The organism is Flavobacteriales bacterium (assembly GCA_016715895.1).
Lineage (GTDB): Bacteria > Bacteroidota > Bacteroidia > Flavobacteriales_F > PHOS-HE28 > PHOS-HE28.
Genome location: JADJXH010000004.1, coordinates 805840 through 918575 on the forward strand (window position 1 = coordinate 805840; position 112736 = coordinate 918575).

Consider the following 112736-nt stretch of genomic DNA (forward strand, 5'->3'; position numbering starts at 1 on the left):
TGGACTATCTGCTGAAGCCCATCGACCCCGAGGAGCTGGACGATGCGGTGAACAAGGCCGTGCGCGAGCGGGGCGGTCATGCCGCATCGCCCGACCGCATCGCGCCGCTGCTGGGCACCCTGATGAGCGACCGCCAGCTGGCGCTGCCCGATGCGGGCGGCCTGGTGGTGGTGCACCTGGACGACATCCTGTACTGCACCAGCGACAACAACTACACCTCGGTGCATGTGCGCGGCGACAAGAGGCCGGTGGTGGTGAGCCGTCCGCTGAGTGAGTTCGACGCCTTCCTGGGCGGGCAGGGCTTCGTGCGCATCCACCAGAGCCACCTCATCAACCGCAAGCACATCCGCCGCTACGTGAAGGGCGAAGGGGGCGAGGTGATCATGGCTGATGGCGCCAACCTGCCCGTGAGCCGGAGGCAGAAGGCCGAGCTGATGGAGGTGTTGGAGCGCTTGTAAGGCGGGCCGAACAGGCCTCTTCCGCCGGATCCTCGGTGCGCGACGCCGGATCCTCGATCCCCATGGGCCGGGTCGTTCGGCCGCTGGACTTTTGGTCCGTCACCGCACGATCACCCGTCAACCCGACCCGTCATGAACACCATCGCCCGCCACTTCGGCACCTGCATCACCTGCGGCCTTGCGGCCCTGTTCATCCTCACCAGCGCCCCGGCGAACGCGCAGGCCGAAGGCCTGGATGCGCACATCCGCCAGCTGGACCGCCTGATCGCCCAGGCCGCCGCCGAGCAGAACTACGCCGCCGCCGCCGGCCTGCAGCGCGACCGCGCCAACTGGGTCGCCCTGCAGGAGGCCATCGCACACAACGATGCGGCACGCATCCTGTCGTTGCAACAAGCGCTGGCCAACCCGTACGTGTACACCGCAGGTGGCAGCGCACCGCGTCCCGTGGAGACCGCACCTCCGAGCGCTGGGCCCGAGTTCCTGCATCAGGTCTACACCCAGGAGGCCGATGGCAGCTATCGGCAGCTGGAGAAGGAGGAGGCCAGCACCGCATCCTCCGGCGGCGGATACGGCGGCTTCGGCGGTCGCGTGTCCTCCCAGAAGATCCCCGGCGACCGTTCCAACGTGCGCTTCGCTGCCGGCGCGCTCCCGCGGTTCGTGGTGAAGACCTACCCGGGCCAGGATCCCTCCGACCTCATCGAGCTGGTGCGCTTCGAGGTGCGCGGCGCCCGCAAGGACCGCTACGTGGACATGAGCAGGAGCAGCCACGCCCTCTACCACCACAGCAGCAGCGAGGTCACCGACAACCGAGTCCGCATCACGTTCACCCACCTTGGCGACCAGGTGTACGAGATCAGGACGGACGCACCGCTGCCGGCCGGCGAGTACGCCTTCCTGAACGGGAGCAAGGTGTTCGCCTTCGGGGTGAACGAGTGAGGGGAGGGACGCATGGACCCATCCGGATGACCGATGGCCGGGCTTCCACCAACACCGACCACGAACAATGAGCACACTTCGACATCTCGCCAGGAGCGCCGCCTTCCCGTTCACGGCATCGTCCTCCACCGCACAGCACCAGCGTGTGGCCCGGTCGGAGCTTGCCACCTCCGGATCATGGGACGCGCACGGGCGATACACCCATGACCTCGACGCTCAAGGCCGCGTCACGGAGCTCAGCATGGAGGACCCTTGGAGCGGCGATCGGATCCCCTCCGCGCGGTTGAACACCACGTACACCGCCAGCGGGTGCGAAGCCTCCTGGACCTGCCGGATCACCGATGATGCCGAACCGACCGGCATGCCGGGACCGACGGGGACGCTCGTGCTGCTCGCCAATCTCGACCCCGCGACCGATCCAGTGATGCTGCCCGACCTCGGCGCAGGCGTCACGGTGGACCCGATCGCTCCGGATGGACGGATGATCTCCGGCAAGCGCACGGAGGCGCGGGGTGTGCTGGATATCCGCGACCTTGCGCCCGGCCTCTACGTGGTCAGGGTCATTGCACCCACCGGCGCGCCCACCACCACCATCCTCCTCAAACACTGATCCCATGCGACCTATCCTGCACCTCCTCTTCCTGCTGCTGTGTCCGGCCATGCTCCACGCCCGCATCCTGCGGGTGAACAACAATGCCGTGCTCGCCACCACCTGCATCACCTGCTACGCGTCGCTTCAGAACGCCTTGTCGGCCGCGCAGGATGGTGACACGATCCATGTGGAAGGTTCCAGCGCCGCCTACGGCTCCGGCACCGTCACCGTACCGAACCTCGTCATCATCGGTCCGGGCTACAAACTGTCCGGCGCGGGTAGCAACCCGGACCTGCAGGCCAATACCTGGCCCGCCACGATCGCGGGCATTTTGACGTTCGGGGCCGGCTCGCAGGGAGGAACCGTCATGGGGATCCGGTTCGCGGGCACCAACGCCGGCCTGGATATCACGTCCACATCGAACATCACCGTGCGTAGGAATTTCTTCGAGCTCACCGAGATCACCCTGGCCGGCACCACCACCAACGTGCTGATCGCGGAGAACTATGCCTATCGCATCAACCAGAGCGTCAACACGCAGACCATCAACAACCTCACCGTGCGCAACAATGTGTTCACGAACACGCTTTCGCTGAACGATGGCGGCGACCAGATGGCGGGGCTGGTGGTGGTGCACAACACCTTCACGAATGCCGGCACACAGGCCGTGCGTGATGCCGAGGTGGCGTACAACGTATTCGTTCAAGGCACGATCGGCGGCAGCAACAACACCGTGCATGACAACCTGGTCACGCAGGTGATCCCCGGCTTCCCGGACAATCTGGTGGTGCCCATGGCCAACGTGGGGATCCCCGTGGTGGGTGCTTCGGACGATGCGCAATGGGACATCCCCGCCCATCCGGTCTATGCACCGGGCGGAGCGGATGCCTTCGGGATCTTCAGCGGCATCAGCCCTTACCGCCTGAGCGGCATCCCGGGCACGCCCACGATCTACGCGCTCAGCTCCACCGTGAACGCGTTGCCGGGCGGCCAGGTGCAGGTGACCCTGAGCACACGCGCCAACCCCTGATCGCATGCGGCGACTCCTGTTCGTTCTTGCGCTCGCGCACCCGCCATGTGATGCCTTCGCACAGCTCGTCGTCCACGGGGAGTATTGGATCCAGGAGGACCTGGGCTTCGGAGAGAACCAGTCGTTCCTCGTTCCCGCGACGGCCGATTCGACCCTGACGTTCAGTGTGGACCTCAGCGGCAGACCGCCCGGCCACTACATCCTGGGCTTTCGTACGCGCGATGATGGAGGGCGGTGGGGGCACACCCAGTTCACTGCGATGGTGATCACTGAAGCACCGCTCGTTCCGGACCTGGACCGTGCCGAGGCGTTCCTCAACAACGACCCCGGCTTCGGTGCTGGAGAGGTGCTGTGGACGGGCAGTGTTCAGGATGTGGCCGACACGATCGTGCTACCCGACCTGTCCACGGCCCTCCATGGCCATAACACTCTTTTCGTGCGCACACGATCCGCCGATGGCCATTGGGGGCATACGAACACCGTCCCTGTGCTGATCATACCGGCGCCCCCCACCGCAGCGGTGGATGCCGTGGAGGCCTTCGTGCTCGATGGTGGCCCCGACCCCGGCTTCGGCCAGGCCCAGCCGTTCACCGGCTTTATCGCGGCGGTCGACCTGGTCGACACGCTCACCTCCGACGCGCCGTTCGCGCTCACCACCGGGCAGCGCTTGGCGCTCCGCAGCCACGACGACCAAGGCCGATGGGGGCACACCAATTTCATCGATTCGATCATCGTGGAGTTCCACAACGACCTGGGGTCGCTATGGAACGCGGTGGGCCTATCCGTGCATCCGAACCCGTTCACGGAGACCCTCACCCTGCGGTCCGATGATCCGCGGCCAGTGCGGGTCGTGCTCTACGGACCGACGGGCGGGAAGGTGTTCGACCGGATGCTGACCCGAGGTGCCACCATCGACACGGACCGGATGGCCTGTGGGGTGTATACGGCGTTCTTCTGGCAGGAGACCTCCCTACTGCACCGGGTGACGCTGATCAAGCAGTGAACGGATCACGGGCACTGGGTCTGGCCTCACCCCGCGTTCCCGCCGGATCCTCACCACCCGCCGCCGGATCCTCGGCCGGGCAAGGAATGCGCGCGCTGTCAGGGGAGTTTTGACCCGTCACGAACGACGAACAACCCAAACACCCTGGTCATCATGAACACGCAAGCACCCTTCCGGCTCCTTCTCATCGGGTTCACCCTCGGCCTGGCCACCTCCAGCGTGCAGGCGCAGGACGCGGATCCCGCACCGGCCTTCGGCAAAGGCAACGTCGCCCTCAACGCCGGCATCGGCCTGGGCGGTGTGCGCCCCGGCTACTACGGCAGCTACAACGACAGCTACAGCAACAGCCCCACGTTCTGCCTCAGCGCGGAAGGGGGTGTGGCCAAGGCCGGCCCGGGCATCATCGGTGTGGGCGGCTTCCTGTCCCACCGCTGGACGCGTCACGTGGATGAGGACAGCTACGGCAGCGTCACCTACACCTTCGACGAGCGCTGGACCCGCACCACCATCGGTGCGCGGGTGGCCTGGCACCTCAGCGAGTACGTCCCGGCCCACAAGCTGGACCTGTACGCCGGCGTGATGCTCGGATACGCCATCGTGGGCTACCGCAACGAAAGCACCCGCACGGTGAACGGCGAGACCACCACCTATGCCGACACCAAGCCACCTCGCAAGGGCTACGGCGACTGGAGCACCTTCGTGGGCGCCCGCTACCTCTTCACCCGCAACGTGGGCGCCTATGCCGAACTGGGCTACGGCGTCAGCATCATCAACCTCGGCGCGGCCTTCCGTTTCTGAGGTTCACGCTGGGTCCGTTCCCAGCGGGAACGGACCAGGGCGGCGCCCCGGCGTTCTGCGGAACGGCCGGGGCGTTCGCGTGGGTGGAAGCTCCTCCACGTTCAGGTGCGGGGATGGTGGGATCCGGATCGCGCACCTGATGGACGTGCGGCGGCGTTCATGGTTTGGGCGAGCCGGCCTGGTGTGCGGAAGATCCCAATGACCGAAGGATCGGCCGGTGTGCAGCCCGCCGGTACGCCGGCCCACCCACCGGTCCGGAGACCGAACAACCCGGCACCCTGCCTGTTCCTTCCAGCGGACGCCACGCTACCTTCGTGCGTCCTAGCTGACAACATCCCCCGACCATGAAGACCGCGATCGCACTTTCCGCCCTGGCCCTGCTCGGCATGGCCCCCCACGGCGAACTGAAGGACCTGAACATCGGCGATGCCCTGCCGCTGCCCGACCACCGCATGATGGAAGTGAGCGGCCAGGAGAAGAGCCTCAAGGAGCTGGCCGGCAAGAACGGACTGCTGGTGATCTTCAGCTGCAACACCTGCCCCTTCGTGGTGGGCACCGACGACAGCGAGGGCTGGGAAGGCCGCTACCCGGAGCTGGGCGTCTTCGCCCGCAAGCACGGCGTGGGCATGGCCCTGGTGAACAGCAACGAGGCCAAGCGCACCATGGGCGACGGCTTGGACGACATGAAGAAGCGGTACACCGAGAAGGGCTACAACCACTACTACCTGCTGGACAAGGACCACCAGGTGGCCGATGCCTTCGCGGCGCGCACCACCCCGCACGTGTTCCTGTTCGACAAGGACCTGAAGCTGGTGTACAAGGGTGCGGTGGATGACCGTGTGGAGAAGGCCGCCGACGTGAAGCAGCCCTTCGTGCGCAACGCCATCACCAACCTGGCCGAGGGCAAGGCGATCGATCCGGCGGTGACGCGCAACATCGGCTGCAGCATCAAACGCGTGGAGCACACGCACTGAGCCGCCCTGTGAACAACCCGCGTGCGGCCGCTCCACCGGGGCGGCCGCGCTGTTGATAAGAGGCGCCGGTCGGCAGCGGCGAAGCTTCGTTCCTTTGTGCGAAAGGGGAAGCGGACATGAACGTGCTGCTGATCGGAAGCGGGGGCCGCGAGCATGCCCTGGCCTGGAAACTGGCCCAGAGCACCCTGCTCGACGCCCTGTACATCGCCCCGGGCAACCCCGGCATGGCACGCCACGGGCGCCTGGTGGACCTGGACCTGCATGACGGCAAGGCGCTGCGGCGCTTCCTGCTGGACAACAAGATCCGCATCGTGGTGGTGGGTCCCGAAGGCCCGCTGGTGGACGGCCTGCACGACCGCATCGCCGATGATCCGAAGCTGGCGGACATCACCGTGATCGGCCCGCGGGCTGCGGCCGCGCGCCTGGAGGGCAGCAAGGACTTCGCCAAGGAGTTCATGTTCCGCCACCACATCCCCACGGCCGCGCACCGCACGTTCCAACAGGGCGAACTGAAGGAGGCCGTGGCACACCTGGACCGGGTGAAGCCGCCGTACGTGCTGAAGGCCGATGGCCTGGCCGCCGGCAAGGGCGTGGTGATCACGAGCGATCGCCGGGAGGCCGAGAAGGTGCTGCGCGACATGCTGGAGAAGGGCCGCTTCGGCAGTGCCGGTGAGCGTGTGGTGATCGAGGACCACCTGGCGGGCATCGAGGTCAGCGCCTTCCTGATCACCGATGGCCGCTCCTTCAAGATGCTGCCCGCGGCCAAGGACTACAAGCGGATCGGCGATGGCGACACCGGGCCCAACACCGGGGGCATGGGCGCCGTCAGCCCCGTGCCCTTCGCCGACAAGGACTTCATGCAGAAGGTGCATGACCGCATCGCCGCGCCCACCATCCGGGGGCTGCAGCAGGAGGGCATCGCCTACCAGGGCTTCCTGTTCATGGGCCTGATGAACGTGGGCGGTGAGCCCTACGTGATCGAGTACAACGTGCGCCTGGGCGACCCGGAGGCCGAAGCCATCCTGCCGCGGCTGCGCAGCGACCTGATGGACCTCTTCGAAGGCATCGCCACCGGCACCCTCAGCGAGCGCCACGTGGATGTGGACGACCGCACCTGTGTGAGCGTGGTGCTGGCCAGTGAGGGCTATCCCGGTGAAGTGACCAAGGGGCGCGCCATCACCGGGTTGCAGGAGGTGCGCGACGCCCTGGTGTTCCACGCCGGCACCGCCGAAGGCCCGCAGGGCCTGGTGACCGCGGGCGGTCGTGTGCTGGTGGTCACCGCCATGGGCAAGGACCTGGAGCACGCCATCCTGAACACCTACACGCAGGCGGCGGGCGTCACCTTCCAGGGGCGGCAACTGCGCACGGACATCGGGCACGACCTGGTGCGGCAGCCGACGAAGAGCGGTGCGGTGCAGGCCTGATGGGGGGCGATCAGAGCATGCCGCCCTGTTCCTTCGCCTTCCGGTTGTACCGGCCTTGAAGACGCATCCAGTAGATGGCTCCGAAGCCCAGCACGCACGAGAAGAGCACCGGCGGCAGCCAGCCGAACGGCGTCAGGAACCAGTCGAAGGTCTTCTGGATGAAATGACCGATGCCGAACCAGATCTGTTGCATGGTGCGCGTGCTTAGGACCCGCCAAAGATAGGATCCCGCTCCATCCGCATGCTCGTCCGCGCCTACCGCAGCTACCAGCCGGCGCTCCTGTTGGGGCTGCTGGTGCTGGCCCCTGCGGTGTGGTCGGGCCTGTTCGTGCATGGTTCACCGGTGCCGGATGGACCCCACATGCCGGGCTACCGGCCCTTCGCCCTCGCCTTCGCGCGATGGCCCTGGACCGCATCGCTGACGGGGGTCCTGGCCACCCTGGCATTGGGCCTCCAACTGGACCGCCTGGCCAACGACCGTGAGCTCTTCGAGCGGCACCATCACCTGCCGGCGCTGCTGTTCCCGCTGCTGCTGGCGGCGGGGCCCTTGCGCATGGCGCCCGATCCCGCGATGCTGGGCATGCCGGCCGCGCTGCAGGCGCTGCGCATCGCCTGGGGCACGCAGGGTCGCACCCGTGCGCTGGGCTCCTTGTTCGATGCGGGCTGCCTGGTGGGGGTGGCGGCCCTGCTCTACTTCCCGTACGTGTTCCTGGTGGTGGTGCTCTGGGCCTCGGCGGCCGTGATGCGCCCGTATGCCTGGCGCGATTACGTGGTGCCCCTGCTGGGCGCCGTGGTGGTGCTGATGCTGGCCTGGGGCGTGGTGGCGCTCACGCAGGCCGGCGGATGGGCCCCCATGGGCACCCTGGCCGTGCGCACCGTCGACGCACCGCCCACCCACTGGTTGCGCGACCGGGCGGCACCGGCGGTGGTGGCCGCGCTCTTCCTGGTGGCCGTGCCGGTGCTCGCGGGGGTGTACCAGCGCAGTGTCATGCGGGAGAAGAACGCCCGCGCCTCCTTCCTCGCTTTCGCCTTCGCCTGTCTGTTGCTGCTGGGCTTCGCGGCCGTGCTGGGCCATGCGCTGCCCGCGGTGCTGGTGGCCTGCCCGCTGGCCGTGGTGCTCAGCTATCCCCTGCAGGTCACGCGTCGCCTGTGGCTCGCCGAGCTCGCCGTGTACGCCCTGCTGGTGGCGGCCGTGGCCGGCCCATGGTGGGGCTGAATACCTTTGAGGCCCCTGCGTACAGGCGCAGCCCCAATGGCCATGAAGTGCGGCGTCGTCATCTTCCCCGGGTCCAATTGCGACGAGGACATGATCCAGGTGCTGGAGGCCCAGGGCGGAGGCCCGGTGGAGCGGCTGTGGCACAAGGAGCACGACCTGCGCGGCTGCGACCTGGTGGTGCTGCCCGGCGGCTTCAGCTACGGCGACTACCTGCGCAGCGGGGCCATCGCCCGCTTCTCGCCCATCATGCAGGAAGTGGCGGCGCATGCCAGGAAGGGCGGGCTTGTGCTGGGGGTGTGCAACGGCTTCCAGGTGCTGTGCGAAGCGGGGCTGCTGCCGGGCGCCTTGTTGCACAACAGCGGGCAGCGCTTCATCTGCCGCAACGTGCACATCGCCCCCGCCACCAAGCGGACGCCGATCACGGCCGCGATCACGCGCAAGGCGCTCACCATCCCCATCGCCCATGGCGAGGGCCGCTACCACATCGATGCTGCGGGCCTCAAGCGACTGAAGGAGGAGGACCAGGTGCTGTTCCGCTACTGCGACGCCGAAGGACGCCTCACCGATGAGGCCAACCCCAACGGCAGCCTGGACCACATCGCAGGGGTGTGCAACGCGGACCGCAACGTGTTCGGCATGATGCCGCACCCGGAGCGGGCGGCCTCGGCCATCCTGGGCAACACCGACGGGGTGGCGCTCTTCACCGGGCTATTGCAGGCCGTTCCCGCCTGAGCCGTCGGGGACGAAAAGGGCCGCACCGGACGGCCATCCGCCGGGTCCACCCACAGTTCCGTGGCCGTGTCCGCACGGCCTTTCCAGCCCGCCAGCCGCAGGCCGCGTGCGGGGAGGGCCTCAACGCGCAGGGGGGCTCCGGCGAAGCCTGTGACGCCGTGCGCCCCGGGCGCCAGGGGGATCCCGTCCAGCAGCAGCCGGCCCTCGCGCGCCTCGGGGGCATGCAGCATCACCTGATGAAGGTCCGCCCCAGCGTGCCGGGCCAGGTCGCGCAGCACATGCCGCGAGCGCTGCAGGGCGTGGCCGCGCAGGTCGGCATGGCTCTCCTCCGCCGAGGGCATCACCATGCGTTCGTGCCACAGGGCATGGTCGGTGCGCATCAGGTCGGCGTGGGCCGCGTAGAGGCTGTCGGCGAGTGCGGCCGCGGAGCGGGGCTCCAGCACGGTGGCGGCCAGGGTGGCGAGGCGCGCGAGCAACAGCGGCCGCAGTTCTGGATGGTCCAGCAGAGCGGACAGATAGGGCGCCGCAGGCAGCGGGGCCTCTGCGATGCGGTCCACGCTCGGGTCGTCCGGCGGTGCCCACAGGTCCATGTCGTACAGCACCCAGCGCCAGCGCCCGCCGGGCTGTGCGGGTCGCCAGCAGCGCATGTTGAGGTCGTGGTCGGCGCGTCCGGTCCACAGGTCGAAACAGGCCAGTTCCACCAGGCTCTCCACGTCGATCGCCGCCTGCAGGCTGTCCAACGGCGCGCGCCGGGCGAGCAGGTCGAGGGCACGGTCATAGGGGGCGCGATCGCCTTTCACCACCCGTCCTTCAGGGCCTTCCACGATGTCCAGGTGCTCGGCCTCCGCGCGCGTCAGCAGGAAGTCCTCGTTCTTGGCCGGCAGCAGGCGGTAGGCGCCCTGGGGCTCGCCGTTCAGCGTGAGCGGGACGGGTACGCCGGGCTGCACCTCGAGCCGGTCGCCGGCACGGTGCACGGCCACCTCGGCGAACAGGTTGCGGAGCAGGGCATGCGGCGTGGCGTCGGCGCGGAGCACCACGTTGCGCCAGGTGGTCGCCCCGGGCAGGGGCAGATGCGGCTCACCGTCCGACGTGCTGAGGTTGAAGGAGCGTTTGGGCAGGCTGCGCGACCCGGAGCCCGAGAGGCGCAGGCGGACGGCCGTCGCGGCGGTATCCGCCATTCCGGGCAGGACGACGTGCGCGGGGCGCACCCAGGCCTCGCCGGTCCGGGTGTGGTTGGCCCGCTGTCCCGTGCTCAACAGTCCGCGCTCCGGGTCGTGCAGCTCGTCGGGGGCGATGCACAGCATCACCTCCGCGCCGGGTCCTTCGCGGGCCACCCAGCGCTCGGCGCTGGGCAGCAGGTCGTTCCTCCAGGCCGCGGCGCGCAGGGTGCGGCCCTCCGGCACGGTCACCGGTCCGGTGGCCACGGTGCCCTGCTCCAGGGTGGGCGGGCTGCCGTCCAGCGTGTAGCGCACGGTGCAGCCGGCACAGGCGACGAGTCGGACCCCATCCGTGCCGGCTTCGGCCACCGGGGCCGGAGCGCGGCCCCGGATCACCTGGTCGGCGTGGTTGGGGGCACCGGGGCCGGGCACGGGCAGGTAGCTCCACGTACCGGACCCGTCCGGCAGGCGGCCGATGGATACGCCGGGGGGGACCGCCGGCCAGCTGAAGGCGTCGAGCAGGCGGCTTCCGCCGGAACCGAAGAGCAGCAGATCGCCGCCGGAGGCGGGCAGGTGCAGCAGGGGGGGATCGTGTGCGGCGGTGGTCCCGCGGGAGCCCTGCACGCGCACCACGCGCCGTTCGCCCGGCGCCAGCAGGGGCTGTGGGGGCAGGGTGCTGCGATATCCGCCCCGCACCAGCTGAAGCCCGGCCAGGTCCACCGGCCGCTCTCCGGCATTGAAGAGCTCCACCCAGCCGGAGTCCCGCGGGTGCACCATGGGGTACAGTTCGTTGATGCGCACCTGCTGGCCCCTGGCGGGTGATGTGGCGTGGAGCGCCAACAGCACGAGCACAAGGGGAGCGCACCGGCGGGACATGGCGCCAAAGGTGGGAATGCCGCGGATGTGTCCGCCGTGGGGCGGCCGGGCCGGGGGACCGATGGTGGAGCGACGAACGGCTGATGCGGCGCCCGGGGGCGCTGCGGTCTGCTTACCTTGGCGCACCTCAATCCGAACCGCGACCATGCGCCATTCGACCCTTCTGCTTCTGACCGGCCTCTCGCTGAGCGCCATGGGCCAAGGCACCATCACCAACGTGCAGATCACGCCCAATCCGATCACCGAGTGCACGTTCATGAACGTGACCGTGATCGGCACCATCCCGGGCAACGCCCAGGTGACGGGGTTCACGCCCGGGCAGACCGGCAACACGATCGCGTCGTGATGAACGCATCGGGCACCGGTGGGGGCACGGGATCGTTCAACCAGCCCCCTGCCCCCATTGGGGCCGTACCCGGCGGGCACGTATACCATCCAGGTGTCGCTGGACCTCAACGGCACGGTGGTGGACACCGAGACGCTTCAACGCACCGTGCAGCCGGGCGTGAACCCGGATGCGGGCATCGATGCCTCTGTGTTCGGCGTGTGCGATACGGACCCGAACTTCCTGCTCATCAACGAGCTGGGCGGATCGCCCGATCCCGGGGTGTGTGGACCAACCCGCTGAACCAGCCGCACAGCGGCAACTTCAACCCGGGCACCGATCCCGGCGGGTTCTACCTGTACACCATCGAGGCCCTTGCGCCGTGCAGCACCGTGCAGAGCAGCGTGTACATCGAATACGCGCCGAACGGCGATCCCGGTGACGATGGCGCGGTGACCGTGTGCGTGAACGGAGCCCCGGTGGACCTGTTCGCCAACCTGCAAGGGCACGCCGCAGACCGGCGGAACGTGGAGCGGTCCCAGCCCGGTGGTGAACGGCCAGTACGACCCGGCCACCATGACCCCTGGCGCTTACGTGTACACCGTGCCGGGCATCGGCAACTGCGGCGACCCCTCGGCCACCGTCACGGTCACCGAGGCCAACCTGCCCAACGCGGGCACCGCGGTCCCCATCACCGCCTGTGAGACGGACACCAGCCTGACCCTGAGCGCCGGGCTCACCGGCAACCCGCTGCAGACCGGAGTGTGGCTCGATCCGCAAGGCTTCCCGCTCGGTCCCTACAACGTGGTCATCAACCCGTCGATCTACGGCGCGGGCAACCTCACGTTCCGCTATGTGGCCATCAACACCTTCTGCCCGAATGACACCACGATCGTCCCGGTGACGCTGCTGGCGGCCCCGTGCGACATCAGTGTGCAGGAGAACGCCGCAGGGGTGACGCGCTTCACGGTGATGCCGAACCCGGCCCATGACCGCGCGACCATTGAAGTGGCCTTCACCGCCGGCCTGGGCAGCGTGCAGCTGGAGCTGCTGGGCACGGATGGCCGCCTTGCACGCCGTGCCCGCCTGGCGGGCAACGGCCGCACGGACCTGCGCCATGAGCTGGATCTCTCGGGTCTGGATGCCGGGGCCTACCTGGTGCGCCTCATCACCGACCGCGGCAGCGTGTCGCGCACCCTGGTGGTGGAGTAGCGGCCGGCGCCATCGACCCTCGCGGGGCGGCGCATCGACCGATGCGCCGCCCCGCGCGCTTCATAGGGCGTTGCGCGTCACCCAGTAGCGCCAGGCCACGAGCAGCTTCTTCGCCTTGCTGAGGCGGGTGAGGTCCTTGTCCCAGAGCTTGGGCAGCACCGCCTTGTTCAGGCGGGCCAGCAGGCGGAAGGCGGCGCGTCGCATGACGGATCAGGAGCAGTTGGTGCCGCAGTCCTCGCCCTCCCACTCCAGTTCGATGGTGGCATGGTGGATGCCGAGCGCGCGCAACACCTCCCGGGCGCGGCACTTGATGTCGAGGGCCTCGCGGTGCTCCACATCGGCCACGACGAGGTGGACCGTGTGGACCACGAAACTGCCGTCGAGGCTCCAGGTGTGCTGGTCGTGCAGGTCGCGCACATGGGGGATCGCCAGCAGGCGTTCGCGCACGGCGGCCAGGTCGATGCCCTCGGGCACATGCTGCATCAGGATGGCGGTGCCGCGCCGCAGGGTGCCCACCGCGTTGAACAGGATGTAGCCGCTGATGCCCACGCTCAACAGCGGGTCCAGCACCACCCAGCCGGTGAAGTGGATCAGCACGGCGCCGACCAGCACGGCGGCCCAGCCCAGCACGTCCTCCAGCAGGTGCAGGTAGGCGCCGCGTTCATTGAGGGTGGAGCCCGCGTGCAGGCGCCAGGCGGCCAGCCCGTTCATGGCCAGGCCGAAGAGGGCGATGCCGATCATGCCCGTGGTGTGCGGGGCTTCCGGGTGCAGGACCTTGGGCACGCTCACCACCAGCATGCCCACCGCCCCGGCGATGAGGACCAAACTGGTGAGCCAGCCCCCCAGCATGCTGAAGCGCCCGTAGCCGTAGCTGTACTGCGCATCGCGGCCCTTCAGCGCCACGCGTTGCAGCCACCATGCGGTGCCCAGCACCAGGCAGTCGCCCGCATCGTGGAGCGCATCGGTGAGCACGGCGATGCTGCCCGTCCACCAGCCGCCGGCCACCTCCACCCCGGTGAAGGCCAGGTTGATGAGGAAGGCCGTGCGCAACGCCCGCGCACCGTCGGCATGGACGTGGCCGTGCGGATGCGCGTGGTGCGTGTGGCCGGCGTGCACGTGTCCCACGGGGGGAAAGGTAGGGGCGTGTGCGGGACCCGGGCCGGGTGGTGCTTGCCGCGGCGCCTGTTGCCCGGGGCGGAAGCACGGGCCGCTCACCTCCCCGCTGCTACCTTTCGGCCATGTCCACGCCTGCCGCCCCCGCGCCGCGCACCTTCGGTCAGAAGGTGGGGCGCCTCACGATCCGGTTGCTGCTCCTGGCCCTGGCCGTGCTGCTGGTCTGGCTGCTGTTCATCTACTTCGCGGTGTACAGCGAAGGCAGCCGCAGCGGCATGGTCATCAAGCTCAGCAAGCGGGGCGTGGTCTTCAAGACCTGGGAGGGGCAGTTGAACATGCAGAGCTTCGGGGCGATCGATGCCTCGGGCGCGTCGCTCAACGAGGTGTTCAACTTCAGCGTGCAGAAGGGCAACGACGTGCTCTACCGCGAACTGGAGGAGGCCAGCCTGAGCGGCGAGCGGGTGAACCTGCACTACGTGGAGCGCTATGCCCGGCTGCCGTGGCGGGGCGAGACGACCTACTTCGTGACGCGGGTGGAACGCAACGGCGCGCCGGCGGCCTCGGACCTGGACAAGTCGCCCGTGGGGCATTGATCAGCCCACCACCACGCGGCCGGTCTTGCGGGAAAGGGCCACCTTGGCCGTGTTGAGGCGCATCTTCTCGCGCAGGATGCCGGCCTGCTGTTCGGGCTCGGTGGTGTCGCGCAGGCGCTCGTCCAGCTCCTCCAGCATGCGGTCCAGCCGGCGTTCGCGCAGGATGTCGATCCCCTCCTCCAGCGCGTCCAACAGCTTGTCGCGCTCGTGGGTGGTGTGGATGCGGTGGCGCTCCTTCCAGTTGGGGCTCAACAGATGGCGCTCGGTGAGCAGGTCGATGGCCAGGTCGCGCCAGCCGGGCTGCTCGTGGCCGGCATAGCGGGCGGCGTCCACCGCGTGGCCCAGGTTGCTGGCGTGGCGATAGTCCAGGTAGATCTCCTTGAAGAGCGGCTCGTCGAACAGGATGTCGTCCAGGGCCAGCAGCTCGAACATGAGCTCGGCCACGCTGGTCTCCCCTTCGCTGGTGCTGCCATCCTCGTTCTGGAAGGGCACCAGGAGCCGCTCGTGCCCGTAGTTGAGGAGCATGCGGAGCAGGTCGCGCTCCTGGGCGTTGGTGCCCTTGATGGGTCCGGGCGGCGGCTGGGGCGCCTGCAGTTCCGGTGCCACGGCCTCCGGGGCATCCACCGCACCCTGCTGCCTGCGGTGGGCCCGGCGCAGCACCTTGTTCAGTTCACTGATCAGGGCCTGCTCGCTCACCTCCAACAGGCGGCCGCACTGCTGGATGTACAGCTGGCGCAGCACCTGGTCGGGGATGCGGGCGATGCTCTCCACGATGTCGTGGATGGCGGCGGCCTTGAGCACGGGATCGCCACCGGTGTCGCGCACCAGCAGTTCGGTCTTGAAGGCCAGGAAGTCCTTGGCGCTGTCGCGCAGGAAGGCCTCCACCTCGCCGCTGGGGCGGCTGCGCGCGAAGCTGTCGGGATCCTCCCCTTCGGGGAAGAGCACCACCTTCACCCCCAGGCCCTCGGCCAGGATGAGGTCGATGCCGCGCAGGCTGGCCTTGATGCCGGCGGGGTCGCCATCGTACAGGATGGTGACCTGCCGTGCGTACCGCTTGATCAGCCGTACCTGGTCCTCGGTGAGGCTGGTGCCGCTGCTGGCCACCACGTTGTGGATGCCGGCCTGGTGCAGGCTGATGACATCGGTGTAGCCCTCCACCAGCAGGCAGGTGCCGCTGTCGGCGATGGCCTTCTTGGCGAAGTGGATGCCGTAGAGCGAGCGGCTCTTGATGTAGAGGGCGCTCTCCGGGCTGTTGAAGTACTTGGGCAGCTTCTTGTCGCTGCGCAGGGTGCGGGCGCCGAAAGCGATCACCTGCCCGCCCAGGCCGTGCACCGGGAAGGTGACGCGGCCGGCGAAGAAGTCCCACGCGGTGCCGTCCTCGCGGCGTTTGATCCATCCGGCCTTCTCCAGCAGCTCCGGGTCGAAGCCCTGGGCCTGGGCGGCGGTGGCGAAGGCGGCGCCCTGCTCGGGCACGTAGCCCAGCTGGAAGGTGCGGATCGCCTCGTCGCGGAAGCCGCGTTCGCGGAAGTAGGCCAGGCCGATGCGGCGGCCCTCGTCGGTGTCCCACAGCCGGCCCACGCTCCAATCGGTGGCGAAGCGCTGGATGGCGGCCAGGCTCTCGCGTTCGCTGTGCTCCAGCTGCTGCTCCGGCGTGGCTTCGGCCTCGGGAAGGTCGACGTTGTAGCGCTTGGCCAGCCAGCGGATGGCCTCCACGTAGCTGAGGTGCTCGTGCTTCTGGAGGAAGGTGATGGCATCACCGGCCTCGCCGCAGCCGAAGCACTTGAAGATGCCCAGGGCCGGGCTGACGTTGAAGCTGGGCGTCTTCTCGTTGTGGAAGGGGCACAGGCCCAGGTACCAGGGCCCCTTGCGCTTCAGGGCCACGAAATCGCCCACGACCTCCTCGACGCAGAAGGCGTCCTTGGCGCGTTGGATGGCATCGTAGGCGATCTCGGGGCGGCCCGCGCGTTCAGCGGGGATCGAAGGTACGCAGCGGGTGAACGACGGTCACCGTTCGGCCGTCACCGTGCCGGTGCTGTCGTAGACCACGGTCTTGATGAGGGCCCCCGCCGGGTCGTGGAAGCGCCATTCGCCCACCGGGGTGCCCTTGTGATGCTGGCCCTGGTAACGCACCGTTCCGTTGGTGTGGAAGACCACCACGGGGCCCTGGGCCTTGCCGTCTTGGTATTCCGTCTGGCTCAACAGGCGGCCCTGGGGGGTGAAGCTGCGCCAGATACCCTTGCGTTGCCCGTCGCGCAGCACGCCGCGCAGGGTGGTGCCGTCAGGCAGCTGCTGCACCTGGGGGCCGTTGAGGGTGTCGCGGGGGACGCCGGCGGCGGTCGGCACCTGGTCGGGGGCGGGGGTGGGGGCGGGGCTGCCGCAGCCGGGCGCGAGCGTAAGGACCGACAGGGCGGCGGCGAAGGGGAGGGAGCGGAGGCGCATCGGGCGGGTCATTTCTCACGGTCGACGGTGAGCTGCACGAGCCCCTCGAGGGCGCGGCGTGCGGGCGTGTCGGCGAAGGTGTGCAGCACGGCCAGGGCCTGGTCGCGGTGCTCCAGCATGCGCTGGTGGGCATGGTCCACGCCGCCGGCCTCCACCACACGGCGCACCAGGCGGTCCACGGCGGCGGGGTCCTGCTGGCGGGCCTTCACGGTGCGCACCATCCAGCGCCGATCCGCGGTGGGCACCTGGCGGAGGGCGTGGATCAGGGGCAGGGTGAGCTTGCGCTCCTTGATGTCGAGCCCGGTGGGCTTGCCGGTGCGGGCGCTGCCGTGGCCGCCGATGGGGTAGTCGAAGAGGTCGTCCTTGATCTGGAACGCGATGCCGGCCAGTTCGCCGAAGCGGCGCATGCGCTCCACCTCCTCGGCGGTGGCGCCACCGGCCGCGGCCCCGCTGGCGCAGCAGGCGGCGATGAGGCTCGCGGTCTTCTGGCGGATGATGTCGAAGTAGACCTCCTCGCTGAAGTTGAGCGAGCGGGCCTTCTCCAGCTGCAGCAGCTCGCCCTCGCTGATCTCGCGCACGGCGCGGCTCACGATGCGCAGCAGCTCGAACTGGCCCTTGTCCACGGCGAGCAGCAGGCCGCGGCTCAGCAGGTAGTCGCCCACCAGCACGGCGATCTTGTTCTTCCACAGGGCGTTGATGCTGAAGAAGCCGCGGCGCAGCGGGCTGCCGTCGACCACATCGTCGTGCACCAGGGTGGCGGTGTGCAGCAGTTCGATGAGGCTGGCGGCCACGAAGCCGTCGTCGTTCACCGGTCCGAAGTGGCGGGCGCTGAGCAGGGTGAACATGGGCCGCATCTGCTTGCCCTTGCGCTTCACGATGTAGTGCATCACCCGGTCCAGCAGCGCCACGCGGCTGCGCATGGCCTCGCGGAAGCGCCCCTCGAACACGCGCATCTCCTCCGCGATCGGGCGCTGGATCTCCTCGAGGCTGGGCATGTTCCGGGGGCGGGCTGGCAAAGATGCGCACGGACCGGGCGGTGGCCGCGCGGATCGGTGCGGCGCCTTACATTCGTGGGGCATGCGCACCTCCCCGCTCCGCGTCGCCCCCCTGCTCGCCGTGGTCGCCGCCCTGCTGCTGGCCGCTCCGGCTTGGGCGCAGGGCAAACCGGCCAAGAAGAAGACCGGCGTGGTGCTGTACCGCGACATGGTGGCGGCCAAGTGGGACACGGTGAAGTGCGTGAAGAACGCCATCAAGCTCAACCCGCTGCTCTTCTTCCGCGGCGAGATCCCGCTGCTGTACGAGCGCGCCCTGTCCCACCGCCTCAGCATGGAGCTGGGCGTGGGCTTCACGTGGCGCAACTACCTCAACCTGAGCGTGGGCAACAACGATGCGGACGACTACGGGGCGGGCACCAACATCATCGCCAAGCCCACCTACCACCTGGGCATCCGCTGGTACCACACGGACGACATCGAGCCGCAGGGCTGGTACACGCAGCTCGGCTTTGCGCACATCGAGTATGTCAAGGACATCAAGGAGAAGAACCCGGACGGTTCGTTCAGCACGGTGAAGAACCGGGATGAACGGATCTACAACGACATCCGGCTGTTGAGCGGGTACCAGCTCCTCAGCGCCAGCAGCAACTGGCTGTTCGACGTGTATGGCGGTGTGGCCCTCCGCAACCGGAGCCTGCAGATCGTCAACGAATCGCTGGACCTGGTCACCGACAAGTGGACCTACACCGTGGAGGAGAAGAACGACATCGTGCCGGCCTTCTTCCTGGGCGTGAAGGTGGGCCTGGGCTTCTAGTGAGCGTGAGTGGCGGGTCCTAAGTAGCGAGTGGCGATTACCGAGTGGCGAGTGAATGCCCCAAGGGGACATCACTCGCCACTCGGTGCGTTGGCCCCGTGGGGGCACTCGCCACTCACTTCATCACCCGTTCCCCTTCCTTCAACGCCGGTTCGTTCTTGTTGGCCAGCTGTCCGCAGGCGGCGTCGATGTCGCGTCCGCGGCTGCGGCGGATGCGGGCGATGATGCCCTTGCGGTCGAGGTAGTGCTGAAAGGCCTCGGCCTCCTTCGCCTCGGTGCGGCCGAAGCCACCGGCATCGATGGGATTGTACTCGATGAGGTTCACCTTGGCATGCACATCGCTGGCATAGCGCACCAGTTCCTGGGCGTCGGCGAGCGAATCGTTGAACCCGCGAAGCAGGATGTACTCGAAGGTGACGGGCTGCCGGGTGGTGCGCGTGTAGTAGCGCAGCGCCTCCTTCAGGTCCGCCAGGCTGTTCTGCTCGTTGATGGGCATGATGCGGTCGCGCTTGGCATCGTTGGCCGCGTGCAGGCTCAGCGCCAGGTTGAACCTGGTGCCATCGTCGGCCAGCTTGCGGATCATCTTGGCGATGCCCGCGGTGCTCACCGTGATGCGCCTGGCGCTCATGCCCAGGCCGTCCTCGGCGGTGATGCGTTCGGCGCTGCGCAGGGTGTTCGCGTAGTTGAGCAGCGGCTCGCCCATGCCCATGTAAACGATGTTGGTGAGGCCCTCCTTGTAGTACTTCCGCGCCAGCTGATCGATGAGCACCACCTGGTCCACGATCTCGCCGGCATCGAGGTTGCGGATGCGCTTGAGCTTGCCCGTGGCGCAGAAGCTGCACGTGAGGCTGCAGCCGATCTGGCTGCTGATGCAGGCCGTGAGGCGGGTGGGGGTGGGGATGAGCACGCCCTCCACCACATGGCCGTCCCAGGTGCGGAACGCGCACTTCACCGTGCCGTCGCTGCTGCGCTGCTCCTCGGCCAGCACGAGCGGACGCAGCACGCATCGCTCAGCCAGCCGGGTCCGGAAGGCTTTGGGCAGGTCGCTCATGTCGTCCCAGCTCCGCGCCTTCTTCTTCCACAGCCATTCCCAGAGCTGCTTCGCCCGATAGGGCTTCTCACCTAGTTCGGCCACCAAGGCCTGCACCTCCTCCAGGGAGAGGGAGCGGATGTCGGTGGAGGAGGCCATCGCGTCGCGGCCGGTCTGAGGGGCCAAGCGGCGCAAAGGTCGGACGATCACCTACTTACTTTGCAGCCATGTCGATGCGGAACGAAGTCCTGCAGAAGCTCAGCGCCGCACTGCCTGAACTGCGCTCCCGATTCCCCATCCGCTCCATGGCCCTCTTTGGTTCGGTGAGCAGGGGCGAAGATGGTCCAGGGAGCGATGTGGACGTGTTGGTGGAGTTCGATGGGCCGGTCGGGATGCGGTTCCTTCATCTGTCCCACGAACTGGCCGCGTTGCTCGGCAGGAGAGTGGATCTTGTCTCACGTGGCGGGATCAAGCCGCGGTACTTTGAGGCCATTCAACCGGATCTGCTGCATGTCCAAGCGTGACGACCGCCTTCTGCTGCAGGACATGGCCGAAGCGGTTGACAAGATCCTGCGGTACACCGAAGGCAGGTCCTTCGACCAATGGCAAGGCGACGAGTTCCTGCAGGATGCGGTGATCCGGAATTTCGAGGTGATCGGTGAGGCCTGCAGGCATCTGTCGCATGCATTGACCCGCGAACACCCGGACATCGACTGGGGCGGCATCCGCGACTTTCGCAACCTGCTGGTGCATGAGTACTTCGGGGTGGATGCGACGATCGTGTGGGAGATCCTCTCCACCGACCTGCCGAAGCTTCGCACCCGGCTTCACGAACTGGTGGGCCGGTAGCGGGCCCAGGAGGGTCAGCCCATCATGGCCGCATCGCCTCCAGGGAGAGGGAGCGGATGTCGGTGGAGGATGCCATGATCTGAACCTACATGTTCAACCCAGCACGAGCTCCACCAGCCGCATGTCCATCGCCGTGGTCACCTTGATGTTGTTCTCTTCGCCCTCCACCAGCGCCACCTTCACGCCCATGCGTTCCACCAGCGCGGCCTCGTCGGTGAAGGCCGGGTCGTAGGGCTGCTCGAAGGCCTTGCGCAGCAGGTCGGTGTGGAAGCATTGCGGGGTCTGCACGGCGAGCAATCGGGAGCGGTCCAGCGCGCGGCTCCCATCGGGTGTGGTCTCGCGGATGCTGGGCACCACGGGCACCACGGGGATCGCGGCGGCGCTGGCCTCCGCCGCATCGAAGCAGCGCGCGATCAGCCCGGCGCTCACCAGCGGACGCACGCCGTCGTGCACGGCCACCAGACCATCGCCCCGCACCGTGTCCAGGCCGGCCTTCACGCTGTGCCAGCGCTGTTCGCCACCGGCCACCACCTCGTGCGGGATGAAGAACCGGTGGCCCATGCACAGCGCCTTCCAGATGTCGAAGTGCGCCCGGGGCAGCACCACGATCAGCGCCATGTCCGGATCGAAGTGATGGAACGCGTCGAGGGTCCACATCAGCAGCGGCCGTCCCTTCACGGTCTGGAACTGCTTGGGCACGGGCCCGCCCAGGCGTTTGCCGCTTCCGCCGGCGACGATGATGGTACTGCGCTGCATTGTTCGACCGCAACGACGCAAAGGACGCAACGAATGCGCGACGGCAGTCATAAAAGAAGGGGCCGCAACAGAACGTTGCGGCCCCTTTGCGTTCGTCGCGTCGCGGCGGTCCTGTGGGCTCAGATGATCAACATCGCATCCCCGTAGCTCAGGAAGCGGTACTTCTCCTTGAGGGCCACCTTGTAGGCGTTCCACACATGGTCGTAGCCCCCGAAGGCGGCCACCTGCATCAGCAGGGTGCTTTCGGGCATGTGGAAGTTGGTGATCGTGCGGTCGGCGATGCTGAAGTCGTACGGCGGGAAGATGAACTTGTTGGTCCAGCCGTTGAAGGGCTTCAGGTGGTTCTGGGTGCTGACGCTGCTCTCGATGGCGCGCATGGTGGTGGTGCCCACGCAGCACACCTTCTTGCGGGCGTCCTTGGCGCGGTTCACGATGTCGCAGGCCTCCCGGGTGATGATGGCCTGCTCGCTGTCCATCTTGTGCTTGGTGAGGTCCTCCACCTCCACGGGGCGGAAGGTGCCCAGGCCCACGTGCAGGGTGACGTGCGCGAAGTGGATGCCCTTGAGCTCCATGCGCTTCATCAGCTCGCGGCTGAAGTGCAGGCCGGCGGTGGGGGCGGCCACGGCGCCCTCGTGCCGGGCGAAGATGGTCTGGTAGCGCTCCGCGTCGCTGGGCTCGGTGTCGCGCTTGATGTAGCGCGGCAGGGGCGTTTCGCCCATCTCGGTGATGGCCTGCTTGAACTCCTCGTAGGTGCCGTCGAAGAGGAACCGCAGCGTACGGCCGCGGCTCGTGGTGTTGTCGATCACCTCCGCCACCAGCTCGTCGTCCTTGCCGAAGTACAGCTTGTTGCCGATGCGGATCTTCCGCGCCGGGTCCACGATCACGTCCCACAGCAGGCTGTCGCGGTTCAGCTCACGCAGCATGAACACCTCGATCTTGGCGCCCGTCTTCTCCTTGTTGCCCCACATGCGCGCGGGGAACACTTTCGTGTCGTTCAGGATGAAGGTGTCGCCCTCGTCGAAGTAGTTGATGATGTCCTTGAACTTCTTGTGCTCGATCTTTGCCGTCCTTGCGGTGCAGGACCATCAGCTTGCTGCCGTCGCGGTCCTTGGTGGGGTAGAGGGCGATCTGCTCCTTGGGCAGGTTGAACTTGAACGAAGTGAGCTTCATGGGTTTGGCGTGGCTTACGGGCCCGTCGTTGAGTGGAAGGGGCGGCGAAGATAATGTGATCGTTAAGGAATCGTCAAAGTATCTGAAAAACAGCGAATTAGGCTGTTGATAACCGCGTTGCACCCCTCAGCGGGGGGCGATGCGCTGGGCGAGCTCCACCGGGGGCAGGGCGTCGGCCACGTCCAGCTCGGCGATGCGGGTGCGGCGCAGGGCGCTGAGCCACGCTCCGCAGCCCAGGGCCTGGCCGATGTCGTGCGCCAGGGTGCGGATGTAGGTGCCCTTGCTCACGGTGGTGGCGAAGGTCACGCGGGGCCCTTCCATGTCCAGCAGGGTCAGCGCATGCACGGTCACCTGCACGGGCTCCATCTCCACGGACCGGCCGTCCCGGGCGAGGAAGTAGGCGCGCTCGCCTTTGTGGTGCTTGGCGCTGTACATCGGCGGCCGTTGCAGCAGGGCGCCGGTGAAGCGGGGCAGCACGGCCTCCACCGCAGCCCGGTCCAGGTGCGCCCAGGGCAGCGACGCGCTCACCGGGGTCTCCCCGTCCTGCGAAGGGGTCACCTCACCGAGGGTGAGCGTGCCCACATACGTTTTGTCGAGCCCGGTGAGGTTGGGCAGGTCCTTGGTGCGCCGGCCGTAGGCCAGCAGCAGCAGGCCGCTGGCCAGCGGGTCCAGGGTGCCGGCATGGCCCACCTTCACGCGGCGTCCGGCCAGCGAGTTGAGCGCACCGCGCAGCTTGCCCACCACATCGAAGCTGGTCCAGCCCACGGGCTTGTCCACCAGCAGCAGGCCGCCACCCTCCAGGTCGATGGGGTCGGTGTTGGCCATGGGCTTACACCAGATGCAGCGGCACGCCGAGGGCCATGAGGAGCAGCAGCACCCCGCCCACGGCGATGCGGTACCAGCCGAAGGCGGCCAGGCCGCGCTGCTGCAGGTAGGCGATGAAGCCCTTGATGGCCAGCACGGCCACCACGAAGGCCACGGCATTGCCGATGGCGAACAGACGCAGGTGCTCGCCGGTGAAGGCGCCGCCGTCGTTCAGATAGTCGTAGAGGCTCTTGGCGGTGGCGGCGAACATGGTGGGCACGGCCAGCAGGAAGCTGAACTCCGCGGCGTGCTTGCGGGTGAGGCCCTGGGCCATGCCGCCGATGAGGGTGGCCGCCGAGCGGGACACGCCGGGCACCATGGCCAGGCATTGGAAGCAGCCGATGATCACCGCCTGGCGGTAGCTCACCGTCTGCGGGCCGGTGCCGGTGCCGCCGGGCGCCCAGCGCTCGATGAACAGGAACACCACGCCGCCGGCCAGCAGCGCCAGGGCCACCACGGTCACGTTCTCCAGCAGCGCATCGATGTGGTCCTTGAACAGCAGGCCCATGATCACGGCCGGGATGAAGCCCGCCAGCAGCTTCAGGTAGAGGTCGAAGCTCTGGAAGAAGCGCTTCCAATAGAGCACCACCACGCTGAGGATGGCGCCGAACTGGATGGCCACCGTGAAGAGCTTTACGAAATCGTCCTGCGCGATGCCCATCAGCGTGGAGCCGATGATCATATGGCCGGTGCTGCTCACGGGCAGGAACTCCGTGAGGCCCTCGATGATGGCCAGGACGATGGCCTCCAGGATCCCCATGCCTGCCGACTACCGCGTGGGGCGCTTCAGGATGGCGTAGACGATGAACAGGTAGCCGGCCAGGGCCACCAGCGGGGCCACGGTGATGCGGCGCGGGCTGAAGATGGCCTCGGGGTCGAAGGTGTTGGGGTCGCCGGTACCGCCGCCGGCCATCAGGATGAAGCCCAGCACCACGATGCCCAGGCCGATCACCAGCAGGCGGTAGTTCTCGCGGGTGAAGGGCATCTCGTTGTCGTTGTGCGCGGCCATGCGGGTCGGGGGTTCAGCTCCAGTGGATGTCTTCGGCGGACATGCGAAGGTAGCGCCGCACGGCGAACCAGGTGCTGGCCAGGGAGATCAGCAGGCCCAGCAGCAGCACGGCGGCGAAGAGCAGCACCAGGGTGGTGGCGTTGGTGAAGGCCAGCAGGTCGGGCACCGTGCGCAGCACCAGGCGCAGCGTGAGCACCAGCAGGCCGATGGCCAGCACGGCGCTGAGCACGCCCTGCCACAGGCTCTGCCCCAGGAAGGGCCGCTGGATGAACCACCGCGTGGCGCCCACCAGATGCATGGTGCGGATCAGGAAGCGCTGGCTGTACACCGCCAGGCGGATCGTGTTGTTGATGAGCGCCACGGCGATGATGAGCAGCAGCACGCTGAAGCCCAGCACGGCCAGCCCCAGCTTGTTCATGTTCGCCTGGATGTTGCGCACCACCGCCGCGTTGTAGGCCACTTCGTGCGTGCGGGGGTCGCCCTGCAGGCGCTCCACGATCCATTGCACGCTGTCCGGATGGGCGTGCGTGGCGGCCAGCCGCAGCTCGATGCTCGCCAGCAGCGGGTTGCTGCCCAGCACGCCCAGGAAGTCCTCGCCCAGGTCCTGCTTCAGCTGCTCGGCCGCCTCGTCGGCGGTCACGTAGCGCGTCTCCAGCACCCAGGCTTCGGTGTCCAGCGCCTTGCGGTACTGCATCACGTCCGTCTCCTTCAGCCCCCGCTTCAGGAAGACGTCCACGCGGACATGCTCCTTGAAGTAGCGGTCCAGGGCGCGCGCATTCAGCACCAGGAAGCCCAGCACCCCCAGCATGAAGAGCACCAGCGCGATGCCCACCACGGTGCCCACCGTGGCCGTGCGCGTGCGTCGCCGGGTGGGTCGCTCCATCGACATGGCCGCGAAGGTAGCCGCCGGGGCCGGTCCGCTACTTTCGCGCAGCGAACGAGCGGACATGGCCTACGAGCACACGGACATCGAGAAGAAGTGGCAGGACGAATGGCGGAAGCGCGGCACCTACCGCGTGGCCAACGACCCCTCCAGGCCCAAGTACTACGTGCTCGACATGTTCCCTTATCCCAGCGGCGCCGGCCTGCACGTGGGGCACCCCTGGGCTACATCGCCAGCGACATCGTGGCGCGCTACAAGCGGCACTGCGGCTTCAACGTGCTGCACCCCATGGGCTACGACAGCTTCGGCCTGCCCGCGGAACAGTATGCCATCCAGACCGGCCAGCACCCCGCGACCACCACCGAGGTCAACGTGAAGCGCTACCGCGAACAGCTGGACCACATCGGCTTCAGCTTCGACTGGGACCGCGAGGTGCGCACCAGCGATCCGTCGTTCTACAAATGGACCCAGTGGATCTTCCTGCAGCTCTTCGACAGCTGGTACGACGCCAAGGCGGACAAGGCCCGTCCGATCAGCGAGCTCATCGCGCGCTTCGAGGCCCAGGGCTGCACCGGCCAGGATGCCGGCGTGCTCACCGGCGACATCGAGCAGTTCGTGGGCGGCTTCACCGCGGCGGAATGGCAGTCGTTCGATGAACGCACCAAGCAGCTCGTGCTGCAGCACTTCCGCCTGGCCTACCTCAGCGATGCCTGGGTGAACTGGTGCCCCGCGCTGGGCACGGTGCTCGCCAACGATGAGGTGAAGGACGGTGTGAGCGAGCGCGGCGGCCACCCCGTGGAGCGCAAGCGCATGAAGCAGTGGAGCCTGCGCATCACCGCATACGCCCAGCGCCTGCTCGATGGGTTGGACGGACTGGACTGGAGCGAGAGCATCAAGGAGGCGCAGCGCAACTGGATCGGCCGCAGCGAGGGCGCCACCGTGCGGTTTGCCCTCACCCCCGACCCCACTCCGGGGGAGAGGGGGGCACAAGCCCCCAGTTGGGCTGAGCGCCCGGGTTACTTGACGGCCGACGAGCGCTCGGCCTCAAAGCTCCAGCGTTATGCCCGTGAGAATCGAAAGGACCCCACCGAGGCCGAGGACAGACTATGGCAGCAGATACGTGGTCAAGCCACCGGCGGCAGGATCCGCAGGCAGCACGTGATCGATAGGTACATTGTGGATTTCGTCTCGTTGCCCAAGCGGTTGATCATCGAGGTGGATGGCGGCATTCATGAGCAGACCCGAGAAGAGGATGCTGCTCGAACAGAGCGATTGAAGGAACTGGGCTTTGATGTCATCCGCTTCACGAACGAGGAGGTGATGGCAGACATGCCTCGCGTAGTGGAAGCCATTAAAGCCGCTCTTGGTCCAAGGCCGGATGTCAGGTTTTCGGATGCGGAGCGCGTTTCCCCCTCTCCGTCGGAGAGGGGGCCAGGGGGTGAGGGGCATTTCATCGAGGTCTTCACCACCCGCCCGGATACCCTTTTTGGCGTAACGTTCTTAACGCTGGCTCCGGAACACGAACTGGTTCCCGTTCTCACAACGCCGGACCGCAAGGCCGAGGTGGAGGCCTACGTGAACACCGCCAAGAACCGCAGCGAGCGCGAGCGCCAGGCCGAGGTGGACAAGGTGAGCGGCGTGTTCACCGGCAGCTACGCGAGGCACCCCTTCACCGGTGCGGATGTGCCCGTGTGGGTGGGCGATTACGTGCTGGCCGGCTACGGCACCGGTGCCGTGATGGCCGTGCCCGGCGGCGACCAGCGCGACTGGCGCTTCGCGAAGCACTTCGGTCTGCCCATCATCGCGGTGACCGAGGCTGCCGATATCGAGAAGGAGGCCGACGAGCGCAAGGACGCTACCATCTGCAGCGAGGGCTTCCTCAAGGGCTTGAAGGTGCCGCAGGCCATCACCCGCGCCATCCAAGAGCTGGAGAAGCTCGGCGCCGGCGAGGGCCGCACCAACTTCCGCCTGCGCGATGCCGCCTTCGGCCGCCAGCGCTATTGGGGCGAGCCGATCCCCATCTACTACCAGGACGGAATCCCCTATCCGCTGCCGGAAAACGAGTTGCCTTTGAAGCTCCCCGAAGTGGACAAGTTCCTGCCCACGGAGGACGGTGAACCGCCCCTGGCCCGCGCCGCCAACTGGAGCTATAACGGCTTCCCGTTGGAGACCACCACCATGCCCGGTTGGGCCGGTAGCAGCTGGTACTTCCTGCGCTATATGGATCCCGGTAACGCGGAGCGCTTTGCCTCACCCGAGGCCATCAACTATTGGCAACAGGTGGACCTTTACGTGGGCGGCAGCGAGCACGCCACCGGCCACCTGCTCTACTTCCGCTTCTGGACCAAGTTCCTGCACGACCGCGGCTGGCTGCCCTTCGATGAGCCCGCGAAGAAGCTGGTGAACCAGGGGATGATCCAAGGGGTAAGTGCTTGGGTCTATCGTTGCAGTATTACCTGGAACTCTTCTGGTCTTGATGTCTCAGATGCGCTGTCTTTCATTGAGCCTTTCGCGCTGCTTGTGTCTTCAGATGTTGCCGATGACTGGAGGTCAAATGACCCGTCCCGACAATCATCAGCCGATGAGTTGATGCGAGCAGGTCTGAACTCGCTTGAAGAGGTTGCGAACAACCAGGGGACGCCGGCCAGTTTTCGTGGGAGACTGCCGATCGACCGACACCTCTCATCCGCGCGAATTGGGATTGAGTTCGTTGATGGAGATCACTTGATCAGTGAATCAGGACTTCGTTCGGACCGAAGAGAGTATAAGGAAGCGTTCTTCGTGAAGCGAGGTCAGGACTTCATGGTTACTCGCGAAGTCGAGAAGATGTCCAAGTCGAAGTTCAACGTGGTGAACCCCGACGACATCATCACCAAGTACGGCGCCGACACGCTGCGCTTGTACGAGATGTTCCTGGGCCCCTTGGAGCAGAGCAAGCCTTGGGACACCAACGGCATCGAGGGCACCTTCCGCTTCCTGCGGAAGTTCTGGAACCTCTTTCACGGTCCGGAGGATACGTTCCAGTTGACCGACGACGCCCCCACCAAACCCGAACTGAAGATCCTGCACGCCACCCTGAAGAAGGTGACCGAGGACATCGAGAAGATGAGCTTCAACACCAGCGTGGCGCAGTTCATGATCGCGGTGAACGAGCTGGGCAGCCTGAAGTGCACCAAGCGCGCGGTGCTGGAGCCGCTGGTGGTCGCCCTGGCACCCTTCGCCCCGCACATCGCCGAGGAGCTGTGGCAGAAGCTCGGGCATGCTGACAGCGTCACCACCGCCCCCTGGCCGCAATGGAGCGCCGAGCACCTGGTGGAGGACAGCTTCAGCTACCCCATCAGCTTCAACGGCAAGACCCGCCTGCAGCTGGAGTTCCCCATCGCGCTGGACCCCAAGAGCGTGGAGGAGCAGGTGCTGGCCAACCCCGAGGTGCAGGCCCGGCTCGAAGGCAAGGCGCCCAAGAAGGTGATCGTGGTGCCCAATCGCATCGTGAACATCGTGGTGTAAGGTCCCACAGGCATCTTGCCTGTGGCGCGATGAACAGGATGGCCAGGCGCTGGCTGCGGGCTCGGCACCGGAAGCACCTTTCCGCGAATTGCGTTGTCCGCCTACCATGGACGGTATCATGGTCCACAAGGTCACCAAGCGCACAGGCATGCGGAACGCTGGACGATCCTGAAGTAAGCGGCCAGGCGATCGCGCAAGAAAGCGCGCGCGTTCCGGCACATACCCGGTGCGTCTGGATCGGTGATGGTCATCCCCCTTCCACCGGCCGGTCCCCTGCTCGTGTTAAAGTCTGTTGCAGCCGCCCGGGGGCATGGTCGTGCGCCCCACCTTCGGGGAAACGCACCGGGCCATGATCATCACCGGCTTCCTCACCCCCTACCTGCTGTGCATGGGGCTCGCGTTCCCCTGCGGACCCACGGAACAGCTACCGCCCGTGGCGGGCACACCGCGCGTGAACGTGCAGCGGCTCATCCGCGCGGTGCCGGTGCCCAAGGACCTTGCGGCTGTGGACCTGGTGCAGCGCACCTGTGCGCTCTACGTGGCGATGCGTTCCCATGCCCTGCGCGACCCGATCGCCTTCGGGCGCGAGCTGGAGAGCGCCGCCGTGCGGTGGAACTACTGCCCGGGCGGCACCATGGTGGCCTGCGCGGTGGTGCCCACGGCGGACGGGGATAGTGTGGTCACCGGGATCCCGCTGCATTGAGCGGCCGGTGCGTGCCACACCACGGTCGGGTTGATCACGTGGTGCGGCCGCTGAGGCGGCGCCCGCTCACACGTGAGCGTCGCACAGGCGTCCCGCCTGTGTTCACCCCCTCGCTCGCGCCAGAGGGGGCGGCTTCAAGGCCGCGGGCACCGGTAGTTCTTCACGTACTTGAACATCCGGTCGGCCTCGTGGTCCATGCTGTCGTACCTCCCGGCGTAGCCCTCCTCCAGGCCTTTCTCCATGGCCGTGATCGCCTCCGCGCAATCCTTGCCGAAGTACTTCTTGATCTCCCGCAGCATCTCGCGGTCCTTGGCCTCGCGCCAGGAATGCATCTCCTTCTTCAGCACGTATTTCCCGGCGGCCTTGTCGATGATGTACATGAAGGAGAAGCCATCCCAGTAGCTCGTCAGGATGTACTGGTCGCTTTCCATGATCACCTCGTGGAGGCGGTCCATGCCCAGGCTCCCGATGGACATGTTGACCCACCTGCGGCCCCCGAAATGCAGCTCGGAGACCTTGCTTTGGCCGACCTGTCGTTCGCGTTTATCCTCCTTCACATGGTAGCGCAGGTACTGGCCCGTCATGCTGCACGTGCTGCTCTGTGAGCTCTGCGATTCGTACATCCACACAGTGTCCCCTTTCTCGATGAAGAAGCCCACGGGATCCTGGGCAGTAGTGGATAGTGTGCACACGACCGGCACAAGGATGAAGGCGCGAACGCTCATGATCGCCATGAATGATGGTGGTCAAAGCTAGCGGATCGTCACCACCCTGAACCCGAACTGCGCGCCTGGGAACACCCCGCCGGGATTTTGATGGAACCCGCTGGGTATGCTGGTGGACACCGTTACCTGGCCGATGGAGTCGCTGTGCGAATAGGTCACGACAGGCGGAATATCATCCACCATGAAGGGCAGCAAGGTGAACACCGTGTCGCCGCCCGTGGCATCATAGAAGTGCACCCGCACGAACCCGTTCAGCAGAATGTCCTGTGTTACGGCGGGCACCGGGAATGTGGTCCGGTAGCTGGTGGTTCCGGAGCCGCTCCAACCGGCCTGGGGTGGGTTGGGGAAGTAGGCGGCGTTCACGGTCAGACTTCCGTCCGCCCCGGCTGGGCCTTGCGGTCCAGTGGCGCCATCCTTGCCGCAGCCCGTGGATAGGAGCAGGGCTGCGACACCGATGAAACGCGGGATGCGCATGCGGTTCGTGCTGAGGCCCAACGGCAGGCTGGGGTGAACGCCGCCGCGCTGTTCCATGCTCTTTTCCATGTTGGGATGATCGCCTCACGAAAGTAGGCTACGCCCCCTCACCCCCCACCACACCTCCGGAACGGGTAGGTGCTTGGCCGGGCGACGCACAAAGCCTACCCGCATGCGCACCCCCAGCGGCCCAGACGGCTCCCCTTGCCGAATGCATATGGCCCGGCCGACCATTCCCTGCGGATCGATGGTCCATCGGCCCTTGGTGCCGAAGGCCTTGGCCTGGGCTGATGAGCTAAGGCCGCCGGAGGCGGAGCGGCCCGGAGGTGCTCGGCCGGCGGAGGGACGGCGTGGGTGCCCGCGCAAGGAGGCTATCAAGATCGTTGGGATCTGCTGGGGCTGTAAGCTGTTACCCACTGTCTGGTCCTGCGTGCATGAACGGCTGCACTATCCATACTCGAGCAGAGCTGCCAATGCGGGAATACCGTCGTTGCTAAGCGTTGAGATCATCTGACAGGGAGGCACGGACCGCAGATCCGCGCCAGCGGCATTCGGGCTATTGAGTTCTTTCCGTTATCTCCATCGTCCATTCACGTAGGTCGATCACTTCGACCTCATCGCTGGCGCGGATCCGCGATCCGTGCCATCCCCTAGCTTGGACCTCGTGAGCCGGAAGTACAAGATCCACGACCAGGCCGACGCCCATTTCATCACCTATACCGTCGTGGGTTGGGTGGACGCGTTGAGCAGGCCGCTCTACAAGGACATCGTGGTCGACAGCCTGGCCCACTGCCAGCGCGAGAAAGGCCTCGAGCTGTTCGCCTGGTGCATCATGAGCAACCATGTGCACCTGATCGCCCGGGCCGCCGAAGGCCAGCGGCTCCAGGATATCCTCCGCGACCACAAGAAGTTCACCGCCAAGAAGATCGTGGAAGCCATCATCAGCAACGCACAGGAGAGCCGCCGGGAGTGGTTGCTGCCCTTGCTGCGCCGACCGGATGGCAGCATCCGGTTCTGGCGGCACGACCTGCACCCCATCTGGCTGCGCACGCCTGCGGTGATCGACCAGAAGTTGGACTACATCCACATGAATCCGGTGAATGAGGGCTTCGTGGATGAACCGCAGCATTATCCCTACTCGAGCGCAGCTGCCTATGCGGGGATGCCGTCAATGCTGAGCGTGGAGATCATCTGACAGGAGAGGCACGGATCGCAGATCCGCGCCAGCGGCGACGGCCTGCGCGCCCGCGCAAGGAGGCTATATTGACGGGGATGGAACTCGACTCCCTGTTCTTCGACGACCACGACGCCGTGGACGTGCACGAACGGAACCTCCCCCATTGGCGGCAGGAAGGCAAGCTGTACTTCGTGACGTGGCGGCAGGCGGACAGCATCCCTGCCGCGAAGCGTGAGCAGTGGGCGCAGGAGCGTGCAGCGTTCATCGCCGCCCATGGGGATCCGGCCGCCACGCGGTTGGGACCGGAGCTTCGGCGGTGCTATCATCAGCTGTTCAGTGAGCGGGTGCACCGCTGGCTGGACGTCGGGCACGGCTCGTGCGCACTGCGCAGGCCGGATGTCGCGGGCATCGTCCGCGCGGCCTTGCATCAGTTCGACGGTCAGCGCTATCGCCTGGGGTCCTTCGCCATTGCGGGCAACCATGTGCATGTGCTCGTGGCACCGGTGGCCGGCATCGCGCTCTCCCGCGTGTTGCACAGCTGGAAGTCGTACACAGCGAAGGCCATCAACACCGCCTTGGGCCGCAGCGGCACCTTCTGGCAGGCGGAGAGCCACGACCACCTCGTGCGGTCGGCGGCTGCGCTGTACCGCATCGAGGCATACATCCACGCCCACGAAGAGCAAGGCGCGCTCGTGGAGCGCAGGGACCTCCTTTAGCGTCGCACGGGCATTCCGGTAAAGTCGCACAGGCGTCCCGTCTGTCTTCACCCCTCACAGGCGCTCCTTTGAAGTCGCACAGGCGTCCCGCCTGTGTCCACGCCTCACAGGCGGGACGCCTGTGCGACACCATGCGCCGGGCCTCACGCCTTCCGCCGCTTCGGCTTCTTCCCCGGCTTCGCTTGCTCCACCCGCTCCTTCACCGCCGCGATGATCGTGGCCAGGTCCGACCGGGGCAGGCTCACCCACCGGCCAAGCGCCTGAGGTTTATCACTTCCTTGTCCAGCGCCTGGTCGGCTTGGGGCGAGGCGGGCGGCATGGGGTCCGGGTCGCTCAGGCCACCGCGCGCTTGGACCGGCGTGACACCGTCCGGGTGGGCCGTGTCAGCATGCGGCTCATGGTGCTCAGCAGGAACCCGCGCAGGCTCAAATGCTCATCCAACTCCGGCCATTCCACACCAGCCCCGTCCGGAAGCAGTTCATAGCGGCTCAACTGGGCCGCAGTGGCCTTGGCCAAACGTTGAAAACTGTCCAATGGGAACTCCAGGCGGCCGCTGTTCAACATCACCAGCAGCAGATTCGCATCCTTGATGGCATGTACGGCCGTGATGCGTACACCATGCTCCCGGATCAAGGCATTGACGGGATCCTGGATGATCGGCTTTCTAGTGCTCATGGCTTGAAGTGTGCGTTCCACGCTTTGATGATGCGCGCCTTGTTGGCCTTCACCAGTGCCTCCGCTCGCCGGACCTCCTGCACTTTCATGCGTCCATTGTCATCGGCAAGCATCACCGGCTCAAGCCAATACTTCACCAGTCCATCCCCTTTGCGCACATGCACGTGCATGGGCTCGTTGTTCTCGTTGCTGTAGAAGTGGAACGCATAGCCCTCGATGTCCGGTTTGATCGCCTTGGGTGCCATGCGTGTGCTCCAAAGTTAACCCGCTCGCATGGCCTCCGGCTCTGCTTCGCCTACTTCCGCTCCTTCACCACCCGTTCCTTCACCGTCACGATGAACCTCCTCTACCGCCGCACAGGCGTCCCGATAGTCGCACAGGCGTCCCGCCTGTGTCCACGCCTCACAGGCGTCCCGTTGAAGTCGCACAGGCGTCCCGCGTGTGTCCGCCCCTCACAGGCGGGACGCCTGTGCGACGTTATACGCTGGGGCGGTTTGAGCGTCGCGTACGGATCCGAGCCCCTCACCCCCGCCACACCTGCGGCACGGGCACGCGATCAGCCCCAGCGCGATCGCTCGGCGCACCAGACCCACCCGCGTGCGCACGCCCAATTTCCGGTACAGCTTTTCCAGGTGCGTGCGCACCGTGCGCGCGCTGATGCCCAGCACGGCAGGCAGCTCCTTCACCCCCGGCTCATCGTCGCCACAGAGCAGCCGGCAGATCCGCCGTTCCTGCGCCGTCAACCGTTCCAGCACCGAAGCCGCATCCATCCGGGCTTCCATCCCTACCAAGGTGGCTCAACCGGTCTTCCACTCCGCACCCTGTGTTGATCGGTTCTCCACGATCGATCGTGCGATCGGAGCCTGATCCAGTGTTTTTATGAAAAGCACATCCCCATCCTTGATCGCATTGTTCGCGTGTGCACCCCGCCAACACAGACAAAGCGAACGCCCCGGCACGCACCCCTGTCGGGGTCGGCCGGGGCGTTCTGCCACGGGGTCCTGGTGCTCAGGCGGCGGCCATCGCACGGCAGGGCTCGCTCCTGCTGCTTTCGCCGGCGGCACCGATGGCGCTCACCGCGAACCAGTAGAAACGGCCCGGCTCCAACTGATCCACATCGAAGCGGCTCTTGGTGGTGACACCGATGAGCTGCCAGGTGAAGGGGTCGTTGCTGCTGCTCATGTACACGTGGTGCATGTCGCAGCCGTCCTCACGCTGCCAGCGCAGGCTCACCCGGCCCTCCATGTTCGTGACCCGCGTGCCCAGGTTGCGCGGCGGCGCCAGCTCGCCCACCGGCCCTCCGCGGTCCACCACTTCGAAGCCGCTGCTCTTGATCACCGTGGCATCGCCGGCGCTGGCCATCTGCACGTAGCCGGCCCACTGCTTCACGGCCTCCACCAGGGCCGCTTCCGCCGTGTCGCGCTCCCGGTACTCCCGCCGGCCCCGGTTGGCCTCCACCGCCGCGTTCTTCGCCACCAGTTCGTCCACCAGCGTCTGGAAGGCCGCCGGCGTCGGCACCGGGTTGGGGAACGCGGGGTTGCCGTTCACGTTGTCGTGCAACGCCTGCGCTTTGGCCACGAGCCCCGTGGCGGGGAGGCCGGTGAGGCCCAGTTTCACTCTTGCCATTGTGTTGGGGCACTTCTGCTGCGCAACCCCGGCGCGTTGGTTAGTGGGCCTTGTTCGCAGGGGCGGCCCCCGTCGTTGCGCATCCCCCATCGGTCATTTGGCCGAGGGGGGCACCGCAACCCACGCTCCCGCTTCCGCAGGCACCCGACCGGGGCGGCCTGCAGCGCGCCGCGCGCCCACCGGCCCATCCGCATCCGCACCCGAACGCCGCGCGGTCGGGTCCACATTTCCCGTAGTCGGATCCAAACGCCCCGCGTCCGGGTCCACATTCCGCGAGACTGGATCCAAACGCCGCATGACCGGGTCCACATTCCCCGAAGGTGGATGCGAACGCCGCACGTCCGGGTCTACATTCCTCCAGACTGGATCCAAACGCTCCGCGTTCAGGTCCACATTCCGCGAGACTGGATCCAAACGCCCCGCGTTCGGGTCCACATTTCCCGAGACCGGATTCAAACGCCTCACGTTCGGGTCCACATTCCGCGAGATCGGATCCAAACGCCTCGCGTTCGGGTCCACATTTCCCGAAGGTGGATGCGAACGCCCAGCACCTTGACCAAGGACCAAGGACCAAGAACCGAAGCCCACCGCACGCACACCACCCCTGCCCAGCACCGCTCCGCCTCCGGCGGCCGAATGCCTAAGGACCAGCCGACCATTCCCTGCGGATCGATGGTCCATCGGCCCTTGGTGCCGAAGGCCTTGGCCTGGGCTGATGAGCTGGGGCCGCCGGAGGGACGGCCTGCATGCGCGACTCCCGATCATCTTTGTCCCATGGGCCGCTCATCCCCCCACTTGGTGCAGGAACACCTGGAGCTGATCAGCGGCGAGGTCTTCGAGGAGTTCGGCGCGGTGATCACCGGCCTCGTGGGCGGCCGCAACGGCATCTATGCGCTCTACGATGGCGACCGCCTGTACTACGTGGGGTTGGCCACCGACCTCAAGACCCGCCTGAAGGCCCACCTGCGCGACCGGCACAAGGACCTGTGGGACCGCTTCAGCGTGTACGTCACCAACGGCGATGCGCACATGAAGGAGCTGGAATCGTTGATGCTGCGCGTGATCCAACCCCAGGGCAACCGGGTGAAGGGGCGCCTCCACGGCTCGCAGGACCAACGGGGCGAGCTGGAGCGCCGCATCAAACACGCCCAGCAGGCGCTGCTCCACGGCATCATTGGCAAGGCCACCGCATCATCGGCCGGCCGGCCTTCCCGGCCTGCTGCGAAGCGCGTCCGCCCGGCAGCGAAGAACAGCCGCACCGATGGCCTGCGCGGCCACGGGGCCACCGGGGTGGTCTTCCTGCGCGCCCAGCACAAGGGCCGCACCTACAAGGCCACCCTGCACACGAACGGACAGGTGAAGGTCGGCGGCACGCTGTACCCTTCCCTTAGCGCTGCCGGTCAAGCGGTGACCAAGCGCAGCACCAACGGCCGCACTTTCTGGCGCGTGCGCACAGCGGATGGGACCTGGGTGAGCATCGGGTCGCTGGAGGTGTGAGCGAAGCCAGGAGCCAGCGCGGCGACCATCCACGCCCACAAAGAGCACGGCGCGCTCGTGGAGCGCAGGGACCTCCTCTAGCCTCGCACAGGCGTTCCTTTGAAGTCGCACAGGCGTCCCGCCTGTCTTCAACCCTCACAGGCGTCCCGTTGAAGTCGCACAGGCGTCCCGCCTGTGTCCACGCCTCACAAGCGTTCCTTTGAAGTCGCACAGGCGTCCCGCCTGTGTACACGCCTCACAGGCGGGACGCCTGTGCGACACCATGCGCCGGGCTCACGCCTTCCGATGCTTCGCCTTCTTCCGCTGCGTCTCCAGCCGGGCCTTCAGCTTCACGTTGAACCTCCTCTACCTCGTACAGGCGTTCCGATGAAGTCGCACAGGCGTCCCGCCTGTGTACACCCCTCACAGGCGGGACGCCTGTGCGACGCCATGCGCCGGGCCTCACGCCTTCCGCTGCTTCGGCTTCTTCCCCGGCTTCGCTTGCTCCACCCGCTCCTTCACCGCCGCGATGATCGTCGCCAGGTTCGACCGGCGCAGGCTCACCCACCGGCCCTTCATCCGCACCTGGAGCACTTCACCATCGCGCAACAACCGCGCCGGCAGGCCCGTCAGGTCTTCTTCGCCCGTGGCCAGGATGCGCTTGATCGCCCGCAGCAGCTCGAGGAGCACGATGTCCTTCATGACGGATCACATTGGATTCCTTTGACCAGCGCCTGATGGGCCTTGAGCAGCGCGAGCGACATAGGTTCCGGGTCAGAAAACCGTGTCCAGGGAAGCGGCCTTGAGGATCCGGGCCTTCGAAGAATACCGCGGGCTCTGTGGGGCCTTCCCTTTCACCTTGCCCAAAGGGACCCGCTTTATCTTCTCCGCCTTGCCAGTGAAGGTCACGATGTACTTGTTCGTCTCGCGATACTGTTGGATGCTCTTGACCGTGGCAAGGTGAGTAATGGCGGACTCTGGTGATACCTGATAGGCTGCGATGTACTTGATCTTAGGGATCATCGAGGGATTCACACGGATCGCATACCAGGCATCCTCGCCAAGGAAAACCGCTTTGAACCCGTCCTCTCGTGCCGGTACCACGATGGTATCCAACTCCGAGACATCCACGTGGGCGGTGTCCTCGGTCACCTCGCTTAAGAACGGTTCAAACTCATACAGCACAGTGCCCGTCGCATTCTTGTATCGACGAAGCGTAATGACCTCAACGGGGAACTTGAATCTGCTGATGAGCACTGTTTCCAACTCATCGCTCAAGTCGTCGATCACGAGCAACGCATTGAATGCGTCGGACCTATGCGTAATACGCTCCAAGAGATAGTCGACGTTCTCGTAGTTGTTCTTTCGTGCGAACGTTTCGCATGTCTTCCAATCGTCAGGTCGTTTCTGCAACGCCTCCTTGATGATGTTCTTGACCTGCATCCGTGAAGTCTCGAAGGAGAGGGAGAACTCAAGGATCTGCACGGCTATGTGCTTCAGGTGCTGATGGCTCGCAAGATCCACCTCGACAATGAAGAGCTTGGGGTCCTCGTGGTCAGTCAGGTCGAGCAAATACCCGTCGGGTATGTTCTTCGTCGCACCGCTCTTGCCGATCTTCCGCTTGTCGTTCAGGTAGATCCTGTTCTTACCGAACAAGGGCTCCTTCACATCGGCAACTGAATCCTCCATCGCCGCTTCGCTTTCGAAGGGCATGGGCACGTATCGTTCCTTCTTGTTCCACAGCATGGATCACTTGGCTTTCGTTCGTTTCGACTTCTCCCCCGCCAACAACCCCTTCGTATACTCCTCATACAACTCAAACAGGTACTCCACCCGCTTCGCATCGCTGGGGAAGGGTTGTGGTCGGTAGCACTTGTCCACCGCCTTGTCCAGCGCCTGGTGGGCTTTGAGCAGCACGGGCGGCATGGTGAGCGGGTCGTACAGATCGGCCAGGGAACTGCCGGGGAACTGCGCCCGCGCATCCAACACTCCTTGCGCCGCCGCCTCCACCGCCGCCTTCTGCTCGTCGCTCGGTTGCTGGGGCCAGGGGAAGTTGTTGTAGACGATCGTGTTTGAGTAGCGGAAGTCGCTCTTCATTCGACCACAAGTGACAGCCACCCATGCCATGTGCATCATCGACGTGAGCATGCCAAAATGATAGAGCCTGGCATTCGGTACGAGTTGCACCGTGTTGCTCACGATCACCTCAGCTGGCAGAAATGCCATAGGGATGTAGGTGCGCCTTTCGGATGAGACTTCCGGAACGGCGATGAACGTGGTTTCGGGCTGGGCTACCTGTGCGAACAGGGTTGGAGTCGCGGCCTTCTTCCGGGTCGCTTCAGCCTTGCTCGCCAGGCGTTCTCTTCGCACTGCATCCACCCGCGCCTTGACATGCGGCAAGCTGTTCAACTCTGCGGGACTGATATCAGGGAGCCAAAGGCACCAGCGTTGTCGGCCATTGATAAAGTCGCCGCCGCTGAGGAACGGGCGTATCCACTTCGCGGCGTTCGGCTCTTGACGGAGGAACTCATCTTTCGTTGCGTCATCATCAAAGAGGAAGTGCCCACCGTCGGTCGGCTTGTTGCCCCACACCATCCTCGGGACCGGGCACAGTGGTTCACTACGATTGCTGATCACCAGATCTGGGCCGCCGACCAGATAGGGATTGATGTTCGATACCCTTGAAGCCGTCGGCTCCGATGTGATCGTCTCATACGTGAACAGGTGCTTCACAGCGACATCGTAGGCTGCGAACCCGATGATGACGCAATGGACCGCCGCATTCCCACGAGCCTCGTTGTTCCACCGAAAGGTCTGGTGCGCAAAGTGGATCTTCACATGGTACCGGTTGAACATCTCGTTCCAGAGCAGTCCGACTTGTTCACCCTGTGCAATGGAGTTCGTAGAGACGAAGCCAACCTTGGTCTGTGATCCCTGAATGAGCTCAGCCGCCTTGATGTACCAAGCAGATACGAAGTCCAGAACACCGTGCCCCTTGATCTTGGCCATCACGTGGTCCATATCCTCCTTTTGCTCGGCGTTCTGGTAGTGATGGCCTAAGAACGGCGGGTTCCCCAGGATGAAATCGTACCGTTTCCCTACCGGCAGCAGGCTCTGCCAGTCGGTGCGCAGGGCGTTGGCGTTGGCGATGGTGGCGCTGCTGCGCAGGGGGATGCGCACCATGTACTCCCCGAAGGCGGCGCTCACCTCCTGGTTCAGCTGGTGGTCCGTGAGCCACAGGGCCACCTGCGCGATCTGCGCGGGGAACTCGTCCAGCTCGATGCCATAAAAGCGGTCCACGTTCAGGCGCACCAGGTGGTCCACGTCCATCACCTGCTGGCCCTTCTGCAGGGCGCGGATCACCTCCATCTCCAGGCGCCGCAGTTCGCGGTAGGTGATCACCAAAAAGTTGCCGCAGCCGCAGGCCGGGTCCAGAAAGCGCAGCTCGCTCAGCTTCTGGTGGAACTTCTCCAGCTTGGGGGTGCTGCCCTTCACCTGCGCGAACTCGTCCCACAGCGCATCGAGGAAGAGCGGCTTGATGAGCTTGAGGATGTTCTGCTCGCTGGTGTAGTGCGCCCCCAGGTTGCGCCGCTGCTTGGGGTCCATGGCGCTCTGGAACAGCGCACCGAAGATGGCCGGGCTGATGCGGCCCCAGTCCAAGGAGGCCAGTTCCAGCAGCGTCACGCGCATGGCGCCGTCCCACTCGGCCAGCGGAAGCTGTTCCTCGAAGAGCTTGCCGTTGATGTACTTGAAGTCGGCGAGGCGCTCGTCCAGCGTCCTGGGCCGCTTGTCCTCGGCGGTGTTCAACAGCTGGAAGAGGCGGGCCATCTGGGCGCCGAGGTCGCTGCCGTCCTCGCGGCTTTGGTCGGTGATGAAGGTGTAGAAGGCGTCGCGCTCGAAGATGCCGGTATCGTCGGCGAAGAGGATGAAGAGCAGGCGCACCAGGTAGAGCTCCAGCGCGTGGCGCTCGGGGCTGCCCGGCTGCCCGTCGTAGCCGGTGGCCTTCAGCTCGTCGTGCAGCCGGCCCATCAGCTCGGCCGCGCGGATGTTCACGGGGTCCTGCTCGCGCACGGTGCGCACCTCGTAGCCCGCGATGAAGTCGAAGACCTCGATGCGCTGGGGCAGCTCCTCCAGGGTGAGCTCGGTGAGGGTGCCGGTCTCCAGGTCCTTGAGGCGGAAGCGCTGGAAGTCGCTCACCAGCAGGTAGCGCGGCTTCTCGTGCTCCTTCAGGCCTTGGAAGTAGTCGTTGGCCTGAATGAACGCTTTCTCCAGGTCCTTGCCCTTGCTCTTGTGCTCCACGAGCAGCATCCCGGGCCAGAAGTAGTCGATGTAGCCGTCGCCCTTGCTGAGCTTCTTCACGTGCACCTCATAGCTGCCCACGGTGCGGCTGCGCACGCCGAACACCTCGAAGAACTCGATCCAGAAGGGCTTGGCATCGGCGTCCTCGTTGTGGGCGTTGGCCCACTGCTTGGCAAAGCGGGTGGCGCGGGTGCGGATCTCGCGGCGGGAGAGGGGCATGGGGGATGCGGTGAAAATAGCACGGTCGCTAGCTTGCCTGCATACATCGCGCAGCATGTCACATGGATACGATCGCATCCCCGGCCGCGAAACGCGCATGGTGGTGGGGCTACCCTACGGTTGGGTGGAGCTGATGGGGTTTCTGCGGTGCATGGGCTTTGAGGAGATCGACGCCCTGCAGGCCGGCCTGCTGAAGCACAAGGGCTACATCCACGGCGGCGATCACTACCAGTGGCACCCCAGCGCCAAAGGCCGGCGATGGCTGCACCACGACCCCCGGTTCGACCTCATCTGGGTGCGGCCCGGCAAAGGCGCCTTCCTCTTCGCCGCCCTGCAGCGGCATGCGGCGGCCGCCAAGGCCAAGGCGGAGCGGGGGTGAGGGGGGTGAGCGGTCCATCCGTCCGAGAGGATCGGAGCTACGTCGCTCCCGCTCAACCCTCCAGCGAGTTTCGGTGTCCGTGCGGAGCATGCCCCAGACCCAACAGCGACCTTTGCCCTGCGACGTTAACCCTTCAACCGCCAGACCATGAACATGCAGATCGACGCTACTGCGCCTGAGCTCTTGTGGTACTCGAAGCATCGGCCTTTCTTGGTGGTGGAACAACTGTTCTTCCACCTCACGGGCAACCCAACAGCTTCGCAGTGGAGCAACCGCCTCGCCTCGTCCTCCTTGGTGGTCAACTGTACCCTCGTGGACCTGCACCAGCCGGACAGACCACAGGGATCCACCGGACCGCCCGTGTCACTGAATGCTCTGATCACTCCGGCCATGAAACAACCCTGGCTGCCGCTGGGCAACCACTGGCGCTTTGATCCGCCTGTGTTGCGTCCGGAGGATCGTATCGGCTCACCTCAGTGGGAGGTTCGGCTCTGGTTGAAGGACTTCTCCTGGCAACCTGAGGAGTCCGTGGTCATCTCGCTGGAGACCGATGCGGAGCTTGTTAAGCCCGTTCCGGCCTAGTGCACACGATTGCGAGGGGCCAGCTTCCTCATGTATGCCGTCGTGGTCGGGTACGTAGCCGACTCCTACGATCGGCACGAGCGTGGACGCTCGCGCCAGTGTGGGCTGGTGGGACACCCTGCGTTGGTCTAAGTGGTCCAAGCGGATACCCCGCTACGTCTCAGAATTTCATCTATCGATTGACGTCTTTCAGCCAATCCTTGGCAATGTTATTCAGATAAGTAGGTGGAAGTGACAGTATCCTGCCCGTATCAAGCCCCTCGTCTCGTTTAAGGAGCAACATTGTGCACAAAATTATTTCAGCAAACACGAGGTCAATAATCTCGTCTGGCACACTTTCGATTAAAAAGTTCACCGCTGTTCCCTGGCGTGCAACATAAACCCATTTGCCATTAGGCAGTTCGTATTGAACCAAATGATCGGTTACATGTGTAGTTCCGATAGCTAGGTCACGCAACCCACGAACATCAAACTCAGTGTCCTTGGAACCAGCACTTGCGAGAATTGCTCCGTTCTTACATTCCTCAATATCCTCCAGTGTGATGGCGCCCTCACCAGTAGCGGAAACGACCAAATCGCTTCGCATCAGCAACTCCCGTTTCTTATGGACATGGTAGCCTCGGCTAAAGGCATTGAGAATGCGGTGGTCGTGCTTGTCGTACACCGCGACCGTAAGCTTACGCGCTTTCAAAGCTGATGCAACATTCTTTCCTATCATGCCATAACCAACCACAAGGGCAGATCTTCCACTGATCGTCACACCGATATCTCTGAGTATCTGATCCAAGGCAGTTGCTACAGAGTCACCCACAAAGCGTGCTTCAATCTCCTTGAGCGGACTCCTCGCCACGGAGAAAACAGGGCACTGGATGCCCTCAACGCACTTGTTATACCGATTGTGGCCGAACGTAGTATCCTCAACCACGCCCGCTAAATGATGGGCATCGTCATTACTTAGTTGAGCAATGAATGGGGCAAAATACCCGCCCACCTCATGCACTACAATTTTCTTGTTATCGCGTTTACTGGCAGCAATTGCCTCTGATAGGGTACGGGGTATGACCTCGCTTTGCTCCAATTCCTCATAAGAGTGACCGCGAACATCAATTCCCGCATCCACAAGTCGTTGTAGAGCCTCTGAATCGATGGAGAACGGCTTACTGAAGACCCGGAAGATCTCAGCGCCTGCATCTCGGAGCATCAATAGCAGGTCGGCGGTGTCCTTAAGCACGTGCTGAAGAACGATAAGCCTCAGACCCGCAAGAGCGTGGCGATTGCGCTCTTGTCTGAGATACTTGCCACAAACTCTTAGCTGATCTCTATTCCTGATGTGGTACATGTCCTTGAAGGGTGAGGTCAATGTATGACTCAGCCACCGCAGGACCAATATCCTCCGCCACCAACGCTTTCAGTACATCCTCGGTCTGTTTGAAATAACCCATTGGTTCATCCTGAGTTTGAACCTCGGTTTCAATCTCTAGGAAGTCACCCAGCCCTTCAACTTGATCAACATGAATGCGGACATTCTCGACCGTATACAGCTCGCGGGTTTTCTTCACCACTCCTTTCAGTCCGTAATTCTTCGTAAAATTCTTTAGTGCGGCTTGAAAGGAATCTTTCGATGCATACGGAATGATCCTATACTCCGAAACCTTTATGGTTGGCACGTCCGCGCGCTGGTATTGAATGAGTTCACATCGTCCGTCCTCGTATTCACGGAGCTTCAACTTCGATCCCGAATAGTTGACGTAATAGTCTGTCTGTGTATGTCGCTCGCATGACAAGCCTCGTAGGCCTTCTTCGATTGCCTTGCGATTGCTAAGGCGAAACTTCCCTTCAACATTGACCGGCATCTGTATCGTTGCTTTTGTGGTCCTTGGTCGATGGCCTCAATGTAACGCCTAACCTACCCACTTACCCCCTCATCTCTGAGAGCTATTATGAGAATAGTTGATTTCGGCCGTTCGCAGACCGATAGTAATAGTATTGGGGAGCGTATTAGATTAGGAAGGTTCATTTTCTGGGGTTCAATGGATGCTCGAAAAACTCCAAATCTTCAGACTCAACCTTCAGAACTTTCCCACTCTTCAGTTCCACTACTGCATACAGTTGACTTTGCTGAAATCCCTCATCATTGTAGTAGTGTACGAACCACCTGTGGAAAGCACCTTCCTCAATCTTGTCGGGCACGGTGACAGTCCCCTCTTTCGAGAAGCGGTTGTGAGCACGCTCGATACGCACCTTACATGGACGACGTTCCTCGATAGACATGACTCCTCCTGTGTTTACAGGTCCTATCCACTACACATCTCACAGCTGTCCGGGTTATCCAGGCTGCAGGCGATCTCGGCCTGGGCCTGGCTGAGGGTGCTGGCGCGCTGGGTGGCCAGGTCGCCGGCCACGGGCCCGGTGACGGTGGGTGCGCTGAGCACGGGCTCCACCACGGCCTCGGCGGCGGGGGCCACTTCGCGCACGCGGGCGCCCTCCTGCGCCTTGCCGTTCGCCGCGGGCTCGGCGAGTTTGCTCTTGTCCAGCGTGAACTTGATGGCGTCGGTGGCGGCCTTGGTGCGCAGGTAGTACATGCCGGTCTTCAGCCCCGCCTTCCAGCTGTAGAAGTGCATGCTGGTGAGCTTGGCGAAGTTGACGTTCTCCATGAAGATGTTGAGGCTCTGGCTCTGGCAGATGTAGGCGCCCCGGTCCGCGGCCATGTCGATGATCACCTTCTGGCTGATCTCCCAGGCGGTCTTGTACAGGTCCTTGAGGTTCTGGGGGATCTCCGGGATGTGGGCCACGCTGCCGTTGCTGGCGATGATCTTGTTCTTGAGCTCCTCGCTCCACAGGCCGAGCTTCACCAGGTCGCGCAGCAGGTACTTGTTGACCACGATGAACTCGCCGCTGAGCACGCGGCGGGTGTAGAGGTTGCTGGTGTAGGGCTCGAAGCACTCGTTGTTGCCCAGGATCTGGGCGGTGCTGGCCGTGGGCATGGGGGCCAGCAGCAGGCTGTTGCGCACGCCGTACTGCTTGATCTCGGCGCGCAGCACGTCCCACTCCCAGCGGTCGCTGGGCTTCACGCCCCACAGGTCGGGCTGCAGGATGCCCTGGCTGATGGGGCTGCCGGCGTAGGTCTCGTAGGGCCCCTCCTCCTTCGCCAGGTCCTTGCTGGCGGTGAGGGCGGCGTAGTGGATGGTCTCGAAGATCTCCCGGTTGAGCACCTTGGCCTCCACGCTGTCGAAGGGGTAGCGCATGAGGATGAAGGCGTCGGCCAGGCCCTGCACGCCGATGCCGATGGGGCGGTGGCGCATGTTGCTGCGGCGCGCCTCGGGGATGGGGTAGTAGTTGTTGTCGATGATGCGGTTGAGGTTCCTGGTCAACTGCATCGTGACCTCGAAGAGCTTGTCGTGGTCGAAGCGGCCCTTGTGGACGAACTTGGGCAGGGCGATGGAGCCCAGGTTGCACACGGCGACCTCATCGGCACTGGTGTACTCGATGATCTCGGTGCACAGGTTGCTGCTCTTGATGGTGCCCAGGTTCTGCTGGTTGCTCTTGCGGTTGGCGGCGTCCTTGAACAGGATGTAGGGGGTGCCGGTCTCGATCTGGCTCTCCAGGATCTTGAACCAGAGGTCCTGCGCCTTGATGGTGCGGCGGCCGCGGCCCTCGGCCTCGTACTTCTCGTAGAGGGCCTCGAACTGCTCGCTGTGGGTGTCGCTGAGGCCGGGGCACTCGTTGGGGCACATGAGCGTCCAGTCGCCGTTCTGCTCCACCCGCTTCATGAAGAGGTCGGGGATCCACATGGCGTAGAAGAGGTCGCGGGCGCGCATCTCCTCCTTGCCGTGGTTCTTCTTCAGTTCGAGGAAGTCCTCGATGTCGGCGTGCCAGGGCTCCAGGTAGATGGCGAAGCTGCCCTTGCGCTTGCCGCCGCCCTGGTCCACGTAGCGGGCGGTGTCGTTGAACACGCGCAGCATGGGCACGATGCCGTTGCTGGTGCCGTTGGTGCCCTTGATGTAGCTGCCCTTGGCGCGCAGGTTGTGGATGCTGAGGCCGATGCCGCCGGCGCTCTGGCTGATCTGGGCGCACTGCTTCAGGGTGTCATAGATGCCGCTGATGCTGTCCTCCTTCAGTTGCAGCAGGAAGCAGCTGCTCATCTGCGGCTTGGGGGTGCCGGCGTTGAAGAGCGTGGGCGTGGCGTGGGTGTACCAGCCTTCGCTGAGGTCGTTGTAGGTGCGGATGGCGCTGTCCAGGTCGTGCTTGTGGATGCCCACGGCCACGCGCATCAGCAGGTGCTGGGGGCGCTCCACCACCTTGCCGTCGAGCTTCAGCAGGTAGCTGCGCTCCAGGGTCTTGAAGCCGAAGTAGTCGTACTGGAAGTCGCGGTCGTAGATGATGGCGCTGTCCAGCACCTCGGCGTTGTCGCGGATGATGGCCCACACATCCTCGGCGATAAGGCCGGCCTGCTCGCCGGTCTTGGGGTCGATGTACGCGTAGAGGTCCTTCATGGTCTCGCTGAAGGACTTCTTGGTGTTCTTGTGCAGGTTGCTGACGGCGATGCGGCTGGCGAGCTGGGCGTAGTCCGGGTGGCGCACCGTCATGGTGGCGGCCACTTCGGCGGTGAGGTTGTCCAGCTGGGTGGTGGAGACGCCATCGTAGATGCCGTCGATGACCTTGAGGGTCACCTGGGTGGCATCGACCATGGGGTCCAGCCCGTAGCACAGCTTCTTCACCCGGGCGGTGATCTTGTCGAACTTCACCGCCTCCCGGCGGCCATCGCGCTTCACAACGTACATGCTTCTCTTCGGTTTTGGTCCCTTGGGCGCGGCTCCCGCCTGGCCTCGGGGTGTTGGGTTATGGTGATCCGCTGCGCCGGGGCGACGGGGTTTCCGTCACGGTCCGGGATCGGAAAGGTGGTCGGGGTTCAGGGCCTTCCGGCAGGTGCGGGTCGGCGGTTCTTCAACGGTTGAATGTGAGATCGCTTTCGGGTCGTTCGTTCGGGTCCTGACGGTCGGCTTTTCGACTCTGGCCTCTGGCCTCCAGCCTCTGGCCTCCAGCCTCCAGCCTCCAGCCTCCAGCTTCCGGCCTCCAGCTTCCAGCTTCCGGCTTGTGGCCTGTGGCCTGTGGCTTGTGGCTTGCGGCTTATGGCTTGCGGCTTGTGGCTTGTGGCTTGCGGCTTGTGGCTTGCGTTCAGAAATCGGCGTCCAGGCTGAACTTGTTGGTCTCCTTGTTCTGGGTCATCACCCCGGCCTTCTGGTACTCGCCCACGCGCTTCTCGAAGAAGTTGGTCTTGCCCTGCAGGCTGATCATGTCCATGAAGTCGAAGGGGTTGGCGGCGTGGTAGATCTTCTCGTTGCCCAGCTCCATCAGCAGGCGGTCGGCCACGAACTCGATGTACTGCTGCATCAGCTTGGCGTTCATGCCGATGAGGTTGACGGGCAGCGCGTCGGTGACGAACTCCTTCTCGATCTCCACCGCATCGCGGATGATGGTCTCCACGGTCTTCTTGGGCAGCTTGTTGATGAGGTGCTTGGTGTAGAGCAGGCAGGCGAAATCGCAGTGCAGGCCCTCGTCGCGGCTGATGAGCTCGTTGCTGAAGGAGAGGCCGGGCATGAGGCCGCGCTTCTTGAGCCAGAAGATGCTGCAGAAGCTGCCGCTGAAGAAGATGCCCTCCACGGCGGCGAAGGCGATGAGGCGCTCGGCGAAGCCGCCCTTGCCGATCCAGCGCAGGGCCCACTCGGCCTTCTTCTTCACGCAGTCCACCGTGTCGATGGCGTGCAGCAGGCGGTCCTTCTCCAGGGGGTCCTTGATGTAGGTGTCGATCAGCAGGCTGTAGGTCTCGCTGTGGATGTTCTCCATCATCACCTGGAAGCCGTAGAAGCAACGGCCCTCGGGATATTGCACCTCGTTGAGGAAGTTGACCGCGAGGTTCTCGTTCACGATGCCGTCGCTGGCGGCGAAGAAGGCCAGCACGTGCTTGATGAAGTAGCGCTCGTCGTCGTTGAGCTTGGTGTTCCAGTCCACCAGATCGGGGCTCAGGTCGATCTCCTCGGCGGTCCAGAAGCTGGCCTCGTGCTTCTTGTAGAAGTTCCAGATGTCGTGGTGCTGGATGGGGAAGAGGACGAAGCGGTCCTTGTTCTCCTTCAGCAGGGGCTCGTTGGCCGCGTCGGTGCGGGCGGGCATCACATCGTCCAGGCTCATCTGGGTCTGCTTGGTGCTGTCCATCGGTGTCGGTTCGGGGGGTGGGTCAGGGGAAGAATGGTCCACTGGGTGCCAGCCCCATTTTTTTCGTTCGCGTACTGTTCAGGGTCCCGGAGGCGGGTCGGTGTCGGCTCGTCCCGGGCTTACAAAAGTGGACCCGCACGCCGCCATGGACAACGATCGAACGGGGGGATGTTTCCGAAGTTGTTAACACGCTCCGGTTCCCTGCGCCGATCGGGCGGGGGATCGCCTCGCGATCCGTGCAAGCCTTTTCTTTTCACGATCCCTTAACAACGGCGCGCGGCCTTGCGGGGCGCGGCTTCGAGACGGGCGGCGGGCGGCGCTTCGGCACCGCTGCGGGCCTGTGCGGCGGCGTGCTGCAGGGCGGGGCGCATGGGCGTGGTGCTGCGCCGCTCCGCGGCCGCAACCCGCGATCGGTGGGCTGCGCGCGGCGTGCATGCCACGCAACGCCCGATCGGCGGGGGGTGATGGCGGCCGCGCGGCCGCTCGCACACCGGGGGCGCTGCATGCGGGTGGCCGGTGACGTGCGGGCCTTGTCAGCCGCCGCGTTCAGGACGCGCACGCCGGGCGGGGATCATTCCGGCAGGGTCGGGAGCATGGCCTGCAGTTGCGCTTTCAACGCGGGAAGGTGCACAGCGACCACTTCCGCCAGGATCGCCGTATCGATCCGGAAGTAGTCATGGACCAACCGATGGCGCATGCCGATGACCAGGGCCCAGGGGACTTCCGGGTGGGCTGCGCGGAGCTCCTTGGTCAACATGTTGGCCGCCTCGCCGATCACCTCCACGAGCTTCACCGTACCATACCGCAGCATGCCATCCGCATCCAGCGCTTCCTCCCTGCGCGCATCGGGCCATGCCTCCAGCTGCCGGATGGCCTCCAGCATGTGAAGCAGCCTCGCCCGGTCGGCCTCAGGGGCGCGCATAGATCAACTGCTTGTCGCGGTCCACATAGGGCTTCACATGCGGGCTCAGGCCTTTGGTGGTCACCAGGTCCACGGAACGCGAGAGCAGCGCCTCCAGGTCCAGGCCCATTTGGATGAAGTGCAGGCCGATGGGACGCGAATGGTCCAGTTCCACCAGGATGTCCACATCGCTGCGCTCGTCCGCCTCCTCCCGTGCGTAGGAACCGAACAGGTAGGCCTGCTTCACCGGTTGACCGGCGAAATAGTGCCGCAACCGGGCCAACAGATCATCCGACAGCCGCATGAAGCGAAAGTAGCACGACGGCCCTTGTCAGCCGCCGCGTTCAGGACGCGCACGCCGGGCGGGGGCCTTGCGGGCCTTCTTCACCGGCCGCTGCATCCAGGCGGTGTACACCTCCTCCAGCCCGTCGTACCAGTCCTGCCCGTAGGCGCGCACCAGGGCGCTCTTCAGGAAGCGGAACACCGGCACCTCCAGCCGCTCGCCGCAGGCGCAGGCCGGCGCGCAGATGTCCCACCGCTCGTAGTTGAGGCCGTCGGTGTCCTTGAGCTTCACCACGCGGATGGGGTACAGGTGGCAGCTGATGGGCTTGTTGAAGGGCACCGTGCCGTCGCGGTAGGCCTGTTCGATGCCGCACATCCAGATGCCCTTGGCGTTGCGCTTGGCGAAGACGCACTCCTGGTACTCGCCCACCAGCGGGGTCACCAGTTCGCCGTCGCTGTCCACCAGGCTGGTGTGGCCCTGGTCCTTCACGGCCTTGCGGCCGCGGGCGGTCATGTAGGGCTGCAGGGCGGCGTAGTGCTTGTCGATCAGCCGCGCCTCCTCGGGGGTGAGCGGCGCGCCGCTGTCGCCCTGTTCGCAGCAGGCGCCCTTGCAGGCCGCCAGGTCGCACACGAAGCGCTTCTCGAAGAGGTCCTCGCTGAGCAGGATGCCGCGGTGCTCGATCATGGGGGGGTGCGCAGGAATTGGGCGGGGGAAAGGATGCGTGTGCGTTCGAAGCGCTCCAGGACCAACAGGTCGGCATCGCCGGTGATCAGCAGGAGGACCTCCCGCTGCTCCAGGCGGGCCACCAGGCCCGGGAACGAACGGGTCAGCAGCACGCTCACCCACACGTTCGCATCAACGACGATCCTGGTCCTTCTTCGCCTTCGCATGGCGGCGCTTTGAACGGCGATGGGCACCGACCTCCTCCATCACCTCCTGCTGGGTCATCGGCCGCTTCACCTGTGCGCGGATACTGGCCACGATGTCGGAGAGTTTCCGGCCACCGGAAGGCCTCATGGCAATGACCCCCAGCGACTCCAGTTCGTTCAGGATCGCGAGGGCCCGCTTGTCCAACACCTTCACCGCAAGCGTGTCCATGCGCTCAAAAGTACGCATCGCCCTACCCACCCCACACCCGGTGCACCCACGGCGATCTCCTGAAGCGGTGCTTGATCATGGAGGGCAAGCTGGGGGCTTCTACTTCAGGAATTCGTTCACATGCCCGGAAATGCTCCGCTTCACCTGCTCCCAGGTCCGTCCCTTCAAGCTCACCGGATCCTCGCTGTGCTCGGCATCCACGAACCAGGTGATGGCATACGGGATGCTGATCGCAATGCTGTTGTCCGGGAACTTCGCTCTGTGCCTGTCCAGGATCCAGCCCAGACCGTGCTCCGTGAGCAGGACGTCCAGGTCCCAGAAGTCTTTCTTTCTTCCGCGGTGAAGGATGGCCTCGATCTTCATCGGGGCGATGTCCTCATCCGTGTACATCCGAATGCCATCCTGGATCATGATGTCGTTGATGCGCGGATGCGGGTCCTTGACGATGTCGACCTTGACCCCCGCGATCGTGCAGAACGCCGCCCATTTTGCCGCATCCCTTCGGTAGTCGAAGTCGGTCCCGAACTCCTCGGTCAACTCCGCAACGACCCGGGCACGATCGAACTCGCCATGGAAGAACAGGTCCAGGTCGATGGATCGGCGATGCCCGTAGCGAAGAGCCATTGCGGTACCCCCGACCAACGAGAAGTCGTGCAGGGCCGGAAGCCCCATCAGACGCTTCAGTACGGCAAGCGTGTGCGGTTCGACCGACTCAGGGTGAAGCATCGGAACGCCTCCAGGGGCTTGTCGAATATGGCACTGACGAAATGGAGCGTGGCCACGGGAAGGTACCTCGCCTCGAGCAAGGCCTGGACGACCTGCTGATCCCCATAGTACCGCCTGCACTGCCGGATGTCCTCCACATCGCCCCGCTCGAACACCCGCTCGATCACGAAGCTGGCCTTCGCATCGTAGTCGATGGCGTCGAAGTCCACATCCCAGAAGATGCGGCGCGCGAACACGGGCTTGGGCCGGGCGGTCATGCGGTGAAGGTAGCGGCCGGGGCCGGGCGTGTGACCCCACCAGGAGTCGAACCTGGATCAAGAGTTTAGGAAACTCCTATTCTATCCATTGAACTATGGGGTCGCGCCCGGGGCAGGGCCGCGAAGGTAACCCGCCTGTGCACGACAGACCAGCGCGCCCCCTGGCACGTTATTCGGTGGTAACACGCGCCTGTGGATGAGCCGCGCCCGCGCCGCGTCGGCAGGCCCCTGCACCCCCGGACCTTTGTTGAAGGTGTTCTCCCGCTTCGTCCGCCGCGCCCTCCTGTGGGGCAGCGCGCTGCTGGTCCTCTGCGCCGGGGCCCTGGCGGTGGTGGCCACCCTGTACGAGGACGAGGTGAAGGCCCGCCTGCTGGGCCTGCTGAACGCGCAGCTGGCCACGCCCGTGCAGGTGCAGCACATCGACCTCACCCTGCTGCGCCGCTTCCCCAAGGCCAGCCTCCACCTGCACGGCGTGTTCGTGCGCGAGGTGCGCGCCGACAGCGCCGCGGCCGACAGCCTGCTCTACGCCGAGGACCTCTTCCTGGACTTCAACCTCTCGGAGCTGCTCACCGGCAGCTACGGCATCCGCCGAATCCACGGCGAGGGGGTGCGCGCCCACATCGCCCACGATGCCCAGGGCCGGCCCAACTACCGCATCTGGCGCAGCGACAGCACCGCCACCGGACGGCTGCCCCTGGAGCGGCTCACCCTGGAGGACCTGTGGGTGCGCTACCGCCACGGGGGCAGCGGCACGGAGGTGGTCGGTGCCAGCGACCGCATCGCCCTGCGCGGCACCCTGGGCGATGGGCCCAACAGCCTGCGCACCGAGGGCCATGTGCACCTGATCGACTGGCACCAGGGCCGCACCCGCATCCTGGCCGACCGCGAAGCGGAGGTGCTGCTCACCATGACCTTCGGCGACGCCGACAACGCCTTCCGCATCACCAACGGCGAGGTGACCAGCGGCGGTGTGCGCCTCACCAGCACCCTGGCCGTGGTGCCCGAGGCCGATGGCCTCTTCCTGGACCTGCGCGCCGCCGGCGACCAGTGCGACCTGGAGCGCCTGCTGGCGTTGCTTCCGCCGGAGCTCACGCGCCCCCTGCGCCCCTATGGCCTGAAAGGGGAGGCCGATGTGGTGGCCCGCTACGCCGGCACCATCGGCGGTCGCACCCCCCCGGCGCTGGCCGTGCAGCTGGCCGTGCGCGACGGCCGCTTCCGCGAGCAGACCAGCGGCGCCACCTTCGACAAGGTGCACGGCTGGGCCGACCTGGCCCTCACCGGCGACGGCACGCTGGCCGAACTGAAGGTGCGCGAACTGCGCGCCCGCTCCGGCGGCGGCTCCCTGGCCGGCCACCTGCACCTGCGCGGCGGCGCCAAGGCCCAGGTGGATGCCGGGCTGAAGGCCGACCTGGAGCTGGGTGAGCTGCTGCGCTTCGTGCGGCTGGACAGCCTGCAGCACGCCGAGGGTCGCCTCCGCGCCGACCTCACCGCGAAAGGCCCGCTGCCCCGTCTCGCCGGTCTGAGGGCCCGCGACCTGCAGGGCCTGGCCATCGGCGGCACCGCCAGCCTGCACGGCGCCTCCCTTGGCCTGCGCGGCGCAGGCCTGGCCATCACCGCCGTGGATGCCGACCTGGCCCTGGCCGGGCCCGATGCCCGCGTGCAGCGGCTTACGGCCACCGTGCAGGGCGACCGCCTCGACCTGAGCGGCACGCTGCACGGCCTGGTGCCCTACCTGCTGCTGGACGGCCAGCGCCTGGCCATCACCGCCCAAGGTTCGGCCACCCGCATCGACCTGGCCCGCTGGATCACCGGCGGCGGCAGCGGCCCCGCCAACCTCGCCCTGCCCGCGGCCCTGGCGCTGGACCTCGACGTGCGCGTGGACGAGCTGGTGTACGACGCCTTCACCGCCACCGGCATCACCGGCCGCGTGGTGCTGGCCGACCGCATGCTGCGCGCCGAGCCCGTGCGCTTCACCACCGCCGGCGGCACCGTGGGCGGCGCCATCACCCTGGACGGAGGCACCACCGCCGCCTACCCGCTGGCCGTGCGCGCCTCCCTCAGCGGCATCGACGTGCACCGCCTCTTCGCCGAGTTCAAGGACTTCGGCCAGGACTTCATCGGCCAGCGCCACCTGCAGGGCACCTGCCGCGCCGAGGTGCGCTTCGACGCCCCCCTGCGGCCTGACCTGCACTTCGACCTGGACCGGCTGACCTGCACGGCGGACGTGGTGGTGGAGCAGGGCGTGCTGAAGGGCCATGCCCCGCTGATGGAGGTGGCCACCTACGTGAAGCGCAACAAGCTCGCCGGCCTGATGCTCGACGCCGACCAGCTGGCGCGCCGCCTCGCCGAGGTGCGCTTCGCCCGCTTGGAGAACCGCGTGGAGATCCGCGACCGGCAGGTGCGCATCCCCCTGATGGAGGTGAAGAGCAGCGCGCTGGACATCGAGCTCAGCGGGGTGCACGGCTTCGACGACCGCATCGACCACCGCCTCAACTTCCGCCTGGGCGACCTGGTGCGCGGGGCACCGCCGCAGGACGAGTTCGGCCCCGTGGTGGACGACGGTACCGGCCCGCGGCTCTTCCTGCGCATGCAGGGACTGGCCGGCGACCCCACCTTCAGCACCGACCCGGAGATGGCCGCCGCCCGCCGTGGCCGCCAATGGCAGCAGGAGAAACAGGAGCTGAAAGCCCTGTTCCGCAAGGACCTCGACACCCGCGACGAGCGCACCGCCACGGCCGGCACCGTGCGCTTTCAGGTGGAGCATCCGGACGATGCCGACACCCCGGAGCAGGAGCCCGCGCCCCGTCCCGAACGCCGCCGCCGCGAGGAGGAACCGCCCCCCGTGGTGATCGAGGTGGAGCCCTGAGCCGCGCGGAAGCCCCATCTTCACGGACCGAACCCGTGGACCTCTACTCCCGCAAACAGCGCTGGAAGCTGGTGCTGGCCCTGGCCGCCCTGCTCATCGTCATCGCCTCGCTGTGGTACAGCAACCGCATCGTGGACAAGGTGCGCGAGGAGGAGCGCCGCAAGGTGGAGCTCTGGGCCGAGGCCGTGCAGAACCGCGCCCGTCTGGTGAACCTCACCGACCGCCTCTTCGCCCGCCTGCGCGAGGAGGAGCGCAAGAAGGTGGAGCTCTGGGCCGAGGCCATGCTGCGCCTGGTGGGCGCCGCCGAACCCGGCGACCTCTCCTTCTTCCTCAAGGTGGTGAGCGACAACACCACCGTGCCCGTGGTGATCACCGATGCCCGCGGGGAGGTGAAGTTCCACCGCAACCTGGACAGCCTGGTGAGCGCCGACCCCGAGCGCCTGCACCAGGCCGTGGCCGACATGGCCGCCCGCCGCAAACCCGTGGAGATCGCCGTCTATGGTACGCAGAAGCAATACCTGCACTACCAGGACAGCCGCCTGCTGCGCGAGCTCGAGGAGGTGATGGACGGCATCATCCGCTCGTTCATCAGCGAAACGGTGATGAACACCGCCGCCGTGCCCGTGATCCTCACCGACAGCACCGGCGGCCGTGTGGTGGAGAGCGGCAACGTGGACAGCCTGGTGCTGCGCGACCCCGCCCTGCTGGCCGCCAAGCTCGCCGAGATGGCCGCGCGCAACCGCCCCCTGGAGGTCACCCTCGCCGGCCAGGGCCGCCACTACATCTACTTCGAGGAGTCGCTCGTCATCACCCAGCTGCGCTACTTCCCCTACGTGCAGCTGGTCATCATCGGCCTCTTCCTGCTGGTGAGCTACGCCCTCTTCAGCATCTTCCGCAACGCCGAGCAGAACCAGGTGTGGGTGGGCATGGCCAAGGAGACCGCGCACCAGCTGGGCACCCCGCTCAGCTCCCTGATGGCGTGGATGGAACTGCTCAAGAGCCGCGGCGTGGACCCCGCCGCCCTCACCGAGATGCGCAAGGACGTGGACCGGCTGGAGGTGATCACCGAGCGCTTCAGCAAGATCGGCAGCGCTCCGGAGCTCACGCCCGAGAAGCTCTACCACACCCTGCGCGCCACGGTGCTCTACCTGCGTCCGCGCCTGCCCAGCAAGGCCCGCATCGAGGTGCAGGCCCCGCCCGACCCCGAGCTGCTGGTGCCCCTCAACCGACCGCTCTTCAGCTGGGTGATCGAGAACCTCATCCGCAACGCCATCGATGCCATGGAGGGCGAGGGCTCCATCACGCTCGCCATCGAGCGTGAGGACGATGCCGTGCATGTGGACGTCACCGACACCGGCAAGGGCATCCCCGCTGCGCAGCACCGCACGGTGTTCCAGCCCGGCTTCACCACCAAGAAGCGGGGCTGGGGTTTGGGGCTCTCGCTCAGCAAGCGCATCATCGAACAGTACCACGGCGGCCGCATCGTCGTCAAGCGCAGCGCGCCTGGGAAGGGCACCACGTTCAGGATCACGTTGAAAGGCTGAGCTCCCTGCTCCTGCTCAGACGATGTCCGGTCTGTACTTCCACATCCCGTTCTGCAAGAAGGCCTGCACGTACTGTGACTTCCACTTCAGTACATCCATGCGCGGACGCGAAGGGCTGTTGGACGCGATGGAACGCGAACTGATCCAGCGCGCGCGGGAGCTCGGCGACGCACCGGTGGACACGATCTACTTCGGCGGCGGCACCCCCAGCCTGCTGGAACCCGCGCGCATCGCCTCGTTCCTGCAGCTGGCGCACGACCTGCTGCGCGTGAGGCCCGATGCCGAGGTGACCCTGGAGGCGAACCCCGATGACATCACCGCCGAACGGCTCGCCGCGTGGCAGGCGATGGGCATCACACGCCTGAGCCTGGGCACCCAGAGCTTCCGTGCGGACCGCCTGGCGTGGATGGGCCGTGCCCACGATGCGGAGCAGGCGCTGCGCAGCATCGCCCTCATCGCCCACGCCGGCTTCATGTCCTGGACCATCGACCTCATCTACGGCCTGCCGGGCATGACCCTCGCCGAATGGGACGAGCAGCTCACCATCGCGCTGGACCACGGCATGCCGCACCTCAGCGCCTACGCCCTCACCGTGGAGCCGCGCACCGCCCTGGCCCATCAGGTGAGGCAGGGCCGCACGGTGCCTGCGGATGATGAGGCCACCGCCGCCCAGTTCGACCACCTCATGGTGCGCATGAAGGCCGCCGGACTGGTGCACTACGAGATCAGCAACTTCGGGCGTCCGGGCCACTTCAGCCGCCACAACAGCAGCTACTGGGAGGGCGTGCCCTACCTGGGCATCGGGCCCGCCGCGCACAGCTTCAGCGGAACCACGCGCCGGTGGAACGTGGCGAACAATGCGCGCTACACCGCCGCCGTCGAAAAAGGGGAGCCGTTCAGCGAAACGGAAACGCTCACCCCGGTGCAGCGCACCAACGAGCTGCTCCTCACCGGGCTCCGCACCCACCGAGGCGTGCAGCTCGATGCGCTGCCGGTGGACGTCCGCCCGCGGAATGAGCAGCGGATCGTGCACTACGTGGCGCAGGGCCTCGCGCAGCTGGAAGGCGGGCGGTTAGTTTTGACCGAACGCGGAAGGCACTTCGCGGACCGCATCGCGATGGAGCTCTTCGCCGAGGCATGATCGCCGACATCGAACACCACGGACGCCGCTTCCGCGTGGACCTGGGCCGGCCCATCGACCTCAGCCTGCCCCTGCACTCCGGCGAAGGCCGGCTGCGCGCCTGGTACGTGGACCCCGTTCGCATGGAGCCCGTGGTGATGGGCGACCGCACCTTCGCGGTGAGCGCCGGCGCTCCGGTGAACTTCCGCAACGTGTTCGTCAATCCCCACGGCCACGGCACCCACACCGAGAGCGTGGGCCACCTCGACGCCGCCATCACCCCCGTGGGCTGCCTGCTCGACCGCTTCTTCTTCACCGCCGAGGTGGTGAGCCTGCGCCCCGAACAACGCCGCGCGCCCGATGGCCGCACCGACCAGGTGATCACCCTGGAGCAGCTGCGCAACGTGCTGGACGAGCGGCCGCGCGAGGCCCTGGTGCTGCGCACCCTGCCCAACGCCCCCGGCAAGGACACGCGCGACTGGTGCGGCAGCAACCCCGCCTACCTGCAGAGCACCGCCACCGCCTGGTTGCGCAGCATCGGGGTGAAGCACCTGCTGGTGGACCTGCCCAGCGTGGACCGCGAGGAGGACGGTGGCGTGCTGGCGGCGCACCATGCCTTCTGGGACTTCCCCGCCACGGTGGACACCACGCGCACCATCACCGAACTGCTGCACGTGCCCGACGCGGTGCCCGACGGCCGCTACCTGCTGGAGCTGCAGCTGGCGCATTGGATGAACGACGCCGCCCCCAGCCGGCCCGTCCTCTACGCGCTGCTGCCATGACGCTGGAGGAGTTCCGCGCCCACTGCGCCACCTTCCCGGGGTTCAGTGAGGACCTGCCCTTTGGGCCCGAGGTGCTGGCCTTCCGCGTGGGCGGGCGCATCTTCGCCCTGATGGACGTGGACACCTTCGAGAGCGTGAACCTGAAGTGCGATCCCGAACGCGCCATCGACCTGCGCGAGCAGCACCCCGGCATCACCCCGGGCTACCACATGAACAAGCGCCACTGGAACACGGTACGCACGGATGGCAGCGTGCCCCACCGCCTGCTGCTGGAGCTGGCCCGCCACAGCTACGAGCGGGTGCGTGCCTCCCTGCCGAAGAAGGTGCGGGAGGAACTCGAGAGGCCTTAGGCCGCAGGGGCGCGGAGACGCACAGAAGCGCCTCCGGTCAATCACGTACTTCCGCGGGCCCGACACTCCCTTCGCGCCTGTCGCGTCCTGGCTCGTAACCATCGCCCGCCGGTCATTCCCTCTGCGCCTCTGCGGCTACCTTTGCCACCACCATGAGCTCCCGCCGCATCGGCCGCGTCCTGCTGGGCTACTTCCTCCGCGGCCTGCTGCTGGTGGTGCCGGTCACCGTGCTCATCTGGGGCCTGTGGAAGGCGCTGTCCTTTCTGGACGGCATCATCCCCATCGAGATCCCGGGCCTGGGCCTGCTCACCCTGCTGGTGGGCCTCACCCTCTTCGGCTGGTTGGGCAGCACCATCCTGTATCAACCCGTGGCCGAATTCGGCGAGGAGGTGCTCAAGCGGATCCCCTTCCTGAAGACCTTCTATGGCGCCATCAAGGACCTGGTGGAGGCCGTGGTGGGCAACAAGAAGCGCTTCGACCGCCCTGTGCTGGTGCGCATGGCCTTGGGCAGTGACGTGGAGAAGCTCGGCTTCATCACCGAGGATGACCTCGCCCACCTGGGCATCCCCGAAGGCAAGGTGGCCGTGTACCTGCCCCACAGCTTCGCGTGGAGCGGCAACCTGTACATCGTGCCGGCGCGGAACGTGACGCCGATAGATGCCCGCGCGGCGGACGTGATGAAGTTCGTGGTGAGCGGTGGCGTGGCCAAGGTGGACGACGACGCGCACTGAGCCGCCATGCCCACCGCCCACCGCAATGCGCTCGTGCTGCTGCACGTCACCGTGTTCGTGTGGGGCTTCACCGGCATCCTGGGCAAGCTGATCCAGCAGCCCACCCTGCACCTGGTGTACACGCGCACGGTGATCGGCGCGTTGGGACTTGCCGTGGTGGCGCTGGCCACGCGCCGGAGCCTTTCGCCGCGCACCCCGGGCCTGGCGAACTACCTGCTGGTGGGGCTCATCATCCTGGGGCATTGGATCACCTTCTACGGCGCCATCAAGCTCAGCACCGCCAGCATCGCCGCCGCGTGCCTCAGCACCAGCACGGTGTTCACCGCGCTCATGGAACCCTTCTGGTTCAAGCGCCGCATCCGCGTGAGCGAGGTGGTGCTCGGCATCGTGGTGGTAGCCGCCCTGCTGCTCATCTTCGGGCTGGAGGTGCAGCACCGGCTGGGCATCGCCGTGGCCACCCTCAGCGCCCTGCTCAGCGCCTGGTTCAACGTGGTGAACGGCGTGCTCATCCAACGCGACAACGCCCTGCGCATCGGCTTCTACGAGATGGTGAGCGTGGTGGCGGCCCTGGCCCTCTACGGCCTTGTCACGGGTGATCTGGCGCCACCGCTCTGGCAGTTGCCGGTCAGCGACATCATCTATCAGTTGTTGCTGGGGCTCGTCTGCACCACCTTCGCCTTCGTGGCCGGCATCGCCGTCATGCGCCAGCTCAGCCCCTTCACCGTGATGCTCACCGTGAACCTGGAGCCCGTGTACACCATCATCTTCGCGCTGCTCATCTGGGGCGCGGAGGAGAAGCTCACCGTGGGCTCCTACCTGGGCGTCGCCCTCATCCTCGGCTGCCTCTTCATCAACGGCTGGCTGCAGCGCGGCAAGCGCGCGAGCGAGGTCACCGAACCGGATCCCCTGGCGCAGGTGTGAGCGGGGAGGGGCGAGTAGCGAGTGCCCACCCACACGCTAACGCACCGAGGGGCGAGTAGCGAGTGCCCACGCACGACCGAAAGCACCGAGTGGCGAGTGGCGAGTGCCCACGCACGACCGAAAGCACCGAGTGACGAGTAGCGAGTGCCCACGCACGACCGAACGCACCGAGTGACGAGTAGCGAGTGCCCACGCACGACCGAACGCACCGAGTGACGAGTAGCGAGTGCCCACGCACGACCGAACGCACCGAGTGACGAGTAGCGAGTGCCCACGCACGACCGAACGCACCGAGTGGCGAGTGAATGCCCTCATGGTGCTTCACTCGCCACTCACCACTCGGTACTCGCTACGCGTCACTCCCCGCTCCCTCCCAGCTTCACGTCCTCATCCCCCGCCAGGTGATCCACGTAGGTGAGGAAGAACTGGAACATCTCATCGGTGGTGCGCATGAACCGGCTGTCGCTGCCCCGCACCTCCTGCGGCGGATCGAAGGGCTGATGCGGATTCTCCGCGCGGTTGTCGAAGGTGCCCTCGGCCACGATGATGTCGCCCGGCCGCAGGATCACCGGCCTCCCGAACGTGTAGGCATACTGCCAGCGGAAGTCCCAGTCCTTGATCCGTACCAACGGAATGGTGTCCGCACCGCGCAGCGCGTACGCCGTGAACCGCGTGCCCAACAGGTGCATGTGCGGGTTGACGGAGAGCACGCTGATCGCCTTGGGCACAGGGAGCCGTGTGCTGAAGGTGCGCACCTCTCCGGGCGAGAGATGCAGGGGAGGCACCACGGGGGTATGTGTGCTGCCCAGGGCCAGTTCCTGCAGCGGCCGCTCCGGCGCTCGCGGCGCGAACCAGAGGTGGAAGCTGCTGCGGTCCACCGCTTCGCGATCGCTGGGGCCGTAGTGCACCGTGTTGAGCAGGAAGGCGCCCTTGCGCGCCAGGTGCAGACCGCCGAGCCCATCGGGCAGCACCAGGGGGTCCAGTCCGGGCAGGTAGTTGACGGCGCTGGGCACCAACGGCGGCCAGCTGCCGTCATCGTTGGCCAGCCCCAGCTGCGCGAAAGCCGTCGGCCCGCCCTGCTGCTCGGCATCCAGGAAGGCGCTTCCGGCGAACACATCGGCCTTGGCGCCCTCGGGGTAGTTGATCAACGCGCCGTTCATGTGGTGCACCAGACGGCGATCGCCCGGCACGAAGGCCACGGCCCGCAGGAAAGTGTCGCGCGGCAGCTCGAAGGGCGCCTTGGTGATGATGAAGCGGTCGCGGCCATCCCCCGGCACGGTGAAGGCGCCGGGAACCGGCACCACCAGGTCCGGAGGACCAAGCCCGGCGAACTCCCGCACCGGAGGCATGGTCCGCAAGGAAGCCGTGTCGCCCGGCGGCATGCCCTGCTCCACCCACTTTCCGAGGAGGGCGATCTGTGCGGCGGTGAGCACGCGTTCACCCAGAAAGCGGCTGTACGCCGTGTCCGCCGGCCATGGGGGCATGAACCGTTCGCGCGTGACATGGCCCACGGTGCGGGCCTTGCGCCGCACTTCCGCATAGGTGGTGAGCGCGAAGGGCCCGGCATGTCCCGGGCTGTGGCAGGGCATGCAGTGCGCGCCGATCAGCGGAGCGATGTGGTCGGCATAGGTCACCATGTCCGGCAGGTTCACCACCGCATCCACCGGATCCTCCGGGCCACAACCCGGCATGGCCAGCAGCAGCAGGCCCCAGATCCCCACCGCGGTCCGCATCCTCATGGTTCCTGCGCGTCCATGCACTCCAGGAAACAACCGACGGCCCGCACATGGGCCACGGCAGGACGTCCACCCCGCCGCACGGCCGCGAGCGCATCGCGCAGATGGTGGTGGGTGGCCTCGGGCTTCTTGCGCCCGGCCCGCTGTGCGCGATCGTCGATGGCGCCCCGGTACAGCACCGAGCCGTCCGCCGCCAGGAGGAACGCCTCGGGGGTGACCACCGCCTCCAACGCCTGTGCGATCGCACAGGCCGGGTCCATCACCTGCGGAAAGCGGAACCCGTTCCGTTCGGCGAAGGCCCGCGCGCTGTCGGGGACGATGGACGGCGACGCATACAGCCCCACGATGTGCAGCCCATCATCGGGCACCAGCGTGGCCAGCTCGGGCGCGTGCATCAGGCAGAGCGGGCACTCGGGATCCAGGGTCAGCACCAAGGTGTGGCCCGCTCCGAAAAGCGATCGACCCGCCACGACCGCGCCATCCGCGAGCCGGTGCTCCATGGTCCGCAGCGTGTCCAGGTCCACACGGGATGTTGCGCCGCATCCGGCCAACAGAAGACCCACGACGCACGTGGTGAACAGCCATCCGTGGCGCATCGGCCAAAGGTATCGGCGCCGCCGTGCCACCTTTGCCACCGCACCATGAAACGCACCACCGGTCTCCTGCTCCTGCTGGGCGTGGCCCTGCTGGTCTTCTTCATCACCCGCGAGGTGTACCGGCCCGCGCCACCGGCCGAGGAGGTGGAGGGGTGAACCGGATCCTCGGTTGCATGATGATCTTCCCTATCTGGTCGTGATCTTCATGAACGGAACAACATGGCTCACCTCGCCTTGAGCAACATGCAACAGATACGAGCCTTGACCAAGCTCCGAAAGGTCGATCTGGATCAGATCCCCGGTATCGCGCCCTCTCAAGCACTCCACGCCGAGCATATCGTACACGACCAATTCCACTGGACCCGGGACCTCAAGCCTTAAGGTCAGACGATCTTCGGCCGGAACGGGAAATACGACAGGTCCACGGTCTGTGTGTTCCTCCAAACCCACCTGAGATCCCGCTCCGTTGCACGCCTCCGGCAGATCATTGTAAAAAGCCTGTACCGAATCCACCCTTTCCTGTAGCCGCAGAACGCTGCTCATCAGCCCATTGGATCCTGGGCGGGCGAACACGAACGCGTAGACAAGTTCGATCTCCTCTCCGGCATCCAGCTCCACGGGTCCGGCCGACATGACCATCCGCCTATCCCACGGTTGATTGCCTGATGAATGCTCCGCCCATGGAGCCATCACCTGACCACCTGTTCCCGCTCCAAGTGGGTCTTCAGAACTTGGAAATGCAAAGCGCGCTGGAACGGTCGTGGCCTCGGGATCGGAGTAATGCCCAGTGCCTCCATGGAAGAGCGGTGTTCCGTCGCGCCAGTACCCGCTCAGATAACCGAAGAACTGTTCGGCTGTATTCGGATTGCCTCGGGCGGTGGCGTCATTGCTGAAGTAGGTCATGTACGCGACACCATGACGTTCATTGTCGACCACCAGGTCACCAAAACCAGAGCCATTGAAAGCGGGTATACCCGGTCCTTCGGGATCGTCAAACCCATCAGGCTCCAGGAACGGACCTTTGAGCTGCGTTGTCCCAAAAGCGGGTGGCATCGACCCATATCCGGTATAGGTTGATGTCGTTTCATCCAGCGTATCCGCGTTGTACACGTAGCCGAGATTCCTTCCGGGATCAGAGCCCACGTAGTCATCACGACCATATCCAAGGTCATAGTCGGTGAACAGACCAATGCGGACCATTTCATAGGGGTCATCGCTTCGATTGATGAGCCGGTATTTGATGAAGAGGGTGTGCGCGATCGCGTCGTCGGTGGAATAGAATGCGAAGGGCATGGCATGGACCTCGATACCAAGGGGAGCACCGCCCGTGCCATGGGGGTTCAGCATGTCATTGAACATGAAATAGAGTGCTTCATCACCGTGGATGCACGGTGCATCACCGGCGATTGGCTCATACAGCCCGTCACCATCAAGATCGATGAATGGCGCCAACCGGGCGGCCTGACCAGCCAAGGTGTCACCGTTCCCTGGCCAGTCAATGAAGCTTTGGGGTATCACATACCCGGGGAACTGAACATTGACATCGCATCCTGGCGTGTTCAAACAATCGTAGTAGGCCTGGTGCAGGGCAACATCCACAGCCTTGATCTTGAACACTTGATCATACTGGGCTGACACGGCCGGAGTGATCGATGCGCTGCCGTCCGTTGTAAGCGGTCCTGGGGCGTAGTCGGGCAGCCCGTTCTGGTCGAACAGCAGGCCAGCAAGATGCAAGCTGCCAAGCGTATCGTACCCACCCACCCACATTGAGGCTGCGAACAACGCATGGGCCCCGCTTCCAACGGGCACCTCAAAATCCGGCTCGCCAACGCTCCGATCAAGCCCGATCATGCCATGGGCCGTGAATCGGGCCCGGACCATGTTCGCATCCAAGTGATCGAAGCTCTGCGCCATGGACGATAGAGAGCCCAGGGCCATTGATAAAGCCAAAGCCTGCGTTGTCTTCATGGGATCAGGAGCTTACCGTGATGAAACTACCTTGTATGATCCACGATCAACCGGTCAGAACAGGCAACGGCAGCTCAGAGGCGACTTACGGCGCCGCCGTGCCACCTTTGCCACCGCACCATGAAACGCACCACCGGTCTCCTGCTCCTGCTGGGCGTGGCCCTGCTGGTCTTCTTCATCACCCGCGAGGTGTACCGGCCCGCGCCACCGGCCGAGGAGGTGTCGAGCACCGTCCTGCTGGAGCGCATCCGCCCGGTGCTGAAGCTGGTGACGGTGGAAGGCGACCTCAGCGAGGTGTTCACGTACAGTGACAACAGCGCCGCCTGGTTCGACTGGTCCAGGGACCTGGGCTGGAACCGCAAGCAGGCCATCCTGCTGGTGAAGGCCCGCGCCTCGGTGGGCTACGACCTCGAGGGCCTGGGGCTCACCTTCGATGAGGCCACGCGCACCGTTCGCCTCACCGACCTGGGCACACCGAAGCTGCTGTCCCTGGAGCACGATGTGAAGTACTTCGACCTCGAGGAGGGCGCCTTCGCCGAGTTCAGCGCGGCGGACCACACGCGCATGCAGGCGCAGGCCAAGGCCCGCATCGAGCAACGCCTGCCGCAGAGCGGTCTGTTCGAGGCCGCCGCCGGACAGAAGAACGAGTTCCTCGCGGTGCTGCGCGCCGTGGTGGAGAACGGGGGATGGACCTTCGTGGAGGGGGATGGCGCCAAGCCCCTGAGCAGGTGACAAGTGTCCAAGCGCCACGGTCCTTGTGACTTGATGCTTGGCACTTGTGATTTGACACTTGAACATTCAGCCTCACGCGGCGTTCCTACCTTCGTTCGCATGAGCACGGCCACCCTTTCCGCGCGGCACTACTGCCCCTCGCTCACCCGCTACGAACGCTGGCGGACACGGGCGGTGCGCATCGGTGACATCGGCATCGGCGGCGACCATCCCATCCGGGTGCAGAGCATGACCACCACGGACACGATGGACACTGCGGCCACCGTGGCGCAGAGCATCCGCATGATCGAGGCCGGCTGCGAACTGGTGCGCATCACCGCGCCCTCGAAGAAGGAGGCCGAGAACCTCGCCGAGATCCGCCGGCAGCTGCGCGCCGCCGGCTTCAGCACACCGCTGGTGGCCGACATCCACTTCACGCCCAACGCGGCCGAGATCGCGGCCCGCATCGTGGAGAAGGTGCGGGTGAACCCCGGCAACTACGCCGACAAGAAGCGGTTTGACGTGCGTGAGTACACCGATGCGGAGTACCAGGAGGAGCTCGACCGCATCCGCGACCGCTTCACTCCGCTGGTGCGCATCTGCAAGGAGCACGGCACGGCCATGCGCATCGGCACCAACCACGGCAGCCTCAGCGACCGCATCCTCAATCGCTACGGCGACACGCCGCTCGGCATGGTGGAGAGCGCCATGGAGTTCCTGCGCATCTGCCGCGACGAGGACTACCACGAGATCGTGCTGAGCATGAAGGCCAGCAATCCGCAGGTGATGGTGCAGGCCTATCGGCTGCTGGTGAACCACATGCTGCGCGAGGGCATGAACTACCCGCTGCACCTGGGCGTCACCGAGGCCGGCGACGGCGAGGACGGCCGCGTGAAGAGCGCCGTGGGCATCGGTGCGCTGCTGGAGGACGGGCTGGGCGACACCATCCGGGTGAGCCTCACCGAGGAGCCCGAGGCCGAGATCCCCGTGGCCAAGGCCCTGGCCGACCGCTACAGCGCGCGCCGCGGGCACGACCCGATCCCCGAGGTGCACCATGTGCCCATCGACCCCTTCAGCCACGCCCGCCGGCATACCCGCGAGGTGCTCAACATCGGTGCGCGGCACGTGCCCGTGGTCATCGCCGACCTCAGCACCAAGAAGAAGATCAGCCCCGCCACCCTCTTCCCCTGGGGCTACCACTACAGCGTGCCGCTGGACAAGTGGAACCTCACCGACCAGGCCTGCGACTACCTCTTCCTCGGCGACCACCACCTGGACTTCGAGATCCCCGGCACGCTGGGCGTGGTGCAGGAGCACGCCACCTGGCTGAAGGACCGCCACAAGCCGCGCCACTACCCGCTGGTGACCGCCGCCGACCTGCTGGCCAACGTGCCCGTGAACCACGACCTCAACTTCGTGTACGCCACGCTGAAGGACCTGACGCCCGAGCTCATTGAAGCGCTGGACGAGGATGAGAGCTGTGTGCTGCTGCTCGACACGCTGAACGAGCATGGCTACGCCGAACAGCGTGCCGCCTTCTTCCGCTTGATGGAGGCCCAGTGCGAGGTGCCCGTGATCATCGGACGCGACTATGTGAACCTCGACCCCGAACACCTGATGCTGCATGCCAGCACGGATATGGGCGCACTCTTGCTCGATGGCCTGGGCGATGGGGTGATGATCTGCCCTGAGAACAGCGGCGGCGACGAGCTGGTGGACCGCACCGCCTTCGGCATCCTGCAGGCCACGCGCACCCGCATCAGCAAGACCGAGTACATCAGCTGTCCCAGCTGCGGGCGCACCCTCTTCGACCTGCAGGAGACCACGGCCAAGATCCGTGCGCGGACCAGCCACCTGAAGGGTGTCAAGATCGGCATCATGGGCTGCATCGTGAACGGCCCGGGCGAGATGGCCGATGCCGACTTCGGCTACGTGGGTACCGGCCCCGGTGTGATCACCCTGTATCGCGAGAAGGAGGTGGTGAAGCGCAATGTGCCCAGCGAAAAGGCCGTGGACGAGCTGATCGGCCTGATCAAGGAGCATGGGATGTGGGTGGAGCCCGCCTGAACCGGGCGGCGCAGTAGCTTTCGGCAACACACCATGCGCCTTCTTCCATTCTCCATCGCCTTGGTCGCCGCCCTGGCACAGCTGTCCGCGAGCGCCCAGCGCACCCGCGCCCTCGAACAACTGGCCATGACCATGGCCGGTTCCTACACCAGCGCCGCACAGGCGCAGGCCGACACCAGCTACTTCGAGATCGAACTGGAGATGGTGCGCATCTGGCCCAAGCGCAGGGACGGCGCATGGTTCTACGTGGAGCAGGCCACGGCCAGCAGCAAGGGCAAGCCCTACCGCCAGCGGATCTACCGGTTGAGCGAGGTGAACGACAGCACCTTCACCAGCGAGATCTTCAGCATCCGCGGTGGGGAGCGCCACTTCGGTGCCTATGCCGACGCGGCCAGGCTCGCCCTCCTCTCCCCGGACTCCCTGAGCCTGCTGGAGGGCTGCGCCATCACCCTGCATCGCCGGGGCGGCACCTACATCGGCAGCACCCACGAGCGCGACTGCCCCAACCAACGCAGCGGTGCCACCTACGCCACCAGCGAGGTCACCCTGCTGCCCGACCGCATGATCAGCTGGGACCGGGGCTACAACGCCGCTGGTGCGCAGGTGTGGGGCGCGGAGAAGGGCGGCTACGTCTTCATCAAGCGGCGCTAGTTCGCCCTCCCCTTGGGCAGCACCCGCCGCTGGTCGCTGAACGCACCCACCCACTGCAGGCTGATCTCCATGCCCCCGCGCAGGTGCGTGCTGCTGCGCAACCGGCTCACGTTGATGTCGTAGCTGAGCCCGATGGCCAGCTTGCGGCGATGCTCAAAGCGCAGCATCGGCACCACCGCGTCGTTCCAGCGGTAGAACAGCCCGAGGTGGAAGGCGCTGGTTGTCTTGTCGGTGGTGTAGCGCGAGTCCTGGCCGATGCGGCGGTGCATCAAGGTGCCGAAGATGACCTCGCGCGCAGCGCCCTGTTGCGATACGTACACCTTGGGCATCCAGGTCCAGCGGTCACCGCTGATGCGGAGTTCCGCGTGCGCCGTGTAGCGCCGCAACAAGCGGTCCTCCGCCGAACCAAAGAGGGAGATGCCGGGCTGGTTGAGGTGCATCACCGCCAGACCCGAGCTCCACTGCAACCCGCCGATGGTCTCACCCCGGCAGAGCAGACCCGCCCCCAGGTCGATGAACGCGCTGGTGCTCGAGGCCGCCGTTTCGCCGCTGGGCAGCGAGGGGTCGTAGCCCGCCCCGTTGTACTGGCTGTCCCAGCGCATGCCGTTCAGCACGGCGCTCCGCTGTCCGTAGCCGCCCTGCAGCCCCAACGCGATCAAGGTGCGCTCACCGCTGCGCAAGGCATAGGATACGCTGAGGTTGCCCTGCGTGTCGCCGAACCGGGTGCTGCCCGCGCGGTCACTGAAGGCATGCACGCCCACACCCAGATAGCGGCCGCGCATGCGGCCACGGAACACAGGCACATCATAGCTCAGCGCATGCGTGCGGAAGGGGCTGCCCACGCTCTGCCATTGGGTGCGGTGGAACAGTGCCACGCGTTGATCGCCCTCGATGTCGCCCGCCACGGCCGGGTTCAACACCAGGGGGGCATCGAAGAACTGACTGAAATGCACGTCCTGCGCGCTCCCGTGTGCCCCGCAGAACAGGAGGGCGCCAAGGCCCAGGGCGAGGTGCGTGGTGCGGCTCATCGGACCAGGGTGATGTTTCCGGTGCGCTCCTCCATCGCCCCATCGTCCAGTCGGGCGCGCAGCGTGTAGAGGTATACGCCGCTGGGACTGAGCGCCCCGTCGGCCGTGCCGTCCCAGCCGTGATCGGTGGTGGTGCTGCGGAACACCTGTGCGCCCCAGCGGTCATACACGGCGAACTCCAGCTCCAGTGCGGCCGGGGCGCGGGCGAAGAGGACGTCGTTCACCCCATCGCCGTTCGGGCTGAACGCATCGGGTACGATGACCGCCTCGCTGTCGCGGATGCAGATGTCCATGCCGAGGCTGTCGGTGCAGCCGCCGTCGTTCCACACCACGAGCTGCACGCTGTAGGTTCCCGCCACACCGTGTTCATACTGCGGGTCGGTGCCCCAGGCGTACGGCAGGGTGTCACCAGCGATCACCCAATAGCCGCCCGTGGCGTTCAGGCTGAGGTCAATGAAGGTGATCTCGCGCTGATCCCACGGCACACAGGGCTCATCCGGATTCGGGCTGAACAGGGCGGTGACCGCGGGCCAGCTGGGGATCTGGATGAGCGTGTCATGCGCACACCCGGTCTGGTCGTTCGTCACCTCCACGTTCACGACCGTGCCGGCGGGCAGCGCGATACTGTCACCTGTCTGCGGTGGAACGGTGGCCCAGGAGAAGGTGTAGGTGCCATCGCCGGACACGGTCCCGGCCACGTGACCCGCCTCTCCGTAGCACTGCATCGCACTGAACGTGAAGGCCTCCTGGAACGGAGGATGCACCGTGATGGTGATGCTATCCACCACCGGATCGCTGCAGCCATCGGTGGTGGCCACGATGTAGGTGGTGGTGGCAATGGGTTGCACGTTCTGCGTGGGCACCGGGAACAGGCCATCGCTCCATTGGTGGGTGATGAAGCCCCCCGGAAGGCCGCCGCTGGTGTTCACCGTGATGCTGCTGCCCCCTTCCTCGCAGATCGTGCTGGTGCTCACGTCCACCTGGGTGGTGAGCGCGGGATGGTCGGTGAAGGTGAAGCTGGTGCTGCTCTGGCAGTTCCCGCTGCCCACTGTGTACTCGATGGTGTAGGTGCCGTCCGCAAGCTGGGCGGGGTTGAAGAGCGTGTCCGTCAGACCGGTGAGCACGCCACCGGTCGGCGCAAGAGCCACATCGACAAGCACATCGTTGGAACAGTAGGTGTCCTCCACCCCGCTGATGGACGCCTGCTGGAAGAGCAGCACGGTGACCGTCACGCTGTCCGCACATCCCGCCGGCGTGGTGAAGTGCACCACATGCGTACCCTCGCCGGCCGCGGCCGGGTCGAAGCTTCCGGAGGGGGATGTCGCCGTGCCCTGCCAGTCCGCCCCCGGCGGCACCGAGGCCAGCAGGAGGGGTGCGTCCGCACTGCAGACCGTGAACTGGTCGGGTACCAGCTGCGCGGGATGCACGATGGCCAGCATCGTGTCACCGCAGGTGATGGCATCGTAGTGCAGCACATGCACGCCGATCCCCGCCGTGTTCGGATCGAAGACCGGATCGCCGTCCGCGTTGGTGCCGATGCCGGGTCCCGACCAGACGCCATCCCAGGGGGTACGGCCGGTGCTTTGTTCGTTCAGCACGAGCGCATCGTCGCCGGCGCAGAAGAAGAGCGTGTCGTCGTTCAGTTCGGTCCAGCCCACCAGGATGCCGATGGTGTCCACGCACCCGTTCGGTGCTGCGTAGGTCAGCTCATCCCAACCCATGCCCGCTTGCACGGGATCATAGGTGCCCGCGACCGGGTCCACGATGCCGTCGCCGCTCCACAGGCCGCCCGGCGGAACGGGGGCGGGGGAAAGCGTGAACAGCCCCTGGGACGGACATGCGCTGCGGCCACCTCCGATGTCCACCGGATTCACGTGGATGGTGAACTGCGCATCGCAGCCGTGGAGCACGTAGTCGATCACATGGTCACCACCACCGGCCTCATCGGGATCGAAGACACCCTGGATGCTGTCCACGATGCCGGGGCCGCGCCAACGCCCGCCGAAGGGCTGCGCGGCGATCGCGAAGGGCCAGGTGCTCTGGCACACGGTGTCCAGCTGGGTCTGCGCCACAATGTCGCCCACGTTCACCGTCACCGTATCGCTGCACGCCCCGGCCGTGTAGGTGAGCAGGTAGGCGCCTGCGACGGCCGGATCGAAGAGGCCGTTGGGCTGCACGTAGGGCCCGCTCCAGGTGCCGCCCATCGGTGTGGCGTCGGGCAGCTGGAACGGCGCACCGCCCGGGCAGGCGGCGTGCGTGAAGCTGGCGTCCATGCTGTCCACCACCAGGGTGATGGCATCGGCGCAACCACCGGGAAGCGTGTAGGTGAGCACGTGGGTGCCGGGGCCGGCGGTGTCCGGTTCGAAGGTGCCCAGCAGGCTGTCCAGCACACCGGCCCCGCTCCACAATCCGCCCGGCGGCGTGGCCTGCAGGTCGAAGGGCGCGGCCGACTGGCACACGGTCGCCGGCAGCGCCGCGATCTGTGGATCGTCCACCAGCACCGTCACCGAGCCCGTCGCCGTCTGGCCGGTGCCATTTTCGGTGACCTGCACGGAATAGGTCGTGGTGCTGGTGGGGCAGATCGGATGGGGCCCCGCACCCCCGCTGATCCCCTGATCCCAGCTGAAGGTGTATGTGAGGCAGCCCTGCACGTCGGCGAACAGGGTGGTGCAGGTCCCAGCGCACAGCGTGTCGTCCGTCACCTCCAGCAACACCCCGAGCGGACAGGTGGTGACCTGCGTGTTCGCGGTCAGGGTGAAGTACCAGAGCGAGTCGCAGCGGTCCTTCAACCCCAGCGTGAAGGCCACCGTGTACGGGCAGTTGCGGTCGAAGGGCGGATCGATGCCGAGCAGTACCGTGGAGGTCTCTCCTCCGGTGCAGTTGACCGGCATGGCCCCGGTGACCGCCGGATCTCCGGACCCGGTGACCACGAAGGCGCCCGGATCGATGGAGTCGCACGGGATCGGGTAGCTGAACTGCAGGGTGATGCCGGAGGCGGCACAGAGCGGCGCGACCGGCACGCTCATCACCGGCGGGACGGGAGGCTCGGCCACGCTGGTCCATTGCGCTTCGAACCCGCAGTACGCCACGTTCTCATCGCTCACGAAATGGATGGTGAGCTGTCCGCTGGTGGCCACGATCGGTGGCGGGGCCACGATGCCCGAGTACGCTGGCCCGATCTGCGGACTGGTGATCGAGGGACCGTCGTGGAAGGTGAGCAGGTCCAGCCCCTGTTCCAGGCAGAAGGTGGGCTGGAACACGAGCGTGATCGTGCTGCCCGCATCGATGGTGAAGACCAGGTCCTCGTTGTTGCCGTAGATGTTGCCCCCGGGGCCCTCCTCACTGTCCAGCAGGATGCCCTTGCACAGGGTCACCGTGGTGTCCGCCATGTTGAACTCCGGCAGCAGCTGCGCGTGCAGCGGCACCTGGCTCAGGACAGCGATCGCGGCGAGCAGGCGACGCATGGCTCACGGTACGTGTGTGGTGTCCGCCACGATGGTGATGACGGAGGTGGTGAGCTCGTTGCTCCTGTTCCCTGCGCGGTCGGTGACGAAGAAGCTGTAGTTCATCACCTCCTGGCCACTGTTGCCCAACAAGAAGAGCGGGGTCAGCTCCACTTCCAGTTCGCCCTGGATGGCCACCTGCGCGTCAGGCGGCGCCAGCGGAGGGATGTGGTAGCCATCAGCGGAACCCAACCGGCTGTCCTTCACCCACAGCGTATACGCATCGGGGTCGGCGGTGCCCAGATCACCATCGCCGTCGGCATAGGTGAACCGCACCCGTACCGCCTCATCGAACGCCATGACCTGCTGCGGGCCGACGCTCACCAGCTCGATCGCCGGCACCGGGTCCAGCGCGGCCTCCTTGCGGCACGCCGCAAGGGTCAGGACCCATACGAGAGCGATCGCGGTCCTCATGGGATGCGCAGGGTGAAGAGGGTGACCACCTCGTTGCTGCTGCCGTCATTGGGCACCTCCGTCACCGTGTCATGGTCGCCGTCATCCACATAGGCCCGCACGAACACCGTGCTGCCGGAATTCATGCCGGTGAGGTCGAGCGCAGCGCGGTGCGTGAAGGTGACCGGGGCCCCGCTGAAGTCGGTTCCCGCACAGGTGGAGCCGGTGTGCAGCGGCTGCTCCGGCACGGTGGGGAAGGCCGCGAGCGATGGCGCGGCGCGGAAGGTGTTGTGCGTGAACGCGGCGGGGGCGGTGGCATCATCCGCGAAGGCGAACCACAGGTCGATCGGCGCGGCGGGGACCTCGATGGGCTGCAGCCCCACACCGGTGGCCCGCGGGTAGGCCGGGCCCGTGGTGCCGGCCGGCACCGCCCTCAGGCCCACGGCCTGCGGTCGCTGGTTGCCCACGGCGGGCGGCTGGCCGTACATGTCCAGGGCGCCACCCTCGATCCATGCGGTGATGGCCGCGATGTACGCCTGCTCGTTCGCCGGCCAGTCGCTGTCCTGCAGCAGGTCCAGCGGCATGATGCCGCTGGTGTTCGGCACGAAGGCGGTGAGCCGCTCGTGCAGAAAGGAGGCCTGGGCATCGCCCGGCACCACGCGGTAGGTGAAGCTCTGCTGCGGGTCGTTCGCCGTCACCGGATGCAGCACGAGCGAGTTGTACGCACCGGCGATGGAGCGGAACTCCGGCTCGAAGGTGCCGTCATGGCAGCCGCTCACCGCGCAGGTGGGCCGGAAGATGCGCTGGTGCAGCCCGGCGAAGTTGCTCAGCGGAAGCAGCTGCGTGACGGTCTCCTCTGCAGGCCGTTCGATCGCGTCAAAGGGGTTCTCCTCCTTCTTACAGGCGACCAGAACGAGCGCCGCGCTGAGGATGATGAGGATGGAGGCGCGCATGGTTCAGATGCGGTCGAAGAGGCTCATGCTCTGGGGGTCGATCAGCCCGGCCGAGAGCACCTCATTCTTGATGCCGAGCAGCTCGGCCACCGTGGGCACCACGTCGGTGACGAGCCCCACGGGCGAGCCTTCGGAGCCCACCTGGAGCCCGGCCTGCACCCCGGCACCGGCCATCAGGCCGAAGACCCGGCGCGCGTTGGCGTCGCTGTGGTCGTAGCTGAACCAGTCGTTCTGGTCCTTGATCGCGTTGGGGTCGTCGTTGCGCCCGCACTCGGGCACCGCGATCAAGGTGGTGTTGCCCGCCATGCCCGGCACCTGGGTCTGGATGAAGTTCCACAGGTGGCCCACCGCATGGTCGGCACGGTGCAGGCTGGCCAGGTAGCCGGTGAAGTTGCTGTGGCACCCGTCCACTCCGCTGAGGTTCACCACCGTGAGCGTGGGCTGGAACCACCGGATCACCTCGCAGGCGTAGCCCACGGTGGTGAGGTCGCCGTTGTCGTGCACCGGCGGGTGGGCGATGGCGCCGTTCTGCGTGCGCTGGAACATCTCGGCCATGAAGGCCTTGATGTCCGCCTTCTCGGCCGCCGTGTTCCCGATGCCCGTGGGCGCATCCACCACATGTTCGAAGCTGTTGTCGAGAAAGGCCTTCATGGCGTACACCGGACCGAGCTGCTCCTCGGGGTGGTAGACCTTGGCATCACCGAGGTACTGCTGCCCCAAGGGACCGAACGTGACGTTCGGTGCGAAGAAGTTGGCCCCGTAGCGTGCGCCATAGGTGGGGTGCTCGCTGTAGTTGAGCAGGGGCACGCTTCCACCGATGCTGTTGCCCACGAACCAGCACTTGCTGGCCGGCACGCCCGCATGGCGGCGCAGGTACTCGAAGATGGTGGGGTTGAGCGGCTTCTGCTGCAGTCCCTGCGTGGCGGCCGTGTTGCCCTGGAGCAGCGAGTTCAGCCCGCCGAAGTGGCCGGTGCTCACCGCACGCATCTCCCGGAACAGGGTGCCCTGCTGCTGCAGGGATTGCCCCAGCACCGACGGGATGGGGTTGATGCCACCCAGCCCGGTGCCGTACACGATCTTCATCTCCGGCGGCGCGCCCGACAGCATGTTGTAGAGCACATTGCCCTCGTACGGTTCGCCCTGGCTGTCCGCCAGGTAGCGCTGCAGCACGCTCTCCTGCTGGCGCACGCCGCCGGCGAAGAGCACCAGCACCACATGCTGGGCCAGGCCCCCGCCGCTGGCCGCGAACAACCGGCCGCTGGGCAGGATGTAGGGCGCGGCGAACGCGGCGGCGGCGGCGGCCCCGGCCTTGCGGATGAATCGGCGACGGTCCATGGCTCAGTAGTAGAGGTGTTCGTTGCTCAGCGCGAACGCGTAGTAGACCAGCTCGGACGTGATGTTGGGGTCCGCGGTGATCAGATTGCGGAACCAGGTGCGTTCCGCCTCGGACGGATCGCGCACCAGGAACCGGCGGTAGGTATCGGTGATGAACGCGTCCAGGTCGGCGCGCATCGCCGTGTCCGAGGGCAGGATCACCCCCGGCTTGTTCATGAAGTTGCTGATCAGCACTTCGCGCGCCAGCTCCTTGTCGCCGATGCTCTCGATGCACTGCCCCAGCTCGAAGAGCGCATTGGCCGAGAGGCCGGTCTGGAAGAGGTTGGCGTGCAGGATGGCCGCATACTCCTCATTGGTCTTGAGCTGGTCCTTGTCCGGGCTGGGTGGACGCAGGTCCACCTGGTCCAGCTCATAGATCGGCTCCTTGCGGCAGCTCGTGGCCACCAGCAGCAGCATCAGGGCGAGGAGAAGGGGGGTGCGCATGGCGCTGCGGTTCAGCGGGTCATCGCGGTGGCCTGGAGGCCATCAGCGGCCGGACGGCCGCCAGGGCGGCGGGCGACGACGATGGCGGCGACGACCATGACGATCAGCGCGGCTTGGATGATGGTTCGGATCTTCGGTTCCATGGTGTTGATGGTTCAGTTGAGGTTGGCGTATTCATCGGTGATGAGGATCCGCAGCAGCAGGTCCTCGATATCCGTGGAAGGGCCCAGCGCGTCGAGCGCCGCCACGGTCTCGTCCGTGTCCGGCAGGCGGCCCATGAAGGTCACATAGCACCAGCGCACCAGTCCTTCGCGGGCCTCGGCGCTGCCGCTCATCAGCGCGGCGTACTCGCCCTTGTTCTGCCCGCTCTCGCCGAACAGCACGCCTGCCGCGTTCTGCTCCACCATGCCGTAGGCGATGTCGAACTCCGCGTCCGTGGGGTAGCGCAGCAGCAGGTTGTCGAAGGTGGCGTTCACATAATTGAAGCTGTTCATGTGGATCTCGTCGTACACCGCGTTCAGCACCATGCGGCGCATCATCTCGGTGATGCCGATGAGACCGTCGCGGAGGTCGGTGCGGCTGCGTTTGAGCGCGAGCAGGCGACCGAGCGTGGTGTTGGCGGCGTTGAGGCCGGCGGTGTTGCCCCCCAGCGAATCGGCCAGGGCCTGTTGTTGGGCGTTGCCGATGAAGCCATCGATGACCTCGTCGCTCACCCCCTCCAGGAAGCGGGCCTTGCTCAACTCGTAGAGGCGCGTGCAGAACTTGTTGCGGTAGCTGCTGTCGTCCGCCAGGAAGGCCGTGCTGGTCATCACCTTCTGCACCAGCGCGGAGCGTGCGCTCATCGACAGGCCGGCGGCCTCCAGCGCGCCCACCTCTGCGCTCATCTCCACATCCAGCGGCTCGCGTCCCAGCAGGTCGATGAACAGGCGGTTCACGTAGTTCTCCACCAGCACGGTGGGCACCCCTTCATAGTTCGGGGCCTGGTTGCCGCCGATCACCTCGGGCTCCTTGCGGCAGGCCGTCAGCGCCAGCACACACACCATCAGCAGCCACCAGCCGGTGGCGCGCAGGGTGGCGCAGCGTTCCCAGTGCTCCGTGCGGCAGAACATGGCCGGTTGAACGGCGGCCAACCGCCCGGGATGCCCTCCTTCGACGAACAGGGTGTGCCCGTCGACGACCTGGCTGTCACTCGGGCCGTGCGCCCTGCACCTCGGCGCTCCACCGGCGGACGAGGCGGTTCTGGAACAGGGCGCCGAGGAGGATGGTGGCTGCGGTGGCGATCGACACCAGCACCATGAACGTGGCATTGATGCGCACGCGCACCATCACCTCGGAGAAGAAGGCCGCGTACAGCCCGAGCACGGACCAGTACATGAAGACGAGGTGCAACTCCACCTGGCGCACGGTGCGCGGCCGCGACCGGATGGCGCGCATTCCAGCGAGCACGGTGAGCGCGCTCACCACGGCGGCCACGTGGAACGGACCGAAGGTCCCGAACAACCGGTACATGCCGAACGCGGTGGTGTTCAACACCACCATGCCGGCGACATACACGTATCCGGTCCGCCGGTGGCCCCGGGTGCCCTTGCGGCGCAGCAGGACCAGCGCGCCGAACACCATCGCCAGCAGGGCCGGACCAAGGTGTGCCCAGCTGAGGAACGTGTATGAAGCGATCTCCTTCATGGTCGACCCAGATATCCTTTGATCGCCTTCACGTATTCCTCGAACGCACGCAACCCTTCCGGTGTCAACCGGCACATGGTATTGGGATAGTTGTCGCGCATGCCCTTGGTCACCTGGATGTAGCCGGCCTCCTTCAGCTTGCTGATCTGCACACTGAGGTTGCCGCGCGTGGCACCGGTCTTCTCCAGCAGGAAGTTGAAGTCCGCGCGCTCCACGGAGACGAGCAAGCTCACCACCGCCAGCCGCAACTGGTTGTGCAGGACGGGATCAAGCGGTGCGAAGGGCATCCTCCTGGCGTTTCAGCATCAGGCCCGGGATGATGTAGCCGAACACCATGGCTCCGCAATAGAGCAGGGTGAGCGTGAGGGGGTCGTCGCTGAAGTGCATGGCGATCCCGGCGACCCAGAAGAGGACGCCGCCAATGATGAGGGGACGGAATCGGAGGATCTGGCCCGTCATGAACGTGGGGATGCCCGTGAGCAGCGTGACCATGGCCCCGGGATCACGTCGATCCAGCACGCTGACCACGATCATGATCATCATGGTGATGACGTACGAGGACCACAGCCAGCCGATGAGGCCGTCCATGGGATTGTTCACGGGCTCGCGACGGCCCTGCCTCGCACCATGAACGGAGCTCACGATGCCCCCAAGGATCCCTGCGATGCCCCAGGGAGCCCCCTGACCCCAGGCATCGGGCTGGTCGCGCAACACGTAGGTGGCGACCATGGCCAGGGTCAACAGCACCCCCCACATGAGGAAGTAGAAGCTCAGTTTGCTGAAGCTCTTCTTGGCCTGGCCGATCATGCTCTCGATCAGCCGCAGGCTCTGTTCAGGCGTCATCGGGGTCTCCATGGTCGATCTTGTTTATGGTGCAAACATAATTGTGTTTATGGTATAAACAAAATACCGCGCTCTCTTTGTGCCATGCCTTCCCTGTTGATCGCCGGCGCGACCGGCCTCGTGGGCCGGTCCGTCCTGGAGCAGGCCCTGGCCGACCCCCGGTGGGACCGCGTGGTGGCCTTGGCTCGGAAACCGCTGGCCCCCCACCCCCGCCTCGAGGTCTGGACCGGCGACCCGGACCTGCTCGGCGGACTGCGTGCGCAGCGCGTGGATGCCGTGCTGATCGCCCTGGGCACCACCATGCGGCAGGTGGGCGGTGACCGCACGCGCTTCCGTCATGTGGACCATGAACTGGTGCTCGGCATCGGCCGATGGGCGCGTGCGATCGGCGTGCCGATGTGCGGGGTGGTGAGCGCCGTGGGTGCTGATGCACGCTCGGCCTTCTTCTACAACCGGGTGAAGGGCGAGATGGAGGCGGGCCTGCGTGCGTTGGGCTTCCCCGCGCTCCACGTGTTCCATCCCTCCATCCTCACGGGACCGAGAGCGGAACTGCGCGTGGGCGAGCGCATCGGCATCGCCCTTACGGCGGTCGTGGCCGCGCTGCTTCCCGATCGTTACAAGCCGATGCCGCATGATGTGCTGGCCTCGGCGCTGTTGTGCGCCGCCCGGCATCCCGGCACGGGCGTGCATGTGCATCACCACGCCGCCATCCGCCGCATGGCCGGTCAGAACACCACGGACTGAACCTCCTTGCCGCCGGCCTGGGCCAGGGCGCTCATCAGGCGGTCGCGTTCGCGCATGAACGCTTCGCGGTGAGCGGGCGCCACGGGATCGGCGCTGGGGAACTCCTCTCTGCGGTGATCCACCTGATGCCCGTTCTTCCAGAACCGGAAACACACATGCGGGCCCGTGGCCAGGCCCGTGCTGCCCACCTCGCCGATCGTTTCGCCCTGGCGTACCCGCTGACCCGCTCGCACGAGGATCCTGCGCATGTGCAGGTACTGGGTGCTGTACGTGCCGTTGTGGCGCAGCTTCACATAGTTGCCGTTGCCGGCGGTGTAGCCCGCCTTTTCCACCACGCCATCACCCACCGCCTGTATCGGTGTACCATAAGGCGCGGCGTAGTCGGTGCCCAGGTGGGCCTTGAACCTCTTCTGCACCGGGTGGAATCGCCGTTTGCTGAAGCCCGAACTGATCCGGCTGTACTTCAAGGGCGCCTGGAGGAAGGCCTTGCGCAGGCTGTGGCCTTCCGCGTCGAAGTAGCCGCCCTTTGCACTGTCCGGAGCGAAATGGAAGGCCTCGCGCTCCAGGCCACCGCTGCTGTAACGTGCCGCCAGCACCTGCGGATCGCCGTACGGCGATCCGTCCACATGGCGCTCCAGGAAGACCACGGTGAAGCGGTCGCCCTTCTGGATGCGGTAGAAGTCCACCGTCCAGGCGAAGACCTCGGCCAGCTGCAGGCTCAGCAACGGATCCACGCCGGCGCGCGCCAGGTCGTTGTATAGCGCACCGGTCACCTCCACCTCCACGGCACGCTCGGCGGTGGACACCGGACGGCGGTGCACGTGAACGTCCAATGGCAGCGTGGTGGTGAAGACCACATGCTCCACGGCGTCGGCCTCGTACACGAAGTAGCGGAGCTGGCGGTGCGCATCATCGGTGAAGATGAAGGCGATGGGATGACCGGCCCGCATGCGCCGCACGTCGAAGGTGCCCTCGGCCATCCGCACCAGGCTGTCCACCAGCGGATACGGGATGCCGTGCGCGGCCAGCAGGTCGCCGAAGGTGCTGCCGCTGCGCACCTTGCTCCGTTCCACGACGAAACCATCCAGCGGTATTCCATAGGCGCTCGGTGGGTCGGGTACGGTGTCCGAGGCCAGCACCGCGACCTGCTCGGGCACGTACTCCACCGGCGGTGTCAGGTCCACGGTCAACACGATGCCGAGCACCAGCAGCAGCATGCCGGCCAATGAGCCCCACAGTCGGATCCTCCTCATGGATGGGCAAGAAACAGCACCCGCCCGAGCGGGAACGCTTGTGGCGCCCGGATCATTTCAACGGCGCGTTGGGGATAGCGTGACTACTTCACCTTGGCGATCGGGTGCACAAGCCCCTCATGGCCACTGAGCTCCATCTTGATGGAACCCACCAGCACCTTGGCCTGGGCCAGCACCGGGATGCGGTTGCCGTCGTCGGTGATCCACACGTTGAGGTCGTCGTTGGTGGCGAAGATGCGGCCCTCCTGCACCACCGGTTGGAACTTGAGGCAGCGATAGCGGCCGTTGCGGATCTTGATCGTTTCGCGGCCGATGAAGCGCATGCGCAGCGGCCACAGTTCATCGTCCAGGAAGCAGGGGATGGTGAACTCCTGGCCCGGGGTCACGCTCGAGAGGTCGAGCGTACGGGCGTAGTAGAAGGCGCTGAGCATGTCCTGCACGTGAAGCGGCACGGCATGGCTGCGCTGCTTCTGGGTGGTCACCACCTGCTTGTGCTGCAGGTACACGTAGTCCTGCGAGAACTCGTAGCCCCCCTCGCTCACGCTGCGCTTGAAGATCCAGGGGAACACGCCATCGCGGTCGAACCAGGTGTCGTAGCGGTCGTCCACCTTGTAGAAGAGGTTGAAGGCCCCCAGGCTGCGACCCACCCCCTTGGCATGCAGCAGTGGACGGCCCTCCATGCGGAGGTCGCTCTCCTGCAGCTCCAGCACGGCCTCGCCGGCATCCATCAGGCCGTAGTGCACCACGTAGGTGAGCTTTTCGCCGGGCCGGAAGGCGTTGTGGTCCACGGTGCGGAGCTCGGCCCCCCCGCCCATCGCGCTCACGGGGACCGGCAGCTGCGCCCGGCCAGGACCAAAGCCCAGCACCAGCGTTCCGACCAGCAGTCCGTCACGGATCATGATGTCCACTACGCAAAGGTGATGCCGATCGGTACGGTCGCTCATCCGCAGCCGGTGGCGCCCGCTGCGTGCCGGCACAAGGTGTGCTGCCTCCTCCGCTTTATTCCGCCAGCGCGAAGGAGGGAACGGTACGACACGCACCGGACGAAGGCACCTCCTGTACGGCATCGCGGCCAGGCCTGAGCGACCCGGACCTGGTGTGCATCCCGAGGGTCGGGAGGTCGTGGTCACCCCAGGTACCCCGGAGCGCAGCGACGACGACGATGTCAGGACGGCCCCGCGCCGCCTATGGCAGTTGCGCGTTCCGCACCGCCGTGGGCACCGTGCCGCCGATGTTCTGCAGCAGGATATCGCGGTCGTTGCTGCCGCCGGTGTACTTCACCTGTCCGTCCATGTTCACATCCTCGCGGCGGTATTGGCCGCTGAGGGTGGCGGTGGGCACGGTGCCGCCGATGGTCGTGAGGATGGGGTCGCGGTCGTTGCCACCGCCGGTGTATTTCACTTGGGCGTTGAAGGTGACGTCGCCGGCCCATAGGGCGCGGGTGGGGAACGCGCCGGTGATGGACTTGCGCGCGTCGGTGCCCAGGATGCCGAAGAGGGTGCCGGTGAACTCCATCCAGGCGATGGACACCGGGGTGAGGTTCCACAGGTCGCTGGTGCAGATGGCCAGGTGGTTGCGGTGGCGGAAGCTCACCACATAGAGGTCGGCCGGCACATCCAGCCGCACGGGGCTGAAGCCGTCCACATCGACCACATCGCCATCGCGCTGCAGCAGGGCCGCGCGCGCATACAGCACCACGTCGGGATCGGCATCATCACGCAGCTCCATCAGCACCCAGTCCACGATGGCGTTGTTGCCGGTGACCGCCAGCACGGCCGGGGCCACGGTCTCGCCCCCCCCGCCGATGTACGCATAGCCCAGGGCGGTGTAGGGTTCGGTGGTGGGGACCAGGCCTTGAGCGCGGAGCGCATCGCTCATCAGTCCGGTGCTGCTGTTGTACGGCCCCTCCAGGAAGAGGCGCGGGGTGGCCAGGGGTCGCAGCACATTGGACACGGCGGCGAAGGCGTTGACCAGACCGTGGCCGTACTGGATGTCGAAGCCGGCGGTGCCCAGGTCGGTGGCGGTGGTCTGCAGCACCTGCTCCACTTCCGCGGCGGTGAGGGTGGGGTCGGCGCTCAGCACCAGGGCGGCCACGCCGGCGGCATAGGGCGAGGCGAAGGAGGTGCCCTGCACCACCGCATAGTCGCCGGAGCTGTATCCGGCGCTGCCGGTGCGGTCGGTGCTGTTGATCGACGAGCCGGGGGCGGAGAAGGACAGGCCCGCGTTGAAGTTGCTGAAGGAGGACAGGGCGCCGGTGCGCGTGATGGAACTGACAGCGTTCACGGTGGGCAGGCTGCTGGGATAGCTCAGCGCGTTGCTGGCGTCGTTGCCGGCGCTGGCGAAGTGCACCATGCCGCCGTTGCGCGTGTTGGTGTACGCCGTTTCGATGGTGGCGCTGGTGAAGCCGTAGTAGTTGCTGTTGTTGGTGACGCGCGCGCCGATGGTGACCGCCCAGTCCAGGGAGGCCACCGTCCAGCTGGCCTGGCTGCTCCAGTTGCCGTTGCTGGTGGTGCCGATCATGGTGCGTGCGCTGGCGCTTCGTGTGCCCGGGGCCACGCCCACGGTGCCGAGGCTGTTGTTGATGGTGGCGCTGACGCAGCCAGCCACGGCGGTGCCATGGTTGTCGAAGCTGTTGGCGGGTCCGCCGCCCACCGAGCCGTCGTTCGTGGTGTTGGTGCCCGGCACCTGCATGATGTCCGGGTGGGTCTGCTCCACGCCGGTGTCGATGATCACCGTGATGATGGAGGCGCTGCCCTGCGTGAGGTCCCAGGCCTGGGAGGCCTTCATGTCGATGCCTGCCGTGCCGCCGCTCTGCCCGGTGTTCAGCAGACCCCAGCAGCTGGTGAACTGCGGGTCGTTCGGCACCAGGTCGCCACGTCCGCTGAAGACCATGTCGGGTTCGGCCTCCAGCAGTTCAGCGCGCAGGGCCAGCGCATTGGCGGCGGCGATCACCTCGGCGCCGGTGCGCAGCTGCGGGCTGCGCAGCACGGTGACCCCCGCGCCGGGGAACTCCTGGTGCACCGTGAGCCCCACCTGCCGCGCGAGCGCTTCGCGCCGTTCGCCATCGATGCCGCCGGCAAAGGCCGCCAGCACCTGTGGCGTCGGGAACATCAGGCCGCCCAGATCGTCGACGTACGCCGCCGCGGCGAAGGTGACGCCGGGCATGCGGGCGATGGTGTTCACCAGGTCCTGTTGCGCCTCCGGCGTCAACGCAGCGGTGTTCAGCACCACCCAACCGTGCACCGCATGCGGCTCGACGCGTTCCCGGTGCAGCCCCAATCCGGGCAGGCCCTCGCGAAGGACCGTGGCGTACCGCTGGGGCTCGAGCTGCACGGCGATGCGGGTGGGGTCCGGACGCAGGGGAACGTGCGCCTTGTGGTGGATCACCGTGGGTGGTGCCACCGCCTTCACCGTCCAGGGTGCAGCGAGCAGGACGAGCACACCAACGATCACGGACAGGCTGGTGCGGGCCTGCAGGGGTGCAGCGGCGGAGGTGTTGCGCATGGGGTGCGGTTGGTGGGGTAAGGTAGAAGGCCGGGATGACCCGGCAAAGGGCCGGCTGATGCGGATGTCCACGATGCGCGCGAAGCGTGTCGCAGTTCCCGGCTCTACGCCGGTAGGTGGTGCTTGTGGTCCATTGGCGGATCGGTCAGCGGAAACCCGGCTGCCTTCGGCCAGTATCTACGGTGCGTTCGTGTGCAGCAGCTTCACCACCTGCGCACCGTCCTCCCCGACAATGAGCAGGTGGTAGGGCCCGGGCGCCAGGGCGGGCAGCTCGAGCATCAGCGCGGCTGAAGGTGCGAGCACTGCGCGGTGTTCTGGTGTGGTCACTCCCCTTGCTGGTGGCGCGGGATCGGTAGATCCACCAGTGTCCACGTCTACGCAACACATCGGCAACCGTCGCTACAACGCCCCGTCTTGCAAGGCGTGGCCCCGGGCACCAACGCTTGGCGCTTCCGATCCATGCGTCGACCCGTCCTCGTGGCCGCTCTGCTGGCCGCTTCCTGTTCCCTGGCCCAGACCCTGGTGCCCAACATGCCCGACCCGAACATCGATGTGTACGCCATCGAGAAGATCGGCGGCACGGTGTACATCGGCGGTGGCTTCACCACGGTGAACGGCCAGCCGTACACGCGCCTGGCCCGCTTCAACGCGGCCACCGGGGCGCTGGACAGCTGGGCTCCGCAGGTGGACAACAACTACGTGAACACGATCACGCGTGCGGGCGACAAGCTGATCGCCGGCGGCTCCTTCAGCGCGGTGAACGGCCAGTCACGGCTGGGCATCGCCATGTTCGACCTGGCCACGGGTGCGCTCGAGCCGTGGATCGACGTGGCCAACTTCGTCAGCTGGCGCCAGGGCGTGGCGGCGCAGGGCAGCACCTTCTACTACTGCCCGTTCAGCCCCTGCCGCATCGTGGCGGTGGATGCCACCACCAGCCTGCCCACCGGCTGGGAGAGCACGCCGAACTTCGAGGAGCAGGGCTACATCAATGCGCTGCTGGTGGCCGATGGCTTCGTGTACGCGGGGGGCGACTTCCGCTTCGCAACAGGCGCGTCCATGTTCGACGACCTGTGCCGCTTCCACCTGTCCACGGGCGAGCTGGACAGCACCTGGCACCCGCAGCCGGCGGTGAACAACTTCGGCATCACCTCCATCGTGCGCACCAACGACCACGTGGTGGTGGGCGGCGACTACGATGTGATCGCCGGGCAGAACCGACAGGGCGTGGCGGCCTTCACGCCCAACGGGACGCTGGCGCCCTTCAACCCGAACAACAGCAGCTACGAGGTGCTGAGCCTGTTCCCGGGCGGCGACCGCATTTGGGTGGGGGGCAACTCGTACCTGATGGGGGGCCAGACGCGCTACCGGATCGCCCAGCTCGACCTGGCCACCGGGGCCGCCACCTGCTGGAACGCGGCCCCGATCAGCAACGGCTGGAGCACGGTGCAGGCCATCCTTGTGGCGGGTGACACGGTGTACGCGGGCTCCTTCGGTGGTCCGGAGCTGGCCGTGCTTGTCGGTGGTCCCCTGCCCCCGGCCCCGGCCTCCATCACCGGACCGGCTGCCGTGGCTCCGGGTTCGGTCATGACCTACACCGTGCCCTTCATCGCCGGCCACACGTGGACGTGGACCATCAGCGGCGGCACCGGAAGCTCCACCACCAACAGCATCGACGTCACCTGGGGTTCCGGCCCGGTGGGCGTGGTGTCCGTGGTGGCCAACAACACCGGGCAGTCCAACTGTTCCAGCGATCCCACTGAACTGCAGGTATCGATCTCAGGCACCAACGGTGTGGGTGCGATCGAAGCGGAGGCAACAGGGATCGTGCTGTTCCCCAATCCGACCACGGGCCGGCTCACGATCCGGCGGGAGAATGAGGCACCAGCGGAGATGGACGTCCGCGTGGTGGATGCGCTCGGTCGCGAAGTGCGGTCGGCCCTGCTGCGGGGATCGGCTGCGGAGCTGGATCTGGGCGGCCTGCCGGCCGGCTGCTACAGCGTGTTGGTGAGCACAGCTGATGGCGTGTGGTCCGGTCGGGTGATGAAGGAGTAGGTCGCCCTACGCCCGCACCACGCGTATACGCACCACGGAGCCATCCGCACCGCGCAGCAGCGCGCAATAGGCCCCACTGGGCAACGGGGACAGGTCCAGCACCACTTCCAAGGCGCGGGGCGCGGTCACCAGCACGGCGCGCCCCTGTGCGTCGAACAGTTCCACCGAGTCGAGGCGAGCACCGGTTGATCGCAGCAGCACCACGCCATCGGCAGGCACCGGCTGCGCCGTCACCTCCAGCGCCCGGTGCTCGAGGATGGCCGTGGTTCCGGGGTCGTAGAGCACGGCACCACCGGGTACCGTGTTGTGGCCACTGCCGGGTCCGGTGTTGCCCGGCGCCACCGTGCCGTAGTAGGTGGGGCCGATGACGTACGGATAGGCCGGCTCCAGCTGATCGTTCAGGGTGACGAAGTAGGCGTAGATACCGCCCGGGTATTCGGGCGTTACGCCGTAGCGACCGTTGTGTTCATCCAGCTCGCCGCTGCTGGCCACGTACTCATGGTCCTCGATGAAGGCGCCGAGCGGATATTGGGCGTTGACGGCGGGCCCATGCTGGTTGGCGGGCAGGGCGGTGCCATCGGGCAGCGTGGTGCGGGCGCTGATGGGGCGTACCTGGTAGCTGCTGCGCATGCGCACAATGCCGCCTGTGCCATCCGGGTTGGCGAAGCCATAGGCTCCGTAAACAGGATACCCATCGAACGCGTAGCCGATGAGGTCGCTGTGCTGCTGGTCGTTCAAGTGGTCGTAGAGGCAGTTCGGCGACACGTGGTGGTGGTACTCGCCGTTGGGCGCGGGATGGCCCAGGCAGAGGTCGAAGCTGCTGCCTTCCCAGAACAACGCATCGCGGTTCCACACGCCCTGGTTGTTGTAGCTCATGCCGTCAAGGGCGTTGAAGATGCTGACGCCGTTGCGCCACACGCCGATGTGACCGAGTTGGGTGGCCACCGGCGTTCCGGTGTTGGGCTGCGGTGAGCGGGTGATGCGGAAGCAGAAGTTCTGGTTGGCCGGGCTGTTGGGGTTGCCGGCCCACGGGCCGATGTCGTAGCCGGGGATGCAGGTGCTGGTGACGTACACGTCCGCTGCGGTGTAGTGCACGCTGAGCACGTTGGTGGCGATGCCGCCGTAGCCGGTCTCGTTGCCGGGGTTGATGATCCACGAGGTGACCTCGGGGCCTTGGGCGAAGGCGGTGGTGGTGGCCAGCAGGAGGGGGAGGTGGAACGCTCGCATGGGGATGGGGTCGGCCTTGGACCGCAAGGTCGCCCAAAGGTTCAATTCCCGACCTGGACCCCGGGAGGCTGCGCACATGCGCATAGGTCACGTGGGCCGGACGATCAGGTGTGGTGCACGGATCGGAGGGGGCGGGCGACTGATCGGCATCAGCGATGTCGGCTGCCTTCTTGAACCATCTTTCACCCGGCCCGTATACGCGGCTTTTACACGAACCCCGTCCGCCAATGAGCACCACCGCCCACCTCCGATGGCTCCATGAGGTCGAACTGAAGGACATCCCCACCGTGGGCGGCAAGAACGCCAGCCTGGGCGAGATGATCCAGCACCTGGGCAAGCTGGGGGTGAACGTGCCTGGTGGCTTCGTGGTCACCGTCGCGAGCTACGAGGCCTTCATCGCACACAACGAGCTCGACCAGAAGATCCGCGACATCGTGTCCGCGCTCGATGCGGATGATGTGGAGAACATCCGCCGCACCGGCCTTGCGGTGCGCACCCTGATCAAGAACGGCAAGTTCCCCGAGCCCATCTGGAAGGGGATCATGGCGCACTACGATGAGCTCAGTGGCAAGTACGGCCAGGAGGCCACCGATGTGGCCGTGCGTTCTTCCGCCACCGCCGAGGACCTGCCGGATGCGTCGTTCGCCGGCCAGCAGGAGACCTACCTCAACATCCGCGGACATCAGGACCTGATCGCCGCGGTGCGCAACTGCTTCGCCTCGCTGTGGACCGACCGCGCGATCGTGTACCGGCAGACCCGCGGCTATGACCATTTCGACATCGGCCTCAGCGTGGGCGTGCAGAAGATGGTGCGCTCGGACCTGGGCGCCAGCGGCGTGGCCTTCAGCCTCGACACCGAGAGCGGGTTCAAGGACGTGGTGCTGATCAACGGCAGCTATGGATTGGGCGAGATGGTGGTGCAGGGCGCGGTGAGCCCCGACGAGTTCATCGTGTTCAAGCCCACGCTGGCCAAGGGCTACAGCGCCATCATCGAGAAGAAGATCGGCAACAAGGACCGCAAGATGATCTACGGCGTGGAGCCCGGAAAGCCCACCTCCGTGATCCCCACCGAACGCGCCCAGCGCAACCGCTTCTGCGTCACCGACGAGCAGGCGTTGGAGATCGCGCGCAGCGTGGTGGCCATCGAGACGTACTACAGCGACAAGAAAGGCACCTGGTGCCCCATGGACGTGGAGTGGGCCGTGGACGGGCTCACCGGGGGCTTGTTCATCGTGCAGGCCCGGCCCGAGACCATCCACAGCCGCAAGGCCGACGACCGTGTGGTGGAGTTCAAGCTCGATCACCCCGAAGGGGTCGCGCAGCCCAAGGTGATCGCCAAGGGCATCGCCATCGGCGACCGCGTCGGCGCCGGCACGGTGCGCATCCTCTACAGCCTCGATGGCCGGGGTGGCGGCATGGACGGCAAGGACTTCAAGCAGGGCGATGTCCTGGTGACCGACATGACCGACCCCGATTGGGAGCCGATCATGAAGAAGGCCAGCGCCATCATCACCAACAAAGGCGGCCGCACCTGCCATGCCGCCATCGTGGCGCGCGAGATGGGCGTGCCCGCCATCGTGGGCTGTGGCAACGCCACCGAACTGCTGGACACGGGCATGCAGGTGACCGCCAGTTGTTGTGAAGGCGACAACGGGGTGATCTATGACGGCATCATCCCCTTCCGCAAGGAGGAGACGATGCTCACCGATCTGCCTGATGTGCGCACGCGCATCATGCTCAACGTGGCCAGTCCCGACCTCGCGTTCAAGTTCGCCGCGCTGCCCAACGCGGGTGTGGGCCTGGCGCGCGAAGAGTTCATCATCAACAACTACATCCAGGCGCACCCGCTGGCCCTGCTGCAGCACAAGGAGCTCGGCGATGTCACCCTCAGCGGCAAGATCAGCTACCTCATCCACGGCTACGAGGACGAGGAGACCTACTTCGTGAAGCGCCTGAGCTACGGCATCGCCAAGATCGCCGCGGCCTTCCACCCCAACAAGGTGATCGTGCGCTTCAGCGACTTCAAGAGCAACGAGTACCGCAACCTGCTCGGGGGCGAGCACTACGAGCCGCACGAGGAGAACCCGATGATCGGCTGGCGCGGCGCCTCACGCTACTACAGCGACGCGTACAAGGAGGCCTTCGGCCTGGAGTGCAAGGCCATCCGGCGGGTGCGCGAGAAGATGGGCCTGAAGAACGTGGTGGTGATGATCCCCTTCTGCCGCACGGTGGAGGAACTGCTCGCGGTGAAGAAGGTGATGAAGGAGTACGGGCTCGAGCGCGGCAAGGAGGGGCTGGAGCTCTACCTCATGGCCGAGATCCCCAGCAACATCCTCATGGCCGAGGAGTTCGCGCAGCACATCGACGGCTTCTCCATCGGCAGCAACGACCTCACGCAGCTCACCCTCGGACTGGACCGCGACAGCGCGCTGGTCTCGCACCTCTATGACGAGCGCAACCCCGCCGTGAAGCGCATGCTGGAGCAGCTCATCCGCACGGCCAAGCGCACGGGCACCAAGGTGGGCATCTGCGGGCAGGGCCCCAGCGACCACCCCGATTTCGCGCAATTCCTCGTGGAGCTCGGCATCGACTCCATCAGCGTGACGCCGGACAGCCTGTTGAAGACCCGCCGGGCCATTGCCGAGGTGGAGCGCGCCGTCGCAGAGCAGCGCGTGTGATCGCGCTGTCCTATTCGCCGAGCTTGAAGGCGATGGGCAGCGTCATTTGGGAGGCCGCGCTTTTTGGAAGGACGCGCGGCGCCGGGGGATGAGCCAAGGGCGCAACTGAGGGGAGTGGGTACTCTGGTCGGGTCATTCGAGGTGCCATTCGCTAGATGGCCCCTTTTGTACCTTGGCTTATAATAATGATGGTCATGCGTCGTGCGATCTTGTTCGGGTGCCTGTTGCAACAGTTCCCATCTCAAGCGCAAGTACTTCCTTTCTGGTCGAACATATATCAGCAGGCGCCGAACAAGCACCACTACCTGAATGACATGGAGGTGAATTCGGAAGGCGATATCTGGATGTACGGTGTGGCCACGGATACCATCGGATGGCGCATGGGAATGGTGGTGAAGTACTCTGGACAGGGTTTTGTTCAAGACTGGGCCGTTGAATTCCTCGATTACGGGCAATTGACGGACATCGATATTGATGACTCCAACTACGTCTATGTTGGCACGACGGACTATGATACGATCGGCTCGACCGGGTCCAACTACCTGACCAAGAAGATCTCCCCGAGCGGGATGGTAGAATGGTCGGCCACCTACTCCGGCATAGGACCGAACAACCTCGACAGGGCTTCCGCCCTTTGTGTGGATGGACAGGGAAACGTGATGATCACGGGGTTCGGCGATCGTCCGGACTACAAGTTTGATTGGTTCACAGTGAAGTACGATGGGAACGGCAACCAACTTTGGGTTGCACAGCACTCACCACCTACTGATTTTGGAGGCACATACGGGGGTGTTGATATCGCCATAGATGCAGCCGATAATATCTACGTTACCGGACTAAGCCATGACACGATCAACGGGGATTTCGCGACGATCAAGTATGCACCGGACGGAACGCAGCTTTGGATCAGACGCGAGGGTGGGTCCCATTTTTCATTCGGTCGAGTGATCCGTGTCAAGGACGATCGGGTGTATGTCGGTGGACATTTCACACATAATGACCTCGACAGCAGTGATGTGCTCGTGGCGTGTTACGACACTGCGGGCAGCCACCTCTGGACCACCGTTTACAATGCACCTCCATTCTTCAACCCGCCGTGGTACAATGGCCGTGAGACGCTGGAAGACCTTCAGATCGACGACCTCGGGAACGTCTATTTCACAGGGACGGAATTCGCCACGAATGGGTCTCGGGATGATTACATGATCGTGAAGTTGGACCCCAATGGAGATGTTGTATGGGGTCAGCACTACGGAGCCGGAACGGGATGGGATGATGCACGTTCCATGTTCGTTGATGCCCAAGGCAGCGTGTATGTGACCGGACGGAGCGAAGGAGCACCTGAGGGCATTAGCGTGGTCCATACAGTCAAGTTCGATCTGAACGGAACCCAGCTCTGGTACTCGCCATTCTCAACGGCACTGTTTGACTACCACTATCCAGGGGAGATCCGCTGGGATGGCGGGAACTTCTTCTACGTCGGGGCGTCCAGGAACAGTACGAATGGAGGGCAGCTCATTCTGTTGGGCTATTGGATAACCACCGGAATTCCGCAGTTCGATCATGGTTCCCAGATCGCTGTGTTCCCGAACCCGGCAAGTGATCTGGTGCAGGTTGATCTCAGTGATCGGCCAGGTCAGATGCAGGTAGCGATCATTGATGCCAGCGGAAGAACTGTTCTATCGGAAGCGCTTGTTGGTGGAGGGCTGTCTGTTCTACAGGTAGCCGGGTTGACCTCCGGTGCCTACTGCCTGCGCGTGATGGGGGACGGTGATGTAACACACGGTCGATTGGTTATCGAGTGAGCCACAGTCCTTCATGGCTAGCTCCCATGAGCCTCGGCCGGGATGCCCATTTGGCTGGGCCATTGCCAAGTTGGAGCAGGCCTTCGCAGGATAGCGCGATCACACGCGCTGTCCTATTCGCCCAGCTTGAAGGCGATCGGCAGCGTCATCTGCGAGGCCACCGGCTTGCCGTCCTTTGCCGCGGGTGTCCAGGCGGGCATGGCGCTCACCACGCGCAGGGCTTCCTGATCGAGGTCGCTGCGCACGCCGCGCTTCAGGGATGCATCCGTCACGCGGCCATCGGCCTGCACGGTGAAGGCGACGAACACGGTGCCTTCCACGCCGTCGGCACGGGCCCCGGCCGGATAGGTGACGGCCTTGCCGAGGTAGGCGGCGAGGGCCTCCATGCCGCCGGGATATTCGGCGGCGCGATCAGTGCCGGGGAGCACCACGGCCTTCGAGGCGGGCGCATGCAGCGGTGTGGCGGCGAGCCAGACCAGGCCGCACAGGGTGAGGGCGGCGGCGGGCAGCAGGCGCAGCAGCGCACGGCGGGGGGAGCGGGGTGTGTTCAGCATGGTCAATCGGGTTTTCAGGGATGTGTTGGTGAAGGGATGGAGCAGATGCCGCGGATCGGAGCCCAGGGCGTGCGCCAGCAGGGTGCGTCCGTAGTCGGGTGTGGAACGGTCCGCGATGCGATCGGCCTGCAGCTCGTGCACCAGGCGCAGTTCGCGCAGGGCCAGCCACCAGAGCGGGTTCGTCCAGCACAGCGCCGCCAGCACTTCGAAGGCGATGAGGTCGTAGGAATGGCCGAGGCGCACATGCGCGAGTTCGTGCTGGCGGATGGCCTCGCGTTCCGCTCCGGCCAGATGCGCCGGCAGATGCACCCGTCCCAGGAAGGCCACCGGGTGGGGACCGCCCCTGTGCACGATCCGCCATGCCGCGACGATGCGCCAAAGCAGCCGCCCCAGCAGCAGCAGGCTCACCGCGCCGTGCATGACCCAGAGGGTGCGCGCCGGACCCTCAGCGACTTCAGGGGTCGGAAGCACGGTGATGGCCGGTAGGGCGATGGGAGCGAGCGCGGCCGTCACCGCCATGCTGGGCATGTGCGGAAGGAAGAGGGCCAGGACCGGAGCGAGCAGCAGGAACGCACGGCGCGCATCCAGCAGGGGGCTGTGCCGCAGGCCCAGCGCGTACCCGGCCAGCAGCACCGCGAACGCCAGATTCACCTGGAGGTAGAGGGGGAGGAGGTCCATATCAGCGCTTGCGTTGTTGCTTCAACAGGGCGATGAGCGCCTCCAGCTCGCGTGCATCGATGTCGGCCCGCTCGATGAAGCTGGACACCAGGGCCTGGGGCGAACCGGCGAAGTAGTCCTTCAGCAGGCGGCGCGCGCTGCGGTGGGCGTATTCGGCCTTCAGGACCCGGGCGCTGTAGCGGTGGCTGCGGCCCAGCACCTCATGGTCCACGAAGCCCTTGGCCTCCAGGATGCGCACGATGGTGCTCACCGTGGTGATGGCCGGCCGCGGCTTCGGCATCGCCTGTCGGATGTCCTTCACGAAGGCGGGTCCGATGCGCCACAGCACCTGCATCACTTCCTCTTCGGCACGGGTCAGTCGTTCCATCGCCGCAAGGATAACGAAGGAATTAGTCGTAGGACGAAAATATTAGTTGAACGGTTGGGCCAGGGACGGGACCGGGTCCGATGGGCAGAGAAATGGTGGCGGGGACCTCCGAGTTCGGCACGGTGGCCTTCGACCCGACCGGCCATGGCGGTTCCACCTCCTCGGGCAACCCCGTTTCCTACTACGCGTCTTGCTGGCATGATGCGGAACCGTCTGCGCGCGTCGGTACTGGCGGGCTGCTGGGCCGGCGGGGTCGTCATGGGTCTGGCGTGCGCGCAACCGCCACTGGATGTGCAGTGGGTGCATGACCAGATCCTCAGTGACGGTGTGGGGTTGGTCTCCTATGCGTCACAGGCATCGAGCGCGGAGTTGATGCTCATCGATCCGACCTGCATCAACTACTGGCAGGCCCTTCGGTTTGACGATCAGGGGATCATGGAGTACCCACCAACGTCCTACTGCATCGGTCAAACCCTGGATCCGATCGAAGTTGTCACGGCGCCGTCGGCCGGTTCCCATTGGTACACGTTCGAGCACCTGGGTGGCGCCTATCTGGGCGGAAGCCCCCTGTTCGGGAATCCGCTCGCCTACGCGTGTGAGCCGCTCGTTGGGACGACACCTTTTCATATCGCGGCCTTGGGTGTGGATGGCACGGTGTACAGCGGGAGGTCCGAGTATCCGTTATGCGGATCGAGGCTGTACCGCTTGGATGGTGCTCAGATGATATGGTGCAACTGCATTCCGCCATTCTCTCAGCTCGAGCTGTTCGGCGATACGGTCCTGGCGATGAGCGTTCTGGGGAGCATGACCCGGGTGGATGCCGGGACCGGCGTGGTCCTCGGAGCGGAGGTCGTGTTCTCGGGCGGGCCGGGGCTTGGTTTGAAGACCGCCCTCGCCCACGACACGTTGTTCTGGGTCGCTCAGTTCGGCGGAGCGCAACTGCAGGTGGGGGCCTATCGCCTGGGCCAGGGAGCGAGTTGGACCACCACGATCCCGTTGCCGAACCATCCCGTGGGCTTGTTCGCCGACCTACACGGGCGTTTATGGACCGCGGTGAACGATCGCCTGATCTGGCTGGATCGGTCCACCGGATCGTGGAACAACGCCTCCTATGGAAGCGAGTTCAAGGACCTTCGTGGCTGGGCAGATGATCTTCTGCTGTTCGGTGCCTCCAATGGGGCCAGCTTCGTCATGCACGTCAACCCGACCCCATGATCCGCCTGTTGCACGCGCTCGCCGGGCTCCTGCTCGTCATGAGGCTGTCAGGCCAGGCACCTCTGCTGCCCATCTGGACGGTGACCCTGCCGAGCTCCAATGCCCCCACGCGCCTGGCTTGGGATCAGGGGATGAACAGGTTGCTGGCCAGTTACCTGTTCTCGTTCTGGCCTTACTACTACGAGTTCGAGGCGCTGCAGGCCGACGGGCTTCCCCATGGATCCACGGTGCCGCAACACCGCGTTCCTCCGATCGACGATCCACTGAACTCGGCATCATACCTTGACCGCCTTCGTGTCCGCAATGATTCGATGGTGCTGGTCACGCGGACCACAGGGCCGGCACACATCCGCAATTCCACGTTTCGTACACTGGATGTCGCCACCATGGAACAGAGGATGCTGGGGACGAAGCGGACCATTTACGATGCGCACTGGGATGAGCATGGTCATGTTCTTCTGGATCAGGGCAGCCTGCGCACCTACACCACCGCACTGTGGCCGAAGGACACCGTGCTGTACACCTTTCAGATCGGCGCGAGCATGGCCGTTACAGCTGAGCGCATCTTCGTGCTGAGCCCGCCGCATGTCCGGGTGTATGCACGGGACACGCTTTCGAACCCGGTCTTCCTGCCGATCCCGAGCTCGGGGCAGGTCCTGAACGAACGACTTGAACTGCTGGGCGGTGTACTGCATTACGCGGTGATGAAGTTGGGCGGTGTGTTGGACATGGGTCAGGTGGATACGACCGGCACGCTGCGCTGGAACCGGACGATCAACCTCGGTGCGGGGTGGGCCCTCACCGGCCTGGCGGTGGACGACAACGCTTCCACGTGGGTGAGTCTCGCCGGGGCCACGGGACGGCTGGAGGGCACGGACAGCACCGGCACCATCGCGTTCACGGGCACCTGGCCGCATCCGCTGGAGGATGTGGTCAGTTCGGGCGACCGCCTGTTCCTGGCCGGTCGGGAGAGCGTTCCGGGCCCGGGCTTCGTCCTGGGATGGTCCCCCGACATCTCCACCGGCGTTCCGCACCGCGAACGTTCGGCGCTGCACCTCGCGCCCGTTCCCGCGACGGAGGTCATCCGGGTGGACGGACTGATACCGGGCAACTCGGAACTGGAGGTCGTGGATGTCGCGGGCAGGCGCTGTGTTCAGGCCGTGGTGAGGAGCGACGGTGGCCATGACCTCGATGTACGGGACCTGACCGCGGGCCATTACATCCTGCGGGTCGCGGACCCCCAAGGCCTGCGTGTCGCACCGTTCATGGTGCGTTGATCGGATCGCACTGGTGGGCGTTGATGCCCGGGTTGCGGTCGTGCCTGCTACATTTCGGCCATGCGCTGGGATGCACTTCGCACCGTGGTGGCCGTGCTGGCGATCACCATCTGGGTCTCGATCAACGAGTTCGTGCGGAACCAGGTCGTACTGGCCGAGCACTGGACCTCACACTATGCCGAGTTGGGCCTCACCTTCCCGGCCGCTCCGCTCAATGGGGCCGTGTGGGGTCTCTGGGCCCTGCTCTTCGCTGTGGTGGTGGTGTGGCTGGCGCAGCGCTACGCGCTCTGGGCCGTGGGGCTCACCGCGTGGTGGGTGGGCTTCCTGCTCATGTGGGTGGTGATCGGAAACCTCGGTGTGCTGCCCATGGACATCCTGCCGGTGGCCGTGCCGTGGAGCCTGGTGGAGGCCTTCGGCGCGGCGTGGATCGCGCGGCGGTTGAAGTGAACCAGCCCTCAGGCCGGGATCGAGTTCAGGTAGCCTTGGTGCGCGAGCCGTTCGCCCATGTCCATGTACGCCTCCTTGGGTTCGGGGCGCCAGGTGGCGAGGCCGTCCACATACCGGTTGTACATGCAGAAGGCGGCGGCGATCAGCGCCGTGTCGTGGATCTCCACATCCGTGGCCCCGGCGGTGCGCGCCGTGGCGATGTCGGCCTCGGTCACCTTCAGCCCGCCCTCCTGCACGTGCCTGGCGATGGCCAGCAGGGCGCGCATCTTGGGGCTCAGCGGCTCGTCGGGCAGGCCGGCCTTGATGGCGTCGATGAACTCGGGCCCGCGCTGAAGGTGCGCGGCGGCGGCCGCTCCATGGCAGTGGTGGCAGAAGTGACAGTTGTTCCACCAGCTCACCGAGGAGGCGATGAGCTCGCGCTCGCCACTGGTCAGGGTGGAGGGGCCCCGCAGCAGCACCTCCACCAGGGCGTTCAAGGGCTCGGCGGTCTCGGGCCGGAAGTGCATGAGCCCGACGATGCCGGGCAGTTCCTCGTTGCGCAGGGTGATGTGGGCCATGGGGATGCGGTGCGTGTGCTCCGAAGGTCCTGCGCACGCGAATGGGATGAGCACGTTGCTGGACCAAGCACGGCGTAAAAGGGGCGGATCACCCTCCCTGTGATGCGGACCGGCCTGGTCGATGGGGTGGCCGGTGGTTCATTGGTTCCAATGACACGCCGAATGTCCGGTTCCCGGAGCTTCGCTGCACCAAAACCCTACCGGACATGCGGACCTCGATCCATCTCTGTGCTGTCGCCCTGCTGGCCGCAGCCTCAACCTCGGCACAACAGTTCATCACACCCATGGATGCCTCGGGCATCATGATGTCCAAGGAGGTGCACGCCATCACCTTGGACGGCCGTGATGTCGCGGGCACCGTGCCTTCGTGCATGTTGAACATGGGCCAGTTGCAGAGCATCACCATCAAGGATGCGGCCGGTGAGAAGCACAAGTTCAAAGCGGAGGAGCTCTCCGAGGTGCGCGTGAAGCCCTCGAAGTTCATGAACGTGACCACGATGCTCTCGCAGCCCAACATGAGCAAGTTCCTCAAGCAGGACTTCGGGGAGGTGCTCAACCGCGAGTGGGTGTTCTATGTGCAGACCTCGCCGCCCGGCAAGGACAAGAAGGTGATGATGCAGCTGCTCAACCCGGGCTTCGACAAGAAGATGAAGGTGTTCCAGGACCCGATGGCCCAACAGACCGGCGGCGGGGACGACAAGTCCTACTTCGTGGTGAAGGCCGGCAGCGGGGAGGCCATCAAGGTGAAGAAGAACATGTACAAGAAGGAGGCGCTCACCACCGTCTTCGGCGACTGCAAGGTGATGGTGGAGTTCTACAGCGGCGACAAGATGCGCCTCGAGGATTTCGCCGAGCACGTCTTCATTCACGATCAGCTCTGCGAGTGAACGGAGAGGGTCGGAGGGGCGCGATCAGTGGGCGCCTCCGCTCCACACCGTATCGATCACGGCACGCTGCGCCTCGGTGGTGAGGTGCAGGGGGTCGCGCCACAGGGCCTTGTCCATCGGGAAGAGGCCGGGACGGTCCAGGTCGATCACCGGCGCCAGTTCGCGGAGGCGCTCCAGGTAGGTCGCGCGCAGCGGCTCAAGGCCGGCCTCGGCATAGATGCGCTGCACCTCCGGATGGGTGGGATACTCCACGAACCGGAGGGAGCAGCCCATCGCGGCGCACCGTGCGGCGATGCGTTCCAAGCGCCCGAACGCGGCGCTGTCCAGCGAGAAGCCGTTCGCGTTCGTGCGCTCCATCTCCAGCACGCGCTGCCAATGGTCGGGCGGCAGGGCATCGTACTGCACGGTGGAGGGCAGCAAGGCGCTGCGCAGGTTCAGCAGGGTGGCCTCCAGCACGCGGCGGTTGCTCAGGTACAGGAAGGGCTGGTCCAGCAGCAGCCGGGGCTCGCTGTACAGGTCCCAGTCCATGCCGCGGTTCATGCCGCGGAACGACACCTGGACCACCACCTCTTTCAGCGGTGCCCGGGCGGCGAAGGTGAACAGGTCGGCCAGGGTGCGTGTGTTGCCGCCGGGTACGCCGAGGTTGTAGTAGCGGTGGCCGCAGACCGTCTGCAAGTGGTCCAGGTCGAAGTGCGAGAGGCGCGAATCGCCGAGCAGGATCCTGTCCTGCGGAGCGCGCCGCAGCTCGATCAGCTTCCACAGCAGGTTGCTGAAGGGCATGGTGCGCCCGTCATGGTAGAGGTTCTTGCGCTTGAGCGCCTCGGGGATGAGGTGCGAACGGTCGAAGTAGGTGTAGGGGTCCACCACCAGCACGGTGCCGAAGACCAGCGCGAAGGGCATGGCCAGCGCGGCGATCCAACGGAAGAGGCGGCGGGTGCTCATCTAGAACTGGAAGTAGATGAAGGGCGAGGTGTGGTAGTAGCTGCCCAGGAAGATGATGCTGCCGATGAGGCCGGTGTACAGGGCCCAGCGCTGCCAGGCGCTGCGTTCGGCCAGCCAGACGGTGGCGCCCTTCCGGCGGTCCAGCCATTGCACCCCTTCCATGGCCGCGATCGCCGCCGCGGCGAGCAGCATCTCACCGCGCCCGGCGCCCACGAGCGGTGCCCACAGGCTGAAGGCATCGGCCGTGAGGAACCCGTCCAGACCCGTGAAGAGGTGGCCCACGATGTGGAAGGCGTCCTGCACGCTGTTGGCGCGGAAGAAGATCCAGGCCAGGTCCACCAGCAGGAAGGTGGTGATCACCTGTTGGGCCATCTGCAGGCGGGGCCAGCGGGGCAGTCCGAGCAGCTGCCCCAGGCGCGTCCTTCCGCCTTCGGAGACGATGGCCCCGATGAGGAACAGGCCATGCAGGCCGCCCCAGATGATGTAGGTCCAGGCCGCGCCGTGCCACAGGCCGCTCAGCAGGAAGGTGATGAGCAGGTTGTAATAGCGGCGCCAGGTCAGCACACGGTTGCCCCCCAGCGGGATGTACACGTAATCGCGGAACCAGGTGCTGAGGCTGATGTGCCAGCGGCGCCAGAACTCGCTGATGCTGGTGCTGGCGTATGGCGTGCGGAAGTTGCGCATCAGGTCGATGCCCAGGCAGCGCGCGGCGCCGAGGGCGATGTCGCTGTAGCCGCTGAAGTCGCAGTAGATCTGCACCGCGAAGAGCAGTGAGGCCAGGATGAGCGCCGGGCCGTCGTGGCTGTACGGTGCGTCGTACACGTGGTCCACCATGGCCCCCACGCGGTCGGCGATCATGATCTTCTTGAAGAACCCCCAGGCCATGAGACGGAGCCCGCTGGCCAGCAGGCCGGGATCGAAGGCCATGGGCAGATGCAGCTGCCGCAGCAGGTTGCCCGGGCGCTCGATGGGGCCGGCCACGAGCTGGGGATAGAACATCACATACAGGCTGAAGATCCCCAGGTGGCGTTCGGCGCGCTGGCGGCCGTAGTACACCTCGATGGTGTAGCTCAGGCTCTGGAAGGTGTGGAAGCTGAGGCCGATGGGCAGGATGATGCCCAGGTCGGGGATGCTGTAGCCTGCCCAGCCCGCGGCCTGCACCATGGCCTCGATGTTCTCCGTGAGGAAGCCGTAGTACTTGAAGATGGCGAGCACGCCCACGTTGGCCACGATGCTGGCGATGAGCCAGCGCCTGCGCACCACACCCTCGCTGCGTTCGATCAACAGCCCGGCCCCGAAGTCCACCGCGATGGTGAAGGCCAGGATGAGGATGTACACCGGCACGAAGGCCATGTAGAACCAGCAGCTGGCCGCCAGCAGCATCGGCCAGCGCCAGCGGTGCGGCAGCAGATGGTACGTGGTGGTCACCACCACGAAGAAGACCAGGAAGGCGATCGAGTTGAAGATCATCGGCCCCCCGCGCCGCGCGGCGGGAGGCAAATGTCGGTGAACTGCGCCGCACCGGCACGGCCCAGGTGGCTGCCATCCACGTACAGCGCATCCGGCCAGCGGTGGGCGTTGCCGTCGATCACGGTGTGCCCCAAGGGCTCCAGCATGGTGCGCAGGCGGTCGACATGGGTCCGCTGAAGGGTATCGAGCGCCGGGGTGCGCAGGCCGTCGCGGTAGGCGCATTGCACCACCACCAGCCTCACACCGCGTTGCTTCAGCCAGCCGGCGAAGTGGGCGAGGGCCGCGTAGCGGGCGTCATCCAGCTGGCCGGCGCCCGGCGGTGTTTCGTTGAAGCGCGTGCGGTCGATGCGGTCGGCAGGCACGTCCAGTGTGGCGCCGCCGTGGGCGTCGAAGCCCAGGTATTCGTAGTTGCCGGGGTCGTGGAAACGGATCCGGTTGGCCTCCGCCTGGCGCAGCAGGTAGGGCGCGTCCCAATACCGCAGGTAGCTCATCCACAGGGGTTCCCCATCCATGAAGTGCGCCATGGCCGCGCTGTCGGTGCCCAGCTGGCGCCCGGCACTGCGGAAGTCCATCAGGTTGGTGGCCACCAGCACGGTGTGCGGGCGCAGGTGGTCGGTGAGCAGGGTGCCCAGCACCGGGAGCTCGGCCGCGCCAAGGCCCCAGGCCGCGGCGTTCACATAGCGTTCCGTGCCGAAATGGGCCACGACGCCGGCGCTGGCCAGATTGTTCAGCGTCATGGAGGAGCCCACGGCCAGCACGTCCACCCCGTCGGCGAAGTGCTCGCGCACGAAGGCGAGCTTCTCGTTGAGGGCGATGTTGTTGGTGATGCGGGGTGCCGGCACGGTGTCGCGCAGCAGCAGCAGGTAGGCGAGGGGGATCGCCAGGGCGGGCAGGCCCAGCAGCACGCAGCGGAGGATGAAGCGGCCCACCATCAGAACTGGAAGTAGATGAACTCGCCGCCGCCGAGCGGAGCGGTGAGGGTGAGCACGGCGATGAGGCCATAGTACACCAGCCGGCGTACGGGAACGGGGAGCAGCCCGTCGAGCTGCAGCCCGTACTGCCGTTCACGGGCCAGCCATTCCAGCGCGAGCGTGATGCCGATGCCGAGCAGGGCGAAGGCCAGGATCTTCTTGTCGGCCAGGGCCGGTGCGTGCAGCAGCGTGGGCGAGGCGATGGCCCCCAGGATGTCGAAGGCCTGGGCCATGCTCTCCGCGCGGAAGAAGGTCCAGGCGAAGCAGGCCAGCAGGAAGGTGGCGAGCAGTTGCAGCGCTTCGCGGGCGCTGGGCAGCACGCGACCAGCGGCCACCGTATCGCTCATGGCGTGGTGCGTGTCGCGCAGCAGCAGGGGCAGGAAGAGCAGGCCGTTCACCGCGCCCCAGGCCACGAAGGTCCAATTGGCGCCGTGCCAGAAGCCGCTCACCAGGAAGATGATGAGCACATTGCGCACGGTGCGGGCCTTGCCACCGCGGCTTCCGCCCAGGGGGATGTAGAGGTAGTCGCGGAACCAGGTGCTGAGGCTGATGTGCCAGCGGCGCCAGAACTCGGCGATGTCGCGGCTGAAGTAGGGGTAGGCGAAGTTGCGCATCAGCTCGAAGCCGAAGAGGCGCGCGCAGCCGATGGCGATGTCGCTGTAGCCGCTGAAGTCACCATAGATCTGGAAGGCGAACAGCACCACCGCCAGGGCAAGGGTGCTGCCATCGTGCGCCTCGTGCGCGCCGAACACGGGGTTCACGAACGCGGCGCAGTTGTCGGCCACCACCACCTTCTTGAAGAGGCCCCAGAGCATCTGGCGCACGCCGTCGTAGGCGGACGCCTCGTTGAAGCGGCGCTCGGTGCCGAACTGCGGCAGCATGTGCCGGGCGCGCTCGATGGGACCGGCCAGCAGCTGGGGGAAGAAGCTCACGAAGGCGAAGAAGGTGGTGGCCTCGCGCACGGCGGGCAGCTGCCTGCGGTACACGTCGAAGGTGTAGCTCAGGCTCTGGAAGGTGTAGAAGCTGATGCCCACGGGCAGCACCAGCCCGAGCGGTCGTGCATCGATGGGCCGCCCCAGCAGCGTGAACGCGTCCACGAAGCTCTGCAGGAAGAAGTCGTAGTACTTGAAGAAGCCCAGGAGCCCCAGGTTGGCCGTCAGGCTCAGCCCCATCAGGAGCGTGCGCCGCGAGGGAGCCTCGGTGCGCGCCAGGGCCAGCGCCACCAGGTAGTCCACCCCCGCGGTGAACAGCCACAGCCCCAGGAATCGCCAGTCCCACCAGCCGTAGAACACGCAGCCGGCCAGGATGAGGAAGGCGTTGCGCCAGGGCACCGAACGCCGGAACACACCCCAGTACAGGAGGAACACGATCGGGAGGAAGACCGCGAAGTCGATCGAGTTGAAGAGCATGCGGGAGGCGCGGGGAACGGCTTGTACGGGCCGGTGGGGTCGCGGGTTCCGGGGGAAGCGGACCACCGGACGCAGTGCCAAAGCTACCTGTCGATGCCCGGAACGGGAGCGTTATCTTTCGAAGGCCATGCGTTTCGAACCACGCAGCATCGAGACACGCATCGCCACCATCACCCTGGTGCGCCCGGGCTTCATCGAGCAGCGCTACCGCCCCGGTGAACGGATCGACCTGCCCGGCTTCGCGGAGAACAAGCGTGCACGGCTTGAGCTGGCCGGGGGAAAGCCGTGTGTCATGCTCAGCATCATCCCCCGGGACATGGACTTCGACATGGAGGTCACCGGGGTGGACCACTTCGGTCCGGAGCGTGGACAGGACACCCTGCGCGCCCTGGCGGTGGTGGTGCACGACAGCATGGCGGAAATGGTCACCAAGCTGTTCTTCACCTACTTCCCCACGGTGTTCCGCACGCAGGTGTTCAATGAGGAGGCCGAAGCGCGCGGGTGGTTGCTGCAGCAGTTGGCCGAGGTGATCCAGGAGGAGGGTTGATGGCCGGCCGCTGCACCGGAGGGCCGGCTCCTGTCCGACGTGTCGACCGACGGGCGATCGTGCGGGCCTGGTGCGTTCAGCGGTATCTTGGCGCTTGCCTACACCCCACACCATGAACACGGAGCTCACCGAACCGCACGGATCCCATCAGATCACCTACGAGGACCGCTACTCAAGCCTGGGTGTTCTGTTCTACGGCATCGCGGCCAGCGATCGAACGGTGGTGCAGGTCGAGCTCAAGGCGTTCCAGGACATGATGATGCAGCATTGGATGGCGACCGACCCCACGTTGGACGAAGCAGGTGTGGCCAGTGTGCGCTACATGGACATCGCCTTTGATGAAGCGCATCGCAGCGGCATGGGTGCGGAGGAGGCCTTCGCCACCTTCGAGGCCGACCTGTTGCGCGAACCCGAACGCTATGATGCGTGGACCAGGGACCTCATCCTGCGCACCGCTGACGCCATCGCCCAAGCCTCCGCCGGGGTGAACGCCAGCGAGGCGAAGTTCATCGGGCGGCTGCAGAAGCTGCTGGGCCGCGCCTGATCGGAACGGGTCGGCGATCGCGGGTCCGGTCGTGGTCGAGGCATCCCGCCGCCAGCCCGCTGGTCACTCGATCCCGAACCTGTGCGTGCGCATGCGCCCGCGCTCGTCCCTGACCAGCAGCAGGTAGGCGCCCGCAGGGATGCTGCTCAGGTCAAGTTCCGCCGGCCCATCTTGCACAGTGACCTGCACGAGCGACAGCCCGGCAAGATCGAGCACCTGCACGAACAGCGGTCCGCTCCAAGTGGTGCGGAGCTGAAGCGTGGGCGCGCTTGCCGGGACAGGGTTCGGGCCGATGGAGAGGTCGATTCCCGGATCCGCGTCAGCGACGGTCGTGGGAATGAGCGGACCGCAGATGCATACCACGCACAAACCCGTGTCCGCGTAGAAGAGAAAGTCACACGGCTGCGAGCAGAGGTCCATGAGGATGGTGTCGCCGACCACGTTCAACGGAATGGGCTGTCCCCACTGCGAGCCATCCACACAACCGGGCGGATCGAAGAACCATGTGTAGGGACCTGAACAGGTGCTCCACAAGGCCGAGTACGGTCCGAAGGCCCACACGCCATCGCACCCGTTGGTGGGCGGGATGACGTAGTAGGTGGTGAGCGTGGTCTGTGCGGTCGCGCCGCCCATGAACAGGGCGAGGACCAGGAGCACCGCAAGGCTTCGGAACCGCTTCATACGGTGAAGCTACCCGGGCCGATGGGTCGTGGAGGCGAACGCGCGATGCGCGCGTGAACAGGTCGATGTGTGATCTGAACGGGCGCAGGGCATCCCTTGGGATGCCCTGCGAGCGAGTGTCGTATGGCACAGGCAGGATGCCTGTGCGCCCTTACTTGAACGCCGGAATGCCGGTGACCTCGGCGCCGGTGATCAGCAGGTGGATGTCGTGCGTGCCCTCGTAGGTCACCACGCTCTCCAGGTTCATCATGTGGCGCATGATGGGATACTCGTTGGTGATGCCCATCCCGCCGAGGATCTGGCGGGCCTCACGCGCCACGGTGAGCGCGAGGTGCACGTTGTTGCGCTTGGCCATGCTGATCTGCTGGGTGGTGGCGCGGCCTTCGCTGCGCAGCACGCCCAGGCGCCAGGTGAGCAACTGGGCCTTGGTGATCTCGGAGATCATCTCGGCCAGTTTCTTCTGCGTGAGCTGGAAGGCTCCGATGGGCTTGCCGAACTGGATGCGCTGTTTGCTGTAGCGCAGCGCCACATCATAGCACTCCATGGCCACGCCCAGCGTGCCCCAGGCGATGCCGTAGCGCGCGCTGTCCAGGCAGCCCATGGGGGCGCCCAGTCCGCTCTTGTTCGGGAGCAGGTTGCCCTTGGGCACCTTCACGTTGTCGAACACGAGCTCACCCGTGGGGCTGGCGCGCAGGCTGAGCTTGCCGTGCGTGGTGGGCGTGGTGAAGCCCTCCATGCCGCGCTCGACGATGAGGCCATGGATGCGGCCCTCGGTGTTCTCGGCCTTGGCCCACACGATGGCCAGGTCGGCGAAGGGCGCGTTGCTGATCCACATCTTGGCGCCGTTCAGCAGGTAGTGGTCGCCCATGTCCTTGAAGGTGGTGACCATGCCGCCGGGGTTGCTGCCGAAATCGGGCTCGGTGAGGCCGAAGCAACCGATCTTCCTCCCCTGCACCATGTCGGGCAGCCACTTCTTCTTCTGCTCCTCGCTGCCGTACTTCCAGATGGGATACATGGCCAAAGAGCCCTGCACGCTGCACAGGCTGCGCAGGCCACTGTCGCAGCGCTCGATCTCCTGCATGATGAGGCCGTAGCTGATCTGGTCCAGCCCGGGGCCGCCGTATTCCGCCGGAACGAACGGGCCGAAGGCCCCGATGTCGGCCAGGCCGGGGATGATGTCCTTGCTGAAGGTGGCCTGCTCGAAGCGCTCCTCGATGATCGGCTTGAGGTGCTTGCTCACGTGCTTGCGCGCGGTGTCGCGGATCAGCTTCTGCTCCTCGGTGAGCAGCTCGTCCACCAGGTAGTGGTCGTGGCTCTGGAACAGGTCGGTGGCGGCCTTGGCCGTGGTGCCGTTGGCGGAAGTGGTGGACATGCGAAGGGGGGTTCGCGGTGGCGGGGAGGCCGCGCACCGGGCTGCAAAAGTAGCACGCCCACCCCCGCGCCGCCGGATACCTTTGCCCGCCGGCCATGGGCGAACCGCGGACACACGACCCCTTGAGCGCCGATTGGGTGGTGCTGGTCCTGCTGGCCGTGGCCGTTCAGCTGGCCTGGACGAACGTCGTTTCCCCCCGGAAATGGGGCCTCATCCTGGACGGGGCGTTCCGCGCGCGGATCAGTCGGCGCAGCCTGAGGGAGGACATCGATCTGCAGGACCGCTCGATGCTGGGGCTGTTGGCGGCGCTGCTTGCCGGGCTCGCGTTGTTCGTTCAGCAGGCCCTGGTGATGCGCGGCATCGTGGGTGCGGGGCCGCTGGGCTATGGCGGGGTGGTGGCCCTGCTGATCGTGCTGGTGTTCGCGCAGGTGTTCGTCCTCCGGGCCTTGAGCTGGCTCTTCCAAGGGGATGGGGGCCTGGAGGAGTACACCCATGCCATGGTGCTCAACCACCTGGTGCTGGGGGCGGCCCTGCTGCCCGTGGCGGTGCTGGTGGCCTTTCGGCCGGAGATGAGGGCCGTGCTCCTGCCGGTGGGAGGGGTGGTCGCTGCGGTGATCGTGCTGCTGCGATGGGGCCGAGCGGTGCTCATCGGGCGATCCGCAGGGGTCCCGCTCAGGCACATTTTCCTGTACCTTTGCGCCGCCGAGATCCTGCCTGTGTTCCTCGTTCTCCAGACCCTTCAGCGTTCCGGCCCATCCGCGTTCCAACTCCCCTAATCGAGCGGCCTTGAAGATCAAGACCATCCTCGTTTCGCAGCCGGAACCCACGGACGTCAAGTCCCCGTACCACGAGCTCGGCAGGAAGTACGGCCTGAAGATCGACTTCAAGCCGTTCATCAAGGTGGAGGCGGTTCCGGCGCAGGACTTCCGCCAGGAGCGCATCAACATCCTGGACCACACCGCGATCGTGCTCACCAGCCGCAACGCGGTTGACCACTTCTTCCGCATGTGCAAGGAGCTCCGGCTCAACGTGCCGGAGGGCATGAAGTACTTCTGCGTCAGTGAGAGCGTCGCCTACTACGTGCAGAAGTACATCGTCTACCGCAAGCGGAAGGTCTTCATCGGCAAGAACACCTTCCAGGACCTGCTGGACGTGATCCGGAAGCACAAGGACGAGGTGTACCTGGTGCCGTGCAGCGACATCCAGAAGCAGGAGATCCCCGCGCTGCTCGACAAGGCGGGGGTGAAGTACACCAACGCGGTGTTCTACCGTACGGTGGCCAGCGACCTTAGCGACCTGAAGAACCTGAAATACGACATGCTGGTGTTCTTCAGCCCGGCGGGGATCGAAAGCCTGTTCAAGAACTTCCCGAAGTTCGATCAGAACGGGACCATCATCGCGGCGTTCGGTCCCACGACCAGCAAGGCGGTGCGCGATGCCGGTCTGCGGCTCGACATCGAGGCCCCGCTGCCCGAGGCCCCGAGCATGACCGGCGCCATCGAGCTGTACATCAAGCGGCTCGGGAAGAAGAAATAGGCCCCGGACGTCACGGGGCCAACGTCCCGGCCTTTCGGGCCGATCCGTCCGGCATGGAGCGTTATACCTTCCCCAAGCAGGAGCGCCTTCGTGGCCGTCCCCGCCTCCAGCGGCTGATCGCCGAGGGGCGCTCGGTGCACGTGCCGCCCTTCCGCCTCACCGGCCTGTTCATGGAGCTCGACGCCCCCGTTCCCGCCCAGGTGGCCTTCGCCGTGCCCAAGCGCAACCTCCCCCGCGCCGTGGACCGAAACAAGGCGCGCCGCCGCATGCGCGAAGCCTACCGGCTGCACAAGCAGGCCTACCACGACCGGTTGCAGCAGCTCGGCCGCTCGTGCGCCTGGCTCTTCGTGCTTCAGGGGCGCACCGTGCCCGCCTATGCCGAGGTGGAGGGCAAAATGATCCGCGCGTTGGACCGTTGGTTCAAGGAACATGCGTAGGCTGCTCACCGCCGCCATGATCGGCCTCATCCGGTTCTACCAGTCCGCCCTCTCGCCGCTGCTGCCCGGCGCCTGCCGGTACACGCCCAGCTGCAGCGCGTATGGCGTGGAGGCCTTGCGCCGCCATGGCCCCTTCCGTGGTGGCTGGCTCACCCTCAAGCGCTTCCTATCTTGTCATCCCTGGGGCGGCCATGGCCACGACCCCGTCCCCTGAAGCCTCATCCCTTCCATGAACGTACCCCGCACCCCCCGCCTACGCACGTGGATCATCGGCGGCGCCCTCGCCGCCTCCGGCGCCCTCACCATCGCCGCGGGCGACAACTACTTCGAGATCTCCAAGAACCTGGAGATCTTCACCGAGCTCTACAAGGAGCTGAACGTGTACTACGTGGAGGACACCAAGCCGGGCACCCTGATGAAGACGGGCATCGACGCCATGCTCTCCTCGCTGGACCCGTACACGCAGTACATCCCGGAGAGCGATATCGAGGAGTACCGGTTCCAGACGACGGGCCAGTACGGGGGGATCGGCGCGCTCATCAAGCGCCAGGGCGATGGCATGGTGATCAGCGAACCCTATGAGGGTTTCCCGGCGGCCAAGGCGGGCATCTGGGCCGGTGATGAGATCGTGGAGGTGGACGGGCGCAAGATCCGCGGATTGGATACCGAGGACGTGAGCAAGCTGTTGAAGGGCCAGGCCGGCACCCCGGTGCGCGTGCTGCTCAAGCGCGGCGAAGCCGAGCCCGTGGAGAAGGTCCTCACCCGCGAGGAGATCAAGATCCCCGACGTGCCCTACAAGGGCATCGTGGATGCCACGCACATGGTGGGCTACATCAAGCTCAACAGCTTCACACAGACCGCCAGCGCCGATGTGCGCAGCGCCATGAAACAGCTCAAGCAGGACGGTGCGCGCCACCTCATCCTCGACCTGCGTGGCAATGGTGGCGGCCTGCTGCGCGAGGCGGTGAACATCGTCAACCTCTTCGTGCCCAAGAACGAACCCGTGGTGGAGACCAAGGGGCGCATCGCCGAGTGGGACAAGAGCTACCGCACGCTCAGTGAGCCGGAGGACGCGACCGTTCCGCTGGTGGTGCTGGTGGACGGTGGTTCGGCGAGCGCCAGCGAGATCGTCAGCGGGGCCCTTCAGGACCTCGACCGCGCGGTGGTGGTCGGTGAGCGCACCTTCGGCAAGGGCCTCGTGCAGCAGACGCGCGACCTGTTCTACAACAGCAAGCTGAAGGTCACCGTGGCCAAGTACTACATCCCCAGCGGCCGCTGCATCCAGAAGTTGGACTACGCCCACCGGGACAGCAGCGGGAAGGCCACCGTGCGCACGGATACGAACCTGGTGGCCTTCCAGACCCGGAACGGTCGCACGGTGTACGATGGGCGGGGCATCCTGCCGGATGTGGCCGTCACCGAACCCGAGCTGGCCAAAGTGGTGGGCGGTCTCTATGCCGAGGACATCCTGTTCGATTTCGCCACCGACTACCGACGCACGCATGACAGCATCGGTCCGCCCGAGCGCTTCGCGATCGACGATGAGCTGTACCACCGCTTCACGGAGTTCGCCCGGTCACGCAGCTTCACCTACGACACGGAGAGCATGCAGGCCTACGCCAAGCTGGAGGAGGTGGCGCGCAAGGAGCGGTACTACGGCCATGCCCAGAAGGCCTTTGAGGAGCTGAAGAAGGAGCTGGCGCCCGATCCGGCCGAAGAGCTCGATCTGTTCCGCACGGATGTGGAGGAGATGCTGCGGAACGAGATCGTGTCGCGGTACGATCTGCAGACCGGCCGGGCCAAGGCGGCGCTCGTCACCGATCCATATGTGCAGGCCGCCGTGAAGGTCCTTACCGACGGTGGATACACCGGCATCCTGGCCGGCACCAAGCCCTGAGCGGATGCGGATGGCCGCGGGCGTTCCTGCGGGACCCTGGGTGCGGCGCTTCGGCCTGGTGCGCATGGCCGGCCTGTTCATCGCAGCGGCCGCCCTGCCGTGGAACAATGTGCTGCTCAGCAATGCGCAGATCCTGATGGTGCTGGGCTGGCTGGGCGAGGGCCTGGCCTCCGGCGATCTGGGCCGACGGTTCAGGCAGGCCTTCACCGACCGGTGGTCCTTGGCGTTCATCGCCCCCTTTCTGCTTCACGCGGCGGGCATCCTGTGGTCCGAGGACCGTGCATGGGCGATGGACCTCACGCGGATCCTGCTCCCGGTGCTCGTGTTCGGGGTGGTGCTGTCCACCTCGCCGCCCATGGGCGGGCGGGCCATCCGCGATGTGCTGCGCACCGGGGCCTGGAGCGTGGTGGCCAGCACGGTGGTGTGTCTGATCGTGGCCGGCGGGCATCTCCAGAGCGGCGATCATCGGGCGGTCAGCATCTTCATCAGCCACGTCCGGTTGGGGCTGCTCCTCGCGCTCGCGGCCTGTGTGTTCATTCTGGACCGACCGGCCCAGCGGTGGATGCGGGCGATGCATGTGGCTGCCGCGCTGTGGGCCGTGGGGTTCCTCATGGGCATCGGCAGCCTCAGCGGGCTGGGCGCCTTGTCCGCCGCGCTGGTGGCGTTGGCCTGGCGCCGTGTGGACGGTGCACGACCGCTGGTGCGCAGGCCGGTCCGGGTCCTTCTTGTGCTGCTCCCCACAGCGGCGCTGCTGGCGATGCTCGGTCTGTTGTGGCCGCGACCGCAACCCACCCTTCATCTGCAGGACCTGGAGGTCCGGAGCGCCGGTGGTGAGCCCTACTACCACGATGTCGCCGACCCGCAATGGGAGAACGGCAACCCGGTCTGGGTGTATGTGGCCAAGGAGGAGCTCGAACGGGGCTGGGCGAGGCGCAGCAGGCTTGGTCTGTATGGCAAGGACGAGCGGGGCCAGCTGCTGCGCGGCACGCTGGTGCGCTACCTCGCCAGCATGGGGCTGCGCAAGGATTCCGTGGCCTTGCTCGCCCTGAGCGATGAGGACGTGCGACGGATCGAGCAGGGCCTCCCCAATGTGCGCACGGGCAGACGGCCCTTGCTGGTGGCCCGGGTGGAGCAGCTGCGCATGGAGCTTGACCGGTTCAGGGCCACGGGCGATCCCAATGGGCACAGCCTCACCATGAGGCTGGTCTATTGGCGCACCGGCTGGCGGATCGCACACGGGCATCTGTGGACGGGTGTGGGCACGGGGGATACACGGCCGGCGTTCGCCCAGGCGTACGACGAGGTACGCAGTCCGTTGGACAGGGCTTGGAGGAACCGTGCGCACAACGAATACCTCACCTTGCTCATCACCTTCGGTCTGCCGGGCCTGCTGTTCATCCTGGCGTGCTGGACTGCGCCGGTGGTGGCGTACCGCGCCTGGCGCCATCCGGTCTTCATCGCCTGGTCCGCGATCTTCCTCGTGTCCTGCCTCACGGAGGATACGCTGGAGACCCAGACCGGGGCGACCTTCTTCGCGTTGTACGCCGCACTGTTCGTGTTCGGCGGGCGCTGGCTCAACGCGCAGGCAGGGCTTCAAGCAGCACCGCCACGCGTTCCGGAGCGATCCGTGTGATGCAGTCGCATGCGCGACCCGCCCGGCAGGTCGGGCAGGCGGGATCGAACACCAGGGCATGGGCGTCGCGTCCGATCGGGGCCCATCGGCCCGGGTGGATGGGGCGTCGCGGCGCGAACAGACCCACGGCCCGGATGCCGCAGGCCGCAGCGATGTGCAATGGTCCTGTGCTCGCTGCCACCAGGCCGTCCGCGCTGCCGATCAGGGCCACCAGCTGCTCGAGGCTCAGCCGGCCACCGGCGTCCACGGCCAGGGGATCGTTCCAGGGAAGCTGTGGCCGGTAGCGTTCGGCCTCGGTGGCCGTGCCGGTCACCACGGTGCGGATGCCGATGGAATGGAGCCGGTGCATCAGCGCCGCAAAGTTGTCAAGTCCCCACTCCACCGCACTGCCCTGTGAACCGGGATGGAGGATCACCGTGCGGGCGGCGATCGGGGTCAGGTCGGCCGGAAGCAGGGTGGGCGGCGGGGGCGTGAAGCCGGTGTGTTCGGCCAGGCGGTCCAGGTCGGGCGTGCCCATCATCCCGAGCGGGCGCAGGAGCATGGTGTTCAGCTGGGCCTCGTGCAGCCCGCTCCTGCGCCGGCTGAAGGCCACCCGGTGGGTGCAGGTCGTCCAATGCCACCAGCGATGCGAGGTGCCGATGCGCATGGGGATCCTTGCGGCCTTCGCCCATCGGGCCACGGTGCGGTGCGGGAACACATGCACCAGCACATCGGCGTTCACGGCCCGCAGTGCGTGAACGGCATCACCGCCTGCCAGCTCCTCCAGCGTGAGCACGCGGTCCACGTGACGGCAGCAGCGGAGCACGGGCGCGGTGTATGCGCGGCAGATGAAGGTGATGCGAACGCCCGGATACCGCTCCTTGAGCAGTCCAGCCAGGGGCAGGCTGAGCATCACATCGCCGATGCTGTCCGGCCGGCTGAGGATGATGTGCTCAGGCGGGGTCGGCATGGTGCAGGGCGTGGAGCTTGGCGTATTTCAACCACACCGCGCGGGCGCTCAGGGTGGCGATGTGCCATCCGGCCGCACCGTCCAGGAAGCCCGCCTGGAGCAGATAGCCCTGGAGGAACTTGGCGGCGGGCGAGAGCCATCGCTTCACCGGTCCGGCCCGCTTCCCGGCTTTATACAGGGCTTGTGCGTGCAGGTCGCTGTACCGTTCGATGCGTGCGCGGTGCGCGTCCAGGGAGGAGTAGCTGTAGTGCAGCAGGTCGCCCGTCAGAAGCCGTTCCGGCGTTCCGGGATCGAGCTCGAGGACCTCATGCACATGGTCGCCCGTCCAGCGCGCGCCGCCCTTCGGGAAGAGCCTGGTCTTGGTATCCGGGTACCAGCCCCCATGCCGCACCCAGGTCCCGCAGTAGTTCGTGAGCCGGTTCATCCGGTAGGCGCCATGCAGGCCCCTGCCGGTGGCTTCAACGATGGATTGGGCCAGTTCGGGCGAGGGCACCTCGTCCGCATCCACGCTCAGGATGTAGGCGTTCGCGGCCAGGCCGTTGGCGAAGTTCTTCTGGTCGCTGTAGTTGGTCCACGTGCGCGTCACTACGCGCGCGCCATGGGCCTCGGCGATGCGCCGTGTCCCATCGGTGCTATCGGCGTCCACCACCACCACCTCCTGCACAAGGCCGGCAAGGCCGGTGAGACAGCGGGCGATGTTGGCCTCCTCGTTGCGCGTGATGATGACCGCCGAGATGCCCATCGGGCGGAAGTTAGCCGACCGTCCGGGCAGCGCGACGCTCAGTGGGCGACCATCAACTTGCCCCGGCCCAGCTCACGACCATTCTGCACGGCACGGTAGAAGTACAGGCCATCGGCCAACCAGGCGGTGGTGAGCGTGATCCGTCCGTTGGCGGAGCTGCGGCGTTCGACGACCTGTCCGGCGTTGTCCAGCAGTTCGATCGTCACTGGTCCTTGTCCGGTCACGCCGTACACGTTGAAGAAGACATCGCGGTCGGCAGGGTCCGGGAAGTGCTGCACCATCACGCCCGCGGAAAGCTCGGCGATGCCGGTGTTGGGATCCACGAGGGTCACGCAATAGTCCTCCGTCTCGCCGAAGTCATACCCGTCCTCACAACCCGAGGTGGCGGCCGCGTCATAGACCATGATCAACCGCATGCGGGTGCTGCCGGGGGTGGCCCAGGCCGGGATGGTGATGTTGCCGCTCACCGTGCCGTTGGCCACCGGTGAGCTGTACACGAGCTCGCCCGTGGTGGTGAAGGCGCCGTCCTGGTCCAGGTCGATCCACACGGTGAAATACTCATCGTAGGCGAATCCATCATAGCCCGGGGTGAGGGAGATGGGATGGCTTCCGCCAAGGCTGAGCGAGGTGGATTGTGTGGTGTAGTCCCCGTACCCGGCGTCCGAACCGGTGGTGTTGTTGATGGTGCCGAGGGAGACGTTCGCGATCCACTCCTCGCTGGCATCCGCGCTCTCCGAGGGGCAGTAGGTGTTGTCCACGCAGGCACCACAACCCGTGGTCTGCACGGTGATGGTCGAGCTCCATGCGGTCGGGTTC

General features: G+C 65.9%; 112 protein-coding genes, 1 tRNA gene and 1 pseudogene (2 of these 114 only partly in view). 49 read left to right on the plus strand and 65 right to left on the minus strand.

Going from position 1 to position 112736, the window contains the following annotated elements; genetic code table 11:
* From IPM49_12010 to purD, 8 genes are all read left to right on the plus strand, one after another.
* A protein-coding gene (locus IPM49_12010) for a response regulator transcription factor (protein MBK9275245.1) crosses the window boundary here: on the plus strand, positions 1-458 show its 3' portion. Its footprint begins 298 nt before the window's first position; 458 of the gene's 756 nt are visible here — the last part of the coding sequence; its start codon lies off the left edge, out of view; it ends in the stop codon at positions 456-458.
* Between the two features lie 132 nt (positions 459-590).
* Positions 591-1394, plus strand: coding sequence for a hypothetical protein (locus IPM49_12015; protein MBK9275246.1), 804 nt, complete (start codon positions 591-593; stop codon positions 1392-1394).
* 67 nt (positions 1395-1461) lie between these two features.
* Complete coding sequence (locus tag IPM49_12020; protein ID MBK9275247.1) at positions 1462-2004, plus strand: T9SS type A sorting domain-containing protein; 543 nt, start codon at positions 1462-1464, stop codon at positions 2002-2004.
* Positions 2005-2008: 4 nt separating this feature from the next.
* Complete coding sequence (locus IPM49_12025; GenBank protein ID MBK9275248.1) at positions 2009-3016, plus strand: hypothetical protein; 1008 nt, start codon at positions 2009-2011, stop codon at positions 3014-3016.
* 4 nt (positions 3017-3020) lie between these two features.
* Positions 3021-4019 (plus strand): hypothetical protein, encoded by a 999-nt coding sequence (locus IPM49_12030; protein MBK9275249.1) that lies wholly within the window; start codon positions 3021-3023, stop codon positions 4017-4019.
* A 153-nt stretch (positions 4020-4172) separates the two neighbouring features.
* On the plus strand, positions 4173-4817 hold the full coding sequence (locus IPM49_12035) for a hypothetical protein (protein MBK9275250.1): 645 nt from the start codon (positions 4173-4175) through the stop codon (positions 4815-4817).
* A gap of 344 nt (positions 4818-5161) precedes the next feature.
* Positions 5162-5791, plus strand: coding sequence for a redoxin family protein (locus IPM49_12040; protein MBK9275251.1), 630 nt, complete (start codon positions 5162-5164; stop codon positions 5789-5791).
* Between the two features lie 116 nt (positions 5792-5907).
* The gene (purD, locus tag IPM49_12045) at positions 5908-7215 is read left to right on the plus strand and encodes a phosphoribosylamine--glycine ligase (protein ID MBK9275252.1); all 1308 of its coding nucleotides are present in this window, start codon (positions 5908-5910) and stop codon (positions 7213-7215) included.
* Between the two features lie 10 nt (positions 7216-7225).
* Here the strand turns inward: purD and IPM49_12050 are convergent, their stop codons facing one another.
* A complete protein-coding gene (locus tag IPM49_12050; protein ID MBK9275253.1) occupies positions 7226-7408 on the minus strand; it encodes a hypothetical protein in 183 nt (60 codons plus the stop codon).
* A gap of 48 nt (positions 7409-7456) precedes the next feature.
* Between IPM49_12050 and IPM49_12055 the strand changes: the two genes are divergently transcribed.
* Positions 7457-8431, plus strand: coding sequence for a hypothetical protein (locus IPM49_12055; GenBank protein MBK9275254.1), 975 nt, complete (start codon positions 7457-7459; stop codon positions 8429-8431).
* A 536-nt stretch (positions 8432-8967) separates the two neighbouring features.
* Here the strand turns inward: IPM49_12055 and IPM49_12060 are convergent.
* Positions 8968-11196 carry a CotH kinase family protein gene (locus IPM49_12060; protein ID MBK9275255.1) on the minus strand — a complete coding sequence of 743 codons (2229 nt, stop codon included), beginning with the start codon at positions 11194-11196 and terminating at the stop codon, positions 8968-8970.
* Positions 11197-11341: 145 nt separating this feature from the next.
* Between IPM49_12060 and IPM49_12065 the strand changes: the two genes are divergently transcribed.
* The 3 genes from IPM49_12065 (at position 11342) to IPM49_12075 (ending at position 12733) form a co-directional block, all read left to right on the plus strand.
* Positions 11342-11542 carry a hypothetical protein gene (locus tag IPM49_12065; GenBank protein ID MBK9275256.1) on the plus strand — a complete coding sequence of 67 codons (201 nt, stop codon included), beginning with the start codon at positions 11342-11344 and terminating at the stop codon, positions 11540-11542.
* A gap of 93 nt (positions 11543-11635) precedes the next feature.
* Entirely contained in the window at positions 11636-11824 is a 189-nt protein-coding gene (locus IPM49_12070) for a hypothetical protein (GenBank protein ID MBK9275257.1), read from the plus strand.
* Between the two features lie 273 nt (positions 11825-12097).
* The gene (locus tag IPM49_12075) at positions 12098-12733 is read left to right on the plus strand and encodes a T9SS type A sorting domain-containing protein (GenBank protein ID MBK9275258.1); all 636 of its coding nucleotides are present in this window, start codon (positions 12098-12100) and stop codon (positions 12731-12733) included.
* A 60-nt stretch (positions 12734-12793) separates the two neighbouring features.
* Here IPM49_12075 and IPM49_12080 read toward each other — a convergent pair whose 3' ends face one another.
* Complete coding sequence (locus IPM49_12080) at positions 12794-12937, minus strand: hypothetical protein (GenBank protein ID MBK9275259.1); 144 nt, start codon at positions 12935-12937, stop codon at positions 12794-12796.
* Positions 12938-12943: 6 nt separating this feature from the next.
* A complete protein-coding gene (locus IPM49_12085) occupies positions 12944-13858 on the minus strand; it encodes a cation transporter (protein MBK9275260.1) in 915 nt (304 codons plus the stop codon).
* A 173-nt stretch (positions 13859-14031) separates the two neighbouring features.
* Here IPM49_12085 and IPM49_12090 point away from each other — a divergent pair, with 173 nt between their 5' ends.
* A complete protein-coding gene (locus IPM49_12090) occupies positions 14032-14439 on the plus strand; it encodes a 6-phosphogluconate dehydrogenase (GenBank protein ID MBK9275261.1) in 408 nt (135 codons plus the stop codon).
* Here IPM49_12090 and dnaG read toward each other — a convergent pair whose 3' ends face one another.
* The 3 genes from dnaG to IPM49_12105 are packed head-to-tail and all read right to left on the minus strand — an operon-like array spanning position 14440 to position 17873.
* Positions 14440-16416 carry a DNA primase gene (gene dnaG, locus IPM49_12095; protein ID MBK9275262.1) on the minus strand — a complete coding sequence of 659 codons (1977 nt, stop codon included), beginning with the start codon at positions 16414-16416 and terminating at the stop codon, positions 14440-14442.
* A 27-nt stretch (positions 16417-16443) separates the two neighbouring features.
* Positions 16444-16878: a hypothetical protein gene (locus tag IPM49_12100; GenBank protein MBK9275263.1), complete on the minus strand. Its 435-nt coding sequence runs from the start codon at positions 16876-16878 to the stop codon at positions 16444-16446.
* 8 nt (positions 16879-16886) lie between these two features.
* On the minus strand, positions 16887-17873 hold the full coding sequence (locus IPM49_12105) for a polyprenyl synthetase family protein (protein ID MBK9275264.1): 987 nt from the start codon (positions 17871-17873) through the stop codon (positions 16887-16889).
* Positions 17874-17955: 82 nt separating this feature from the next.
* Between IPM49_12105 and IPM49_12110 the strand changes: the two genes are divergently transcribed.
* Entirely contained in the window at positions 17956-18687 is a 732-nt protein-coding gene (locus tag IPM49_12110; protein ID MBK9275265.1) for a hypothetical protein, read from the plus strand.
* 115 nt (positions 18688-18802) lie between these two features.
* Here the strand turns inward: IPM49_12110 and rlmN are convergent, their stop codons facing one another.
* Positions 18803-19876 (minus strand): 23S rRNA (adenine(2503)-C(2))-methyltransferase RlmN, encoded by a 1074-nt coding sequence (rlmN, locus tag IPM49_12115; GenBank protein MBK9275266.1) that lies wholly within the window; start codon positions 19874-19876, stop codon positions 18803-18805.
* 68 nt (positions 19877-19944) lie between these two features.
* Here rlmN and IPM49_12120 point away from each other — a divergent pair, with 68 nt between their 5' ends.
* Positions 19945-20241, plus strand: coding sequence for a nucleotidyltransferase family protein (locus tag IPM49_12120; protein MBK9275267.1), 297 nt, complete (start codon positions 19945-19947; stop codon positions 20239-20241).
* Positions 20228-20566: a DUF86 domain-containing protein gene (locus IPM49_12125; GenBank protein MBK9275268.1), complete on the plus strand. Its 339-nt coding sequence runs from the start codon at positions 20228-20230 to the stop codon at positions 20564-20566. Before IPM49_12120 ends, IPM49_12125 begins: the two co-directional genes overlap by 14 nt.
* Before the next feature lie 93 nt (positions 20567-20659).
* Here the strand turns inward: IPM49_12125 and IPM49_12130 are convergent, their stop codons facing one another.
* The 6 genes and pseudogenes from IPM49_12130 to IPM49_12155 form a co-directional block, all read right to left on the minus strand.
* Positions 20660-21322: a 2-C-methyl-D-erythritol 4-phosphate cytidylyltransferase gene (locus IPM49_12130; protein MBK9275269.1), complete on the minus strand. Its 663-nt coding sequence runs from the start codon at positions 21320-21322 to the stop codon at positions 20660-20662.
* Positions 21323-21441: 119 nt separating this feature from the next.
* Positions 21442-22492 (minus strand): annotated as a pseudogene (gene queA, locus IPM49_12135) (tRNA preQ1(34) S-adenosylmethionine ribosyltransferase-isomerase QueA).
* Positions 22493-22618: 126 nt separating this feature from the next.
* Positions 22619-23317, minus strand: coding sequence for a tRNA pseudouridine(55) synthase TruB (truB, locus tag IPM49_12140; GenBank protein ID MBK9275270.1), 699 nt, complete (start codon positions 23315-23317; stop codon positions 22619-22621).
* A 4-nt stretch (positions 23318-23321) separates the two neighbouring features.
* Positions 23322-24116: an undecaprenyl-diphosphate phosphatase gene (locus IPM49_12145; protein MBK9275271.1), complete on the minus strand. Its 795-nt coding sequence runs from the start codon at positions 24114-24116 to the stop codon at positions 23322-23324.
* Between the two features lie 9 nt (positions 24117-24125).
* Positions 24126-24365, minus strand: coding sequence for a DUF3098 domain-containing protein (locus IPM49_12150; protein MBK9275272.1), 240 nt, complete (start codon positions 24363-24365; stop codon positions 24126-24128).
* A gap of 13 nt (positions 24366-24378) precedes the next feature.
* A complete protein-coding gene (locus tag IPM49_12155; GenBank protein MBK9275273.1) occupies positions 24379-25248 on the minus strand; it encodes a cell division protein FtsX in 870 nt (289 codons plus the stop codon).
* 108 nt (positions 25249-25356) lie between these two features.
* On the opposite strand from IPM49_12155, the gene IPM49_12160 reads away from it, so the two are divergent.
* Complete coding sequence (locus IPM49_12160) at positions 25357-28755, plus strand: leucine--tRNA ligase (protein ID MBK9275274.1); 3399 nt, start codon at positions 25357-25359, stop codon at positions 28753-28755.
* Between the two features lie 310 nt (positions 28756-29065).
* On the plus strand, positions 29066-29458 hold the full coding sequence (locus IPM49_12165; protein ID MBK9275275.1) for a hypothetical protein: 393 nt from the start codon (positions 29066-29068) through the stop codon (positions 29456-29458).
* A gap of 134 nt (positions 29459-29592) precedes the next feature.
* Here IPM49_12165 and IPM49_12170 read toward each other — a convergent pair whose 3' ends face one another.
* Together IPM49_12170 and IPM49_12175 are read right to left on the minus strand one after the other, a co-directional pair.
* Positions 29593-30183: a hypothetical protein gene (locus IPM49_12170; protein MBK9275276.1), complete on the minus strand. Its 591-nt coding sequence runs from the start codon at positions 30181-30183 to the stop codon at positions 29593-29595.
* 27 nt (positions 30184-30210) lie between these two features.
* Positions 30211-30726: a hypothetical protein gene (locus tag IPM49_12175; protein ID MBK9275277.1), complete on the minus strand. Its 516-nt coding sequence runs from the start codon at positions 30724-30726 to the stop codon at positions 30211-30213.
* 595 nt (positions 30727-31321) lie between these two features.
* Between IPM49_12175 and IPM49_12180 the strand changes: the two genes are divergently transcribed.
* Positions 31322-31852, plus strand: coding sequence for a transposase (locus IPM49_12180; GenBank protein MBK9275278.1), 531 nt, complete (start codon positions 31322-31324; stop codon positions 31850-31852).
* A gap of 77 nt (positions 31853-31929) precedes the next feature.
* Complete coding sequence (locus IPM49_12185) at positions 31930-32550, plus strand: transposase (GenBank protein MBK9275279.1); 621 nt, start codon at positions 31930-31932, stop codon at positions 32548-32550.
* Between the two features lie 333 nt (positions 32551-32883).
* Here IPM49_12185 and IPM49_12190 read toward each other — a convergent pair whose 3' ends face one another.
* The 4 genes from IPM49_12190 to IPM49_12205 all read right to left on the minus strand — a co-directional run bounded on the left by IPM49_12190 (position 32884) and on the right by IPM49_12205 (position 34842).
* Positions 32884-33225 carry a DUF2442 domain-containing protein gene (locus IPM49_12190; protein ID MBK9275280.1) on the minus strand — a complete coding sequence of 114 codons (342 nt, stop codon included), beginning with the start codon at positions 33223-33225 and terminating at the stop codon, positions 32884-32886.
* On the minus strand, positions 33222-33470 hold the full coding sequence (locus IPM49_12195) for a DUF4160 domain-containing protein (protein ID MBK9275281.1): 249 nt from the start codon (positions 33468-33470) through the stop codon (positions 33222-33224). Before IPM49_12195 ends, IPM49_12190 begins: the two co-directional genes overlap by 4 nt.
* A gap of 207 nt (positions 33471-33677) precedes the next feature.
* Positions 33678-34007: a helix-turn-helix transcriptional regulator gene (locus IPM49_12200; GenBank protein ID MBK9275282.1), complete on the minus strand. Its 330-nt coding sequence runs from the start codon at positions 34005-34007 to the stop codon at positions 33678-33680.
* A gap of 226 nt (positions 34008-34233) precedes the next feature.
* The gene (locus tag IPM49_12205) at positions 34234-34842 is read right to left on the minus strand and encodes a fibronectin type III domain-containing protein (protein ID MBK9275283.1); all 609 of its coding nucleotides are present in this window, start codon (positions 34840-34842) and stop codon (positions 34234-34236) included.
* A 783-nt stretch (positions 34843-35625) separates the two neighbouring features.
* On the opposite strand from IPM49_12205, the gene IPM49_12210 reads away from it, so the two are divergent.
* Positions 35626-36348 (plus strand): DUF2924 domain-containing protein, encoded by a 723-nt coding sequence (locus IPM49_12210; GenBank protein MBK9275284.1) that lies wholly within the window; start codon positions 35626-35628, stop codon positions 36346-36348.
* A gap of 441 nt (positions 36349-36789) precedes the next feature.
* Here IPM49_12210 and IPM49_12215 read toward each other — a convergent pair whose 3' ends face one another.
* The 3 genes from IPM49_12215 to IPM49_12225 form a co-directional block, all read right to left on the minus strand.
* On the minus strand, positions 36790-37029 hold the full coding sequence (locus IPM49_12215) for a hypothetical protein (protein MBK9275285.1): 240 nt from the start codon (positions 37027-37029) through the stop codon (positions 36790-36792).
* A gap of 72 nt (positions 37030-37101) precedes the next feature.
* The gene (locus tag IPM49_12220; protein MBK9275286.1) at positions 37102-38073 is read right to left on the minus strand and encodes a hypothetical protein; all 972 of its coding nucleotides are present in this window, start codon (positions 38071-38073) and stop codon (positions 37102-37104) included.
* A 3-nt stretch (positions 38074-38076) separates the two neighbouring features.
* Positions 38077-40845 (minus strand): class I SAM-dependent DNA methyltransferase, encoded by a 2769-nt coding sequence (locus IPM49_12225; protein MBK9275287.1) that lies wholly within the window; start codon positions 40843-40845, stop codon positions 38077-38079.
* Positions 40846-40900: 55 nt separating this feature from the next.
* Here IPM49_12225 and IPM49_12230 point away from each other — a divergent pair, with 55 nt between their 5' ends.
* On the plus strand, positions 40901-41224 hold the full coding sequence (locus IPM49_12230) for a hypothetical protein (GenBank protein ID MBK9275288.1): 324 nt from the start codon (positions 40901-40903) through the stop codon (positions 41222-41224).
* A 147-nt stretch (positions 41225-41371) separates the two neighbouring features.
* Positions 41372-41806, plus strand: coding sequence for a hypothetical protein (locus IPM49_12235; protein MBK9275289.1), 435 nt, complete (start codon positions 41372-41374; stop codon positions 41804-41806).
* A gap of 172 nt (positions 41807-41978) precedes the next feature.
* Here IPM49_12235 and IPM49_12240 read toward each other — a convergent pair whose 3' ends face one another.
* From IPM49_12240 to IPM49_12300, 13 genes are all read right to left on the minus strand, one after another.
* Positions 41979-43037: a hypothetical protein gene (locus IPM49_12240; protein ID MBK9275290.1), complete on the minus strand. Its 1059-nt coding sequence runs from the start codon at positions 43035-43037 to the stop codon at positions 41979-41981.
* An 88-nt stretch (positions 43038-43125) separates the two neighbouring features.
* On the minus strand, positions 43126-43659 hold the full coding sequence (locus IPM49_12245; GenBank protein MBK9275291.1) for a class IV adenylate cyclase: 534 nt from the start codon (positions 43657-43659) through the stop codon (positions 43126-43128).
* A gap of 160 nt (positions 43660-43819) precedes the next feature.
* Complete coding sequence (locus IPM49_12250) at positions 43820-44077, minus strand: hypothetical protein (GenBank protein ID MBK9275292.1); 258 nt, start codon at positions 44075-44077, stop codon at positions 43820-43822.
* 23 nt (positions 44078-44100) lie between these two features.
* The gene (locus IPM49_12255) at positions 44101-46587 is read right to left on the minus strand and encodes a ribonucleoside-diphosphate reductase subunit alpha (protein ID MBK9275293.1); all 2487 of its coding nucleotides are present in this window, start codon (positions 46585-46587) and stop codon (positions 44101-44103) included.
* Between the two features lie 394 nt (positions 46588-46981).
* Positions 46982-47974 carry a ribonucleotide-diphosphate reductase subunit beta gene (locus tag IPM49_12260; protein ID MBK9275294.1) on the minus strand — a complete coding sequence of 331 codons (993 nt, stop codon included), beginning with the start codon at positions 47972-47974 and terminating at the stop codon, positions 46982-46984.
* 613 nt (positions 47975-48587) lie between these two features.
* On the minus strand, positions 48588-48938 hold the full coding sequence (locus tag IPM49_12265; protein MBK9275295.1) for a DUF86 domain-containing protein: 351 nt from the start codon (positions 48936-48938) through the stop codon (positions 48588-48590).
* Entirely contained in the window at positions 48925-49221 is a 297-nt protein-coding gene (locus IPM49_12270; GenBank protein ID MBK9275296.1) for a nucleotidyltransferase domain-containing protein, read from the minus strand. Before IPM49_12270 ends, IPM49_12265 begins: the two co-directional genes overlap by 14 nt.
* Before the next feature lie 27 nt (positions 49222-49248).
* A complete protein-coding gene (locus IPM49_12275) occupies positions 49249-49884 on the minus strand; it encodes a DUF3109 family protein (protein MBK9275297.1) in 636 nt (211 codons plus the stop codon).
* Positions 49881-50042 carry a hypothetical protein gene (locus IPM49_12280; GenBank protein MBK9275298.1) on the minus strand — a complete coding sequence of 54 codons (162 nt, stop codon included), beginning with the start codon at positions 50040-50042 and terminating at the stop codon, positions 49881-49883. Before IPM49_12280 ends, IPM49_12275 begins: the two co-directional genes overlap by 4 nt.
* Before the next feature lie 13 nt (positions 50043-50055).
* On the minus strand, positions 50056-50298 hold the full coding sequence (locus IPM49_12285; GenBank protein MBK9275299.1) for a hypothetical protein: 243 nt from the start codon (positions 50296-50298) through the stop codon (positions 50056-50058).
* Positions 50299-50397: 99 nt separating this feature from the next.
* Complete coding sequence (locus IPM49_12290) at positions 50398-50970, minus strand: nucleotidyl transferase AbiEii/AbiGii toxin family protein (protein MBK9275300.1); 573 nt, start codon at positions 50968-50970, stop codon at positions 50398-50400.
* A gap of 8 nt (positions 50971-50978) precedes the next feature.
* The gene (locus IPM49_12295) at positions 50979-51281 is read right to left on the minus strand and encodes a hypothetical protein (GenBank protein ID MBK9275301.1); all 303 of its coding nucleotides are present in this window, start codon (positions 51279-51281) and stop codon (positions 50979-50981) included.
* A gap of 31 nt (positions 51282-51312) precedes the next feature.
* A tRNA-Arg gene (locus IPM49_12300) sits at positions 51313-51384 on the minus strand.
* A 93-nt stretch (positions 51385-51477) separates the two neighbouring features.
* Between IPM49_12300 and IPM49_12305 the strand changes: the two genes are divergently transcribed.
* From IPM49_12305 to IPM49_12335, 7 genes are all read left to right on the plus strand, one after another.
* Positions 51478-54147 carry a hypothetical protein gene (locus IPM49_12305; GenBank protein ID MBK9275302.1) on the plus strand — a complete coding sequence of 890 codons (2670 nt, stop codon included), beginning with the start codon at positions 51478-51480 and terminating at the stop codon, positions 54145-54147.
* Positions 54148-54182: 35 nt separating this feature from the next.
* Complete coding sequence (locus IPM49_12310; protein MBK9275303.1) at positions 54183-55691, plus strand: HAMP domain-containing histidine kinase; 1509 nt, start codon at positions 54183-54185, stop codon at positions 55689-55691.
* A 22-nt stretch (positions 55692-55713) separates the two neighbouring features.
* The gene (gene hemW / locus IPM49_12315; protein ID MBK9275304.1) at positions 55714-56832 is read left to right on the plus strand and encodes a radical SAM family heme chaperone HemW; all 1119 of its coding nucleotides are present in this window, start codon (positions 55714-55716) and stop codon (positions 56830-56832) included.
* A complete protein-coding gene (locus IPM49_12320; GenBank protein MBK9275305.1) occupies positions 56829-57593 on the plus strand; it encodes a cyclase family protein in 765 nt (254 codons plus the stop codon). Before hemW ends, IPM49_12320 begins: the two co-directional genes overlap by 4 nt.
* A complete protein-coding gene (locus tag IPM49_12325) occupies positions 57590-57943 on the plus strand; it encodes an MmcQ/YjbR family DNA-binding protein (GenBank protein ID MBK9275306.1) in 354 nt (117 codons plus the stop codon). The genes IPM49_12320 and IPM49_12325 overlap by 4 nt, the downstream gene beginning before the upstream one ends.
* A 152-nt stretch (positions 57944-58095) precedes the next feature.
* Positions 58096-58674, plus strand: a complete 579-nt coding sequence (locus IPM49_12330; protein MBK9275307.1) for a DUF502 domain-containing protein — start codon at positions 58096-58098, stop codon at positions 58672-58674.
* A 6-nt stretch (positions 58675-58680) separates the two neighbouring features.
* On the plus strand, positions 58681-59595 hold the full coding sequence (locus tag IPM49_12335) for a DMT family transporter (protein ID MBK9275308.1): 915 nt from the start codon (positions 58681-58683) through the stop codon (positions 59593-59595).
* 356 nt (positions 59596-59951) lie between these two features.
* Here the strand turns inward: IPM49_12335 and IPM49_12340 are convergent, their stop codons facing one another.
* From IPM49_12340 to IPM49_12350, 3 genes are all read right to left on the minus strand, one after another.
* The gene (locus IPM49_12340; protein ID MBK9275309.1) at positions 59952-61328 is read right to left on the minus strand and encodes a hypothetical protein; all 1377 of its coding nucleotides are present in this window, start codon (positions 61326-61328) and stop codon (positions 59952-59954) included.
* 2 nt (positions 61329-61330) lie between these two features.
* On the minus strand, positions 61331-61927 hold the full coding sequence (locus tag IPM49_12345; protein ID MBK9275310.1) for a redoxin domain-containing protein: 597 nt from the start codon (positions 61925-61927) through the stop codon (positions 61331-61333).
* Between the two features lie 186 nt (positions 61928-62113).
* Complete coding sequence (locus tag IPM49_12350) at positions 62114-63895, minus strand: T9SS type A sorting domain-containing protein (GenBank protein ID MBK9275311.1); 1782 nt, start codon at positions 63893-63895, stop codon at positions 62114-62116.
* A gap of 120 nt (positions 63896-64015) precedes the next feature.
* On the opposite strand from IPM49_12350, the gene IPM49_12355 reads away from it, so the two are divergent.
* From IPM49_12355 to IPM49_12365, 3 genes are all read left to right on the plus strand, one after another.
* Positions 64016-64627, plus strand: a complete 612-nt coding sequence (locus IPM49_12355; protein ID MBK9275312.1) for a DUF4230 domain-containing protein — start codon at positions 64016-64018, stop codon at positions 64625-64627.
* A 99-nt stretch (positions 64628-64726) separates the two neighbouring features.
* On the plus strand, positions 64727-66673 hold the full coding sequence (gene ispG / locus IPM49_12360) for a (E)-4-hydroxy-3-methylbut-2-enyl-diphosphate synthase (protein MBK9275313.1): 1947 nt from the start codon (positions 64727-64729) through the stop codon (positions 66671-66673).
* A gap of 33 nt (positions 66674-66706) precedes the next feature.
* Entirely contained in the window at positions 66707-67324 is a 618-nt protein-coding gene (locus tag IPM49_12365; GenBank protein ID MBK9275314.1) for a chromophore lyase CpcT/CpeT, read from the plus strand.
* Here IPM49_12365 and IPM49_12370 read toward each other — a convergent pair.
* The 10 genes from IPM49_12370 to IPM49_12415 form a co-directional block, all read right to left on the minus strand.
* Positions 67321-68352: a PorP/SprF family type IX secretion system membrane protein gene (locus IPM49_12370; protein ID MBK9275315.1), complete on the minus strand. Its 1032-nt coding sequence runs from the start codon at positions 68350-68352 to the stop codon at positions 67321-67323. The two genes, IPM49_12365 and IPM49_12370, sit on opposite strands and share 4 nt — an antisense overlap.
* Positions 68349-71816, minus strand: a complete 3468-nt coding sequence (locus IPM49_12375) for a gliding motility-associated C-terminal domain-containing protein (GenBank protein MBK9275316.1) — start codon at positions 71814-71816, stop codon at positions 68349-68351. The genes IPM49_12370 and IPM49_12375 overlap by 4 nt, the downstream gene beginning before the upstream one ends.
* A 3-nt stretch (positions 71817-71819) precedes the next feature.
* The gene (locus IPM49_12380) at positions 71820-72269 is read right to left on the minus strand and encodes a hypothetical protein (protein ID MBK9275317.1); all 450 of its coding nucleotides are present in this window, start codon (positions 72267-72269) and stop codon (positions 71820-71822) included.
* Complete coding sequence (locus IPM49_12385) at positions 72266-73201, minus strand: hypothetical protein (GenBank protein MBK9275318.1); 936 nt, start codon at positions 73199-73201, stop codon at positions 72266-72268. The genes IPM49_12380 and IPM49_12385 overlap by 4 nt, the downstream gene beginning before the upstream one ends.
* Before the next feature lie 3 nt (positions 73202-73204).
* The gene (locus IPM49_12390; protein MBK9275319.1) at positions 73205-74536 is read right to left on the minus strand and encodes a hypothetical protein; all 1332 of its coding nucleotides are present in this window, start codon (positions 74534-74536) and stop codon (positions 73205-73207) included.
* A 3-nt stretch (positions 74537-74539) separates the two neighbouring features.
* Complete coding sequence (locus tag IPM49_12395; GenBank protein MBK9275320.1) at positions 74540-75019, minus strand: hypothetical protein; 480 nt, start codon at positions 75017-75019, stop codon at positions 74540-74542.
* Between the two features lie 155 nt (positions 75020-75174).
* Positions 75175-76128, minus strand: coding sequence for a hypothetical protein (locus IPM49_12400; GenBank protein MBK9275321.1), 954 nt, complete (start codon positions 76126-76128; stop codon positions 75175-75177).
* A gap of 76 nt (positions 76129-76204) precedes the next feature.
* The gene (locus tag IPM49_12405; protein ID MBK9275322.1) at positions 76205-76702 is read right to left on the minus strand and encodes a DUF2306 domain-containing protein; all 498 of its coding nucleotides are present in this window, start codon (positions 76700-76702) and stop codon (positions 76205-76207) included.
* Complete coding sequence (locus tag IPM49_12410) at positions 76699-76989, minus strand: transcriptional regulator (GenBank protein ID MBK9275323.1); 291 nt, start codon at positions 76987-76989, stop codon at positions 76699-76701. The genes IPM49_12405 and IPM49_12410 overlap by 4 nt, the downstream gene beginning before the upstream one ends.
* Positions 76970-77557, minus strand: a complete 588-nt coding sequence (locus IPM49_12415) for a hypothetical protein (GenBank protein MBK9275324.1) — start codon at positions 77555-77557, stop codon at positions 76970-76972. Before IPM49_12415 ends, IPM49_12410 begins: the two co-directional genes overlap by 20 nt.
* A gap of 72 nt (positions 77558-77629) precedes the next feature.
* Here IPM49_12415 and IPM49_12420 point away from each other — a divergent pair, with 72 nt between their 5' ends.
* Positions 77630-78289 carry an NAD-dependent dehydratase gene (locus IPM49_12420; protein MBK9275325.1) on the plus strand — a complete coding sequence of 220 codons (660 nt, stop codon included), beginning with the start codon at positions 77630-77632 and terminating at the stop codon, positions 78287-78289.
* Here the strand turns inward: IPM49_12420 and IPM49_12425 are convergent.
* The 3 genes from IPM49_12425 to IPM49_12435 all read right to left on the minus strand — a co-directional run bounded on the left by IPM49_12425 (position 78271) and on the right by IPM49_12435 (position 83046).
* On the minus strand, positions 78271-79542 hold the full coding sequence (locus IPM49_12425; GenBank protein MBK9275326.1) for a peptidoglycan DD-metalloendopeptidase family protein: 1272 nt from the start codon (positions 79540-79542) through the stop codon (positions 78271-78273). The two genes, IPM49_12420 and IPM49_12425, sit on opposite strands and share 19 nt — an antisense overlap.
* 83 nt (positions 79543-79625) lie before the next feature.
* Positions 79626-80450 carry a DUF3108 domain-containing protein gene (locus IPM49_12430; GenBank protein MBK9275327.1) on the minus strand — a complete coding sequence of 275 codons (825 nt, stop codon included), beginning with the start codon at positions 80448-80450 and terminating at the stop codon, positions 79626-79628.
* Positions 80451-80727: 277 nt separating this feature from the next.
* Positions 80728-83046: a S8 family serine peptidase gene (locus IPM49_12435; GenBank protein ID MBK9275328.1), complete on the minus strand. Its 2319-nt coding sequence runs from the start codon at positions 83044-83046 to the stop codon at positions 80728-80730.
* Between the two features lie 459 nt (positions 83047-83505).
* Between IPM49_12435 and IPM49_12440 the strand changes: the two genes are divergently transcribed.
* A complete protein-coding gene (locus IPM49_12440) occupies positions 83506-85098 on the plus strand; it encodes a T9SS type A sorting domain-containing protein (GenBank protein MBK9275329.1) in 1593 nt (530 codons plus the stop codon).
* A 6-nt stretch (positions 85099-85104) separates the two neighbouring features.
* Here the strand turns inward: IPM49_12440 and IPM49_12445 are convergent, their stop codons facing one another.
* On the minus strand, positions 85105-86325 hold the full coding sequence (locus tag IPM49_12445) for a YHYH protein (GenBank protein ID MBK9275330.1): 1221 nt from the start codon (positions 86323-86325) through the stop codon (positions 85105-85107).
* Between the two features lie 227 nt (positions 86326-86552).
* Between IPM49_12445 and ppsA the strand changes: the two genes are divergently transcribed.
* A complete protein-coding gene (gene ppsA / locus IPM49_12450; protein MBK9275331.1) occupies positions 86553-89003 on the plus strand; it encodes a phosphoenolpyruvate synthase in 2451 nt (816 codons plus the stop codon).
* 194 nt (positions 89004-89197) lie between these two features.
* Positions 89198-90808, plus strand: a complete 1611-nt coding sequence (locus tag IPM49_12455; GenBank protein MBK9275332.1) for a T9SS type A sorting domain-containing protein — start codon at positions 89198-89200, stop codon at positions 90806-90808.
* 113 nt (positions 90809-90921) lie between these two features.
* Here IPM49_12455 and IPM49_12460 read toward each other — a convergent pair whose 3' ends face one another.
* Entirely contained in the window at positions 90922-92040 is a 1119-nt protein-coding gene (locus IPM49_12460; protein MBK9275333.1) for a TonB family protein, read from the minus strand.
* Between the two features lies 1 nt (position 92041).
* Positions 92042-92407, minus strand: a complete 366-nt coding sequence (locus IPM49_12465; GenBank protein MBK9275334.1) for a BlaI/MecI/CopY family transcriptional regulator — start codon at positions 92405-92407, stop codon at positions 92042-92044.
* A 144-nt stretch (positions 92408-92551) separates the two neighbouring features.
* On the opposite strand from IPM49_12465, the gene IPM49_12470 reads away from it, so the two are divergent.
* The 3 genes from IPM49_12470 to IPM49_12480 are packed head-to-tail and all read left to right on the plus strand — an operon-like array spanning position 92552 to position 95346.
* The gene (locus tag IPM49_12470) at positions 92552-93622 is read left to right on the plus strand and encodes a hypothetical protein (protein MBK9275335.1); all 1071 of its coding nucleotides are present in this window, start codon (positions 92552-92554) and stop codon (positions 93620-93622) included.
* A complete protein-coding gene (locus tag IPM49_12475; GenBank protein ID MBK9275336.1) occupies positions 93619-94899 on the plus strand; it encodes a T9SS type A sorting domain-containing protein in 1281 nt (426 codons plus the stop codon). The genes IPM49_12470 and IPM49_12475 overlap by 4 nt, the downstream gene beginning before the upstream one ends.
* A gap of 60 nt (positions 94900-94959) precedes the next feature.
* The gene (locus IPM49_12480; protein MBK9275337.1) at positions 94960-95346 is read left to right on the plus strand and encodes a hypothetical protein; all 387 of its coding nucleotides are present in this window, start codon (positions 94960-94962) and stop codon (positions 95344-95346) included.
* Positions 95347-95354: 8 nt separating this feature from the next.
* Here the strand turns inward: IPM49_12480 and IPM49_12485 are convergent, their stop codons facing one another.
* Entirely contained in the window at positions 95355-95903 is a 549-nt protein-coding gene (locus IPM49_12485) for a carboxymuconolactone decarboxylase family protein (GenBank protein ID MBK9275338.1), read from the minus strand.
* A gap of 206 nt (positions 95904-96109) precedes the next feature.
* Between IPM49_12485 and IPM49_12490 the strand changes: the two genes are divergently transcribed.
* A complete protein-coding gene (locus IPM49_12490) occupies positions 96110-96790 on the plus strand; it encodes a hypothetical protein (protein MBK9275339.1) in 681 nt (226 codons plus the stop codon).
* A gap of 24 nt (positions 96791-96814) precedes the next feature.
* On the opposite strand, the gene IPM49_12495 is transcribed toward IPM49_12490, so the two are convergent.
* From IPM49_12495 to IPM49_12510, 4 genes are read right to left on the minus strand one after another with little or no spacing between them, the layout of a single operon-like run.
* Positions 96815-97732 carry a hypothetical protein gene (locus tag IPM49_12495; protein ID MBK9275340.1) on the minus strand — a complete coding sequence of 306 codons (918 nt, stop codon included), beginning with the start codon at positions 97730-97732 and terminating at the stop codon, positions 96815-96817.
* A complete protein-coding gene (locus IPM49_12500) occupies positions 97733-99202 on the minus strand; it encodes an MBOAT family protein (GenBank protein MBK9275341.1) in 1470 nt (489 codons plus the stop codon).
* On the minus strand, positions 99199-100134 hold the full coding sequence (locus IPM49_12505) for a hypothetical protein (GenBank protein ID MBK9275342.1): 936 nt from the start codon (positions 100132-100134) through the stop codon (positions 99199-99201). Before IPM49_12505 ends, IPM49_12500 begins: the two co-directional genes overlap by 4 nt.
* The gene (locus tag IPM49_12510; protein MBK9275343.1) at positions 100134-101582 is read right to left on the minus strand and encodes an MBOAT family protein; all 1449 of its coding nucleotides are present in this window, start codon (positions 101580-101582) and stop codon (positions 100134-100136) included. Before IPM49_12510 ends, IPM49_12505 begins: the two co-directional genes overlap by 1 nt.
* A 127-nt stretch (positions 101583-101709) precedes the next feature.
* Here IPM49_12510 and IPM49_12515 point away from each other — a divergent pair, with 127 nt between their 5' ends.
* The gene (locus IPM49_12515) at positions 101710-102129 is read left to right on the plus strand and encodes an STAS/SEC14 domain-containing protein (GenBank protein MBK9275344.1); all 420 of its coding nucleotides are present in this window, start codon (positions 101710-101712) and stop codon (positions 102127-102129) included.
* Positions 102130-102223: 94 nt separating this feature from the next.
* A complete protein-coding gene (locus IPM49_12520) occupies positions 102224-102673 on the plus strand; it encodes a hypothetical protein (protein ID MBK9275345.1) in 450 nt (149 codons plus the stop codon).
* A 63-nt stretch (positions 102674-102736) separates the two neighbouring features.
* Here IPM49_12520 and IPM49_12525 read toward each other — a convergent pair whose 3' ends face one another.
* Complete coding sequence (locus tag IPM49_12525; protein MBK9275346.1) at positions 102737-103354, minus strand: T9SS type A sorting domain-containing protein; 618 nt, start codon at positions 103352-103354, stop codon at positions 102737-102739.
* Positions 103355-103505: 151 nt separating this feature from the next.
* Positions 103506-104726 (minus strand): acyl-CoA dehydrogenase family protein, encoded by a 1221-nt coding sequence (locus IPM49_12530; GenBank protein MBK9275347.1) that lies wholly within the window; start codon positions 104724-104726, stop codon positions 103506-103508.
* Positions 104727-104821: 95 nt separating this feature from the next.
* On the opposite strand from IPM49_12530, the gene IPM49_12535 reads away from it, so the two are divergent.
* From IPM49_12535 to IPM49_12560, 6 genes are read left to right on the plus strand one after another with little or no spacing between them, the layout of a single operon-like run.
* A complete protein-coding gene (locus tag IPM49_12535) occupies positions 104822-105502 on the plus strand; it encodes a DUF4271 domain-containing protein (protein ID MBK9275348.1) in 681 nt (226 codons plus the stop codon).
* 10 nt (positions 105503-105512) lie between these two features.
* Positions 105513-106262, plus strand: a complete 750-nt coding sequence (locus IPM49_12540; protein ID MBK9275349.1) for a uroporphyrinogen-III synthase — start codon at positions 105513-105515, stop codon at positions 106260-106262.
* 53 nt (positions 106263-106315) lie between these two features.
* Positions 106316-106699 carry a ribonuclease P protein component gene (locus IPM49_12545; GenBank protein MBK9275350.1) on the plus strand — a complete coding sequence of 128 codons (384 nt, stop codon included), beginning with the start codon at positions 106316-106318 and terminating at the stop codon, positions 106697-106699.
* A complete protein-coding gene (yidD, locus tag IPM49_12550) occupies positions 106692-106913 on the plus strand; it encodes a membrane protein insertion efficiency factor YidD (protein ID MBK9275351.1) in 222 nt (73 codons plus the stop codon). The genes IPM49_12545 and yidD overlap by 8 nt, the downstream gene beginning before the upstream one ends.
* 15 nt (positions 106914-106928) lie before the next feature.
* Positions 106929-108596, plus strand: a complete 1668-nt coding sequence (locus tag IPM49_12555; protein ID MBK9275352.1) for a S41 family peptidase — start codon at positions 106929-106931, stop codon at positions 108594-108596.
* Positions 108597-108600: 4 nt separating this feature from the next.
* A complete protein-coding gene (locus IPM49_12560) occupies positions 108601-110229 on the plus strand; it encodes an O-antigen ligase family protein (GenBank protein ID MBK9275353.1) in 1629 nt (542 codons plus the stop codon).
* On the opposite strand, the gene IPM49_12565 is transcribed toward IPM49_12560, so the two are convergent.
* The 3 genes in view from IPM49_12565 to IPM49_12575 are tightly spaced (at most 38 nt apart) and all read right to left on the minus strand, a layout consistent with a single transcriptional unit that may run on beyond the window.
* Complete coding sequence (locus IPM49_12565; protein MBK9275354.1) at positions 110171-111178, minus strand: glycosyltransferase family 9 protein; 1008 nt, start codon at positions 111176-111178, stop codon at positions 110171-110173. The genes IPM49_12560 and IPM49_12565 overlap by 59 nt on opposite strands.
* Complete coding sequence (locus IPM49_12570; GenBank protein ID MBK9275355.1) at positions 111162-111920, minus strand: glycosyltransferase family 2 protein; 759 nt, start codon at positions 111918-111920, stop codon at positions 111162-111164. The genes IPM49_12565 and IPM49_12570 overlap by 17 nt, the downstream gene beginning before the upstream one ends.
* A gap of 38 nt (positions 111921-111958) precedes the next feature.
* On the minus strand, positions 111959-112736 hold the end of the coding sequence (locus tag IPM49_12575) for a S8 family serine peptidase (GenBank protein ID MBK9275356.1). It continues 1856 nt past the right edge of the window; only the last 778 of its 2634 coding nucleotides appear in the window; its start codon lies off the right edge, out of view; it ends in the stop codon at positions 111959-111961.

Excerpts from the sequence above, each read along its gene's own strand:
- IPM49_12505 (MBK9275342.1), bottom strand. The coding sequence starts at position 100,134 with ATGGTGGGCCGCTTCATCCTCCGCTGCGTGCTGCTGGGCCTGCCCGCC.
- IPM49_12065 (MBK9275256.1), top strand. The coding sequence starts at position 11,342 with ATGCGCCATTCGACCCTTCTGCTTCTGACCGGCCTCTCGCTGAGCGCC.
- yidD (MBK9275351.1), top strand. The coding sequence starts at position 106,692 with ATGCGTAGGCTGCTCACCGCCGCCATGATCGGCCTCATCCGGTTCTAC.
- IPM49_12465 (MBK9275334.1), bottom strand. The coding sequence starts at position 92,407 with ATGGAACGACTGACCCGTGCCGAAGAGGAAGTGATGCAGGTGCTGTGG.
- IPM49_12170 (MBK9275276.1), bottom strand. The coding sequence starts at position 30,183 with ATGAGCGTTCGCGCCTTCATCCTTGTGCCGGTCGTGTGCACACTATCC.
- purD (MBK9275252.1), top strand. The coding sequence starts at position 5,908 with ATGAACGTGCTGCTGATCGGAAGCGGGGGCCGCGAGCATGCCCTGGCC.
- IPM49_12030 (MBK9275249.1), top strand. The coding sequence starts at position 3,021 with ATGCGGCGACTCCTGTTCGTTCTTGCGCTCGCGCACCCGCCATGTGAT.
- IPM49_12490 (MBK9275339.1), top strand. The coding sequence starts at position 96,110 with ATGCGGACCTCGATCCATCTCTGTGCTGTCGCCCTGCTGGCCGCAGCC.
- IPM49_12295 (MBK9275301.1), bottom strand. The coding sequence starts at position 51,281 with ATGACCGCCCGGCCCAAGCCCGTGTTCGCGCGCCGCATCTTCTGGGAT.
- IPM49_12500 (MBK9275341.1), bottom strand. The coding sequence starts at position 99,202 with ATGATCTTCAACTCGATCGCCTTCCTGGTCTTCTTCGTGGTGGTGACC.
- IPM49_12565 (MBK9275354.1), bottom strand. The coding sequence starts at position 111,178 with ATGCCGACCCCGCCTGAGCACATCATCCTCAGCCGGCCGGACAGCATC.
- IPM49_12215 (MBK9275285.1), bottom strand. The coding sequence starts at position 37,029 with ATGAAGGACATCGTGCTCCTCGAGCTGCTGCGGGCGATCAAGCGCATC.
- ppsA (MBK9275331.1), top strand. The coding sequence starts at position 86,553 with ATGAGCACCACCGCCCACCTCCGATGGCTCCATGAGGTCGAACTGAAG.
- IPM49_12075 (MBK9275258.1), top strand. The coding sequence starts at position 12,098 with ATGACCCCTGGCGCTTACGTGTACACCGTGCCGGGCATCGGCAACTGC.
- IPM49_12325 (MBK9275306.1), top strand. The coding sequence starts at position 57,590 with ATGACGCTGGAGGAGTTCCGCGCCCACTGCGCCACCTTCCCGGGGTTC.
- IPM49_12285 (MBK9275299.1), bottom strand. The coding sequence starts at position 50,298 with ATGGACACGCTTGCGGTGAAGGTGTTGGACAAGCGGGCCCTCGCGATC.
- IPM49_12145 (MBK9275271.1), bottom strand. The coding sequence starts at position 24,116 with ATGGGGATCCTGGAGGCCATCGTCCTGGCCATCATCGAGGGCCTCACG.
- IPM49_12195 (MBK9275281.1), bottom strand. The coding sequence starts at position 33,470 with ATGGCACCCAAGGCGATCAAACCGGACATCGAGGGCTATGCGTTCCAC.
- IPM49_12555 (MBK9275352.1), top strand. The coding sequence starts at position 106,929 with ATGAACGTACCCCGCACCCCCCGCCTACGCACGTGGATCATCGGCGGC.
- IPM49_12040 (MBK9275251.1), top strand. The coding sequence starts at position 5,162 with ATGAAGACCGCGATCGCACTTTCCGCCCTGGCCCTGCTCGGCATGGCC.
- IPM49_12200 (MBK9275282.1), bottom strand. The coding sequence starts at position 34,007 with ATGGAAGCCCGGATGGATGCGGCTTCGGTGCTGGAACGGTTGACGGCG.
- IPM49_12525 (MBK9275346.1), bottom strand. The coding sequence starts at position 103,354 with ATGAAGCGGTTCCGAAGCCTTGCGGTGCTCCTGGTCCTCGCCCTGTTC.
- IPM49_12150 (MBK9275272.1), bottom strand. The coding sequence starts at position 24,365 with ATGGCCGCGCACAACGACAACGAGATGCCCTTCACCCGCGAGAACTAC.
- IPM49_12210 (MBK9275284.1), top strand. The coding sequence starts at position 35,626 with ATGGGCCGCTCATCCCCCCACTTGGTGCAGGAACACCTGGAGCTGATC.
- IPM49_12100 (MBK9275263.1), bottom strand. The coding sequence starts at position 16,878 with ATGCGCCTCCGCTCCCTCCCCTTCGCCGCCGCCCTGTCGGTCCTTACG.
- IPM49_12365 (MBK9275314.1), top strand. The coding sequence starts at position 66,707 with ATGCGCCTTCTTCCATTCTCCATCGCCTTGGTCGCCGCCCTGGCACAG.
- IPM49_12485 (MBK9275338.1), bottom strand. The coding sequence starts at position 95,903 with ATGGCCCACATCACCCTGCGCAACGAGGAACTGCCCGGCATCGTCGGG.
- IPM49_12190 (MBK9275280.1), bottom strand. The coding sequence starts at position 33,225 with ATGAGCACTAGAAAGCCGATCATCCAGGATCCCGTCAATGCCTTGATC.
- IPM49_12290 (MBK9275300.1), bottom strand. The coding sequence starts at position 50,970 with ATGGGGCTTCCGGCCCTGCACGACTTCTCGTTGGTCGGGGGTACCGCA.
- IPM49_12455 (MBK9275332.1), top strand. The coding sequence starts at position 89,198 with ATGCGTCGTGCGATCTTGTTCGGGTGCCTGTTGCAACAGTTCCCATCT.
- IPM49_12255 (MBK9275293.1), bottom strand. The coding sequence starts at position 46,587 with ATGTACGTTGTGAAGCGCGATGGCCGCCGGGAGGCGGTGAAGTTCGAC.
- IPM49_12380 (MBK9275317.1), bottom strand. The coding sequence starts at position 72,269 with ATGAGGACCGCGATCGCTCTCGTATGGGTCCTGACCCTTGCGGCGTGC.
- truB (MBK9275270.1), bottom strand. The coding sequence starts at position 23,317 with ATGGCCAACACCGACCCCATCGACCTGGAGGGTGGCGGCCTGCTGCTG.
- IPM49_12250 (MBK9275292.1), bottom strand. The coding sequence starts at position 44,077 with ATGTCTATCGAGGAACGTCGTCCATGTAAGGTGCGTATCGAGCGTGCT.
- IPM49_12390 (MBK9275319.1), bottom strand. The coding sequence starts at position 74,536 with ATGGACCGTCGCCGATTCATCCGCAAGGCCGGGGCCGCCGCCGCCGCC.
- IPM49_12220 (MBK9275286.1), bottom strand. The coding sequence starts at position 38,073 with ATGCTGTGGAACAAGAAGGAACGATACGTGCCCATGCCCTTCGAAAGC.
- IPM49_12105 (MBK9275264.1), bottom strand. The coding sequence starts at position 17,873 with ATGCCCAGCCTCGAGGAGATCCAGCGCCCGATCGCGGAGGAGATGCGC.
- IPM49_12275 (MBK9275297.1), bottom strand. The coding sequence starts at position 49,884 with ATGATCGAGCACCGCGGCATCCTGCTCAGCGAGGACCTCTTCGAGAAG.
- IPM49_12060 (MBK9275255.1), bottom strand. The coding sequence starts at position 11,196 with ATGTCCCGCCGGTGCGCTCCCCTTGTGCTCGTGCTGTTGGCGCTCCAC.
- IPM49_12335 (MBK9275308.1), top strand. The coding sequence starts at position 58,681 with ATGCCCACCGCCCACCGCAATGCGCTCGTGCTGCTGCACGTCACCGTG.
- IPM49_12125 (MBK9275268.1), top strand. The coding sequence starts at position 20,228 with ATGTCCAAGCGTGACGACCGCCTTCTGCTGCAGGACATGGCCGAAGCG.
- IPM49_12020 (MBK9275247.1), top strand. The coding sequence starts at position 1,462 with ATGAGCACACTTCGACATCTCGCCAGGAGCGCCGCCTTCCCGTTCACG.
- IPM49_12420 (MBK9275325.1), top strand. The coding sequence starts at position 77,630 with ATGCCTTCCCTGTTGATCGCCGGCGCGACCGGCCTCGTGGGCCGGTCC.
- IPM49_12340 (MBK9275309.1), bottom strand. The coding sequence starts at position 61,328 with ATGCGGACCGCGGTGGGGATCTGGGGCCTGCTGCTGCTGGCCATGCCG.
- IPM49_12475 (MBK9275336.1), top strand. The coding sequence starts at position 93,619 with ATGATCCGCCTGTTGCACGCGCTCGCCGGGCTCCTGCTCGTCATGAGG.
- IPM49_12355 (MBK9275312.1), top strand. The coding sequence starts at position 64,016 with ATGAAACGCACCACCGGTCTCCTGCTCCTGCTGGGCGTGGCCCTGCTG.
- ispG (MBK9275313.1), top strand. The coding sequence starts at position 64,727 with ATGAGCACGGCCACCCTTTCCGCGCGGCACTACTGCCCCTCGCTCACC.
- IPM49_12440 (MBK9275329.1), top strand. The coding sequence starts at position 83,506 with ATGCGTCGACCCGTCCTCGTGGCCGCTCTGCTGGCCGCTTCCTGTTCC.
- IPM49_12460 (MBK9275333.1), bottom strand. The coding sequence starts at position 92,040 with ATGGACCTCCTCCCCCTCTACCTCCAGGTGAATCTGGCGTTCGCGGTG.
- rlmN (MBK9275266.1), bottom strand. The coding sequence starts at position 19,876 with ATGGCCTCCTCCACCGACATCCGCTCCCTCTCCCTGGAGGAGGTGCAG.
- IPM49_12165 (MBK9275275.1), top strand. The coding sequence starts at position 29,066 with ATGGTCGTGCGCCCCACCTTCGGGGAAACGCACCGGGCCATGATCATC.
- IPM49_12270 (MBK9275296.1), bottom strand. The coding sequence starts at position 49,221 with ATGCGGCTGTCGGATGATCTGTTGGCCCGGTTGCGGCACTATTTCGCC.
- IPM49_12425 (MBK9275326.1), bottom strand. The coding sequence starts at position 79,542 with ATGAGGAGGATCCGACTGTGGGGCTCATTGGCCGGCATGCTGCTGCTG.
- IPM49_12245 (MBK9275291.1), bottom strand. The coding sequence starts at position 43,659 with ATGCCGGTCAATGTTGAAGGGAAGTTTCGCCTTAGCAATCGCAAGGCA.
- IPM49_12015 (MBK9275246.1), top strand. The coding sequence starts at position 591 with ATGAACACCATCGCCCGCCACTTCGGCACCTGCATCACCTGCGGCCTT.
- IPM49_12160 (MBK9275274.1), top strand. The coding sequence starts at position 25,357 with ATGGCGGAAGCGCGGCACCTACCGCGTGGCCAACGACCCCTCCAGGCC.
- IPM49_12445 (MBK9275330.1), bottom strand. The coding sequence starts at position 86,325 with ATGCGAGCGTTCCACCTCCCCCTCCTGCTGGCCACCACCACCGCCTTC.
- IPM49_12515 (MBK9275344.1), top strand. The coding sequence starts at position 101,710 with ATGCGTTTCGAACCACGCAGCATCGAGACACGCATCGCCACCATCACC.
- IPM49_12080 (MBK9275259.1), bottom strand. The coding sequence starts at position 12,937 with ATGCGACGCGCCGCCTTCCGCCTGCTGGCCCGCCTGAACAAGGCGGTG.
- IPM49_12570 (MBK9275355.1), bottom strand. The coding sequence starts at position 111,920 with ATGGGCATCTCGGCGGTCATCATCACGCGCAACGAGGAGGCCAACATC.
- IPM49_12395 (MBK9275320.1), bottom strand. The coding sequence starts at position 75,019 with ATGCGCACCCCCCTTCTCCTCGCCCTGATGCTGCTGCTGGTGGCCACG.
- IPM49_12350 (MBK9275311.1), bottom strand. The coding sequence starts at position 63,895 with ATGAAGACAACGCAGGCTTTGGCTTTATCAATGGCCCTGGGCTCTCTA.
- IPM49_12530 (MBK9275347.1), bottom strand. The coding sequence starts at position 104,726 with ATGTCCACCACTTCCGCCAACGGCACCACGGCCAAGGCCGCCACCGAC.
- IPM49_12055 (MBK9275254.1), top strand. The coding sequence starts at position 7,457 with ATGCTCGTCCGCGCCTACCGCAGCTACCAGCCGGCGCTCCTGTTGGGG.
- IPM49_12260 (MBK9275294.1), bottom strand. The coding sequence starts at position 47,974 with ATGCCCGCCCGCACCGACGCGGCCAACGAGCCCCTGCTGAAGGAGAAC.
- IPM49_12130 (MBK9275269.1), bottom strand. The coding sequence starts at position 21,322 with ATGCAGCGCAGTACCATCATCGTCGCCGGCGGAAGCGGCAAACGCCTG.
- IPM49_12265 (MBK9275295.1), bottom strand. The coding sequence starts at position 48,938 with ATGCGCGCCCCTGAGGCCGACCGGGCGAGGCTGCTTCACATGCTGGAG.
- IPM49_12305 (MBK9275302.1), top strand. The coding sequence starts at position 51,478 with ATGAGCCGCGCCCGCGCCGCGTCGGCAGGCCCCTGCACCCCCGGACCT.
- IPM49_12330 (MBK9275307.1), top strand. The coding sequence starts at position 58,096 with ATGAGCTCCCGCCGCATCGGCCGCGTCCTGCTGGGCTACTTCCTCCGC.
- IPM49_12175 (MBK9275277.1), bottom strand. The coding sequence starts at position 30,726 with ATGGAAAAGAGCATGGAACAGCGCGGCGGCGTTCACCCCAGCCTGCCG.
- IPM49_12470 (MBK9275335.1), top strand. The coding sequence starts at position 92,552 with ATGGCGGTTCCACCTCCTCGGGCAACCCCGTTTCCTACTACGCGTCTT.
- IPM49_12120 (MBK9275267.1), top strand. The coding sequence starts at position 19,945 with ATGTCGATGCGGAACGAAGTCCTGCAGAAGCTCAGCGCCGCACTGCCT.
- IPM49_12230 (MBK9275288.1), top strand. The coding sequence starts at position 40,901 with ATGTCACATGGATACGATCGCATCCCCGGCCGCGAAACGCGCATGGTG.
- IPM49_12480 (MBK9275337.1), top strand. The coding sequence starts at position 94,960 with ATGCGCTGGGATGCACTTCGCACCGTGGTGGCCGTGCTGGCGATCACC.
- IPM49_12035 (MBK9275250.1), top strand. The coding sequence starts at position 4,173 with ATGAACACGCAAGCACCCTTCCGGCTCCTTCTCATCGGGTTCACCCTC.
- IPM49_12225 (MBK9275287.1), bottom strand. The coding sequence starts at position 40,845 with ATGCCCCTCTCCCGCCGCGAGATCCGCACCCGCGCCACCCGCTTTGCC.
- IPM49_12560 (MBK9275353.1), top strand. The coding sequence starts at position 108,601 with ATGCGGATGGCCGCGGGCGTTCCTGCGGGACCCTGGGTGCGGCGCTTC.
- IPM49_12155 (MBK9275273.1), bottom strand. The coding sequence starts at position 25,248 with ATGGAGCGACCCACCCGGCGACGCACGCGCACGGCCACGGTGGGCACC.
- IPM49_12025 (MBK9275248.1), top strand. The coding sequence starts at position 2,009 with ATGCGACCTATCCTGCACCTCCTCTTCCTGCTGCTGTGTCCGGCCATG.
- IPM49_12535 (MBK9275348.1), top strand. The coding sequence starts at position 104,822 with ATGGGCGAACCGCGGACACACGACCCCTTGAGCGCCGATTGGGTGGTG.
- IPM49_12545 (MBK9275350.1), top strand. The coding sequence starts at position 106,316 with ATGGAGCGTTATACCTTCCCCAAGCAGGAGCGCCTTCGTGGCCGTCCC.
- IPM49_12050 (MBK9275253.1), bottom strand. The coding sequence starts at position 7,408 with ATGCAACAGATCTGGTTCGGCATCGGTCATTTCATCCAGAAGACCTTC.
- IPM49_12410 (MBK9275323.1), bottom strand. The coding sequence starts at position 76,989 with ATGCCCTTCGCACCGCTTGATCCCGTCCTGCACAACCAGTTGCGGCTG.
- IPM49_12495 (MBK9275340.1), bottom strand. The coding sequence starts at position 97,732 with ATGAGCACCCGCCGCCTCTTCCGTTGGATCGCCGCGCTGGCCATGCCC.
- IPM49_12415 (MBK9275324.1), bottom strand. The coding sequence starts at position 77,557 with ATGGAGACCCCGATGACGCCTGAACAGAGCCTGCGGCTGATCGAGAGC.
- IPM49_12235 (MBK9275289.1), top strand. The coding sequence starts at position 41,372 with ATGAACATGCAGATCGACGCTACTGCGCCTGAGCTCTTGTGGTACTCG.
- IPM49_12185 (MBK9275279.1), top strand. The coding sequence starts at position 31,930 with ATGGAACTCGACTCCCTGTTCTTCGACGACCACGACGCCGTGGACGTG.
- IPM49_12400 (MBK9275321.1), bottom strand. The coding sequence starts at position 76,128 with ATGTTCTGCCGCACGGAGCACTGGGAACGCTGCGCCACCCTGCGCGCC.
- IPM49_12385 (MBK9275318.1), bottom strand. The coding sequence starts at position 73,201 with ATGCGCGCCTCCATCCTCATCATCCTCAGCGCGGCGCTCGTTCTGGTC.
- IPM49_12320 (MBK9275305.1), top strand. The coding sequence starts at position 56,829 with ATGATCGCCGACATCGAACACCACGGACGCCGCTTCCGCGTGGACCTG.
- IPM49_12510 (MBK9275343.1), bottom strand. The coding sequence starts at position 101,582 with ATGCTCTTCAACTCGATCGACTTCGCGGTCTTCCTCCCGATCGTGTTC.
- IPM49_12110 (MBK9275265.1), top strand. The coding sequence starts at position 17,956 with ATGCGCACCTCCCCGCTCCGCGTCGCCCCCCTGCTCGCCGTGGTCGCC.
- hemW (MBK9275304.1), top strand. The coding sequence starts at position 55,714 with ATGTCCGGTCTGTACTTCCACATCCCGTTCTGCAAGAAGGCCTGCACG.
- IPM49_12370 (MBK9275315.1), bottom strand. The coding sequence starts at position 68,352 with ATGAGCCGCACCACGCACCTCGCCCTGGGCCTTGGCGCCCTCCTGTTC.
- IPM49_12375 (MBK9275316.1), bottom strand. The coding sequence starts at position 71,816 with ATGCGTCGCCTGCTCGCCGCGATCGCTGTCCTGAGCCAGGTGCCGCTG.
- IPM49_12345 (MBK9275310.1), bottom strand. The coding sequence starts at position 61,927 with ATGCGCCACGGATGGCTGTTCACCACGTGCGTCGTGGGTCTTCTGTTG.
- IPM49_12405 (MBK9275322.1), bottom strand. The coding sequence starts at position 76,702 with ATGAAGGAGATCGCTTCATACACGTTCCTCAGCTGGGCACACCTTGGT.
- IPM49_12435 (MBK9275328.1), bottom strand. The coding sequence starts at position 83,046 with ATGCGCAACACCTCCGCCGCTGCACCCCTGCAGGCCCGCACCAGCCTG.